We start from the raw sequence: 115343 nt of genomic DNA, 5'->3' as shown, positions 1-115343 counted from the left end.
CTCAGCCTTGCCGGAGCCATAGGCGGCGTTTCAATGATCAGCTCCTTACTCATGTACTTGCCCGGAGGAGTAGTGGCCGACCGTGTTGACCGAAAGAAACTACTTGTAGTTGGGCACGGGCTCGGCGTCTTCATTTGGGCAAGCGCCATAGTTGCCTACCTAACCGGCAACCTCAACACGGCCACTTTGTTCGCACTTGCGGCACTATCCGGTCTACGCAGTGGATTCTTTGGCGGAGTCTCCATTCCCGCGCTACGCCAACTCGTACCGGGCGAGCAGCTACCGCGCGCCCTCGCCGCTAATCAAGCGCGAGACGGAGCCATACAGATGGCTTCAGGCCCGGTGGGAGGATTTCTCGTTGCCCTCTCGGTCTGGGCCCCATTTGCAGCGCAAACCATCGGACATGCTATTGCCTGGTTTTTCTCGCGCACTATCAAAGCTGACCTGAGGCCGGGCAGAGCACAAGCCTCAAATGCAACGTCCTTATCAGAAGAAGCCGACGCAACCACCGAAGCACTTCGCGTGCGCGATCAGATTGCGGGAGGCTTCAGATGGTTGAAACACCACCCGACCATCACAACTCTGACCGTACTCGTCGCCATTACCGCGGCTGCACTCAATGGAACCATTCAAACCCTCATCTTGAGTCTTGCCGCAAGTGGCGCAAACGAGGCTCGGATTGGACTTGTATCCACAGCTATCGCTGTTGGAATGATCATCGGATCGCTAATAGCAGGGCGAATAACTAGCCGCATACCCACGGGAAAACTAGCCATCGCCTCCCTAATTTTTGAGGGCGTGGCACTCACTCCCCTGCTTGTGATCGACAACTTCTACGTGGTTCTCATTTTTGTAGCGATCGCAGCGCTGAGTGTGCCCCTATTTAATTCCGCCGCATCGGGGTGGTCCATCGCGCAAATTCCAGAAGATCAAATCGGATCCATCGGGGCAGCAGCCGGCCTCATCAACGCCGGGCTTCTACCTCTTGCACCGATTATGGCTGGAGTTGGACTTGACGCATTCGGATACACCGCCACATTGGCGATGTTCATTGCCTTGAACTTGCTAGCCGGTTGCGCAACCGCGCTCCTGCCCGAATTTCGTAGGGTTGGGATCCCTTCCGAGTGGGGGATTACAGGGCGATAACACTGGATTCCGCGGCCCGGCACACTAGGCCGGGTCGCGCGATATTGGGCAAGACATGCAGCGCGGGCCTCCTCGGCCACGGCCAAGCTCCCCGCCGGGAACCGTCAAAACCTCAACGCCCTGTGCCGAAAGGAACTCGTTGGCAGCCTCGTTCCTGTCATACGCAAGCACCACCCCGGGGCGAACCGCCAGCAGATTACACGAATCATTCCACTGGCCCCGCTCCGCATTTGGCCCCGTCTCCGGCGTCGAAATAAACCGCAAATCCGGCTCCCCCAATGCCTTCGCAAACACGCCATGCATATTCGCCGCATCCTCCACGCGCACATCCAAACCACCGCGCGCACCCCGGCGAATCACAACCGTATCCAACAGTCCCAAATGCTTGTACACCATGAACGTGTCCGGCGAAACCATCGTCATCACCGTATCCAAATGCATCTGAGCGCGCTCCCGCTGCATCATCACGCCCACAACCGTATGCACATCCGGATCCGCAAACACAGCCTGCGCCAAACCCTCCAAACCGGCCGGCGTTGTGCGCTCCGACAACCCCACAAGCAGAACGCCCCTGCCGGGCACCAACACGTCGCCGCCCTCTACCGTTGCGTCACGAACGCTCCACCGCGCCCAAAACTTGAAATTCTCGCCCACAAACCGCGGATTCCAGCCATACACCGCGTTGTAAATAATCGTTTCGCGCCGGCGCGCCCTCATCTGCATCGCATTAACTGACACGCCACCGTACATCCACATCGACGTATCGCGCGTGAAATACAAGTTCGGCAAACACGGCGCCACCAAATCATCGCCGTGGAAACGGTGAAAATACGTTGATTCCACGTGGCCAAGCTCGTCTTCAAGCTCCTGCTTAGTTAGCCCATCTATCAGCAAATCCGCCAGGTCATCACTGTCCAACCCCGCCGCGTATTCACGCAACGCGCTCGCTGCACTCACCCCGAAATAGTCATCCAAGAATGCCGCATCTACCGCGTACTTTCTAGCCTCCTCATTACGCAACGCCGCTTTCAACAAGTCATTCAAATACAGGGTCTTCACACCCTGACTAGCAAGCGTTTGCACAAACGCGTTGTGATCACGCCTCGCCTGCGACAACCACAACACGTCATCGAACAACAGTTGTTCAATATTCGAGGGCGTCAGCCGGTCCATCTCTTTACCTGGCCGATACACGATCACCTCGCGCAACTGCCCAACCTCAGAATAAACACCTAGCGACATCACTAACTCCTTCGGCTTCCTCTATCTTTGCGCAAAAACCGTGCCCCCGCACCGCATGTAAACAAAAGAGGGGACCGGGCAGACACCCGATCCCCTCAAAAAGCCGAAGCTACTTAGACTTGGGCCCCAGTAGCATCGCCGCCCAACCCGAATACACGGACTCGGCATCCGAGGGCTGGAACAAGCCCGCAACCACATCACGATAGAGGCGCGAAAGCTCCCTGGAGTTGTAGTAAGACGAACCACCACACGCGCGCACAGCCTGCTGCACCGAGAACAACGCGGCCTCAACAGCGCGGTGCTTAACTGCCGAAAGCTGCGGCAACCACAAGAAACCGCGATCCTCGAATGCCTCAAACGCGTTAGAAATGTGCTCAATATGCGGGTGGATGCCGTCCATCTCCACCGCCGCCGTAGCGATGATGCGGCGAATATCAGGATCATCCGAATAAGGCGCATCGTTCATAACCGAACGGCGCTTCTTCACTGTCTCTACCGCAACCTCAACTGCGCGATCGCCAATACCCGCGTACGTTGCAGCCAGCAAAATCTCAAAGTTCGCGTAAATGCCGAGGAACACCGGGTCGAGCGACGGCCCCTCGTCAATGCGCGCAAGCACCGCGTCCTCATCCGCGTGAGCCCCCTCGAGTATCGTGGAGTTCGACTGCGTGGCCCGCATACCCATCGTGTCCCAGTCATCCAGAATCTGGAAGCCACCGCCCTCGCGCGACAACAGTGCGAACACCGACTTCGGACCATCCTCTGAAACGGAATCGCGCCCAAACGTCATCAGCTTGGTCCACGCCGGCGACAGCGAGGTGAACACCTTCTTGCCATAAAACGAGTAGCCACCCTGATCGTCAGGGCGCGCCTCGGTTAGCGAACCGAGTAGCACGCGGTCATTAGCCGGCTCTGAAATACCGAAGCCATACAGCTCGCCTGCGACCGCTCCGCGAAGAATCTGCTCGCCCTTAATGTTGCCGCGCGAAACCATGTGGCGCCCCAAACCCACAATGATCTGATGCATATTAATGCCCAGCGCCGTGCCCGGAGCCGCCTTAGCTAGACGCGTCTGTTCCCTTGCAATTTCCGCGAGTGTAAGACCTGCCCCGCCATACTCTTTTGGCACGAATGCGCCGTAGTAGCCCGCCTCTTTTAGCTCTTCATAGTCTTCAAACGGAAACTCGTTCTCCCGATCATAACGGTCCGCACGCGAATGGATGCGCTCTAGCAAATCCTCATTGAGGAAACCCAATTTGAACTCCTTGCAATAGCTTGTTGGACGCGAATGCGCTCCCCTAAGACTTACACGCTCGCTCAAAGCTTCGCACTATTGGCGCGCCGCCCGTCCCAGGTTGGTGCACAATAACGCCCAATTAGACTAGAGTTAACAGGGTGAATCCCACCTCGCCCCAACCAGTAGAGCCGCGCAAAACCAGCCCTCGCCTACAGTTTCGAGAGGCACGCCAGCGGCGTCAAAATCTTGCGTTTTCCGTGATCGCCTCGATCATGGTTGCCCTTTCCCTGCTGTCCCTGCTCGTTTTCACAGGCATTTTGCCAACCCCGTTCTTCAACGAGTTTTCGCAGGGCAAAGATGAAGCAAAGGCGGGCGAGGTGCCGTGCTTCCCTGAAGATTCAAAACCTGCAAGCCTCGACGGCATTCATGCAACCGTCCTAAACGCTACCGGCAGGCCCGGACTGGCAAACTCGATTGCCCAGTCGCTAGAAGAACAGGGCGTAACCATTGACGCGACGGGCAACTACGAAGGCCAGTTTTACGGAACCGTGAAGCTCACAGCCGGGCGCTCCCAAGTGGTAGCCGCCTACACCCTGGCACGAGCATTCACCGATTCCACGGTCCGCTACGCGCCGTCCGACCCTGCAAGCGTCACCATTATTCTGGGCGAACGCTTCACCGACCTGCCAAGTAGCGAGGAAGTCGCGGCGTTGCTCTCTAACACGGACCCGCTGAAGCAGGTAGAAAACTGCAAGCTGATTCCCGCCGAGGACGAGACCGAGCAGCCCGGCGAAGAAGAAACCTCGCCCAGCGAAACCGGAACTGAGACGGCCACAGAACCTGAACCGAGCGAGTAACTCAAGCACAAAAAGTTAGCGGCTTCCCCACTACGGGAAGCCGCTAACTTTCTCTGCCGATTGTTACTGCTGGCCCGCACCCTTGTGGCGGGACGCGTAGCCCTCCCACTCAAGATCAGTACCAGCAGGCGCGGAGGCCGGCGAAGCCGCCTCTAGGTTTGTGCCCCGCACCTTCGAAATCCACCTCATCAAGTGGTAAACGCCAATCGCTGCCGCAGAGCCCAGCGCAATACCACCAAACTCCATGCCAGCTGGAACCCACGTGAAGTTTGCGATCGCAATAATCATTGCCACTGCCGCGGTGTTCAAGTTCACCGGATCAGCGAAATCAACCTGGTTCTGCACCCAAATCCGCACGCCCAGCATACCAATCATGCCGTACAGCACCGTGGCGGCGCCGCCCAGCACACCCGCGGGAATCGTTGAAATTATCGCACCAAACTTGGGTAGCAAAGACAGTGCCAGTGCGAACAGTGCGGCAACCACGTAAGCGGCCGTCGAGTACACGCGGGTAGCAGCCATAACGCCAATATTCTCCGCGTAAGTAGTGGTACCCGAACCGCCACCAGAACCCGCAATCATCGTGGACAGGCCATCAGCAAACAGGGCGCGGCCCGTAATATCATCAAGATTTTGTCCCGTCATAGCGGCAACCGACTTAACGTGACCCACGTTCTCCGCAACCAGCACGAACACCACCGGAACAAACAGGCCCAGCGTAGACCAGGCAAACTGCGGCGCGTGGAACTGCGGCAAACCAAACCATGCGGCCTCACCAATAGCGGAATAATCCACCTCGTGCTGAATCGCCGCGGCCGCATAACCAATCAGCACGCCCACCAGAATCGACAAGCGGCCAATAATGCCCTTAAACAAAACCGTGGTCAACAAGATCGCAACAATCGTAATAACCGACGTGACCGGAGCCTGCTGCACCCAGTTCCACGCAGCCGGCGCAAGGTTAAAACCAATCAGCGCAACGATTGTGCCCGTAACAATCGGCGGCATAACCACGTCAATCCAACGCGCGCCCGCAAAGTGTACAATCACGCCAACCGTCGCCAGCGTTGCACCCGTTGCGATAATGCCACCTAAAGCAAAAGCCGGGCCCAAAGACTGGGACACGGCCACGATCGGAACGATCAACGCAAACGAAGAACCAAGATAAGACGGAAGGCGCCCGGCAGTAATCGCAAGGAAGAGGAGGGTGCCAATCGCCGTAAAGAACAGCGTCGTGTTAGGTGGGAACCCCGTCAGCAACGGCACCAGGAACGTTGCACCAAACATTGCAACAACGTGCTGCGCGCCAATACCAATAGTGCGAGGCCAAGTCAGACGCTCATACGGCATCACTACCTCACCGGGAGAAATCGACTTCCCATCCCCGTGAAGTCGCCACGAAAAGAACTTTTGAAGCTGGGACCTGCGCCCCGAAGCAGATGTGCTCATGGAATTCCGATCTGTGTTTTGTCACCACGGCTAAACACACGCTTAGCCCGACCGGAATTCCACGGTATCGCCCTGCCCCCAATCCACCAAACTCGTGTCCAACCCGTGGCCGCCCAGGGCGCGGGCCGGAGTCCTCGGAAATTAATAGACCCTCACTTAGCCGCGACATTTTGCGGTTTTCCGCGCCTACAATGGGAAATAGGGTGATCTGAAGTGACTAATTACACGCAACTTAGCGAAACGAACCAGGCAAAAGTTGATGCACTTGCGGACATGATGCGCGGACACACCACCGCCATAGTCGCGGGAGCAGGCATGTCCACCGACGCGGGAATCCCCGACTACCGCGGCACAGGATCCTCCGGCGGCCGAACCGTGGACTTCGACCTATTCATGTCGGATCCAAAGTGGCAGCGCTGGGTGTGGCAACGCAACCAAGAAACTTGGAAAACCGTTGCCGGCCTATCCCCCACCCCCGCACACCTGGCCGTTGCCGCCCTGCAAAAAGCTGGATACGTAAATGGCATTGCCACGCAAAACGTGGACGGGCTCGACGTGCGAGCCGGCATTGACCGCCCCGCCCTGCTACACGGAACCTTCGATACCGCGGACTGCGTCATGTGCGGCGCCAACTATCCGCGCAGCGAGGTTGACCAGTGGCTGCGCAAACTAAACCCCGACGTGGTGGATGACCCTGATCCGGCGCACGTGGCAATCCTCGCCAACGTGGACGAGGCTGGCGCTAACGCTTCAACCTTCAAGGTTGCACCGTGCCCAAAGTGCGGCGGTCCGCTAAAACCCTCGGTGGTATTTTTCGGCGAGATGCTACCCGCAGACGCCATGGACCTGGCGTTCCAATACGCGCGCGAGGCAGGCGTGCTACTGGTAGTTGGCTCCTCGATGATCGTTGGAACAGGAGTTTGGGTAGCTCAAGAGGGGCTGCGCAATCCTGATACTAAACTCGTCGTGATTAACCGCGGCCCCACCCAGGTAGATGCCTACGCCGATCTACGGATAGAGGGAGGGGCCTCGCAAATCCTCACCGCCGTTGCCGAAAAGCTTGGCGTGGAGGTTTAGCACTCGCAGACCTATTGGACCCAGGGGAACTGGTCTTCGGGCAAGAATCCCTTATCGGTTGTAGCCCAGCCCTGTCGCGATACGGCAAATCCCTGGCCCGTCTTCACGTTCCAGCACGAAATCCCGTTGTACTGAGACCCGCACGCAACGTCCCCGGACTTGCCGAACTGGCCGTAATCCACCTTGGTTGCGCCCTGCGCATTCACGCGCAGCGAACAATCGCGCTTCACACCCTCCGCGGTTGCCACAACCGTTACAGATCCGTCATCACATGCCCCGCCACGCATACCTTGTTGGGTTTGCAAAACCGTGCATGCCACCGACCCGTCTGTCAGTTTGCAAAGAATATTTCCCGAGGGAGCCGCAACCAGCTCCAAATCCGCGGCCTCCCCAGGAGCCGGGAACTTGATTTCCGTAGCCGTAGTGGCCTCCTCCGACGCCCCCGTATCCGAGGGGGTAGCGGTGGCCTCCGACTCTGCGGAAACAGTAGTAGAAGGTTCCGGCCGGGGAGCCGTGGGAGTGCCAACAAGCAGTTTCGCAGCCACAAACACCAATGGGATCGCAATAACAAGCAGAATGATCAGGGCGATCAGGCCCGTTTTATTCGAATGCTGCTGCGAGTCGTCCTCGTCTGCGTCCGCAGTCTGTGCAGAGTTACGCACCGGCTCCTGCGACCCCGCCCCAGTTGCCGCGCCGGCCGCGAGCGGCGCATCCGCCGAATCAGAGGGGTAGACCGGGCCGGATTCCTCACGCTGCTTCAGGGCAGCTTTTAGGGCCTCGTCATCAAATTCGCTCAGCCACTCCAAAAGCCCCGGATAGGTGGACGGGTTCAGCGCAATCACCGGACGCAACTTTGGGTATTCAAAAGCGAGCGTGCGTAAAACTTCCAGGTTCGTTGCCGGGTTGGCGGCAATCTGCGCTAAATCCGGTCTTTGCGGTGAAGCAGTCGGATCCGTGTTCATGGAAGTCCCCTTATAGGCAAATATCTGACGTGGCTAGTATTCCATGAACCTAGCGCATTTCCAGAGTTTAAGCGGGGCGAACAATGAAGGATTCAAAGCCAAGAGAGCCAATATCGCGAGCGAGCGCGTCGAACTGATCCTGCCATCCGGGCAGATCCGCCTGGAAATTATCGGGCGCCCCTTCTGCCCTCGCCTGCTGGAGAGCGAACGATTTCACGCCGGCCTCGAAGCATCCGCGCGCCACGTCCAGCTCGTCACCAAACGAGGCGGGGAACGCCGTTAAGCGCACTTCGTAGTCAAAATCCTGCTCGCGGGCGCGGCGAAGCAGGATGCCCAGTGACTCCCACGCCTTCTCACCCGAGTTGGGCCGCCCCACAACGCGAGGATAGTTCTGCGCGGTAGCTTTCACATCCATACCCACCCAATCAACCAGGCCGGTGCCAAGCAGTTCATCAAGCAGCTTCGGGTACGGCCCGGCAGTATGCAGGCCCACCTCGAAACCCATCTGTTTCACCTCAGCCGCGGCTGCCAACAGGGCGCGCTGGCGCGTGGCTTCTCCCCCAGAAAACACCACGCCGTCGAGCAGGCCTTGGCGGCGGCGCATCAAAGCAACCACCTCATCCCACGCAACAACGCCGGGCACACGCGTGTCAATGATCGCGTGATTATGGCAGTACCCACACGCCCAAGGGCACCCCTGCGTGAACACCGTGGCAACGAGTTTTCCTGGCCAATCCACGGTAGACATGGGCGCGAGACCCGCAATCTGTAGGTCCCGCGCATCCGCCTCAAACACTATGCTTGCGCCTCCAGCTGCGCCTTTTGTGCAACGCGAGAGCGCAGCGGCCCGTGCTCACTTGCCGCCTGCTCAGTGAACATCTGGCGTTCCTTGTACTCCGACTGCTTGCCAGAGTTGAACGAAGTTACCGGGCGGAAGTAGCCCATAACCCTGGTCCACACCTCGCATGCCTGCTCGCGTCCGCGATCCGCACACTTGGGGCAATCGAAGTGCTCTCCCGCGAGATAACCGTGCGTTGGGCAGATCGAGAAGGTCGGAGTGATCGTAATGTAGGGAACCTTGAACGCGGCCAGCGAGCGGCGCACCAGTTCCTTGCAAGCCTTAGCCGAGGAGACTCGCTCGCCCATGTACAGGTGCAACACCGTTCCGCCCGTGTACTTGCCCTGCAACTCCTCCTGCATTTCGAGGGCCTCGAACGGATCATCCGTGTAACCGGCCGGTAGCTGCGAAGAGTTGGTGTAGTAGGGCGCGTCCGGTGTGCCCGCCTGAATGATGGTGGGGAAGCGCTTTTGGTCCTCGCGCGCCAGGCGGTAAGTGGTGCCCTCCGCGGGCGTGGCCTCCAGGTTGTACAGGTTGCCCGTGCTCTCCTGAAGATGAACCATGCGCTCATTCACGTGATCGAGGATGCGCGCCGCCATGTCGTGGCCATACTCGCTCGTAATGTCATGTTCATCCAGCGTGAAGTTGCGAACCATCTCGTTCATGCCGTTCACGCCGATAGTGGTGAAGTGGTTATCCAACGTGCCCAGGTAGCGCTTGGTGTAGGGGAACAATCCGTTATCCATGTAGTGCTGCACAACCTTGCGGCGCTTCTCCAGCGTGTCAGATGCAATATCGATCAGCTGGTCCAAACGCTTGTACAAGCCGTCCTCATCACCCGCAAACAGGTATCCGAGGCGGGCCATGTTGATCGTTACAACGCCAATCGAACCGGTCTGTTCTGCCGATCCAAACAGGCCGTTGCCGCGCTTGAGCAGTTCGCGCAGATCCAACTGGAGCCTGCAGCACATCGAACGGATCATGCCCGGATCAAGGTCCGAGTTCAAGAAGTTCTGGAAGTAGGGCAGGCCATACTTCGCGGTCATCTCAAACAGCAGATCTGTGTTCTCGCCCTCCCAATCAAAATCGGGCGTGATGTTGTAGGTAGGGATCGGGAACGTGAACACGCGACCGTCCGCGTCACCGCCCGTCATGACCTCCATGAACGCGCGGTTAATCATGTCCATTTCCGCCTGCAGGTCACCGTAGGTGAAGTCGCACAGCTCATCGCCAATGAGGGGCGTTTCGTTCTTCAGATCCTCCGGGCAGGTCCAATCAAACGTCAGGTTCGTAAACGGGCACTGCGAACCCCAGCGCGAGGGAACGTTCAGGTTGTAGATAAGCTCTTGCATATTTTGCAAGATGTCCTCGTACCTCATGTTGTCCAGGCGCACGAAAGGCGCCATGTAGGTGTCAAACGAGGAGAACGCTTGCGCTCCGGCCCACTCGTTCTGCAAGGTGCCCAGGAAGTTCACAATCTGGCCGCAGGCGGACGAGAAGTGCTTGGGCGGCGCGGATGCGATGGCGCCCGGAACCCCGTTGAAACCCTCTTGCAAGAGTTGTTTGAGGGACCATCCGGCGCAGTAGCCCGACAGCATGTCGAGGTCGTGAATGTGAATGTCACCCTCGCGGTGCGCAGCGCCGGCCTCGGCACTGAAAACACGCGTGAGCCAGTAGTTTGCAACCATTTTCCCAGCCGTATTGAGAATGAGGCCGCCCACGGAGTAATCCTGGTTCGCGTTCGCGTTTACACGCCAGTCAGACTGATCCAGGTACTCGTCGATGGTGGAGATTGCGTCCACGTTGTAAACCGGCACAGCGCCATTTTCTGAGTGCATACTCGCTCACTGCTTCCTTTTGGGTTGGGGTTTCGCATCGTTACGTAAGAGTTGGCGCATGAGATCGAAAACGCACCACAACCCCTACATGTTGTGTAGTTACACTATTGCAACTACTAGATAGGGTGTCAATTTGTATATCGTTTCGGCGTGGCGCGGACTCTAAACCGATTTTCGAGGCGAGGCAGGCGCTACTTTTCCTAACATTTCAGGCAATTCTCGACCCCGCCCAAAATCCATTCGATCCCTGGGTACGATTAATGAGGACACATTCGTTATTTTCTGCGTCGCGCGCATGTGCAATGCATCACAAAAACGCGCAGAGAGGGACACATGAGGAATTCCAGAATCCCAAACTACGGCATCGACGAGTACGCGCCAGCTTCGGACCGCTACAACAACGTGGAATACCGTCGCCTGGCCAAGACCGGTCTGCAACTTCCTCCCGTCTCACTTGGCTTTTGGCACAACTTCGGCGACGACAAGCCGTTACAAACCCAGCGCGACATCGTTCGCCGCGCATTCGACCTGGGGGTTAACCACTTCGACCTCGCCAACAACTACGGACCTCCATTTGGTAGCGCAGAGAAGAACTTTGGTCGCATCCTGCACGAAGACCTGCTTCCCTATCGCGACGAACTCATCATTTCTTCCAAAGCCGGCTGGGACATGTGGCCCGGCCCCTACGGCAACGGCGGTTCGCGTAAGTACCTGACGGCCTCGCTGGATCAGTCTTTACAGCGCATGGGCCTGGACTACGTGGATATTTTCTATTCTCACCGCCCCGACGCCGACACCGACCTTGAAGAAACCATGCTTGCACTCCATAGCGCGGTCAAAGCTGGCAAAGCACTATACGTGGGCATTTCTTCATACTCGCCAGAAGATACGATGCGGGCGCAGGCAATCATGCGTGACCTGGGCACGCCGCTGGCTATTCACCAGCCGTCCTACTCGATGTTGAACAGGTGGGTTGAGGAGGGCGAGCCGAACCTGATCGAGACGTGTGCGCGCGAAGGCATGGGCATGATCGTGTTCAGCCCCCTGGCGCAGGGCCTGCTTACCGGACGCTACCTGCACGGCATTCCTGCGGATTCGAGGGCGGCCGCAGGCAAGTCGCTCAGCCACGACATGCTTCGCGAAGAGAACCTGGATCATGTACGCAAACTGTCAAAGATCGCCGAGCAGCGCGGCCAGACGATGGCCCAGATGGCGATCTCCTGGGTGCTCCGCGACCAGAATGGTTACAGCGTGGATTCGGCCCTGATTGGTGCTTCTTCGGTGAAACAGCTGGAGGAGAACCTCAAGGCCACCGAAAACCTGGAGTTCAGCGACGAAGAAATCGAGCAGATCGACCAGTACGCGGTTGAAGCCGGCATCAACATTTGGCGCGGCGCTACAGATTCAACCAAGAAGTAGCAGTTGATCCAGATAACATGAGCGAGGCCGGGCGCGTCCCGGCCTCGTTTTATGCGCGTTTGCGCCCGGTTTGAAGGTAGACCACGAGGTTAATGGCTAATACAACCAGGGCGGCGAGTATTGCGCATGTGCCGGCGGTGTATATGTGAGCAAGCGCGCGAGATCCAGTAGCTAAAGCGTCTACCGGCACTCCCTGCGAGACGTGCGTAAGAGTTGCCGCCAACTGATCGCGCTTAATCATGAACGCGGTAATCAGCAGAACGAGGACTACCAAAGAACCGATGATTGCCCCGGTATTTAGGCGGTCCGAGGGCGGGCTGGGTTCCTCCTGCGGCGCAAGCGCCATCGCCCACATGAACGCCACCAGGATGCCTCCGATGACGTCGAGGGGCCTATGCCAGCCGAGGATAACTATTGAAATGACCAGGCCGGCCACAACAAACGACAGTACGAACCCCGTGATTGAGCGGATTTCGCGCGGCAGCACGACCGCGAGCGCCAACGCTAGTGACACCAGGAGTGTGGTGTGTCCCGATGGGAACGAGTTGGGCAGGTCAAAACCTATCCCCAGGTAGGGGCGGTGTAGCAGGTAGGTTTTCAGCACCTGTGTCATTAGGTTTGCGCCGAGTATCATCACGCCGGCACGCAGCGCGAGTGCGAAGCGTCCTCGCACGGCCGCAATCAGCATGATTACGCCCGCGGCAATCGCGACGGTGTACAGCGAGATCGAGTTGGTCAGTATGCCGTTAACCCAGTCGAAGCTGGAGGCGCGCTGCATCGCAACGTCCAAAGCCGCCTGATCCAGAAGTTGGCCCGTGCTCGTATATAAGCCCCCGATGGCCAGCAGAAGTAGCGCTAAGAGCGCACCAAAAGTGAGTACGACGCGTAGTGTGCGCCGACTATTCGCTGTGAATATCGGGGTTTGCCCCTGGTCGCTCACTCTTGTTCCCTCCACGTGTTACCAGTGAATAATAATCTCATCCCGCCCCATTTGATTCGATTCGACGCGCGCGAGCGATCCACCTCACCTAACCTGTTATCAGATCAAAGAGTTTGAGGCTTATACGAGGAGAGTGGCAGTGACGGCGGAAATCCCATCGCTAGTGACACCAGAACGCGTCCGACATTTCCTGTGCGAGCTTGATAACTCAGAAGATGGGTTCGACATTCACAAAAATGGTGAGCACGAGTTCGTGTTTGCGGCGCAGACGGGCCTCATTTTTGTAAACTTCTCGTCGCCGTCAATCCTGCAGATTCGCGGACTTTGGCGCGGCGTTTCAAAGTCCGAGGACGATTTTGGGCTACTAACTCAGCAGGTGCACGCGTGTAACGTGCAGCGTTCTGGCCCAAAAGCCTATCTGGTTCCTATAAAGGAGGCCGCCGAGTTCAGCGTGGGAGCAGAGGCCAGCCTCGTGATTTCAAAGGGTGCCACAAAGGCGCAACTGACAGATTTTTACGAGACGGCACTTACCATGGTGCTCGGCTACTTCCAGGATTTAGAAAAAGCACTGCCCCACCTCGTTGATGCATCGCGCGATGAAGAGGAGGTCGGCCGATGACTTTGCACGTGGTATCAGATGACCCGAAGGTTCCCGCGCCGGTAACGTTTGAGCGCATCGGGCAAGCGGTTGAGTCGATGGGGACCTCGTTTGAAGTGTTCGAGGAGGAGGACTTTGGCCTGGCGAACTTCTCGGGCTTCCCGTTCCAGTTCGCTTTCACCACCGCGGGTAAGTTCTTGTCGGTTCGGATTTTGTGGAAGACGGATCTGCCAATGTCGATGCAGGCGATGGCAACACTGTTCACGGCTGCGGACCAGTGGAACCGGGAACGCTACTTCCCCACGATTTACACGCTTGTAAGCGACGGCATGATTGAGGTTTGTGCGGATTATATTTGCTCGGTGGATGCGGGCATGAACGAGGAGCAGCTGGTGGATAACATTTCCGCTGGCGTGGCCTCTGGCATGGATGGCATCAACTTCATGCAGTCGATAGCTAAGGGCGTTGCAACGCAGTTAGCGAACTAGCGATGGGCGGGCAGGCGGAGTCAATGGCGCAACGCCTGCTGGGCGCACTGTCTTCGATTGCGGGCACCAGTGACCGCCTGGTTTCCACCCTTACCGTACCGGGGCGCGAGGAGCGTCTAACTGATTGGCCCGAGTGGGCGCATCCGCGCGTGGTGGCCAGTTATGAGCGGATGGGAATTAGGCGGCCGTGGTCGCACCAGGCACAGGCCGCCACAGCCGCCTACGAGGGCTGGCATACCGTGATTTCTACGGGCACGGGCTCGGGCAAGTCACTTGCCGCTTGGCTCCCCATCCTGTCTGCGATCCAGGAGGATTCTGGCACTCGTCTTTCGCAGATGCGACACCGATCCACCGCCTTGTACTTGGCACCAACGAAGGCGCTGGCAGCGGACCAGTTACAACATTTGCAGACCGTGATTGCAGGTGGCGAGCAGCCTCTTTCGGTGCGCATCGGCACGGCTGACGGGGACACGCCTCGCGAAGCGAAGGATTGGGCCCGCGGGTTTGCCGACGTAATCCTCACAAACCCGGACTATTTGCACCACGTCCTCCTGCCCGGTCACGAGCGGTGGACGCGCCTGCTTTCTGGCCTGCGGTTCATAGTGATCGACGAAATGCACTATTGGCGCGGCGTTACCGGAGCCCACATCGCCCTCGTTGTGCGCCGCCTGCTACGCATTGCCCGCCATCTTGGCGCGGATCCAACTGTCATCATGCTTTCTGCAACCGTATCCGAGGCCGAACGCACGGCCGCGAACCTGATTGGCGTTCACGAGGGCGAGGTCGTGTGGGTGACGGAAGACGGTTCACCGTCCGGCCCGAAAGACCTGGTGCTGTGGCAGCCGGCATTCATGGCCCCCAAAGACGTTCCGATTGAAGACTTCCTTGCTGCCATCGAGGCCGAGGGGGAGGAAACCCGCGTGCTCTTAGCGGGCATGCAGCGCCGGTCTGCTACCTCGGAGGCCGCTATCTTGATGGTCGAAATGGTGCAACGCGGCGCAAAACTGCTGACGTTTGTGCGCTCGCGGGCGGCCGCGGAATCTGTTGCGGCTAAGGCGCGGGATGTACTGTCAACGCGGGCGCCGCAGTTGATGTCTAAAGTGGCGTCTTATCGCGGCGGATATTTGCCCGAGGAGCGTCGCGCTTTAGAAACCTCGCTTCGCACGGGCGCGGTGGCCGGGCTGGCAACCACTAACGCGCTGGAGCTCGGCGTTGACGTTTCTGGCCTGGACGCGACGATCACGGCCGGTTGGCCGGGCACGCGCGCATCGCTGTGGCAACAGGTGGGGCGTGCGGGCAGGGCCGGCGCACACGGAGTATCGGTGCTGATTGCCTCGGATAATCCGCTTGATTCATTCATCATCCACAATCCCAACCTGATTTTAGAGGCAGCCGAGGCCACCACGTTTGACCCGGCAAACCCGTACGTGTTGACACCGCACCTGTGCGCGGCGGCGAGCGAACTTCCGCTAACTGAGGCGGATTTGGAACTGTTTGGGCTGGAGTCGACAACGGTTTTTGACGCGCTGGCGGAGCAGGGTTACCTGCGTAGGCGCCCAAGCGGATGGTATTGGAACGTGGCGCTACCGATGCGCGCTCACGACCTGACGGAGTTGCGCGGCAGCGCAATGGAGGTGCAGGTGGTGGAAGAAGCCACGGGCACCGTGATTGGCACCGTTGCATCAGACCAGGCTAGCGCGCAAGTGCATCCGGGGGCGATTTACGTGCATCAAGGCCGCACCTTCCAAGTCACCGAGCTGACTTCGCAGCCCGCAGTTGCGGGTGGTACTTTGAGCGGCACTGGTTCGGGCGCAACCAGCGCAGCTACGGGCGGCACCCGCGTGGCTTTGGTGCGCCCGGTGGTGACCGACTTGCGCACTCGCCCAACCGTGCAGTCGCGCGTGCAGATCCTGAACGCCGCGGATACCTGGAGCGATGGTGCGGTTACGTGGAGTTTTGGTGAAGTGGAAGTGTCTTCCCAAGTCACCGACTTTGACACGTTGCGTCTGCCCGGCCTGCAGTTCATTTCGAACACCAGGTTGGACATGCCGGTACAAAAGCTCCTGACCATGTCCGTGTGGTGGCAGATCGACGAGGCCGTGGCCGCGAAGCTCGGAGTGTCAGCCGCGGACCTGCCCGGCGCTCTGCATGCGGCAGAGCACGCCTCTATCGGCATTTTGCCGTTGCTAGCAACGTGTGACCGCTGGGATTTAGGCGGCCTATCGGCGGCCGACCACGAACAGACGGGCATGCCCACGGTTTTTGTACACGACGCCTACCCCGGGGGCGCTGGTTTTGCCGAGCACGCTTGGAAGAATGCCTACGAGTGGGTGCGGGCAACCCTTAACGTGATTGAGGCTTGCCCCTGCGAGGACGGCTGCCCCTCCTGCGTGCAATCACCCAAGTGTGGCAACCGCAACGAACCCCTGTCTAAATCAGGAGCCCGCACCCTCTTGCGCTATCTGATCGAGCACTGCCCCGCCTAGCCCGGGCCCGCGTTGCCTAAGCCGCATCATCAATGGTCAAACTGAACTTGGCTAATCACCTGCGGGTTCTTGGGGCCCGCCCGCGAGCGCACATGTACGTCATATGAGGACACCCGCACACTGGCTGCGGTAACAACGTCGAGCCCGTCAGCGACGCAACTGGTCAGCGCGATGCCATTGCTTGCACACACTTGGCTCACCACCGCGCACGGATCAGCCCCGTAGGTAGCGCCAACTGAATCGATCAATGCCGACGCGCCAGCTAACGTGGCTAGGTCTAGAGCCGCCTGCGCCCTAGTTTTTGCGGCCAAAACGTCAAGTGCAAGTGCCGCCACGGCCGCAATCATTACCAGAGCTGTCACAACCGCAATCGCCCTCACAGTGGCGTTGCCCGCCTCGCTGTGCGCACGCCTTTTAGAAGCCCAATGTTGCGCCGCAGCAGGTAATCCGCGGGCCACACGCTGGCTACCGCCCCGTGTGAGCGCAGCCGTGTTCGCCGCTTTCATAGCCGCCCCTCCCTGCTCATCACGGTGCAAAGCTGGCCTCTTTTTGCACGGAAACCTCACACCGAACCGGCACTGCTAGGGTGCCCGCAGACATCGCCGCGGTTACCGTGGCGCCGGCTCCCGCGTGCGCGATCGACACGCTTGCTTCGCGTGAAACCGACTGGACTGCCAAGCTGGACGCTTGCGCGTCACTCATGCCAACGGACACTGCCCGAGCAGCTGTTCGCGCCGCGTGGCATGCCTGACCCTGGCTAGTAGCGGCTGACACTCCTGCAATCATCAGAGCAAAAACTGCGAGAAGTGCGGGGATAGTAACCGCGGTTTCAGCCGTCACCATCCCCGCCTCGCCCTTCAACCTAGACACTGAGCGCCGACTGGATGATTGACGTGAGCATCGACTTGATTGCCCCGGACTTCAGTACCGCCAGCAAAACTCCAGCGAACGCGACCGCTGCCAAAATACCCACCGCGTATTCCGCGGTAACAAAACCACCCTCATCAAAATCACGCCGCGCGCCATCAATGTCTCCGCGCATAGAACGACCCTGCCAATAGGGCGCGAACATCCGCATGGAAATTCGTTTTTGTGGTGACATATTTTCCCTCCTTCTCGATATGTCACCGGAACTTTCTCGCACCCTTAATCCGGATTCGAGGCCACCTTGTAGGCGCTGTGGACACGCCCCGGTTTGCCGGACCTGTGGGTAGCTTTCAACCTAGGGACACGGCAAGGCCGCCCCGGCAGATGCTCGAGGCGGCCTCAACAATCAAAACTACGTTTAGCCGTGCACGTGCAGGTAGGCGTCAATGAAGTTTTCAACGCCCCCGTGGTTGTGGTGGCCAATGACGCCGCGAGCGATCGCCTTCACCTCATCGCGCGCGTTCTCCATCGCGATGGGCCAGCCGGTTTCAGGCATCCAATGCACGTCATTGCCGCCGTCACCAAATCCAGCAACACGCTCCAGGTCCCAACCCAGCTTGTCCGCCACAATGTGTAGCGCCTTCTTCTTGCCTTCGCCGGGCGAAACAATCTCAAAGTAGTTATTCAAAGACCGCTGCAAATCCGGGAAACGCTCAAGAAGCTCCGGAGTCAGCTGGTCAAGCACCTGCGGATCGGGATGGGCGTACATGATTTTCAAAATGAGGTCCGGATCAATCTGATCGATGTCCTCAATCCGCACGGCCAACCCCTCATTCGCATCCTTCAAGAACCGGGCAGAAAAGTCGTCGCGATCAGAAACCATGGAATCGAACAGGAACAGCGTGATCGACAGGTCGTGCTTACGGCCAAGATCTATGAGGCCGCGCGAAAACTCCGGCTCCATAGGGTGCTGGTACAAGATTTCATCTGTTTCGCAGTCGCCCACTACCGCCCCGTTTGAGGCTACGACAATGCCCGGGCAGTGCGCGTCATGAAGAATCTTCGAGGCGGCCGGGTACACGCGTCCGGTGATGATTACTGGCTGAACACCGGCATTTGCGAGGCGGGCCAGCGCGCTGATCGTGCTTTTTGGAACGTACGAGCTTGCGTCTGCAAGCGTGCCGTCCACGTCAAATGCCATCGCGTCCACGCGCCCCATGGCGCGGGCCAGACGAATCAGAGAGTCTAGGTCGGATCCAACAAATGGGGTATCAGGCTTCATAGCGCCGAGTATAGGTGAAATTTGGCAACGAATTGGAAAGTTCTAAAGCTTTTTCTCAAAAGTAGTATCGCATATATCATTTTCTTGATAACTTAGTGGCGTTGAATGCAACAAGCGATCAACGATGGCTGGCAAGGTCAAAGGAGATTAAAGCCATGGCAGATCTAGTTATAGGCATTGATATTGGCACCGGTTCCACTAAAGGCGTGCTTTCAGACACCAAGGGCAACGTGCTCTACTCGGAAGTAGTTAGGCACGAAACCTCATTCCCCAAGCCCGGATGGGCAGAACACGATGCGGACGCAGTGTGGTGGTCCGACGTTGTTAAAATTTGCCGCGAACTCGCAACCCGCGCGAAGGGCGACGTAGCAGGTCTTTGTATTTCGGGCATCGGCCCCGTGTTCCTCGCCGCTGATGAGCGCGGCACGCCGCTGCGCAACGCAATCCTCTACGGCGTTGACACCCGCTCCTCTAAGGAAATTGACGAGCTCACCGAACGCTACGGCGAAGAGGCCGTGCTGAAGAAGTGTGGCAACGGCATGACGTCCCAGTCCGTGGGTCCGAAGATCGAATGGGTTAAGCGCAACGAGCCCGAGGTTTGGGCCAAGACTCGCCGCTTCCTGATGGCACACACCTACTGCGTGTTCCACCTGACGGGCGAATACGTACTAGACCACCTGGCCGCATCCATGTGCGAGCCTCTCTACTCGCCGTTTACCAACGACTGGGTAGATGAGTGGGTCGAGGACATTTGCGGCGATCTTCCAATGCCGCGCCTGATGTGGTCTAACGAGATTGCCGGCCGCATCACCGATAACGCTGCTCGCATCACCGGCCTCCGCCCCGGAACACCCGTGGCCGTAGGCTCCGTTGACGCCTTCGTTGAAGCACTGTCGGTAGGCGTGCGCCAGCCGGGTCAAGTCATGCTGATGTACGGCTCCACCATGGTGGCAGTACAGATCTCGGACCGTGCTCTCGAGGGCCCGTCGCTGTGGTCTTGCGCAGGCCTGCTCGAAGGCACCTCGAACCTATCGGGCGGCATGTCAACCACCGGCTCTCTCACCACGTGGATCAGCGAACTCACCGGCCTCGGATATGACGAGCTTTCCGAGATGGCCGCGCAGTCCAAACCCGGATCGAACGGCCTGATCATGTTGCCTTACTTCTCGGGCGAACGCACACCTATTGCAGATCCGGACGCGCGCGGCCTTCTGGCCGGCCTGAACCTTACACACAAGCAGGGCGACATTTACCGCTCCGCGCTTGAAGCTACCGGATTTGGTTCTCGCCACCTGCTGGAAACGATCCGGGGCTGCGGCGGCCAAGCAACCGAATACTGGGCTGTTGGCGGCGGAACCACCGGCGGGCTCTGGCCTCAAATCATGTCCGACATTATCGGCATTAAGCAGTACATCCCCGAGGTAACGATCGGCGCCTCCTACGGTGACGCACTACTAGCCGCAATGGCAGCCGGATGCGTAGATGAAACCACCGTTTGGAACCGAGCCGAGCGCGAAATCGTGCCAAATGAGGACAACCTCGAGCTCTACTCAGAAATGTTCCAAACCTACCTCGACCTGTACCCGGCAACGGCTCCGATGAGCCACAAGCTTGCCGACATTCAGCGTCGATAAGGAGAAAACCCGTATGAAAATTCCAGCCGTTGCGTATGGCACATGGAAGCTAGATGACGCGCACGCAGCCACTTGCGTAGCACGTGCAATTGGCGACGGCTACCGTATGGTCGACACCGCGCAGCGCTACCACAACGAATATGGAGTAGGGCAAGGCGTCCTAAACTCCGGCGTGGAGCGAGAAGAGGTACTTGTTGCCTCGAAACTGCGCGGTGGCGACCAAGGGTTAGAGCAGGCTAGACGCGCATTTTTTGCCACGCTACGAAACCTTGGGCTGGACTACATCGACCTGTACCACATTCACTGGCCCCTACCGCGCCTAGGGCTCTACCTCGAGTCTTACGAGGCGCTCATGCAGCTACGTGAAGAAGGTTTCATCAAGAACATTGGCGTATGCAACTTCCCCATCGCGCACCTACAAAAAATCCGCGAGGAGTTCGGCGAATACCCGGCAGTGAACCAGTTCGAGGTACACCCTGGGTTTGCGCAAATCGACCTCGTGAATTTCTGCCTTGAAAACGACATTGCACCGCAAGGTTGGGGAGTTATTGGACGAGGCAAAGGCCTTCTTGAACACCCTGACGTCAAGAAGATTGCCGCTGAGCACTCTTGCTCGCCCGCGGCAGTGTGCATCGCGTGGGCTTCTGCCCGCGGAATCTCATCGGTAGCTAAGTCCGCAAACCCAGACAGATGGAAAGACAATCTTTCGGCCCCGCGCATCAAACTTAGCGAGAACAACATGCGCACGCTCGATCAGATCGCAGTTGGCCGACTCGGTAAAGACCCCGAAGTAGACGAAGAATATTAGGAGAAAACATGACCGGCAAGAACATTCGACTATCACGAATTTTTGACAGCGATACCAACAGGTCATTCATTGTGGCATTCGACCACGGCCAGTCTCTGCCAATCCCCGACGGGCTGGGCAATCCCGTAGATTTGCTAGAGAAAATCGTTGAGGGCAACCCCGAGGGTATCCTCCTAAACCGCGGAATGCTTGAGCAGGGAGCACACCTGTTTGGTCGGCGCGGCGGCCCCGAACCGATCCTGCGCGTAGACTGGACCACCCTGGACCCGAACATGAAGAAGGAGATGGGAGAGGCCTACCGGGTTCTCACCACTCCTCAAGAGGCCCTTGAACTTGGCGCCACCGCCGTATGCATGTACCTGATCGGACGCCCCGCTGCTGACGGCATGTTCTACGACAACGTGCAGGAAGTTGCTCACTTCATCGCGGAAGCTCACCAGATTGGCCTGCCCGTGATTGTTGAAGCAACCCTGTGGGGCCTGCAAAACGAAGACCAAAAGGACCCCAAGCTCCTGCGCCAGATGTGCCGCATTGCCGCTGAGATCGGTGCTGACGCTATCAAGACCGAATACGTGGGCGATGTTGAAGCTGAACGCACTTTGATTGAAGAGGTTGGTAACATTCCTGTTCTTACTCTCGGCGGCTCCGCAGCTGACCGCAGTGAAGTTAGCCGCCTAGCTGGCGAGGCCATCGAGTCGGGCGCTCGCGGCCTGATCTACGGCCGCAACGTCTGGCAGGTAGAAGATATGGCTGGCGTCATGAAGGAACTCTCTGCGATTGTTCACGGTGATGCCAAGTGAAAGCCGCGGTTTTTGCAGGACCTGGACAGCTCGAACTAAGAGAAATTGAGAAGCCTAGCGCAGGTACCGACGGCCTCGTTCTCCGCGTGGGAGCAAACACCGTGTGCGGCACGGATGGGCGCATTCTCCGCGGTGAGAAGACCGCGGGCATCGACCTTGGCATCGTCCTCGGACATGAAATCTCTGGGTACGTTGAAGAGGTTGGCTCCGAAGTTGAAGGCTTCGAAGTTGGAGACCTGGTAGGCGTCCTCCCAACCGTGCCGTGTGGGCAGTGCTACTACTGCCGCCGCGGAATGGAACACCTGTGCACCGACTCTGAAATCTTCGGATACGGGATTAACGGCGGCCTGGCTGAATACATTCGCATCCCCGCCGAGGCGCTGCAACGAGGTGGCGTGTTTAAAGCGCCCTCGCATCTAAGTGCCGTTGAGGTTGCTTTGGCCGAACCACTTGGCTGCGTGATTAATGGCGCGCACAACTACCAGCCCGGCATTGGAGACACCGTTCTCATTGCTGGTGCTGGGCCGATCGGTTTGCTACACACTCAGGTGTGCCGCCTGGCAGGAGCCAGCAACATCATTGTTTCTGACCCGTCAGAGTCGAGGCGCGAGTTCGCCAAGAAGATGGGTGCCACACACACTGTGGACCCCACGCAGACGGACCTCGCTGAGTTCTGTAAAAACCTGACCGACGGAGAAGGCGCAGACATTGGCGTGATCTGCATTGGCAGGCCTGAACTTGTTGAGGACGTGCTTTTGTGCATGCGCAAGGGCGGTCACGTAAACGCTTTCGCGGGCTTCTCTAAGGTCGCAAAAGCGCAGATCGATCCGAACCTCATTCACTATCGCGAACTCGTTATCACCGGCGCGTCCAACGCGGGCCGTGCAGCGCATGAAAAAGCGCTACGCCTTATCGGTGAGGGTAAAATAGATGTGAAGTCTTTGCACACTCACACGTTTGAGCTCGCAGACGTTCATGAAGCTATTACCGTGGCGGCTAATGGCACCGGAATCAAGGTGGCGGTAGTCCCGCACAAGAAGTAATGAGGACTGTTTGAAAAAGCTAAGTGCACAAGAGCGCCGGAAAGCTCGGCTGGTAGGCGCCGTGCTCGAAGCTGGCGGCCTAGACGTCGAGGAGCTTGCAGAGCTCCTCGACGTCTCCGTTGTCACCGTCTATCGCGACGTCTCCCAGCTGGTCAGCGAAGGGCTGGTTAGTCTGGGCCGCGGGTACGTGGAGCCGGCGGAATCAACAGTTGTAGACCTTTCCTCCATGCTCCGATCCGGTATTTTGACCGAGGTTAAGGAATCGTTTGCCCCGGTGATTAGCGAACTGATTCCGCGTGCTTCATCCCTAATGATTGACGACTCCTCCTCGTGTCTGCCTGCGCTTCACGAACTGACGGGGCGCTCTCCGCTTACGGTCATCACAAACTCTCTGGCCGTGGTGCAGGCGGTGGGGCGAGCCCCCATGGTGGAGCTACATTGCTTGGGTGGACGCTATTCGTCGTGGTCAAACTCGTTTTATGGGGCGCGCACAGTTGCCGAGGTGGAGCGGTTCCGTGCCGACTTCTGCCTAATGTCCGACACGGCCATCACCGACGGAGCGGTGTACAACCCGTACGATTACGTTGCGGAAACGAAACAGGCGATGCTGCAGGCCGCGCAGGTTCGGATTCTGGTGGCTGATCACACGAAGTTCACTCGCCGCGCACTGTGTAAAACGGCTGAACTTGGCGACTTCGACTACCTGATTACCGACGTTGAACCATCGCGTTCCGTACTGGAAATCTGCCGCGAATCCAACACCGAACTGATCGTCGTGCCCCAAACTGCCGAGCAAAACGACAAGGACGATCCGGCCGACGCGTAGGTGTTGCCTCCCTAAAACCCGGGCAGGGTTATTGATGCCACTATCGGCACCACGCTGATTGCCACGAACGCGGGAAGCAGGCACAACCCAAGCGGGAGGACGAGGCGCACAGCTAGCCTCTGCGCCTCACCGCGCGCCTTGGCCGCCCTCGTTGCCCGAATCCGCCCACCAAGTAGCCGCAACATTGGAATCGGCGACGCCCCAAAAGTCCACGCCGGCCGCAACGCCGCAACGATAGGTAGCGCATCCTCGCTAACCTGCTCCTGCAACGCATCAAAAGGCGCGCCAATTCGAAGCAAAGCTGCGCAACGCTCAAACTGAGACTCCCCACAAGCCACCCCCAGCGCATCCAGCGAATGCGGAATGGACGCTCCCGAACTCAAACTGGCAACCAGCAGATCCACCAGCACCACCGGGTCAATCCGCTCCCCCTCCTGGGACGCCGCCGCAATCAACCGCTTCGCCCACAACACGCCCGCCACCCAAAACATGGCCCCCACAATCAGGCCAACCGTTGCCACGCCGCCCGCAAACCAAAGCCCCACCACATCCACACCCACCGCAAACCCCGCCACCACGCCTAAAAGAGGCAGTGCGGTCAGCAACTTCGCCGTGGTTTCCGGCCCGGCCCGTGCCACCTCCCGATCCCGATTCGCCGCATCGACCTCATCAATCGTCTCCAAAATCGACTCCAAAATCTGGGCCAGCGGCGCCCCAATCTGATGCGTCAACCGGCACGCCGCCTCCACCGACGGAGCCGATCCGCGTAACTGCCTGGGCAACTGTGGAACGCCCCGACTATCCATCCCGCCCCACGGCAAACCCGCGTCTAGAATCGCGCCGCGCCAAGCCGCCTCCACGCCCGCTCCCGAACGCAAACGCGCCACCACGTCCGCAAGTAACATCGCAGCCGACACCTGCTCCGCAGGCTTTCGTTCCACCTCCCCCGTGCCCTTCCAAGCGGTGAACGCTCGCTGCTCCCTACGCCTGCGAACCACCAACGATGAAGCAAAAAGCACGAACAAAAGCGTCCACACCGCCGCGGCCAACGCGCTCATCTAAACGACCTCCGCCGGGCGGTTCGCCATATCCGTAGCAATAGAGGCTGGTCCAAGAGTAGATACTCCCCCGGCCTGAAGACGCGCCTGCAGAGCCGCGAACCCCGACCCCCTGCCCGCAAGGGTTAAAGCCGGCAGCACCCGCAGTGACGTGCCAGGCTCCACCACCGCTATCTGAGCGACCTCGCGCTTGCCATCAGCGCGGCGCTCCACGTGAATAATCGCATCCAACGCCGCAGCCGCCTGCGCGTGCACGGTTGAATCAGCCATCCCCGCGAGCGCTCCAAGCGCCACCAAGCGCGCTGGCACATCCTCCGCAGTGTTCGCGTGGATCGTTGCCCACCCGCCCTCGTGGCCCGTGTTGAAAGCAGTGAGGACGTCGCGCACCTCCGCCCCGCGACATTCACCTAGCACCAACCGATCCGGCCTCATTCGCATCGCGGCGCGCACCAAATCCGCTAAGCTCACCTCGCCCTCACCCTGCACATTCGCCCCGCGCTGACACATCGTTACCGCGTGCGGATGAGTGGGAGAAAGCTCGGGAACCTCCTCAATACAAATGATGCGCTGGCCCGCATCCACCTTCGACAAAATCGCAGACAGCAGCGTTGTTTTGCCCGTGCCCGTCGCGCCCGACAGCAATACGTTTGCGCGCGCCTCAACCAGCCCCACAATCGCGTCAAACATTGGCGCCGTGCACGTGCCGTTCTGGCGTAGCTCCTCCAAGGTGAAAGACTTGCGCCGTTTTGTGCGCAAAGAGATCAGTGGCCCGCCAACCGCGGGCGGAGACAAAACCGCGTGCAAGCGCGTGCCGTCGGGCAGGGTGCCATCCGCAATCGGCATGGCCTCATCCAAACGCGTGCCCGCAGTTGCCGCCATGCGCACCGCTAACTCCCGCACCTGCGCCGAAGAAGAGAAATCAACCTGCGCCCGCTCCATACGTCCGCGCCGATCCACCCACACCGAGGTTCCATTCACGAGGACGTCGCTAACCCCCTCTTGCGAGATCAACTCCATGAGAGCCGGGCCGGGCCCGGCGATAGTTGCGTCCAAGGTCCACGCGGAGCTAACCAATGCGCTCGCCCCCGCCAGCGGGGAGGCCGCCTGTCCAACCGCTTTGGCAGGCACTTCTCCGCGCGCAATCCGGTTTTGTAGATCCCTAGCGCGCACAAGCCACCTCCAAATCCTTTAGCTTCGGGTTTTTTGGAAGCCAAACCGCACGGTCTGCAAGGCCGAAATCAACCAGGCGCTGCCGCGCAGCCTCAACCTGAATGCGCGCGGCCCGGACCTTACCTAGTAGCACCGGGCGGGCGTCCTCACGCGCACAAAACTGGGCCGCCTGACGGGTCCATTTACCCGCATCAATCAGAACCGGACCCACGCGGCGCAAGGCGCGTACAAGCGGCGCCACCTCCGCTATCTGAGGAGGGGTGCAACCATTAGCCCCCACAACTGCGAGGATTCCACGGGGCAAGCGCGATAGCACCACGTCCTCGCAAATATTCACGTCATCCCACGTCAGCAGCGTCACGCGCGTATCAGCCAAAGCTACGCGTAGCGTTGGATCATCACCCAAATCCAGCACAAAAACCGACTCATGCTTCAGCCCTTTTGCAGTGCGGGCCAGCGCGCTTGTTGTTCCTACCCCTCCGCGCACCCCTGCAAAAACGACCGTCGCAAACCTGCCAGAGGCAAAACCAGCGTCAATGATCCTCATCAGCTGGGCTTCTCCCCCGGGCAGCACAACGTCCACGCCCAAGCGCACCACATTCACGCCGGGCCGCACCCCTGTGGGTCCCGATTCGTCCTCAACAATCAATAAATCGCCCGGTTTCGGCACGCTTTCGCCAAACCACTCGAACGTGTGCCCCATCAACTGCAGGACGCGAACAACCTCGTTGGCCTGGTCTTCCACTTTCAAAAACACGCGCATAGAGCCATGAAAATGCGGGGGCGTGAAAGCTTCCGGCTCACTTGCGCAGTGTTGTGGGTAAGACGCGCTGCGCCGAACCTGTGGAAACTACTGCGGCAGTTTTCCGGCCTGAACGCCCCTAATCATGTCTAGCGTGGGGTCAATCGCCGCGGCCATAGTCTCACAATAGGCGTACAGCCAGGGCTCTGGATCCTCATTATTGAGGGCGAGGCTCGCCTGCGCGTCCCCCGCCAACTGGCGTGAAATCAACAGCGTGCCACTGGGCTCGAACCCGCTCACCACCAGATGATGGCGGGCAAGGACGCGGCCGAGCTGCTCCGAATGAGTAGCAAACAGCGGCCTATTCGCAAACAACCAAATGAGCAGACCCGCACGCATGGGAGCCGGCAACTTGGCCTCCAACACGGCCCGCACGGCCGTGAGCGCCCGCGGATCTTTAAGGGTGGCAACGTCATCCTCAGCGATCACGCCCGCGCTACAAAGACGCGCGGTTAGAGCCTTGTGCGCTGCCGTAAGAACCTGCGGTAGCGGGTGGCCCACGGTTTTTACCGGCTGCCGCGAGTTCAACGGCGCCCAATCCTGCTGCGCCAGGCGGTGCGCCTTCCAAATATCGAGCGCCGCAAGTACTGCCGGATCCTCCGCCGGCACGCGTCCCATTGTGGCCAAACGCAACTGCGCTAAATCCGTGCGCGCCCCCACCAGGGCCGCCTCATAGTGGGCGAGCTGCACGCCGGCCTCCGCCCGCGCCGCCTCCCAGCCGCGGCGCAACCCCTCCGAAAAACGGATGCGCGCAACACCTTCATCAATTTCGCGCAACAAATCCCGCATTTGCGCGGACGCCGCCAGTGACGCGAACTTCGACATACCAGGTTCAACCACGGTCTTAGCTTAGCTGGGTACAGTGTAGGCATGAGTTTAACTGCCGAAAACGTTCGTGCTCACGCCCCGCTCGTAAAACGCGAAGCCCTGCTGGGCCGGGGCACCATCGCAGTATTCTCATTTGTTGTCTCGCCAATCATCCTGACCCTGCTCTACAACTCAACGGCACTACTGCAAGAGGGAAGCATCACGGGTATTCCCCTCGGCTCGCCCACAGGTCAGTTAGGCATCCTCGTTGTTGCTATCTTGATCATCATTCTTGCCTACCTCACACGCTGGTCTGCGATTGGCATCGTGATTGCAACCACGTGGGCCGGCGCGTTCGCAGCCCTTTTCATCGGAAACTCAATCATCTCGCCGGCACCAACCAGCTCAACCCAAGCGATGCTCATGTGGCAACAGCTTCCGCTACAAACCTTTGTCATCCTCTTCACGGCCCTCATGGTCACGCTCGCGAAAAGACGCCAGAGTAAGCGCAATAACTTTAAGCCAGAGAAAGAGCCTGGGCCGGCCGCTCTTTCGGGCTACTTCATCGTCACGCTACTTTTTGCACTCTCTCTAATCTTCCTAGTGCTCGCAAGCTCCCCAAATACGATCACGCCAACGATTTTGAACGTGCCTCAGCTCATGCCAAAACTTTCCGGAAGTGACTGGCTTCTGGTACTGTTAATCTCCCTTGCCCTCATGGCGTTCACAGCGATGGCATACAAATCGGTTGTTGCCGTTCAACTGGTAGCGTGGTTCTTACTCCTCATCCCCGCACTATTCTTAGGGCCACTGTTCTCACTTCTGACCAACAAACTGGTTACGCCCCAAGACCCATTCATGATCTCAATCGGATACACAATGCCTGTACTGGGCGTATTCGGCCTCATCATCGCAACGTGCACGTATTCGATTAGTATCTCGACGAACCCCGACGCTTGGATCCCTACCAGCATCAACTCAGTCACTATCTAAAATCGTCTTTTCAACACGCCGGCCCAGCCTCGGCCTTGCAAAAAACCGCGTGTAATCATGGTGTTATGGCTCATTGTGTGCCCCCGCGCGCGCAGTTGGCGACAGATTATTGGAGGATTTCATGGCTGATCGTAATTTTGACGACCCGAACGAGACCGATGAGGCACAGCGCCCCACGTGGGATCTAGGCGGCCAGGTAGAGGACGAAGCACAGCACCCCGACCTCATTGATCCGGCATCAGAACCTGCCCCCTCAGATCCGCTCGAAGCTGATAGCACTCTCGATGCTGGTAAGGAGGATTTGACGATCGACGAGGGCGCCGCCGTATTTGGCGACGATCAGCCGGAAGACATCGTTGGCTCGGCTGGCGACGAAGTCCTTGAAGACGTTGAAGCAAAAACCACGGTTGCCCCTGTGGCCCCCCACGACGCGGACACCGAGAGCGAGACGGCTGCACCGGCGGAACCGGTTGCAACGCACCAGTCAGATCCCGTCCCCGCCCCCGAACCCGTGGCGGCACCAGAGCCGACGCCCGCTCCTGAACCAGCACCCGCGTGGGAGGGACAGACCGAAACCTCACTTCCTAAAGCCACGGATACGGCAAACTCCATCCCGCATGTAGCGGCGAGTGGCAACGATATTCCTCGCGACGTACTTGAGCGTCGCCAGACCCCCGAGGACGAATACGAGCGTATGCGCGAAGTACCCGCCTTCCCAGATGTTGAGCCCGAAGCCGTTGCAGATCCCGCGGGCGAGCCAGCGGGTGCCCCTGTTGCAGAGCAGGCATCCGAGCCGGCCGCACCCATTGCGCAGCCCGATACTGAGCTAGCAGCAGGGCTAGGCGCCGCCGCTGGAGTGGCCGCAGTTACAGCCGGAGCAGACGCAGAAGACGACATTGAGGCCACGAAGGTGCGTCGCAAGTCGCTACTGCGCCCCGAGGTCACCGAGACGGAAGAACCCGAGGCAACATCCTCGTGGATTCCGCGCGAACCAGTGGAGCTAAACGACACGCAATCGATCTTCGAAGAAGCCACGGTGGTGCCCGAAGTTCCATCGCGCGTTGGAGCCCGCGTCTGGTCATTCTTCCTCACGCTAATCGGCGTTCCCGCCGCCTGGTACCTGCTGACCGACTCGGCCGCTCGCCTAACGCTGGCGCAGGACAACCCGGTTGCAACCGGCGTTATCAACCCAGCGGCACTCATTGAACTTGGCGCTGGCGTAATCGTTGCAATCCTCGTGGTAATGCTGACCATCAGGTCTTCGCTCGGCGCTCTCATCTTCGGCATCCTGGCGATGGCCGGCGGCATCTTCTTCCTCGCCGCACCTGCGGTGACCGCAGACTTCATGGAGCCCGCCTACAACTGGCTAACCGCTTTCAACGCGTTTGGCGGCAACGTGGCCCACCACATTCAGTGGACCGGATACACGGGCGTTATGGCGGTATCTGGCCTAATCCTCTTCATCATTGGTCTAACGTCCATCTTCGCGCGCCGCGACGGACGCCGCGAGCAAGAGATCCGTACCCAGATCGAGCAGCTCGCCCCCGGAACATTGAAGAAGAAGTAAACCGCGCAGGCTAACCGCCCTCGAAAATGAGGACGATTTTAGCTAACTTGGAGTCATGAGCTCTAACTTTTTAGACCGGCCATCCACGTCGAACACGGATGGCCGGTCACTATTGTTGCCCGAGGGCGAATGGCAGCACATCACCGTGAATGCGGGAGGCGCGAACTTCCACCTGGCGCAAATGGGACCCGCCGACGGTGAACCCGTGATGCTACTGCACAGTTTTCCGCGCACCTGGTACTCGATGCGCCATCTGCTGGTGCACCTGGCAGCCGAGGGCTACCGTGTTTGGGCTATGGATTTGCGCGGCTTCGGCTCCTCCGACCTGCAGCCGCACGGTCAAGATCCGGTGCGCATGGCGGCAGACGTAACCGCGGTGCTCGGCAGTTTGAACGTGGCAAAAGCACACATCATAGGCGAGGGCATGGGCGGTATTTTCGGGTGGATTCTGGCCGCTACGAATCCGCGCGTGGTTGCCTCCCTCATGTCTATCGCGCAGCCCCACCCTCTAAACCTGGAGCGCTCCAGCCCCTCCCCATTCAGCGCGGCCGGCCGCACGGCGATGAAGATCCGCGCCCCGTGGTTTAACGTGCGAAACCTGCGTTCAGGCAAGATTGTTGCAGACGCCGCCGCCTCTTGGGCAGCGCCAAAAAACAGGTCCAAGTTGCAGGCTGATGAGCGCGTGTACCGCTACGCGTTCTCCCGCCCATTCGCAACTGAAACCGCCCTCGAGGCCGTGATCCGCGCGAACTCGTTGACCCGGCGCACCCGCGCTCGCATCGACACGGTTGTAGACATGCCCGTCTCTCGCGTCATCTGTCTACAGGACGGGCTGCGGCCTCCAAAAACGTTCCTGCGCGACCAGCAGTGGGCAAAACAGCCGATCATTACATTCCAACTGGATTGCGGCCACTTCCCCACCGAGGAAGCACCCGAGCAGTTGAACGAGGCCGTCCTTAACCACCTCAAGGCCTGCACCGACTGAAACTCCCGCTGGCTGCACGAGCTGGGCCCCAGCCTCTTTAATCGATCTGCTTTAACCCGCTGGTTCTAATCGACTTGCGCAGAAGGACAAAGGGGCGCGAGGGCGCAGCTATCGCACTGCGGGGACCGCGCGTGACACACGCGCCGCCCATGCTCGATAAGCCGATGGCACAGCACAGTCCAGTCCTGCCCCGGTAGTGCTTTCGCAATGTCTCGCTCGATCGCAAGAGGCGTCTTGGCACTGGACCAGCCGAGCCGTTTCGCTAGCCTGCCCACATGCGTGTCCACGGTGATCGCAGGGACCCCAAACGCGTTACCCATGATGACGTGCGCGGTCTTGCGCCCTACTCCGGGTAAAGACTCAAGCTCGGACCGCGAGCTTGGAACCTCGCCGGCAAACTTTTCATCCAACGCCTGCGCCATCTGCCGCAACTGGGTTGAACGCCGATTTTGAAAACCCAAGGGCCGCACTATCTGAGCAATGTCAGCTTCGTTCGCATGCGCCATGTCGCGCGGCGTGGGATAGGCGGCAAACAGCGCGGGGGTCACAGTGTTCACCCGCTCGTCAGTGGTTTGCGCAGACAAGATAGTGGCTACGAGCAACTCAAACGCATTCTCATGCACCAGGGCACACTTCGCGTCCGGATACAGATCGGCCAGTACCTGCGCAGCTTCTTCCGGCTGACTTTTGATTTCTTGAACGCTCATACCTAGAGCATACAAACCGCGAAGTTTAGCGCCTGGCAAACGTGCGCCACATGCACCAAATCGTGAAGGCATGTGTTGTTTTCCTCATAAACGCAAGAAGAGCGGTTAAACTGGTGTGTAGGTGCGCACATCCACGTTACGGGGGCGTACATACGCTTATAACCACTTAGCCGCTTTAGCGGAGAATGAAGGTGACCGTGGAAGGAAACTACATCAGCCAAGTCCCTCTGTTTGAAGGGCTAGATGAAGCGCAGCAAAATTCGTTGCGCTCCAAAATGGGACAGACCACCCTGCGTCGCGGGGAGGTTCTATTTGAAGAGGGCGAGCCTGGCAACCGTCTTTACATCATCACGGAAGGCAAGGTTAAGCTCGGCCACACCTCTATGGATGGGCGCGAGAACCTGCTTGCAGTGCTTGGCCCCGGCGAGATCATTGGTGAGCTGACCCTGTTTGATCCGGGCCCGCGTTCCACCACCGCAACCGCGGTTTCGCCGGTAACGCTTCTGCACCTCGATCACGCTGATTTGAACGCGATCTTGGATACGAACCCAACGATGGGCAAGCACATGTTGCGCGCGTTGGCTCGCCGCCTGCGTCGCACCAACGAGAGCCTTGCAGACCTCGTCTTCTCCGACGTTCCGGGCCGTGTCGCTAAGGCCCTGCTAGACCTTGCGGATCGTTTTGGAACCCCGGCCGAAGATGGCGTTCACGTGCCGCACGACCTCACGCAAGAAGAGCTCGCCCAACTGGTTGGCGCTTCTCGCGAAACCGTTAACAAGTCGCTTGCCGACTTCGTCTCCCGCGGTTGGATCCACCTGGAAGGCCGCGCCGTTACGCTTCTTGACCTCGATCGTCTGGCACGCCGCGCGCGCTAGTTCGATATACGAGGCAGCAGCCTGAACAACAAAAATGAGGGAAGGTGAAAACCTTCCCTCATTTTTTAAACCCGTGTGGGCACTACGCGCGGCCTAAGCTTTTGGCCTCTTCATGTACGCCACGAGGTTGTCTGGATTATTGGGTGCCGGCACAACCTGAACGAGCTCCCAGCCGTCCTCGCCCCACTGGTCAAGGATTGCCTTCGTAGCGTGAATGATTAGGGGGACGGTTGCGTATTCCCATTTAGTCATAGGTCACTCCTGTAAAGAGATATGCGGGCTAGCGACGAACGCGAGCCAAGACGCGGGGGATCTGCGGCGAGCGAAGCTCTTCCGCGAGCGGGTCATCAGACTCCATGATCCACGTGCGCCAGTCAGTTACGTGAGTGTAGTAGCGTAGCATCGCGCGGCGCTCACGTTCTGTAAGACCGCCCCAAACACCGAAATTAGCTTCGGATTGCAACGCGTCCGCTAGGCACTCAAGACGAACCGGGCATGCAATGCAGCGGGAACGAACCTGGCGTTGCGCCGCACCCTGTACAAATAACGCGTCTGGAGTCTCAGTTGCGCAAAGCGCCTTTGCCGCCCAACTTTGATCTTTGTCGGAATGTGCGTAGCTCATCTTCACCCCATTGTTCGCATGTGCTTCAAGCACTGAATCTGATGTGACCATACACACAATTTGGGTTTGGGAGCAAGTTGAGATCCGTTAACGAGCCGCCCAGAACCGATCGTTTACACAAATCACGCCCACCTAGCAGAAAAATTTTCAAAATCTCTAGGCATAAGGTCCGATTACAAAGTTTTTCTAATTCGCGGCGTTTAGCGCCCGGTCGTTACAAAAAAGCGTTTTCAAAGTAGGCTTGAATCATGTCGAATTCAGGTTCTCGTCACGTCGGAAAACGGCAGTTCGCCACGTTGCTTACTACCTTCTTGGCGTCTTCCGCGCTTTTTGGCGTGCTCTTAGCGGGGCTAGCTGTTCCCGCCGCGGGCGGAGTTGGTCTTGTCGCTAAAGCCGGCCCGCAGGTGTTTGACGCGCTACCCGCCGAGTTTGAAATCCTCCCCCCATCCGAACAGTCCACGCTACTTTCCGCCGACGGCTCAGTGCTGGCAACGTTCTATGCCGAGAACCGAATCATCGTTCCCCTCGAAGAAATTTCGCCCTACCTGCAAGACGCGATTATCTCCATTGAAGATAGGCGTTTTTACGAGCATAAGGGTATCGACCCGAACGGCATGGCCCGCGCTGCCATCAACAACGTTTCAGATCAGAGCACGCAGGGTGCTTCCACCATCACGCAGCAGTACGTGAAGAACACCCTCCTCGAGGCCGGATTGCAAGAGGGCGATCAGGACAAGATTGACGCGGCAACCGAACAGACCATCAGCCGTAAGCTTCGCGAGGCGCGCTACGCCCTCGCACTTGAACAAAAAATGTCGAAAGATGACATTCTGACCGGCTACTTGAACATCGCTCCGTTTGGCACGAACGTTTATGGGGCGGAGGCATCCGCACGCAGATACTTCTCGAAGTCCGCAAAAGACCTCACGATTCCCGAGGCCGCAATGATGGCCGGCATGGTTAAATCACCCATCCAGTACGATCCGCTTAACGATCCGGAAGCCGCGCAGAACAGGCGTGACACGGTGCTTGCCGCGATGCTTGCCGAAGAAAAGATCACGCAGGAAGAGTACGACCAGGCAACCGCGATCCCTATCGGTGACATGCTGAAGCCAAACTTCCGCTCGCAGGGCTGCGCTGGCGCGGGTAACGCCGCATACTTCTGCGAGTACGCGCGCCAGTACCTGCTGGCATCCGACCAGTTTGGCTCCAACGAGGCCGAGCGTAAACAAAAGCTACTTCGCGGTGGCCTCACCATCAAGACGACCCTGAACTCAAACATGCAGCAGGCCGCGTTCGAGGAAATCACGGGACTGATTGGTGTGAATGACGCGTCTGGAGCCAACACGGCGCTGGTCACGCGCGAGGTATCCACCGGACGCATTCTTGCTATGGCGCAAAACACGAACTTTGGTGTGCCCACCGAAAGTGACCCCCAGGCCACGCAGTCCAACTTCAACGTAGAGAAGGAAAAGGGCGGTGGTGACGGCTTCTCTGCAGGGTCAACGCTAAAGCCCTTCACTATGCTGCAGTGGTTCCGCGAAGGGCACGGCGCGTGGGAGCGAGTGGGCGGACACTCCTCGCACTTCGCGGCCTCTGAGTTCAACATCCCATGCGGCCCCGGATACGCATCCGACTGGACGGTTGGCGACCTTGCGGGCAAGGGCGGCACATTCAACGTGATAGACGCGACTTCGCTGTCAATCAACCGCGTATTCGCGGAAATGTCAACCAAACTGAACATGTGCGAAATTTTTGACGGCATGGCTGCGCTTGGTATCGCAGAGGCAGACGGTTCGCCGCACAAGCCGTACCCGCCGCAGATAATCGGCGCTCCCGCAACCCCACTGGCCCTCGCTGGCGCATACGCCGCGCTTGCGAACGAGGGAGTGCTCTGCCAGCCGCTACCGGTTGACGAAGTACTTGACCGTGACGGTGAACAGATCGTGGCATACAAGCCATCCTGCGAGCAGGCGGTTCCCGCTAAGGAAGCGAACATGGTTTCAACCGTGCTACAAAGGGTGGGCCGCTCCGGCTCTTACGCGAATATCGCTATCGGTCACCCCTTCATCGCTAAGACCGGTACTTCTGACGACAACGCTAACCTGTGGGCAGCTGGCGCGACCAAACAGATCTCCACGGTTGTGTGGGCGGGACACGCCCGGGCGTCGTCGCAACCAATGAACGGCATCTACGCCAACGGCGTGCAGTGGGGCTACGTATACGGCGGCACGTTCACCGGGCCCGTGTGGCGCGCATACATGAACCGCGCTACCGAGGGAATGGACTACGTGGACCTCCCGCAAGCCGAGCTTGGCGCCGCACCACCGCCGCCAGCGCCCGCCACGCAGCCGGCACAAAACCAGGACGATAACAAAGACTAGAAGATGGCTAAAGCCCGTGAATCCGCGCTAAATGCGCGGATTCACGCGTACGGAGGAAAATGAGAGCAAGAAAGTTGCTTAGTTCAGCTGCGGTTGTTGCTACCGCGGCTGGCGTGGGCGTGGCCGCGTGGACGCAGATTGAGCGGCGGATGCCGACGTTGCGCCGCTACACGGTAGAGCTACCCGAAGGCCTCGAAGCCCCAACACTGCGCATACTGCAAATCGCGGACCCTCACCTGTACCCTGGCCGAGACTTCCTCGTGGACTTCATTCGGGGACTCGCAGATGAAGATTTCGACTTCGTAGTTGCAACGGGCGACAACTTTGGATCGATTGCAGGCGCGGACATGGTTAGGCGCGCTTTCGAGCCTCTAATGGACCGGCCGGGAGCATTCGTTTTTGGGTCAAACGACTACTACTCTCCGCGTAAGAAACGCTGGTCCACGTACCTGACCGGTCCGTCAAAACACAGCAAGAAGAGAAACGTTCCGGACTTGCCGTGGGAAGAACTCGCCAATTTCTTTGAATCCGCAGGTTGGGTGAATCTAACTAATCAGGCGGAAATCATTGACGTGCCCGTAAAGGGATCTATTTTTGAGGGCGACGCTAGCCAGACTGACCTGGTGCGAGTTGGCTTGATTGGGGTTGATGACCCGCACATCAAACGCGACCGCATCCCGCAGCTGCCGGACGGCTGGTACGCGGCTGACACGATTCGACTGGGCATAACGCACGCCCCCTACCAGAGGGTTTTGAACGAATACACCTCGGACGATGCGCACTTGATTCTTGCTGGACACACGCACGGAGGGCAACTGTGTGTGCCCGGGTACGGCGCCTTGGTTACAAACTGTGACCTGCCGCGCGAGCTTGCCTCCGGCATGGCCGCTTGGAGCTTTGCCGGCAAAGAGTCGCCACTGCATGTGAGCGCGGGTCTGGGGACCTCACCCTACGCGCCGGTTCGCTTCGCGTGCAGACCAGAAGCCTCCATTATCGAAATGAGGCCGGCGGCCCGCGCCTAACCGCTGGAATGTGAGGTAAACGCATTCCTTTCAATTTTGGGGTTTGGCCCCCGCTGGTTATACTTGTTGAGTCCAAGAGACACGGGGTGTGGCGCAGCTTGGTAGCGCGCTTCGTTCGGGACGAAGAGGTCGTGGGTTCAAATCCCGCCACCCCGACACACTAGCTAGGAGTTTGAGCCTCCTAGCTTTTTTGTTTCCCACAAAAACTCCGACGATATGAGGTAACTATGTCTGCGCGGCTCACCTATGACCTCGAAACAAAAATTTCTAGAGCACTAGGCTCGGAAAATCTGCCGGAGCTATCTGAACTTATTGCCGACCTCTCCGCCGGCACAGTTCTTGAACTGATGGGGCGCTTTGGTGAGAAGGAGCGCGCGGTCATCTACCGCATGCTACACAAAGACACTGCTATCCGAGTGTTCGATCTCTTGCCGCCATCAATGCAGGCAGACCTCATCGGAAGCCTGCGCGACACTGAAGTTGCAGCGCTTTTTGAACAGATGGACCCAGATGACCGTGCCGAACTACTAGACGAAGTTCCAGCGGTTGTGGCCAGCAACCTAATGGCCGGCCTTTCACCTGAAGAGCTTAAACTCACCGGCATCGTCCTCGGATACCCAGAGGACTCCATCGGGCGCCGCATGAGCCCCGAGTTTGTGCGGCTCCACCCAAACTTCACCGTTAGTGAAGCCATCGCAACCGCGCGCCGCGAACTCGACAACGCAGAAACCATTTACACCCTGCCCGTTGTCAGCGACCAGCGAAAGCTCGTGGGCATTGTTTCGCTCCGCGATCTCATGCGCGCAACCGACGACACCCTAGTGGGTGCCATCATGTCTCGCCCCGAATACGTGAACGCCACCGACTCCGCGGAACTCGCAGCCCGCAGATGCGCAGATCAACGCCACCTCGCCCTCGCAGTTGTTGACGCCGAATCCAGGCTGGTCGGTATTTTCACCGTTGACGATGCGCTCGCAATTCTTGAAGAAGAAGACTCCGAAGACCACGCGCGCATCGCAGGCACCGAACCCCTACGCCACCCCTACCTTGCAGCCCCAATCCTATCGATCGTGCGTTCGCGAATAGTTTGGCTACTCGTCCTCGCAATCGGTGCAACGCTAACCGTTCAGGTGCTCGAAGTTTTCGAAGATACCATCGCGCAAATGGTTGTACTCTCCGTTTTCGTTCCCCTTCTAATCGGAACGGGCGGCAACACGGGTAACCAGGCGGCAACAACCGTGACACGCGCACTGGCACTCGGTGATGTGCGCCCGCGCGACGTACTAAAAGTCATGGGCCGTGAGATCCGCATCGGCCTACTCCTCGGCTTCATGCTCGGAGCGATCGGATTCCTAGCCGCGTCGGTCTTCTACAGCACCCAGATCGGCATGGTGATTGGCCTAACTCTCCTGGCAATCTGCACTCTAGCTGCAACCGTGGGCGGCACCATGCCCCTCATCGCCCGCAAGATCGGCGTGGACCCGGCCGTGTTTGCAAACCCATTCATTACAACGCTGGTGGATGCCACCGGTCTGGTCATCTACTTCCTCGTAGCCAAGGCAGTACTCGGCATCTAACAACCTCTTTATTGAGGCGAGGGGCAGACCGCGACCTCGTAACAAAAAGTTGGAGGGCGCCGCCGCGCCCTCCAACCAATATCAGCTCTTTTCAACCACTACCGGCTAAAACCAGCCTCTTGAACCGTCTTGCCAATGCGGTTTGCGATCCGCTGCTTGACCTCATCGGTAGCCGTTTCACTAATGAGCTTCGGGTTGCCAAATGCATCCGGGTAAAGCTCAACCTTTAGCGGGTTACGCTTCGTCTTGGCAATCCACCAGATGTGGTAGACAAACAGACCCGCGTTGAACGCTAGCGCCAAGAAGGCGATGGTGAACATTGCCGTCGGGTTTTGGCTGTGCTCGTGCGCGAACTGCGTCTCATAGGTAAACCGTGGGAACGTGAGCACAAACGCAGACCAGAACGTGAGGGTGTAGGCCCGGTACTGGATCCAAGCACCTCGACCCATCTTCATGAACGCAGGAATGGTACATGCCGCAAGCAGAGCAACACCCGAATACCACGCGCGATCAGACAGACAGTTGTACACGTATGCAAAGTTCCACAAGTCGTAGCCGATGATCCACCAAATCGTCAGGTCAGCCCAAATAATGTGCTTGTCCTTCTTCGAAACGTAGATCCCAACCCAGCCCGCAATCATGATCATGTTCAAAATGCCTGCAATAGCATTCATGATGTTCCACGGGCCACCCATAGTCCAGATACCGCTAACCGGGTCTGCACCATGAATGCCGTAACACTGGAAGTCACGAATCACGGCCTCCAGGATGTTAACCGCAAGGATGATCGGCGGAATCAGCAAATAGTAGTTGTTACGCCGCAACTTAGGGAAGTACTGCAGCGCCACCAGAGACAGTGAACCGAGGAGGGCGGAATATTGCTTAACAATCGCGAACCAGCCCGCACTCTGAGTGCCCTGCGTTGAGTAAGGCCACCAGAAAATGGTTAGCAATACGGGGATGACAATAAACAAAGCTATTGCCGCCCACTTGCTACGCACCGCTATCCAAGCCAGGAACGCCAAAGCGGCGATCACAACGGCCAGCATCGCGTAATCCCACCACTGCCCTACTTCAAAAAAGAAGAGATTGGCTTGCAAAGGTAACACGGTTAATTATCCTTTCCCCATCCGGGAAGGTACGTCTTCTCCATCTTCTGGCGAATCTGCTCATCCCAGCTAAATTCCGGCTCGGACCAGCCGTCAAAGTATTCCTTATCAACGCGGTCCGCCCAAGGCGAATCTGGGCCCGTTGGCGGCCAATCCGGGTTGTCAGTAACCGGCGGCCTGATCTCCGCAACCGCGGGGGCCTGCCTGCCGTAACGGAACCACTGGGTTTGCGTATCCTCAAACAGCGGGGTGCCAGACCAGCGGCTTGCGGGGGTTCCCGACTTGAAGAACTCTCCGCCCAAAACGCCGCGCATGAACTTCGAATGCCACTGTTCCTTCTTACGGAACTCAGCAACACGCTTCACGTAAATGTTCTGCATGTGTGCCATCACGCCGCCGATCAGCTCAATGTTGATCCAGTTGATCGCGTTGTTCCACAGGTTGTCGTCCTCAAAACCAATGCGCCAGTGGTTGATGAGGCGGGTGCGCTCACCCTCCAGTGGAACCACGTAGAAGCACCAAGCCGCCGCATAGTGCTTCATGCCCGGGTAGCGGAACGCGTACGAGCCGGGAGCAGCCGGCGGATTCTTAGTGTCAACCCACTGCACCAAGTACTTGCCCGGAACCACGTCTGCCCACTCCATTGACATGCCGTGGTAATCAAATGCCGCAATATCGCCTGGAGCAATAGCGTCAGCGTTTTGGAACTCCTCCTGAATTTCGTACTGGTTAAAGAACGGTAGCCGCGCGAACGCTCTTTCTAGGAACTCTGAAGAGTAGGAGCCTGCCTTCTGCGCACCGATCTGCTTGAAAATGCGGTACACGGCGTAGGCCGGCGCATCGATGTCGATCGCGTAGGTCGACGAGCGTCCGTTGGTGTAGTTCGCATCGATAATGTCATCCGCGGGATACACCCACTCTTGTTCCGCTTTTGTTGCCTTACCGCTGAACTGGGAGAAGTAAACCATTCCTCCCAATGTTGCGGCGCCGGCAACGCCAGCAGCTTTTAATATTTTCTTCGTCATTGAAGAGGCCAAATTAATCACCTGCTATGTACTGTGTAAACTTCGACAAAATTTGTGCCAAAGATTTGATGGGTCATATTACAAATTAACATTGAGCTACATCACAAAACCTGAACATAACCTGCAATTTCGTTCAGCTTTGTGCGGATCTGTTGAACAAAATTTGAGTTCAAAATTTAGAACCTCCTCAGCGATAAGCTTTGAGTGGATTTTACTTATGTGATCCACATCATCCCAACACAGTTATTAAGAAAGTCGGAAAGATGGATTCCCTATTCCTATGGGAGGTCGGACCTCTTCGCGTCTGGATCATCTGGATAGTAGTTTTTGTAGCGCAAATTGCCATCGCTGAGATCAACAGACGATGGAACTGGACAATTTTTGCGCTGTGGACAGTAGGTGGCGTCCTCATGATGCCCTACGCCGCAATAGTTGGTGAACCCGTTTTTGGTTGGTTCCCGTTTGGCAAATACGTCCTCATGGTCCTCACCGCAACTATGACAGGAACACTGCTGGTCATAGGTAAACGAAACCCCGAACTAGCACGCAGGTACGCCATTTGGTTTGGTGTGGCCCTGTGGATCGGTCTTGTTTTCAACATTATGGAAGCAAACATCCGTGACGTCGTGATCTACTTCCAAGCAGACACGTACTACCAATGCGCAGCGGACTGGCAGTGCTTGAAGGGCATTAACGACACCCACGCGGCAGACATGCTAGCTGGACTACCCGAGGCGCGCGGAGTTACCGAACCCCTCCACTCGGACGCCTGGTACCAGGCTCTTGCCGCTAACTTCGCAGCCGGCCACGTAGGCATCGACCCCGCAACCGGCTTCCGCACCATCGGTGGATACTGGAACCTGATGAGCGCGGCTGCCGGCCTGCTCAACTGCATCACCGTAACCGGCCTGGGCAAGATCATCGTCTCGTCCAGGGGTAAGCAGAAGGTTCAAGGCCTGCTCTGGGTTGACCAAGTGTGGCCCTGGATCATCGCCTACGACCTGTGGAACCACGCCTTCTTGTACAACGCTCTGGCAGACTACACGTGGTACTGCACGCTAGCCCTGCTACTGGCCTGTACGATCCCGGCATTCACATGGGCTAAGGGACAATGGATCTGGTTCCGATGCTTCACTCTGGTGTTCTGGATCAGCTTCTACAACTGGTTCCCCTACTTATCAACGCCACCAGGAGCGATGCACAACTTCGCAACCATGGATCCGAATGCGAACATTTTCAGCTCCGGCCTAGCGCTCGCGTTCAACATTGGCGTATTCATCTACTGGCTCTACAAGGTGGTCAAGCACCGTCGCAACCCAATTACCAACGCACTGTTCTTTGAGATGGGTGCTTTCCGGAACCTCGTTAAGGATCACTGCGATGATAAGGACAAGTACTTCCTTACCGACATGATCCCTGAAACCCCGCGCGAGCTTGGATTTGAACCCGAATCCGACACGCCTCCGGTTGACGGCTACGTAAGCTACATGCCGTGGTGGAAGAAGGTAGACAAGCGTTGGCCAAAGCTACGCACACCGCTTTCTGCCGATCCGAAGCTGGTTGAAAAGGGCGTTCAGTCCGACCCCCAGTGGGACGTGAAGCCAAGCGATAAACAAGTTGAACCGTAACCGATTCAGCTAGATAGTTTCACCACCTAAGCGGGACGCACAAGACGTGCGTCCCGCTTTTATGACGCCCTGTCTGAATCTCATAACGCCACTCGCAATAGCCCATATCTCGCGCATTAGTAGTTGCCGTAGGGCACGCGCCTCGTTTGCTTGCCGCTCTGCTCGCGTTTAATTGGGGCATGGGTAGCGTTAGCTCAGCAAGAAGAAAGAGGTCTCCCCTCCTCCAAAATGGATGGATTCCTGACCAGCACGGGTCCTGGCCCATGGCGCTTATGCCACTTGCCGCCGGCCTCATAATTGCTACACCCAAAACGCCCTCGCACATTTTTCTTGCGCTCGCTTGGATCAGCGGGTTCCTGCTGTTTAGCGTCAGCGAGAAGTACATTAAGTCCCGCTTCCGCCCTCGCTATCGCGCGGCAGTAATCACTTACGGGGTGGTAACCGCAGCATTCACTGCCGCTCTGCTTGCAACCTCGCCTCACTTACTTTGGTGGAGCATCCTATTTGCCCCTCTGGTTGGTTACTGGTTTTTCAGTGTGCGCAACCGAAAGGAACGCGAGCTTGCTTCCCGTTTCTCTACGATCGCAGCCGCGGCTCTGGCGCTCCCCGTGGCCGTCAATGTGCCACTGCTGCGGCCGTGGTTCACTCACTTGGACACGCAGGCGTGGCTGATGGCGGGCCTGCTTGGCACCTATTTTGGTTTGACGGTGCCGTATGTGAAGACCCTAATTCGAGAGCGAGGACGTGCCGGCTGGCTGTGGGGATCGATAATCGGACACGTAGTGGCAACCGCGATGGCACTCGCGCTTGCACTATCGGGCTGGATTTCGCTTTGGCACGGCCTGGCATGGGTGGTGGTGTGCGTGCGCGCGGCGCTAATGCCTTGGCTTGCCAACACTCGCAATAAACCGTGGAGGCCGGTCGTGGTGGGTGTCTTGGAGACAGCTCTTTCGCTGCTGGTGTTCGCCACTTTACCGTGGACCTAAACCCAAGCATCTACTGTCAAGGCGCGGCTGTGGCGCTACGTGCCTAGACTGGAAGCATGAGCTTTTTACTTTTACTGATTGCAAACATGGTTGGCATTTGGTTTGCCAGCCTCATAATTCCTGGCATTACGCTACCTTCTTCTGAGGGAGCCTTGCAGGCCATTTTGATTCTGGCCGTCATTGCGCTGGTCTTCACCGCGCTTAACCTGGTTGTGCGCCCCTTGCTAAAGGTGCTCACATTCCCGATCTACATCCTCACCTTCGGCCTGTTCTCCCTGGTGGTTAACGCCCTCATCTTCATGCTGACCGGCTGGGTAACCACTCAGATTGGCTACGGCATGGAGGTCACCGGATTCTGGGCGGCCCTCTTTGGCGCGGTAGTTACAGCAATTTTCTCGTCCATCGCCGGCGCTATTTTGGGCGCCACAGTGGGTTCAAAGAAATAATCTTGCTCTAATCCGGCCAGCGTTACCGCCTTGTAAACGTGTAACGCTGGCCGGTAGTTTCACTATTTGCGGTGAGCCCAAGGGCACGCTCACGCCTCTCATTCCACGCCTGCAAGTCCGCGTTCCCCTGCCCCTCCGCGCTTCTCGCATCTAGCGCATACTGGGTTAGCGAATGTGCATCTTTCGCCCTCCCGGGCGAATAGACCGCGATTTTCGAAGGTGAGGTTTGTTGCCTCGCCCCATCTAAAGACGCCACAAAATCATCGGCATTCTCATATGAAAGCACCAGTGTTGAGTTTGGAATCGGCATCGTTGAAATAGGAGATCCAGCCGCCACCACACTGGCTACCTGGAAGCGAGTATTGAACACCGGGTTTGCCGCCATCGCCCCTGCCACCATGCCACCCTGCGAGTGACCGGCAAGCTCCACCACATCGCCGGGCTGCGCGCCCTCCAGTTCCAACGCCGCCATGATAGCCGACTGTTCATCGGCCGGAACCGCAGCCATCAACTGCAGATTCGCCTGCAGATCCTTCGGGTTAGGCGTGCCCGGCCCCCACTGTTGCGTGCCCCGCACGATCACCGACCAAGATGGCCTGTCCTCCCCGTTGTTGTGACGCAAAATCTCAAACTCGCCGTGCGTAGAGTCATCACCCTTTGCACCGTCAGCAGTTGGATTCATGCGCATTTCTCGCACCCGTTCCACCAAGTCGCTAGCCTTGCGCGGTGTGGCCACCCTAGAGGGCGGGCCTGAAGCGGGGCCACCAAGCGCACTCACCGGTAGGATCGTTGCAGTTAGCGGCGGGTATAGCACCTGCTGGGCGTTGGAAGAAAGCTTTGCGTCACGGCGCAAGCTAAACCCCTCGAGGCCGTATTTGTACGATTCGCGGCTCCACACGAGGGCCGGAGTAGCTGATTCAGATCGATGCATGACCAGGTTTCCTTTGTATGTTCCCGTTAGCTTCTCAAGCGTGGGGTAAACCTGCGTGAGTATTGCCGCTGAACGCTCCAGTGGAGTGTCCGCACCCCGCTGCAACCGCCAGCGCTGCGCTGCGAGCGCAGCGAACGACGTGGCCGCACTTACCCGATAGTTCGTGACGTCAGAAAAGCCCCACGCGACTGCGGTCAGGGCACGCGCATACCAATCCGCCTTCGAAATAAGGGGACTTAGGTGCTCGTCTAAAAGACCCATACCTGCCTGTGCGCGATCAGCGATCCCCAGGTTGGTTGGCTGCAGGCCGAGCATCTGTGCAAATGTTAGGGTTGTGGCTGCCTCGGCCCCCTCATACACGTCGGCTCCAAGACTTAAACTCGCCGCTAAACAGCTCATGTTTTCCCGTGCTACCTCCAGCAGTCCGACCACGTCCGACAGCTGCGTGCTTGCGTGCAGGTAGCCGGCTCCTCCCGCATTAAACAAGCCACTAAACCCGGTGGAAAACAACGGTTCAAACTGGAGGGCTCCTGCGCTTGCCGCCACCCGAGCCCGAGCTGAATCCAGTGCCCCGGCCGCAAGCCCCACCAAGCGCGCCCCATCCCGCACACTTCCCGCGTTCACGCGCACCGGCCCCGAGTCGATAAACACTGCACTGCTCACAGCGCCCCCAAACACGCGGCGCTCATCTGCGCGCAATAGTTCACCCGAGCTGCAACGGCGGCCTCTCGCGCGTCAAACAGGCGGTGGCGCAAATCCACCAGTTGTCCTATTTGAGCGTTCAGCGCTGCGTTTGCCGCTCTCGCGGCCTCACCGTCCCAGTCCATGCGCAAGCCCGCCGCGTACGAGATCGCCAAATCTAAAGCCTGCAGGCCAGCCTCGGCCTCCAAAATCGCATCCATGGTGCAAAACCTAAGAGCCTTCTCGAGCCCGTAGCACAATCAATATTTGAGGTCGTGGACAAGCTCGCACACGCAAGTGTTGTGGACGATTAGCCAAAAGCCGGACCAGCGTCCAAAATCCGCCCGTTTTATGCCACGATGAAGACATGGCGTACGCAAACGAAACAATGCAAGACATGGCTCAAATGCAGCCCCCAATCGCACTTGGTGCACTAGATGGACGCTACCGCGGCGCGGTGGCACCACTTACCAACTACTTCTCCGAAGCCGGCCTAAACCGCGCGCGCGTATACGTAGAAGTGGAATGGCTCATCTACCTGCTGGACAACAACGTCCTACCCGGGGCTCCGAGCCTCACCGACCCCGAGCGCGAATATCTGCGCGCACTCACCCGCGATTTCAACTCGAGCACCATCGCGGAACTTGCTAAAACTGAGGCCGTCACGCGCCACGACGTCAAAGCCGTCGAGTACTACATCAAGAACCGGCTCGAGGCTGCGCCTGCCGTACTTGGCGAAACCAGCCTGCCGAGCCTGCACGAGGTAGTGCACATCTTCTGCACCTCCGAAGACATCAACAACCTGGCCTACGCCCTCGTCATTCAAGCCGGCATCCAAAACGTTTGGCTACCCGCCGCCCGCGCCCTCAAGAATGATCTACTCACCCGTGCCCGCGAGAACGCGGACGTACCGATGCTTTCACGCACGCATGGACAGCCGGCCACCCCCTCAACAATCGGGAAAGAACTCGCCGTATTTGCCTACCGCCTAGGCAGGCAGATCAAACGCGTAGAAAACACCGAATACCTGGGCAAAATCAACGGCGCTACCGGCACCTTTGGCGCCCACATCGTGGCCGTTCCGGGCGCCAACTGGTTTGAGATCTCGCGCGGATTCGTGCAGCACCTGGGGCTCACCTGGAACCCCGTTACCACGCAGATTGAGAGCCACGACTGGCAGGGGGAACTATACGCCGACATTGCGCGCTACAACCGTATTGCACACAACTTCGCGACCGACGCGTGGACCTACATTTCGCTGGACTACTTCCACCAAAACCTCGCGGCACAAGGATCCACCGGGTCCTCCACAATGCCGCACAAGGTGAACCCCATTCGCTTTGAAAACGCCGAAGCGAACCTAGAGATTTCCAGCGCCCTCCTTGACACCCTCGGTGCCACCCTGGTGACCTCGCGGATGCAACGCGACCTCACCGACTCCACCACGCAGCGCAACATTGGCGTTGCCATCGGGCACTCTCTGCTTGCCCTCGACAACCTCCAACGAGGTCTGGCCGGCATTGATATTAACGCTGAGAAGATGGCCGCCGACCTTGACGGTAACTGGGAGGTGCTGGGCGAAGCCGTCCAGCAGGCCATGCGCGCGGCGTCCATCGCGGGAGCCAGCGGCATGGAAGATCCGTACGAGCGCCTTAAGGAGCTCACTCGTGGCAACCGGGTAACCGGCGATCAAATGCGTGAGTTCATCAAGGGCCTGAACATGCCCAGCGACGTCGAGGAACGCCTGCTTGCGCTCACCCCCGCAACCTACGTTGGGCTCGCCGCAGACGTAATCAACTACGTGGACTAGCGCACTTAAACGAGGAGGCGCGGACACCGCAAGGGTCCGCGCCTCTTAACAATTCTGACTACGCCCGGTTGGCCGTGTTTGCGGCTTCTTAGAAAAACTCACGGCTTCCACGTAGGATCCGCGGCCGGCGCTCCAAACCTCTCGTACAGCTCGTAGGGGCGCGCAACCTCATCTGGGAAATCCAAGTCCTTCAAAGTCCACTGCTCACCCGGACTCGACAGCGTCACCTGCAGTGCAACCGGACTCTTGGGCGCACCATCCCACACGTAGCGAGCCACGCGCTCCAACAAATCCGCTGGCGAAACCGGCATCTGCAAGAGCTCAACCGACGTGCGTACAAGCAGGGGTTTACCAAACGACTGCTTTGTCTCCACACCAATATCTGCCAACCCCGGCACTCGCTCCAACTTGGCGTGCAACAGCTTCAACAGCTGCTGATCCTGCCTCGACGCGGCCATCGGCTTCAAATACTTCACCGCAGCCCCCGCACCTACAGCCGCCACCCCCAGGCCGCCAATAAGCACCGGATTACTAATAGTTGGCATTCTGCGCGAGCGGCGCGCACCAGCCTCAAACTTGTTCACCGGCAAGTTCTCACCCATGCTGCGCACAACCCTGCGCCACCTATCAATGCCAGACAGCGGCCGTGGATCAGTCATCGCGCCTCCCTTTACCCATTCTGCGCTCTTTCCATTGTGCCAGCGCTGGCCGCACCAAAGTGGTAACCCGGCGATCACTAACCTCACTACCAACCAGCGAGGGAGGATAAACACCCTCCGGCATTTCCGCAAACACCTCAATAGCCTCCTCTAAATCAGGACCCGAACCGCTCAGCAGCTCTTGAACCACCTCGTACACATACACACGGGAGGGCTCGCCCTCACGCGGCAAAAATGGTTCCATGCGCTCCACCATTCGCCCAATCCGCGATTGCGGTGACACCTTTGCGTGGCGCTCCATCAAATGAACCGTTTCCGTATAGGTCGACGACGCATGCGCATAAAAGAGAGCGCCGGTGCGGGGGCGAATCAAATGCCGGCCCACAACCACGCGATCATCCACCCGGCGACGCGGGCGGCCATCAAGCGAGGGAACTACGTCCTGGTCATGCTCCAACGTCAATGCCGCAACATCGCGCGACACGCGAAGCCTACGGCCCGGCGTTCCCAAAGTGACCACTGCACGCACGTTCACCTTTCGCGGATGCTTATCCGCCAAAGAAAGCGCCACCATGCCGCCTTGCGAGTGGCCCATTATCACCACCGGCTCGCGCACCATGTCGCGCTCACTCACTCCCTCCAACGCCATCGCGTGGCGAAGCGCCGCTACCACACCCGACTGCATTGCTGATGTAAGGCCCAAAACCTCGCGCACATTCGTCTCCGGATCCGCGGGATTCAGCGTAGACGCGGGGTCCATGTGGTCCGTTCCGGGAAGCGAAATCAACCACCTGCGAAGCTGCCCCTCGCCCACACTCGTGATCTTCACCGGCTGACCCATGCCCTCAATCCAGTACATGTCGTCAATATCGGCCGCCATGTCCGTGAGCGTTCGCGGCGCCTCCAACCTGCGCGGACGCACGTTAGGGGTGCCCGTGGGCAGATCCAAAAACTCGCCGTTTCGGTACCACAAATTCGCTGTTACCGTTCCCCCACGGAACCAGCCCACAGCTGTACCAATGGTCAGATAGCTAACCATCAGCGCCTCAAAATCTCGCTTTGGCACCAGCGGAAGCATTCTTGCCGCCCGGCCGTCCCCATCCAAGCCAAGTGAGATCTTCGCGCGCAGGTAACCTCTGCCAGCCTTTACCGGCACACGCCACGCCCGCGCAAAGGCCTGCACCACCAGCGTGTCCAAACCCGGATTATCAAAGAACCGGCGCTGTGCGTCCTCCAACAACTCCTCACCCTGGCGAGCAGAGAACTCTCTTACGATGGCCTTCGCCGCGGGAGGTAGCGGGGCGGCCTCGGCAATCATTGAGAGTGCAAAATGCGCCCCCACCTGTGCAACCAGTGGCCCCAACACATCTAGGGCGTCACCCAGCCACATCGTCTCGGGCACCCTGCGCGCCCCGTAATACCTAGGCGTCTGCCGGTGCCTACGCGGCGTCACATCCGCGTCTTCCGCTATCGGCGAACGCTGCCAAAAACGCCCAGAAAGCAGTGCTTCACGGCGCGCGAGAAGTCGAGAAAGCCGCGACCTGCTGGCCATAACACCATCCTTCCGAGACGAAAATACCTGGTTATGAACACCACTTTAGCGCCCCACTCTACCTGTCGACACTGCAGGCTTTGGGGGCTACTCTTGAACGTGGAACACGCGTTTTAGGCGAATATTCGCGCAAAATTACATCTAGGAGAAGCAAATGACGAACATTGATCTTGACGTCAAAGGCATGACCTGTGGACACTGCGTCATGTCCGTAACCGAGGAGCTATCTGAAATCGGAGCCGTCGAATCTGTAAACGTAGACCTTTCCGGTAGCGCCGACGTAGCGTCCAAGGTGCACGTAAGCACCACCGGCACTGTCAGCGACGATGAGCTGCGTGAGGCTATTGCCGAGGCCGGATTCGAACTCGCAGGTATCAACCGATGACCTCAAGCCCGCTGCCAGCCCGATCTCCACAAGTTGGTGAAGCAACCCGTGAGCGCGCCAAAGACCTAAAGAAGAGGTTAATCGTAGCCGCAGTATTTGCGACTCCTGTGATGACCCTTTCTATGGTTCCCGCACTCCAATTCCCCGGCTGGCAGTGGGCGGTAGCCGCAATGTCCGCACCCGTCGTGGTGTGGGCAGCGTGGCCCTTCCACGTTGCGGCCGCCAGAGCGGCAAGACACGGCTCTTCGACCATGGACACGCTGGTATCCATGGGTGTGATTGCCTCCACGCTCTGGTCTCTTTGGGCCCTATTCTTTGGCGGAGCAGGCCACATTGGCATGACCATGAACATGAGTTTCATGCCTCGACACGCCTCCACTAACCACGCTGAAATCTATTTTGAGGCCGCCACGATGGTGGTCACCTTCCTACTTGCCGGTCGCTACGCGGAAGCCCGCTCGCGCTACCGCGCAGGAGATGCTTTGCGGTCCCTCTTGGAACTTGGCGCTAAATCCGCCAACCGCGTAAAACCAGAGGGCGGCATAGAAGTTGTACCCGTTGACGCCCTCCAAGTTGGCGACAAGATCGTGGTTAAACCCGGCGAGAAGATTCCTGTTGACGGCACTATCGACACCGGCCACGCCGCCCTCGACACCTCTTTACTTACCGGCGAATCCATTCCCGTTCACGTTGGCCCAGGCGATGCGGTAACCGGGGCGACGATCAATACCGACGGGCAGCTAACCATTACCGCTACGCGCGTTGGTAATGAAACTACACTGGCTCGCATCGGCCAGATGGTGGCCGCCGCACAAGCTGGTAAAGCCCCCGTACAACGCCTAGCCGATCGCGTCAGTGCAGTATTTGTACCCGTCGTCATTGCTATAGCCATCCTGACCCTAATCGGGTGGCTGGTCTTTGGACCCGGCGTCCAACCCGCGTTCACCGCGGCCGTAGCCGTACTAGTAATCGCATGCCCATGTGCCCTTGGCCTAGCAACCCCAACCGCGCTACTGGTTGGATCCGGCCGTGCCGCCCAGCTAGGCATCGTCATTAAAGGCCCCGAGATCCTTGAGTCCACGCGCGAAATCGACATGATGGTTCTGGACAAAACGGGAACTGTAACGAAAGCGCAAATGCACGTAGCATCCCACTTTGGGCCAGACGAAGCCCTGCGCATGGCCGCGAGCGTGGAAGCGGGTTCATCCCACCCCGTTGCCACTGCAATTACAAACACCTTCGAGGCCGACGCCGAAGCCGAAGGATTCGTAAACCATGCCGGCTCTGGCGTTTCCGCAACGGTTGAGGGCCAGCGCGTATTTGTGGGCAGCCCCGCGTGGATCCAAGAGGTTGGCTTCTCTTTGGAGAAAGTCCAGGAAGCTGTCTCAGACGCTCAGCGCGGCGGCGCCACGGTCTCAGTGGTTGCAGCCACTGACCTCGCCAATGTGATTTTGGGAGAAGAACACCAAGTAGTAGCGGTGGACTCTAACGATTCTGCGGCCAGCAAATGGGCCGTGGACCTTAGCGTTGGAGGAATGACCTGCGCGTCATGCGTGAACCGAGTGGAACGCAAACTTGGCAAAATTCCAGGAGTTAGCGCGCAAGTAAACCTGGCCACCGAAGCAGCTCACGTCGTTCTTGACGACGCAGCGATTACCAATGAGCAACTGATTCAAACCATTGAAAAAGCTGGATACACGGCCTCTTTAACGGGCCGCACGCTAATGCGCGAAGGCGGGGCGACACACACCTCGGTAACCACTACGGGCTGGCAAGAAGCCCGCGTTAGTGAAGGATTTGCAACCGCTGTAATCGCCGTTGCGGACGAGGTCAAAGAAACGTCTGCCGAGGCTATCTCGCAACTGCGAGAGCTGAACATCGAACCTGCATTACTGACCGGCGACAACGAAAATGCCGCCAACCAGGTTGCGAAAGAGGTAGGTATCGACCAGGTTTACGCGAACGTTCTGCCAGATGAAAAACGCGACATCGTAGCCCGTCTTCAAGCTCAAGGACGCAACGTCGCAATGGTTGGCGACGGTGTGAACGATGCTGCTGCTCTTGCCCAAGCTGGTGTTCAAGGCCTTGGCATGGCCATGGGTTCGGGTACCGAAGTAGCAATCGAGGCAGCTGACATCACGCTTACCGGATCCGACCTGCGCTCGGCGGCAACCGCTATCAAGATCTCCCGCAAGACTCTGCGAATCATCAAACAGAACCTGTTTTGGGCATTTGCCTACAATGTTGCGGCCATTCCCCTAGCCATCGCCGGACTCCTCAACCCCATGATCGCAGGAGCCGCCATGGCTGCCTCTTCCGTCATCGTCGTAAGCAACTCACTAAGACTGCGCAGCGCGGAAAAATAGGCTTGCAAGAGGGCTAGCCGGAGGTTTGCAGGCGGTCTAGCCGGATATTTGCAGACATTCTAACCGGAGGTTTGCAGAATTTAACTACCTGCAGGCCGTCAGCTCGTACAGTGTTCCCCCGTCAACGCTCTTCACAACTTCAAAACCGTGAGACGTATCCACCCCGTAAAAACCCGGGCGAACCTCGGAGCGCAGCGTGCGATAGTACGGCCTGTCCGCACCCTCGTAAAAGTGGGTTACGCCAATCCGGTTAAGAGTTTCACACACCGCTGGATCTGTGTGTAGCTGATTGAAATTCCACTGCAAAGCACGCACGTCCGCATCTACATCCGCGTTAGACAAGCCCGGAAACACCACGCGCACGCCTCCCAGCGACTGGAAATATACTGTTCCCACCGACGGATCACCCAGCACCAACGCGTCACCGGGCAGCACAGATCCGGCCGTGCGGAACAAATCGATCTGCTCACTAGACGCCATACCTGCCGGGCCCAGATTCTGCGGGTCATAAACCGAACGCACTGCCAATGACCTCGAATCAATAGCGCCAACGCCACTCAATACGACTATCAGCAGCACCGGAAGAGCCCTATGCATTGACTTCTTTTGCCGCAACCACGCCGAAAAGCGCATAGCGCCCAGCGTGAACAAAAGCACCATCACAACCTGCATTGCACCCATCAAGCGGCGCGGATCTGAATACCACGGACCGGTTAATATCTGCAGGCCGAAGTTTGGCGCGTACGCCAAGAAAACAAGAACCGCGAACATCGCCCACGTGCCAATCAGCCAGCGGGACTTTGAAAGCTTTCGCGCACGCATCAAACCAAGCACTAACAATCCGGCAAACACTGCCATCGCAAGTACAAAACCCGGTGCCAACGGGAACGGCGGAACCGGCATAAACGGGCGTACCAGTGCATCTATCAATGAGCGCTCACGTTCAAAAGTAGCCGTGGCAAGAGTCCGCGGATTAAACACCGCGAGCGCCGTCAGTAAGAGGGCCCCGCCCATGGATACACCCAGAAATGCGACCAGGCCGCGGCGACCAGCCTTACGCGCACCCCACATCAGGCGAACCATCGCAGCCGCGAAGGGAACAAGCACGAACACTAGCGCGTTGAAGAAAGAAATCGGATGGATCGCAACCGCACCCAGCGCAGCGAGCAGGAACAGCGCGGTCCAAAGCGTGGTGGCGCGCCACTGATTGGAAGAAAACAGGGCTCGCACCCATGCGTTTCCCACCACCCACGCCAGCGTCAACAGGCCGGGCAGAAGCGCCATTGAAACCGCGTTAGGCCACTGCGCGTACATCGACACGAAGTCAGCTGGGAAACTCAAAGTAAGCGACGCGAGCACCGGCACAGTAAGAGTTGCCACGCGATTGTCCCACAGGTAGTGAGCGAAGGCCGCCATCCCCACAATCCACCAAACCAAAAGCGCCAGGGAAGACGTATTCACCGTCTGCACAACAGTTGAAGGCGTTGCAAACAAAGCTACGAACGCGTGCCACATAGACGGATAGTAGGTGCGCGCCTCGCCCATCAGGGAGAACATCGGAGACAAACCAAACAGCGAACCGTCGCCCGAATGCACCATCTGCCACACGCCGTTGTAGTGGAACGACGGATCCCACTGTTGCAGTGGATTACGCGGATCAGCAAACACCAGCAGCGGTAGAGCCGCAATCGTGACAGCACCCGCAATAGCGCCAATCAGGGGCCAATCCCACCTCGCAGGCGAAGTCCCGGCAGCCACCGCGCGGCGTCCTCGACGAACAATCAAATCAACCACAAATCCAGCAGCCGCAACCACCATGAGCGTAGTCACCGCGAAGCCCGCCGACCAGCGGATACCCAAGCGGGGCGCCAGATTAGCTAAAACCGCAAGCAAGCCAAATGCGAGGAGCGGAGCGGTGGCAAGTTGTACCAGTGTGCCCACTCGCCTATCCGCAAAACGGAAGCTAAAAACGCGCAACCACATCCAACCTGGAAGCGCCACAACCAGCAGCATTGCCACCAAAATTGGCAGCTGTAAAACCCAGTCCATCCACTAACCTAACGCCGGTTTTACTCCGAATCAGAAAAAGAGCTAGAAGCAGATGAGGACGGTGCCTCCTCGTCATCGCCAACAACAGCCTCGGCAATCTGCTCCGCCACATCAAACTCATTCTTGCTACGAATACGGTGCAGCACGTACTCGAACACCATCGGCAAGAGCGACACGAAAATGATCACGAAAATGATCACCGTCAAATTGTCATGAATAAACGCCACACCGCCCAGCGCCGCTCCCACCAGTGTGAGGCCCGTACCCCACAGCAGTGCGCCCAGCAGGTTCCACAGCGTGAACCGCATGTGATTATACCGCGCTATACCTGCCGCAATCGGCACGAACGTACGTACAAACGGCACAAAACGGCCGATCACCAACGAGCGTCCCCCGTAGCGCACAAAAAAGTTCTCCGCCTGCACCAAATACTCGGTTTTCAAAACCCGCGCATCATCCTTAAACAGGCGCCTGCCCCAGTGATGTCCAATGTAATAACCCACCTGCGAGCCCGCTACCGCGCACACCGTAATCGTCGCCACCAACACAAACAGGGACAACCCCAGCTGAGAATGCAACAAACCCGCGGAAAACACCAAAGAATCGCCCGGCAAAACTGGAAACAACACGCCCGACTCAATAAACACAATCAGCGCAACGCCAGCCAAAACCCACGGCCCCATCGCCACCAGCAGCGTCTCCGGATCTTTAAACCACTCAATCACCGTCTCCAACCAAGACGGCGCACCCGGCACCACCTGCAAAACCAAATCCGAAATCGCATCAGCAAAAGCAAAAGTAAGCGACAAGGAATCCCCCTAACAACAGTTCGACAACAGCCTAACCGCGCCCGCAAACAAAGCCTCAACGCAAAACACAAGTGTTGTTAGGTTCACCAAAAACCACTATCTGGCCAACTCAACGTAAGCTATAACCATGAGCGCAACCCCAGTAAGCTACGAGCCCACGCCCGTATCGCGCCTACGCGGCCCCGTGCTCGTTGCCGACCGGCGCAGCACTCGCGTACGTCGCACCCGCGACCTCATTGACACTACCCTGGCACTCCTTGCCATCGCGCTCATCATCTTCATCGGCGCCTTCGCTCAATCCACTACCATCGCCGTCACCGAAGACGTCCGTAGCGCTCTATCCGGTGTACTCCGCCAAATCCTGCTCCTGCCCCTCACCCTCGTCGAATCCGTCGTGGTCCTGGCCGCCCCCATATTCATCATCGTTCAACTAGCCATCCGCGGACGGCTGCGTCAAATCGTTGAAACCATCATCACCACAACCGTCACCGCGCTACTCATGATCGCGCTGATCTCCGCCGGCCCCCACCTCCCCTCCGAAATCACCGGCCCCCTAACCATCACCAGCATCACCAGCACATACCTGGCCCTCGATACGCTCATCGCCGTCCTCGCCGCATTCCTCACCAGCGCATCCGAAGCCTCCGAATCCAAAGCCGTACGCTACACGTGGATATTCCTCTACGCCATGGCATTCATCTACGTGCTCCGCGGCACCCTCACCCTTCCCTCCGCCCTTGTCACCCTCCTTATCGGGCGAGCCATCGGACTACTTTCACGCTACGTCCTCGGCTACCGCGAAGAACGCGGCGGCCCCACCGACCTCGTTGACGGACTCCTCCAAATCGGCATCACGCCCACGCGCATTGTTCGCGCCGACCTTGACACCGAGCAGCACCCCCTTGAAACCACCATTGTCACCGAAAAAACCGGCGACCAAAACAGCTGGAGCACCGCCTACCTTCCCCTCATCGAAAGCCCCGAAGCTGCCGCCGAACACGACCCCGGCACCCTCGAATTCAGCACTCTGAAAAGCCTCGCCGCCGAATCCGACCGCCACTACGTCTGCTGGGACACAACCGGCACCCAATACGACCTCATCGTGCTCGACCCCGACACCGAATACACCTCCCTCATCCACGACCTGTGGAGCAACATCCGGCTGAAGAACCTCAGTCGATGGATCGCGCCATCCCTACAAGCCACGGCCGAACGCGGCCTCCTCGTCAAAATCTCCGCACACAACGCCGGCGTTATGACGCCCAAGCCCATCGCCGTCACCTCCGCCGGAAGCTCCGTATTCACCGTCCAAGAACCCGTCTTCGACGCCACCCCCCTAACCGAACTTCCCCCCGAACGCATCACCGACGAAATCCTCGACCGCTTCTACACCGAACTAAAACGAGCCCACCACCGCGGCATCGCCCACCGCTCCATCACCGCCACCTCACTAGCCGTAGATGAAGGCGACCGCACGTGGATCCTCGGCTGGGACGAAGGCCAAGTTGCCACCTCCAACGTCAACCGCCACATTGACATTGCACAAATGCTCACCGTCCTCGCCCTCATCACCACACCTGAACGCGCCCTCGCCTCCGCGAACCGCGTGTTCGGCCAACTCACCCTGCAACTCACCGCGCCCGTACTTCAAAAAGTTGCGCTCCCCGCCCCCACGCGCGCGAAGCTACGCCGCTCCGGCCTTCTGAACGAACTGCGGCAAAACATGATTGGCGAGATTCCTCCCCAACAGGTGCCCGAAACACCGCTCACTCGTTTCTCGCTCAAAACCGTCATCCTTGCCATCATTGGCGTCATCGCCCTGTGGGTCATCCTCGGATCCCTCAACTTCGAAGCCGTATACGAGGCCGTGCAAACCGCCAACCCCTGGTGGATTCTTGGCGCCTTCGCCCTCGGCCTACTCACCTACGTGGGTGCCGCCATGCCGCTGTCCTGGTTCGTACCTGAAAAACTCCACCTGCGTGAAACCACACTCGTCCAAATTGGTGCTTCCGTCGTATCCCTCGTTGCCCCAGCCGGTATTGGACCCGCTGCCCTCAACCTGCGCTACCTAAATAAGCGCGGCGTCTCGACACCCGTTGGTCTAGCCACGGTTGCCCTCATCCAATTCACCCAGTTCGCCACAACCGTCATCACGCTACTACTCGTAATCCTTGTAACCGGACGTTCCACAACCCTTGAAATTCCATCCGGCACCCTTGTCTACGTGATAGGCACAGTAGTCACAATCGTGGCGATCATCCTCGTCATCCCCAAACTGCGCAACATGATCTGGGAAAAAATCCAGCCCAGCTGGAACCAAATCTGGGAACGCCTCGTATGGGTAGCCAGCCAGCCAAAACGACTAGCTATCGGTGTCCTAGGCAACCTCATCATGACCGTCTCCTACGTTGCCGCATTCGGCGCATCCCTCGCCGCATTCGGCTACAGTCTTGACGTCACCACACTGGCCATCACATTCCTTGCCTCCACCTCCCTCGGCTCCGTCATCCCCGCACCGGGCGGCATCGGCCCCGTCGAAGCCGCACTCACGGCCGGCCTCACCGTCGCGGGTATCCCCTCCGGTATCGCCATCTCCACTGCCCTCGTCTACCGCCTCGTAACCTTCTACGCCAGGGCGCCACTAGGCTGGATCGCCCTGCGCATCCTGCAGCGCCGCAACCTCATCTAGCCCCCAAATCCGTGACGCGGGCACACCAATCCGCGAAACAACTAATAATCCCCGCCGAAGATGACAAGCCACGCAAGTTATGTGAGTGTTTAGACATGGAAAAGACTTCAACCACCACTCTCAAGAACATCCTGATCGTCAACGCGATAATCCTCGCCATGGTGATCTCGTTCTTCCTTGGTCGCGCAAGCGTTAGCCCGCCAGAAGCACAGCCAGTACCTAACGAGCAGACAACGGCCGCGACGGAACCCGAAGCAGCGCAATCGCAGGATGAGCGCCCCCAATACTCCAACTCGCAAGAAAAGCCTGAAATTCTGGAACTCCTTCGCGCCCAACCGCGGCGCGAAGACGGCGATCCGCGCGCATTGGGCAAAGTGGATGCTCCCGTCGTTATGGTGGCCTACGAAGACTTCTCCTGCCCCATGTGCACCGTCTTCTTCACCAACGTCTACCCGCAGCTCAAACCCCTCGTTGACGAAGGCAAACTGCGCATCGAGTTCCACGACCTCACCATCTTCCCGAACTACGGGTCCGACAAAGCCGCACACGGCGCACGAGCCGCCGCGAACCAAGGCAAGTTCTGGGAATACACCGAAACCGCCTACGACATGGCCGGAGCCGGCAATCACCCCACCTACGACGACGCAAAAATCCTCGAAATTGCCCAGACCATTGGTATTACCGACCTAGACAAATTCGAAGCCGACTACAAAGCACCCGAAACTGCGGCCTCCGTCAAAGAAGAAACCGACCATGCCATGATGAAAATCGGCATCACCGGCACGCCATTCTTCATCATCAATGACGCGGTAATCTCAGGTGCCCAACCCGTCGACTACTTCATCAACACCATCCAGCGCCAGCTAGAACTAGCAGGATAACCCATGGAAATCAGCTACCTAGCTGCCTTCCTTGGCGGCGCCCTCATGATCTTCGCGCCCTGCGCTGCCATGCTCCTCCCCGCGTTCTTCGCGTACGCCTTCACCTCGCGAAAAACACTGCTTGCCCGAACCCTCGTATTCGCCCTCGGCGTCATCATCGTGCTGGTCCCTCTCGGAGCGTTCGCAGGTAGCCTCGGAGCCCTGATCCGCAGCTATTCTCAAACAGTGACCCTGGTAGCCGGTCTACTCATCATGGCGCTCGGCATCATCCAAATGTTCGCCATCTCTATACCCACGCCGCGCTGGGCATCCTCGCTCATGGCCCCTAAATCAGCGGGCAATCAAGAGGGCGGTGCAGGGGCGCCTACCAACCTTGCGGTATTCCTGCTGGGCATCGGCTATGCCATCGCCGGCGTGGGGTGCTCCGGGCCGATCCTCGGTGCGGTTCTCTCCTTCGCCACCCTTGGCGGGTCCACTCTGACCGGCGCCCTGCTCATGGCCACCTTCGCGATAGGCATGGTCCTGCCCGTTGCCCTCCTCGCCCTCCTATGGGAACTGTTCAACCTCAGTGAAAAGAGCTGGCTCAAACCCAAACCCGCCAAACTACTTGGCCGGTGGACCACTCGCATGAACATCATTTCCGGCACCATCTTCGTCATTCTTGGAGCCGTACTCGTATTCTTTGGCGGACAAGCCGGGCTGCCCTCCATCCTCACCGCAACGCAACAAGTCGAACTAGAATCAAAGATCATAAACAGCGTTGCCGGCGTGCCCGGATGGCTCTTCTTCGCATTCGCGGCCGTCCTCATCGCCCTCATCATCGTAACCGTGAAAGAAAGGCGAAACCGTGGCAAGTGAAACGCGAAGACTCTGGATCAGACTGCTGCTCCAGTACTTCGCCGTATACGCCCTTGTTTTCGCAACTACCCTTGCCGGCCACTTCTGGGTAGTTTCCAACGGCTACGAGCCCCTTCCCGCCTTGCTGCGTCTGCGCGAGCCAATGTTCGCCATTTACGAGGTTGCAATCCCCATGATTCTCGGGGCAATGCTCGTCAAGTACTTCGCGGTGCGCGCCCACCTCACGCACATCATCTGGCGCGAACCCGAATACGTGCTCCCCAAGAACGGGGGCAAGGCTCCTACGTATGCTCCGCCCCTCGACACCTCGGATGATCTTCTACTGGGCACCGCACTATCGTCAGAACCCGAACCACTCTACGAAATCAACGTCCAACCACGCATTTCACGCCTGTGGTGGCTGGCTGGAACTCTCGCAACACTCGGCGCCCTCATAGTCATCACATTCGGCCTTGCCGACAGCGAAGTCACCCCCACGGGTGCCATAACCGGCCTCTTCGCCGCTTTCTGCTGGGCATTCACGCAAGAATACCTGCTACGCGGCCTCGTGATTGCTCAGGCTCGCAAACTCTCCCGTACCGACGCAAAACCGTTACTTGCCTCTCTACTGCTTTCAATCCTGTGGATGATTCCCATCGCCACCACCGCACCCTCCCTCACTAACGGCGTGATTCTCGTAATCCTCGGGCCCGTTCTCGGCGCCGGCACTTTCGCGCTGCGTCGCATGTTCACTACGCTATGGGCAGCAATCGCAGCTCAATTCCTGTTCATCAGCGCGTTCTACGTGCTGATCTAACTAGCGGCGCTCAATCACCCTTGCAGGAACGGCCGGATTCGCGGGCGCCTGCGTGATCTCCTTCGCGTCCCCCATCACCTCTTTCAAATACCCGTAGTACGCGGCATTTGTCTGATTCGACAGAAGTGATTCCGGGTGATCCGCCTGATTGTAATTCGCAGCAACGTACACGTGGTTCGTGTCCGTATCCAACACGAGGCCGGTATAGCCCACCTCATCCACAGTGGCAGCTCCTTTAGCGGGAACCGTGATGGTTGCTTGGGCAATGTAACCGTTCTGCGTTCCCCAACCCATGTGCGGCCCCATGTTTGACACGAGGTTGCCCGTACCGAAGAACGCCCACATTCCCTGGCCTTCAACTCCGCCTTCAAACTGTTGGATAGGTTGCGGTACGTGCACATGGTGGCCCAGGTAAAGATCAACCACGCCAGAATCTGCAAGCGTTTGCGCCCATTCCACCTGCTGTTGCGATGGTTCCGCCTGATACTCAATGCCGCCGTGCGCGGAAACGATCACTACATCGGCTCCCTCGCTTCGCGCCTGCTTTGCCAACTGAATCATGCGGTCCGGGTTATCGATGTTCACCAGCCAGGGGTTTTGCTCGACCTCGGGAACATACTCATAGTTCAACCCGTACGTATACGCGAGGTGGGCAACTAAAATCTTGCGGCCCGCGCGTTCAAGCTCGTAATACTGGATGGGAGACTGCTCGGCAGACACCGACGTGCCCACAGCTCCCAGACCGTTCTCCTGCAGAATCTCCACCGTCTCAACAAGGCCATCCCAACCTCGATCCCACGAATGATTCGAGGCCGTTGAGCAACCGTCATACCCCAAACCAACCGTTGACTTAGCCCACCCAGCCGGCGCGGCAAAAACCGGGTACCCGTGCGCAGAAGCCTCATCTCGCGTCAGTGGAACCTCCTGGTGACAAAGCGCCAAATCCGCACCCTCTATAAACGGCCTTATATCCGCTACCAACGGCGCGTAATCATAAGAACCATCAGCCTGAATCGAATGCTCCACCACCGGCATGTGCGACAGCACATCACCCGTACCCACAACCGTGAAAGTCACCGGCTGGACCTCAGGCTCAGTGGGCTGCGTAGCCGCAAGTGTAGGCTGCGTTTCGACAACCGGCTCGGCCTCGTGCGAAGGCGAACAAGCGGCCAGCCCCAATGCTGCGGCTAACCCTAAACCAATCAGTGGCCTGAAAGACCTCACCATAACCACCCGCCCCTCACTATCTGCTAGTCGTACAAATCACTACTAATTGCTGCAGAAATGGCACTCTCTACACTCGAGTCAAACCACGAAATATCCGCTCCACGATACGGATTTACTCCCGTATAGCGTTGCGACTCCCCATTATTCACGAGGCCAAGCACCTCGGCCCACGCAGGAATGAACTCGCGGTGATAAACGTGGCCATGCCCGTCCGCCGCCAAACCGGCAACGGGAAGATCCGCACTCACCTGAATGAACGTGGCTAGTCGCGTCCACTGCATGTCCGGATTCAAATCCGAAGGCGGGCGCTCCTTAAGCCAATCTGGCTCGCGACGGATAATGTTCGTGTTCCACCACACCACCGGGTCCGTAGCATGCTGCAACACTGCGACACGCGGATACTGCCACTGAGGCAGGTCACGGCCATAAATATCGGCCCGCAAATCCTCCGGCTTCGTAGCGAAACGAATATTATGCCCGCTACTCACCACCGGCGCGATCATCGGGCTACCCCCATTGCGCTCATGCGTCAGCTTCTGCCACAGCCGCGTCACATTAGGCGTTCCCGCCCACACCGCGCCATCCACATTTTCGAGCAGGCTAGCTTCATCCTCGAAAATCGACTCCGACCCAAACGCGCCCAAAGACACGCCCTGAAGATAAACCGCGGGACGCTCATCCTCGGGAAGCTTATTCACTTCATCAATCACAGCCTTAAACAAGATTTTCGAGGCGGTAACCGGCTGGTCGAACTCACGCAAGAACGCGATGGCAGAAGGCACGTACGAATACTGGGTTGCGACAATCGCGCAATCTCCGCCGGTCAAATACTCGAACGGTTGAACAGACCATTCCTCTACCCAACCGGTGCCCGTAGTGGTCACAATCATGAGCGCCGAACGCGACAGGGCGCCCGTACGCTGCATCTCGGTAGCCACCACGCGGGCACTCTCTTCCAAACTGCGATGCTCGGCCAAACCCGCGTAAATACGGATCGGCTCCATCGCCTCGCGGCCCGTCACCTCCTCGATCTGTTGCGCTCGCGGCCCTTTAGACAGGAATCTTTTGCCCTGCTTGCCAATGTTGTCCCAATTCTCATACGAGTAGATCGACCCCGACCGCTGTGGTACAACCGGACGAGTCACGCCTTCCTCTTCCGCCTGATCCACTGCCGCAAACGTACGATAGGCGTACTCCATGCCGCGCGTGAACAACACGTCTGAGATCAAGAAAGTGGACAGCACAGCTAGAATTACCGTAGCTACAATGGCCGCACCCCACCTGGGAAGCAGGCGTGACGCCCATTTCGCAACCCAGCGCCACAGTCCGACAATCAAAATCGCGAGCCCTGCGATTACTGCGGCCGTTAATATGGCCATCGCGGTTGCAGCCAGATAGTCAATAACACTCAGAGGCGTAAAACCCATGAGCCTGGCAGCGCGATTATTTGAGATGAACGACCTGACCAGCATCCACGCAGCCCACGAACCGATGACTATCGAAAGTATCCATTTGCCAGCCCTCACCCACTTCGGGTTCGCGCTGATTCGCACGTCAGCACCGCGCCAAATACGACTCAGTAACCAGCCAGCCAGCGCACCAACCGCATAACTAACCTCGATCACAATGCCCGAAACCACGCCCTGCCACCACCACATGCGTGGTAGCAGAGACGGCGACATCGAGATTACGAACATTATCGCCGCGAGCACCATCCCAGCCCTCGACGATGGCGAAAAATCTGAGAGCGTGGATACGAATCGCTTGAGACGCGACGTACTGTCGCGTGCAAGCGCCACGTTTGTTTGACGAACTGTATCCACGCTCTCGATCTTATGGGACAAGTGCGAGTTAGGCTTCCACAGACTGTTGGTTTGGACGCTTGGTCCAGATGTGGTCTCCCTTAACAGTGTCGATAATCAGGCCGATAGCAAAGCCCAGCAACGCGGGAGTAACCCACGACATGTTGACCGGCCCCAGCGGGAACGAATCCAGGAACGGCAGTAGCCAGTTGAACGAATCACCGATCGAACGCAGTGCTTCCAACACGCCAAAGCACGCGCCAAACCAAGCCGCTAGTCGGTACGTCCAGTAGAGTTCGCCGGGTACGAAAATATCGAACAGGGCGATGAAGACGATGCAGATAACAATCGGGTAGATCAGCTGGTTGATTGGAGCCACCACGTTAAGGATTGTTTGCAAACCGAGATTTGCGAGGGCGAATGAAACCAGCACGTGGATAGAAACCATCTGGATGCGCGAGATACGCGGGAACAGCGTCATAAAGTATTGCGATGACGCTCCAACCAGGCCAACCGCGGTAGTGAGGCAAGCGAGCACAACGATCAGGCCGAACAGTGCCTGACGTCCTGACCCGAACAGTTCCACTGAAGCGATGGCCAAGGCCTCGGCACCGTTATCCGGGTTAAACGGGCTCATGCGAATACCGATCTGGCCAAGACCAAGATAAAACACGGCCAAGAGCGCACCCGCGATTACGCCTGCCGTGGCGGTGCCAGCAAAAACCTGGTTCTTCGTCTTGAACAAGCCAGAGTGCTGAAGCGAGGAGATGATGACAATGCCAAACACCAGGGAGGCGATCGCATCCATCGTGAAGTAGCCCTTCAGTAGGCCCTCAGCAAACGGAGTTTGGGCATACTCTGCGGTGGGCTCTCCCATCGCTACAGGAAGTTTGACCATCGCGGCCACGATTAATACCACCAGCAAAACGAGGAGCAGCGGCGTCAGCCACGCACCAATGCGATCCAAGAATCCCTTCGGATTAAGCGCCAAGAAGAATGTGACCGTGAAGAACACTGCCGTGTAAATCATTAGCGCTCCCGAGCCCGCACGCTCAGCGCCAATCAGCGGTACCGCCGCCATCTCGTAGCTAACCGTACCAACGCGCGGAATCGCATACAGCATGCCCGTGGACAGGAAGATCACAATCGTGAACACCAAGCCCGGATACTTACCAATGCGAGACGAAATGCCCGTCACGCCCTCCTGCGACGTAGCGGCCGCAACAATGCCTAGAACAGGTAGTAGCACACCGGTTCCTAGGAATCCTAGAATCGCGGGCGTGAACGAAACGCCAGCGTCCACGCCAATCATGACGGGGAAAATAAGGTTGCCCGCACCAAAAAACATTGCGAACAAAGCCATACCGGTTACTACAAGCACGTAAGTGCGACTGTTACGCATTTTGCGCACCATCTTTCAAACGAAAATCGGACGGTCACATTATTATCAAGATTGCTGAAATCTCCGCTAATCCGTCCATTCTCTGGAGAAATTAGCCATTTTGTGAGCTGTTAGATATCAGATGCTCCAGATTTCAGCGTCGTTTTCCACACAAGTGTGTAATACGGGATCTCGATAACGTCCGTTTTGCCATAGCCAAGATGCTCCGCCAGGTACCATTGCAAGTTCGCCTGCATCTTCTGCCTGTTCGCCGACGTGGACTTCAAGTAAGACGAGCGTGTGCGCGCCAGCGCCTTCACCCCTTCAATATCGAGGCCGGATACAAAATCAGTTTTATGCAACGAGGGCGCTGTCCATCCTCCGCCAAGTATCGGGGGCCGGGAGGGAGTGTGAACATCTCCCGAGCGCATGATTCGAGTCAGGCGATGCACCCACGGAATCGACACATCCATCTGGTTAAACACGATCGCAACATGCCCATTTCGGCGCAGAAGCCTTGCCGCCTCTACCAGTGCCGCGCCGGGATCAACCCAATGCCAGCTCTGCGCAAACACCACCACATCAGCAAACCCCTGTGGCAGACCCGTAGCCTCAGCGACTCCCTCAATTACCTGCAGATCATCCGGGTAATTCTTTTGCGCAGCAGCCAGCTGGCGCCTCATCGCCAACGCGGGCTCCACCGCCCACACGCGCGCCCCGGCCTCCAACGCTCGGCGCGAAAACTTACCCGTGCCTGCGCCCACATCCACAACCCGCAAGCCACGTGCATCCTCAACGCCTAAGGCTGCCCTCACTGACTGGGGCGGATATGAAGGACGATAATCCTGATACTCACTGCCGGCACGCTCAAATGCGTTAGCCGGCGCGCTCTCATCCCACGGATCACAAGCGCCCACATATCCTCCTTCAACTCCTTCGCACAACGTACCACGCGGCAAAACTGGGCGAAAAGTCGCGCAAATCACTACGTTTACGACATGTCATTTTGGATTATGGGAAATCCCAACGCGGCGTTTGCATCGTCTTGCCTTCCCGCTATTCTCGTAAGTAGTTGCGGCTTCTTGGACTAAAGAACCGGTAAAGCCGCCTTAACCTCGAACACAAAGGAGCAGTTTTGCGCATAGGGGTTCCAAAAGAAGGGAACGGGCAACCACTTGTGGCGGCCACTCCCGATACAGTCAAAAAACTTATAGCACTGGGCTACGAAGTTGCCCTCGAAGAACGCGCCGGAGAGTTAGCCAGCTACCCCGATGCGCAGTATCAAGAAGCCGGCGCGCGCATCGCCACGTCAGAGACCGTTTGGGATTCCGACATCGTGCTAGCGCTCGATGCGCCCACCACGAGTCAGCTAGACATGATGCACGAGGGAGCAACCCTCATCGCTCGCCTAGCTCCCGCACGTAACCCGGAGCTCATCGAAGCGCTTGCGACCCGAGGCATCACCGCCCTCGCCATGGACACCGTTCCGCGCATTTCTCGCGCGCAATCCATGGACGTGCTCTCGTCAATGGCAAACGTGGCCGGCTACCGCGCCATCATTGAGGCCGCCGCCGAATATGGCCGCCTGTTCACCGGCCAGGTCACGGCCGCTGGCAAGATGCCACCCGCACGCGTTTACGTGATTGGCGCAGGCGTTGCCGGACTGGCCGCAATCGGCACCGCAAACTCTATGGGTGCACAGGTTTCCGCCACCGACGTTCGCCCCGAAGTTGGCGAGCAAGTCGAATCCATGGGCGCCAACTTTGTTGCCATTCCAGCAGCCAGCGAGGTTTCCTCCGACGGCTATGCCAAGGAGATGACCGACGCCCAGCGTGACGCCGCACTTACGCTATACACCGAGCAAGCCGCGACCTCCGATATCGTCATCACCACGGCAAACGTGCCGGGCCGGAAGTCGCCGCTTTTGCTCACCGCCCAGGCCGTTGCCGGTATGAAGCCCGGTTCGGTCATCGTCGACATGGCCGCCGCAAATGGCGGCAACTGCGAACTCACGGTTCCCGGCGAGCGCGTAGTCACCGATAATGGCGTGATCATTCTGGGCATTACCGACCTTGCGGGCAGGCTACCCGCTCAGTCATCGCAGCTTTACGGCCAAAACATTGTGAACCTGCTAAAGCTCATGACGCCGGAAAAGGACGGACAGATCGTTTTCGACCTCGAGGACGAGATTGTGCGCGGCATTACCATCACGCATCTGCGTGATGTGATGTGGCCACCCCCTCCGGTAAAGGTGTCGGCGGCCCCCGCCGCTGCTACCCCCAAGCCAGACCCGGCACTCGAAGCCGCTCAAGCGGCAGAAGAGGCACGGAAGGAGGCCGCTAAGAAGCGCAACCGGTTTATCTGGACTCTGGTAGCGGCAGTTCTTGGCCTGGCTCTGGTATGGGTTTCACCCGCGCCCGTGCTCGGTCACTATATGGTTCTAGCCCTGGCTATTATCCTCGGGTTCTACGTGATCACCTCAGTCACCCACTCGCTGCACACGCCCCTCATGTCTGTAACCAACGCGATTTCCGGCATCATCCTGGTGGGCGCAATCTTGCAGGTTGGCTCCGGCAACCTCCTCGTCTCAACCCTGTCGTTCATTGCGATTGTCGTGGCTTCCATCAACATTTTTGGTGGCTTCACGGTCACGCACCGCATGCTCGCCATGTTCAAGAAGGACTGATATAGATGTTTACTTCTCTCATTAAAGCGAGCACTCTGCTTCCTGCCGCTCCCGTTGAAGCCACCTCCGCATCGAGCGTCCAAACGTTCGTGTCGTTGGCATACATCATCGCGGCACTGCTATTTATTCGCGCCCTCGCAGGCCTGTCTAAGCACGAAACCGCCCAAAAGGGTAACAATGCGGGCATCATTGGCATGACCATTGCGCTCATCGCCACGATTGCGCTGGCGATATCTTCCAACCCCGATCGCGGTGTAGCCGTCACTGCCATGTTGATCGCAGTGGCAATGCTAATTGGAGCGATGATCGGCATTTGGAAGGCACGCAACGTCGAGATGACCGGCATGCCCGAGCTCATCGCACTACTCCACTCGTTTGTTGGCCTTGCCGCCGTGCTGGTGGGTTACAACTCTTACCTGGCGCCAGATGCGCAGGCCGAGCTACTCGGCGGTTTCCACCTGGGTGAGGTTTACCTGGGCGTCTTCATTGGCGCGGTCACGTTCACGGGTTCGATCATTGCCTACCTGAAGCTGTCGGCCAAGATTAAGGGCGCCCCGCTGATGCTACCCGGCCGCAACTGGATCAACCTGGCGGCCCTAGTGGTGACGCTGATCATCATGGTGGTATTTATTCGCGAGGGCGGTGTTACGCCGCTAGCAACAGCGATGCTGATCCTGATGACGTTTATCGCTTTGGCATTCGGCCTCCACCTCGTGGCGGCTATTGGTGGCGGAGACATGCCTGTGGTTGTGTCGATGTTGAACTCCTACTCCGGTTGGGCTGCGGCCGCCGCCGGCTTCATGTTGAACAACGACCTGCTGATTATTACGGGCGCCCTCGTTGGTTCTTCCGGTGCCTTCCTCTCTTACATCATGAGTAAGGCCATGAATCGCTCGTTCATTTCGGTAATCCTGGGCGGATTCGGCTCGGATGGCGCGGTAACTTCCGGCGACGAAGAGCAGGGCACTCATCAAGAGATCCAAGCATCAGAGGTTGCCGAGCTGCTGAAGGACGCGAAGCGCGTCATGATCACCCCGGGATACGGCATGGCTGTTGCGCAAGCGCAGTACCCGGTTGCGGACCTGACTCGCAAGCTCCGCGACGCGGGCGTCGAGGTCGAGTTCGGCATCCACCCGGTTGCCGGTCGCCTACCCGGCCACATGAACGTGTTACTGGCTGAAGCGAAGGTCCCTTACGACATCGTTAAGGAACTGGACGAGGTGAATGACGATTTCGATGATGTGGACGTCGTCCTCGTCATCGGCGCTAATGACACGGTGAATCCAGCAGCTGAGCAGCCGGGTTCGCCGATTGCCGGCATGCCGGTCTTGAAGGTGTGGAACGCCCACGATGTGATCGTGTTTAAGCGCTCCATGGCCACCGGCTACGCGGGCGTACAGAATCCGCTGTTCTTCAAGGAGAACACAAAGATGCTGTTCGGAGACGCAAAGGCTTCGGTAGAGAACATCATCGCAGCGCTATAAACCAGCGCTGAGCTGGAAGGGCGCGGGCATCGGCTCGCGCCCTTCGTCTCTTCTTGGATTGGATCAAGGCGTTTTCAGAGGGGATTCACTGCTCACTTTATCCACACAGACGTGAGATGCTAATCACATTTTCTCGAGGTGTCGTATACGAAGTCACATATTTTGAGCTGTTTTTCGACTCGGTGACGTGGCTAACACGCGGGCGTCCTGTTAGCATTGAGGATGTAGCTCGACCCGCACAGCGCAGTGAGTTAAGAGCACAAAGTTGTGTCAGCTGAGCTTAATTTATTGTTGTCATATTTCAATTCCGACGATTGGAAACACCGTGGCTCAAATTGTCGTTCTTGGTGCAGGCATCGCTGGTCACACGGCCTCGATGATCCTCGCAAGAGAGCTAAAGAACACAGAACATCAAGTCGTGGTCGTCTCGCCAAAACCAACCTGGAACTGGGTTCCTTCCAACATTTGGGTTGGCACGGGCTCAATGCCTCGTGAAAAGGTGGTCTTCGAACTTCGCCCGCTTTACGAAAAGTACGGCATCGATTTCCGCCAGGCGGCCGCTCACAACATCTACCCGGAGGGCACGGAAGATAACCCGCGTCCGCAGGTAGAGTTCGAATACACCGATCCAGCTCATAAAGGCCAGACGGATCGCGTTGAGTTTGACTACTTGATTAACGCAACCGGCCCGAAGCTGAACTTCGCGGCAACGCCGGGTCTTGGCCCGGACGGCGGCTACACGCAGTCCGTGTGCACCGACGCTCACGCTGAGGTCTGCGGTGAGGAGTTCCTTCGCGCGGTTAACCGCATGAAGAATGGCGAACGCCTCCGCTTTGTTATCGGCACTGGCGCCGGTAACTGCACCTGCCAGGGCGCTGCTTTCGAATACACCTTCAACACCGACTTCGAGCTTCGTCAGCACGGCGTGCGCGACAAGGCTGAGATCGTTTACATCACGAACGAGCCGAAGCTGGGCGACCTTGGCGTTGGCGGCATGACGTTCAAGCAGGACGGCTACTACACCACCTCACAGCTGTGGACCGAGTCCATTTTCCGCGAGCGTGGCGTTAAGGCTATTGCTCAGGTTGCGGTCAAGAATATCGAGGCCGACAAGCTGACGTACGAGAACGCTGACGGTGAAGAGCACGATCTCGACTACGATTTCGCTATGCTTCTACCTCCGTTCACGGGTATTCCGATGAAGGCATTCGACCGCGAGGGCAATGACATTTCTGACGTTGTCTTCAACCCGGCGGGCTTCATGAAGGTTGACGCGGACTACACGCCGAAGCCTTACGAGGAGTGGCGTGCAAAGGACTGGCCGCGCACCTACCAGAACCCGACCTACGGCAACATGTTTGCTGTTGGTATTGCGTTCGCTCCGCCGCACGCAATTTCTGAGCCGACCAAGACGCCGAACGGCACGATGATTGCTCCGGCGCCTCCGCGCACCGGCCAGCCTTCGGGCACGATGGCAGCTAAGGTTGCTGAGTCCATCCTCGATCGCCTAAACGATCCCAATGCTCCGCTTCGCGAGGCATCCCTGGGTGATCTCGGCGCGATTTGTGATGCTTCTACCGGTCGCAACATGCTTTCCGGCTCCGCTGCCGCGATGGTCATGTACCCGGTTGTTCCGGATAACACCGTGTACCCCGAAACGGGTCGTCACCCCACCCTCACGCAGGGTGAGCTCGGCCTGTTCGGCCACTGGGTCAAGATCCTGTACCACTACCTGTTCATCTACAAGGCGAAGGCTCTTCCGGGCTGGAACCTACTGCCGGAGTGATCAACATGTCAGAAAAAACTGCGGAAGCAATGAAGACTGTCGAACAGCTTGACCCGCGAACGGCTGCACGTCTTGCACGCGCACCGCTTCCAACCAAGTACACGACGTTCAAGCGGAACTTCATTCCCTACCAGCTTGTACGCTTTGCAATGTTTAACATTCGCACGCTCGACATCGTGCGTCGAAGCATGTAACCGCGCTACTTAGCTGAATACTGATTTTGGTGGGCCACGAAAGTGGTCCACCAAAATTTTTCCCAAGAAACTTCCAGGTTAGTTTTAAGCCCTACCCAGAATAGGGGCTTACATTTTAATTGATCGCTGAGGAGATCAGCGAGGCGCTGTTTTCGGATTTGTTTCCTCGAGACTGAAAACCTTGCATTGTGTTGATGGGATGACATGGGGGCGGCCCGAGTAAAAGCTCGGGCCGCCCCCATGTTTTACGTTCGGGTCCGAAACTTTATTTCTCGGACCCGAACGGTTTTACAGTAGGTCTTCCTGCAGTTTTACAGCAAGCCTTCCTGCTTGAGAACCTGGGCGATTGCTACCCGGTTCTCGCCCTCCAGAGGCAGTACTGGTTCTGGCATTTGCGCGGAGTCAAAGACGCCCATCAGGTTAAGAGCGGTTTTGAACGCTCCTACGCCGGCAGCGAAGCCGAACTCGCCGCGGGTCACCGAAGTGATACGCATGAGGCGTGCGGCCTGGGTTTGGAGTTCGCGAACTCGATCCCAGTCACCGGCCTGGTATGCCTTCCACTGGTCTACGTACAGATCCGGGTTAACGTTGGCGAGGCCGGGAACGGAGCCGTCCGCGCCGGACAGGTATGCGCCGTCAACTACAACTTCATGTCCGGTGAATACCTGTAGCGGGTGGCCTGCAAGGTCGTTAGCCATCGTCAGGTAGCGGAAGCTTACGTCGTCTCCCGAGGAGTCCTTGACACCGGCTAGTACGCCGTCAACGCCGAGTCGCACGAGCATGTCGCCCTGCAGTTTGATGTGGACACACTGCGGCAGATCGTAGGCGAAGATTGGCAGGTCGGTGGCCTCGTGGATGAGGCGGAAGTGGCGCTCAACCTCTTTTTGTCCAACGATTGCGTAGAACGGGGCGGTGGCAACGATCGCGTCGGCACCCATTTCTTCCGCAACGCGCACGTGTTCGAGGACGCGAGGAGTGGACGTGTCAATAACGCCAACCATGACGGGCACGCGGCCATCGGCAACGCGCAGTGCCGTTTCGACAATTTGGCGCCTCCGCTCGTCCGTGCAGAACACAACTTCGGAGGACGATCCCAGTACGAATAACCCGTCTACACCGGCCTCGATCATACGATTCAAAGACCGCTCGTAAGAAACGACATCAAGTTCGTGATCGTCGGTAAGTGGGGTTACAACAGGGGGAATGATTCCGTGGAATTTCATTATTTTCCTCAAGCCTTAGGGGTTCCTAGATCCGGGTGTAGCAGTGATGGTGCCGCACCGAGAAGAGTCTTTGTGTATGGATGCTGTGGGTTTTCGAGCAGCTGCTTCGCAGGGCCTTGTTCCACAACTTTGCCGGAGTTCATCACAGCAATAGTGTCGGAAATGTAGCGGACGGTCTGAATGTCGTGAGAAATAAAGACCATTGCGAGGCCGAGTTGGTTCTTCAAATCCATCAGCAAGTTCAAGATCTGAGCGCGCACTGACACGTCTAGTGCAGACGTGGGCTCGTCTGCGATGATCGCGTCTGGGCTGAGCGAGAGGGCACGCGCAATAGCGACGCGTTGACGCTGGCCACCAGAAAGTTGTCCGGGAAGCGCATCTAGAGCCGAATGAGGTAGTCCCACCATCTGGATGAGTTCTTCCACTCTGGCTTCCCGATCAGCTTCACTACCGATTCTGTGGACGCGAAGAGGGTCCATCAGCTGCTCGCGTACAGCCATGCGGGCGTTCAATGCGGTTGCGGGATCTTGGAATACTACGGATACTACGCGCCCGATTTTGCGCCTGTCAGCGGCTGACCGTTTGGTGACTTCTTCGCCGCGAAAGAACACTTTGCCCGACGTTGCGGACTGCAGGCCGCACATAACGTTGGCGGTAGTGGACTTTCCGGAGCCGGATTCACCCACGAGGCCGAGGACCTTGCCGGGCATAAGTTTCATGCTGACGTCTTGCACAGCGTGAACCTTGTGTGGGCTAAAAACCGAGCCGGTACGGGTTTTGAACGTTACATTGACGTCCTGTAGCTCAATGATGGGCCCATCGTAAGGGGCGAGTTCTGGCATTGAAGCTTTGCTAGCCATTATTTTGCCTCCTCATTCAACTCGGTTTCAACTGGCTTGCCTGGCTGTTTGGGCGGCTCGTAGCCGGCCTCAATCCAAGCGCTGTCTGGCTCAGCTGCGTACCTGTGGCTGACGCCCGGAATGCTCATGGTGATCGGCTTGGTGTGCAGGCCGACGTCCGGGTGTGATGAGCGGGGCGCGAAGCGGTCTCCGTCGGGGAAGTCTCGCGGTGACGGCACGGTGCCGGGAACCTGGTGGAGGCGTCCCGATCCGGCTTCGATTGAAAGCACGGAGCCGAGGAGGCCGCGCGTGTACTCGTGTACCGGGTTGGTGAGCAGTTCCGAGGTGGTTGCCTGCTCTACAACTTGACCGGCATACATGACGGTGATCTTGTGGGCGACTTCGGCCACGAGGGCGAGGTCGTGTGATACGAACACCATGGCGAAGCCGAGCTTTTCTCTAAGCTCGTTGAGCAGATCGATCACTTGGCGTTGAACGGTGACGTCGAGTGCCGTGGTGGGTTCGTCTGCGATGATGAGTTTCGGGTCGCGGGTTAGGGCCATGGCGATGAGGACGCGCTGGCGTTGACCGCCGGAGAGTTCGTGCGGGTAGGACTCGAGCGTGCGCTTGGGGTCCAGACCGACGAGTTCGAGAAGTTCTTCTGCGCTGCGGGTGCCGCCGCGGCTGGTTAGCTGCTTCATTTGGGAGCGAATCAGCATTGCGGGGTTGAGCGAAGATAGGGCGTCTTGGTAGATCATTGCCAGTTCGTGACCGAGCAGCTTCTGGCGCTCCTTGGGCGTCATCTTCAGCAGGTCGCGGCCCTGGTAGAGGATTTCACCGGTGATCTGTGCCTTCGGGTCGATTAGGCCCATGATGGTGAGCGCGGTGATGGACTTACCGCAGCCGGATTCTCCTACGAGGCCCATGGTTTCGTTTTCGCGGACCGAGAATGAGACGCCGTCTACAACGTTCACGTCGCCGTGGCGAGGGAACTTGATTGACAGGTTCTTGACTTCGAGTAGCACCTTGCCGCTTTCTACGGGGGCAAACCGGTCGGTGCGTTCGCGTTCAACGACAGCTAGTTGATTGATGCGCTCCTGTAGGGATTCGGCCTGCTCGGCATAGGCGAGGCGCGGGTCAAGGAGTAGACGGTCTTCCTTCCGTTCGCCGGACACGGCTTGCACCTTCTGGCTGGATGCGGGAGCTGCCACCATTGCGTCCGTGATGCCTTCGGACAGGATGTTGAGGCAAAGGACGGTCAGCATGATCATGATGCCGGGGAATGTTGCGGTCCACCACATGCCCGCCAGGATTGAGCCGGACGATGAGGCTTCGGAAAGCACGTTACCCCAGGTGGGGACCATGGTTGGCTGCAAGCCCGAACCGATGAAGGTTAGGGAAGCTTCGAGGATGATCGCGTCGGCGACTAGGACGGTTGCGAACACGAGGACGGGTGCCGCCGTGTTGCGCACAACATGCTTGGTCACGATCCATGGGGCCCTCGCACCGGAAACGATAACTGCGCGCACATAGTCTTCTCCGTAGGCGCTCATGACGTTTGCGCGGACGATGCGTGCAATTTGGGGCGTGTAGACGAAACCAATTGCGATGACGATGACGGCGACGATGCCACCTACGTTGTCTACGTCCAGTCGTTTACTGAACACGAGGACCATGACGGCAGCCATTGCAATGCCAGGAACCGCCATGATGACGTCCATGATGCGCATGATGACTTCGTTGACCCATTTGCGTGAGACCGCCGCGATTGCGCCGATGATTGATCCGACGAGGAGGGCACCGAGGGCTGCGAACAGGCCGATGGCAATCGAGTAGCGGCCACCGTATAGGAGGCGCGAAAGAATGTCCCGGCCCACGTGGTCGGTTCCGAACAGGTGCTCACCGCTGGGGGATACCCAGTTGGCGAAGGTTTGGGATGGGCTGTAGGGCGCGATTAGGGGCGCAAGTAGTGAGAGGATGACGACGAACGCGATCACGAAAACAGAGATGCGCGAACCGATCGACATATTCTTGAAGCGCGTGAATTTAACGCCCGGCTGAGTGACTTTTTCTAGCTTTTTCTTTTTTGAAGTCATCACTGTTTACACCGACCTTATGCGCGGGTTGATTAGCAGGTAGAGCAAGTCGACGATGATGTTGACGATGATGAATGCGATTGCCACAACGAGCACGCCGCCTTGCACCAGGGTCACGTAGTTCGCTTGGATGCCGGTGACGAGCACACGTCCCATGCCCTGCAGGTTGAAGATGATTTCGATAACTACTGCGCCACCGATCAGGTAGCCGACGCGCAGACCGAGTACGGTTACGGGCGTGATGAGTGCGTTGCGCAGCACGTTGCGTGAGATGACGACGGCGCGGGGGATGCCGGCGCCGAGTGCGGTGCGAACGTAATCGGAGTCTAGTTCTTCAACCATTGATGTCCTAACCACGCGGGTCATTTGCCCAACGACGGGGGTGGCGAGGGCGATGGCGGGGAGGAGCATTCGGAGGAACCAGCCGGAGAAGTCGCCGGTGATTGAGGGCAGGGCGCCCGACACGGGTAGGGATGATCCTACGAAGCCGAGCACGAGGAGGCTGGCCAACCAGAATGACGGGGTTCCAAGGAAGATGACTGACAGTACGCGGATTACCTGGTCTGGCCACTGGCCGCGGTAGATGGCGGCGATGATGCCGAGGGGGAATGCGAAAATGACCGCGATGATGAGGCCAAAGAAGGTTAGTTGTAGTGTGATTGGCAGTGCTGTGCCAACGAGGTCGGAGACGCGGTTTGCGCTACCAACACCGTAGGATCCGAGGTCGCCTTGGATCATGCCTGCCAGGTAGTTGAGGTATTGAACTAGGAACGGATCGTTTAGGCCGTTGTCGATCCGGTATTTTTCCAACGCCTCTGGCGTGGCAAATTCGCCTAGGGCCGAGTAGGCCGGATCAATAGGCGACAGGTACATGATGAAGAAGACCAGTAAGGTCACTCCAATCACCATGATCGGGAGGGCGACGAGGCGCCGTCCGAGAAGTCTAAGAAGATTGTTCACAACCCATTTCCTGTTCTATCTTCGCTAAGAGCTCACGCAGATTTTTGATGGGATTTATTGTAAAGCTGAAGGGAGGGGCGGGACGTAATCCCGCCCCTCCCTTGGTTAGCTACGTGTTACTTGACAGTTACACCAAGTGCTTCAAGGCCGGTGGTGCCGATGCCTTGGAAGCCAGAGACCCTGTTCTCGTTCACACCGGTAATCATGGTGCGGTGGAACAGCGGGAAGAGGGGTGCGTTCTCCGCGATTAGATCCTGAGCTTCGCCCCACTTGGCCTTGGCTGCATCGCCTTCAAGCTGGGAGGCTTCGGCTACGAGGTCGCGGAGCTTCTTGTAGTTCTCCGGATCCGAGGTCTGCCAGAAGGTACGCTTCTGAGTCCATACGTTGTCGCCGTACCACCAGTCGATGATGATGCCTGGATCCTGTCCGAATACTGACGGGTCGCCGGGTGCCATTGCAACGTCGTAGGTTGCGGCGTCAACGTCCGCGTAGTTTGCGTACAGGTCCGAGGATGCCATGGACTGTACGTTTACCTTCAGGCCGGCTGCCTCGAGGTCCTGCTTAACTTGCGGGATGAGGTTTGCGATCCACGCGTGGTCGGTGGTGATCAGCGTGATTTCGGTGAGGCCTGCATCTGCGAATGCTGCCTTGGCGGCTTCGGTGTCGAAGTCGAACTGGGTAGCGGCCTTCTTGTATGCCGGATTAACTTCGGGCAGGAACGAGGTGGATGCTACTGCGTCTCCTGATAGACCCTGCTCAACCAGCTTCTGACGGTCGATGGCTTGGTGGAATGCCCGACGCACCTCCGGCTTGTCGAAGGGAGCCTTCGAGGTGTTGAACATGAGGAACGCGTTGTTGTAGCCCGGGGTTTCCTGGATGGTCCAGCCGGCGCCCTCAACCTGCGACTTCAGCGCCGAGGGAACGGTTTCCATGATGTCGATGGTGCCGCCCAGTGCTGCGGAGAGGCGGGCCGAGTCATCCTTCAGGATGTCCCAGTGCATCTTCTCTACCGTTGCGGGCTTGGAGCCGTTGTAGAACTCGTTCGGAACGGCTTCAATGGCGGTGTCGGTGATGGATTCGTACTTGTACGGGCCGGTACCAACGGGGAATGCCGTCATCTCTTCCTGCGTGGAGGAGGCGGGAATTACCTTAACATTCACGAGGCGCTGTGCCAGGTTGGCGAACGGGTACTTCAGCTTGAACACGAGGGTGGAGTCGTCCTTGGCGTCTACCGAGTCAACCATTGCGAAGAACTGCTGGTAGATGGAGGTCGCGTCCGTGGTGCGTGCCCAGGACTCGAGGTAGTCCTTTGTGGTGACGGGAGTGCCATCGGAGAACTTGGCATCCGCACGGAGCGTGGCTTCGTATTCGGTCTCGGAAACCTGCTTGAGTTCCCCGTCAGCAAGTGCGGGGTAGACCTCGTAGGTTGCCATGTCGAACTCGTACAGGCCTTCCATTACGTGCCAGTTCGAGCCCATTGCGAGGGCTGAGGACGTGGTGGAAGGATCGTAGTTGGTGGTTTCGTAGGCTACACCCAGGTTCAGGGTGCCGGTGGGTGCACCATCACCGGCCGCACCTGTAGTTTCTGTGGTGCCTTTGTCTGCCCCTCCGCCACAAGCCGAGAGCGCGAGTGCCGCGGCTGCCGCAACTGCGGCTACTTTGGCCCAGCGTTTCGAAGAACTCATAACTTTTCCTCTCCATTGAGATGGGAATGAAACGGATTCGCTTCACTTCTGAAACAATAAGCATCGTTGCTACGTATCAGTTAGGATAATCGTATGATGACAGACAACCTGATGCAAGTGTTTTTAGGGACTACTTCAAAAAACTTGCCGAAAAAGGCTGAGTCCGGCCGAATTGCGTCTGTTCACAGATCCAAAGCCACGATGGATGCGGTGAAGGCGTACATACTCGACCATCAGCTAAAACCTGGCGATCCTCTTCCTACGGAAATCCAGCTGTGCGAAGATCTTGGCGTTTCCCGTTCCTCTGTGCGCGAGGCGATTCGTAAGCTCGAAGCTTTAGATATTGTGCGCGTCCAGCAAGGACGCGGCTCGTTCGTTGGCGAAATGTCGCTTCAGCCGATGGTTGAAACGCTGGTTTTGCGCTACGCCCTGGACCATTTTGAAGGATCGGAATCGCTGCGACACGTTGTAGCTATTCGCAGGTACATTGATCTGGGGATGAGTGACAGCTTGGCGCGGGAGATGAAGGGAACTTCTAATCCGCAGCTGGAAGAGCTAGTTCAGGTGATGATTAAGAAGGCCGAGGCCGGGCAGACCTACCTGGAGGAGGACATTGCTTTCCACAATGGGCTCTCCTCCTACCTAGACAACAGCCTGCTAAATCAGCTGGTTGCGGCAATGTGGATGGTGCACCAGTCTTTCATTCCAGACATGGAGGAAACGATCCGGCCGGACTTGGTATCGACCGCGAAGGCGCACGCCCTCATGTTGGAAACTGCGCAGGCTGGTGACGCGGATGCGTATCGCGCTGCCGTTTACGCTCATTACGAGCCTCTTGCAAACATTCTTGATCTCAGCTGATTTTAGAGCAATGAACATTTCATCGCGGCGCGCCTCGCATGGGGTAGCGCCACGTTTATTTTGGGGACGACGATGATTATGCCCGGTAACGTTTGGTTTTCGAAGTGGACTGGCGGTGCGGCCACGGTTATGAGCGGCCCTGGCTGGACTCTCGAGGTGGATGGTGACTGCCTAGTATTCTCGGGAGACAAACCGGGACCCTTTCACTACGCGATAGAGGACACGCGCCTAAGAGGCGAACACACGGTTGCGGTTTATACGGGCGGGCCTACCCGCATTTTCCTGGACGGATACGAGGTGTGGTCTGCGCCGGTAACCGTTGGCGACCCGGTGGATGCGGATTCTTCAATTACGCTAACTGAAGCCGCGTATGAGGACGTTGCTCGCGCGGTAAGGCAAGGTGGCTCCCTACCGGCCGCGTTGGTTGAGTTCGCGGCAATGGAGCTCAATGAACGCGATGCCGCACGCATTGGTGACTTGCGCGAATGGGCGGTACACGCGCGCTTCCGGCTGCGCGGGAAAGGCCAGTACGGCACCGTGTTTGCTGCCCAAAGCCAAGGCAAACCCACGCTCACTGCTTTCGTGAATAAGGAAGGCATCCGAGTGGAGCTACCCGCGGCAGCTACCCGGATGGAGTGCGCTGGTGCTTGGTCTGATGGGCGCTGGCACGACCTCGTAATCGCATTTGGAGGCGGAGCAATCGAGGTGTTTGTGGACGGCTGGTTGACGGGCCATGTTCCTGGTTCTGCACCGCACTTTGATCGCTTCATGGTTGGGCAATCGCTGCACGGCGAGCGTCTGATGGGCGAGGTTAGTCGCGGCGGCATCTACCCAGCGTTAAACGATCAGCAGATTGCGGCTCTGAGTGGGCGCGCCTGCGTATTTCAAAACCCCGTGTTCGACCTCTTCCCAAACGGGATTTTTCACCGGATTCCTAGCCTTTTACGCCACAGTAGCGGGCGCCTGGTTGCGTTTGCGGATGCTCGCCACGGTCTACCAAATGATTCTCCGAACGTAACCGAGATTGTCGCGTCATTTTCTGACGACGAGGGCGACACGTGGTCTGATCCGCAAACTATTGCTGGCTATCCGTCAAACCCGGAGGAGCCAATTTCGGTTACGGATCCGGCGTGCGTGGAGGATGCCAAGGGCCGCATCCACTTGCTGTTTGACCTGTATCCATCTGGCATCGGTCTGCTGAATTCGCAGCCGGGTCACGGCCATGACGGAGAAGATCTGCTACTACAAGCGAAAGACGGGCAGGAGTTTTTGGTGCCCGGAGGTTGGCCCGAGCGGCCAACACCGGTGATGACGCGAGACGGTGAGCCCACCGAGTTTGTTGCTGAGGCCGGACCGCAAATTCTTGGAAGAGGCCCGCTAACGGTAGTCCCAACGGGGCACATCGCTATCGTGACGTCTTCGGATAGAGGAGAAACCTGGTCAAGTCCTCGTCTATTAACTGCCGATGTTAAAGACGAGTGGATGACGTTTCTGGGAATCGGACCGGGCGCGGGGATCCGCTTGCGCCATGGGGATAACGCGGGCCGGCTGCTGGTGCCCGTATATTTTTCAAACGAGGACGCTTCGCAATTCTCGGCCGCGGTAATCTACTCCGATGACGACGGCAAAACGTGGCAACGTTCCGCTTCCACTAATGACGCACGCACGGTTGAGGGGAAGCAGGTGGATCCGCGCCGCTTCACTAATCCCGCGGCAACGATGTCAGAGTCCGCGGTAGTTGAACTACCCGATGGAGACGTTGTGATGTTTTCGAGGTCGCAACGCCCGTTCGTCCAGCGCGCGGTTTCACGAGATGGGGGTCTAACTTGGGGCGAGGTCACGGAGGAGACACAGATTTCGGAGATTTTTTGCCAACCGGCAGCCACAGCCCACGAAGGCTTCATATATTTTGCTAACGCCTCCCGAATGTTGCCGTACCGTGGGTGCGGAACGTTGTATCGAACCGACGCGCAAAGCCTGACGCGTCCGGATGCGAAACCAAACTGGATTAGCCTAGCGATCAATCCGCGCCACCACGGCTACCAGAGCATCGTTGCCCTCGAAAATGGGATCGGAATGCTGTGGGAGCGAGAAACCGCGGGCGTATGGTTCAGTTTCATTCCCTTTTCCCTTTTTCCGGCCGCTGAATGAGGATGCACAGCGACACGCGCAGATTTAACTAGTGCGGAATTGAAAATTTCGGCCACCCACAAAGTAATATGCTCATAAATACCTAACTAAAGCGAAGCCAAAGAGGGCGCCCAATGAACGCACACCCCACTAGAACTTTCATAATGCAGATCCTGCGATTACTAGTCTGGGTGGTCATCGCCGTTGCGCTAGTTAAGTTCGCGTTCTTTCCAAACCAACAAAAGGCGCCGGATTTGGTAGGAGATGGGGACTTCACGTTCCCCACCACGCAAGTGACGCGCTCCGATATTTCGCACGAGGTCACGCTGGATGCGTCGGTTGTGCGAAACAAGTCTGAAACGGTGAAGGCAACGGCGCAGGGTACCGTCGTGTGGCTGTTCGTTGAGGACGGCGCAAAGGTGAACGCGGGCGATCGCATTATGCAGATCATGCAAAAGGAAGTTCCTGAGGCTCCCGATCCGGGCCCCGATGGTGAAGCGGGACCGCCCCCTGCCGCGGTTGTGACTTATCACGACGTGATTGCGGCCTCGCCCGGCACGATTTCTTTGGATGCCCTCATCGACCAGCAGGTTGAGGTTGGCACGCCCGTTGCAACTATCGTGCCCGACACGTTCCACGCAGAAGTTCCCGTGACGCCCGATCAGTTGTATTCGCTTCAGGGCGTTCCCGAGGAGGCCGAGCTGGCCGTCACCGGCGGGCCCGCACCGTTCAAATGCACCGGTCTTAAAACCGTTACCGGCTCTCCGGCACAAAAAGAGGGCGAAGAGCAAAGCAACTCCGGTCCTCAGCTACGCTGCGATATTCCCGAATCAGAGCTCGTGTTTGACGGCGTGAAGGCCAAGCTAATCATTCACGGCGGCGAGGCCAAGAACGCCCTCGTCGTACCGGTTACAGCTGTGGAAGGCCGCTACCAGAAGGGCACGGTCTACCTCCCCACGGACGACATTACGCAAAAGCCCGAAAAAGTTGAGGTTAAGCTTGGCATTTCGGATGGCTACCTCATTGAAATCAAAGAGGGCCTAACGGAAGGCCAGGAGATTTTGGAGTTCGTCCCCCGCCAGGACAACCAGAATAATGATCCGGCAGGTGACGACATGGGCGCGGGTGGAGTCGGTTAAACCGTGTTAGAACTTACCGGTGTAACCAGAACGGTCACTCTTCAAAACGGCAATCCCCTCCCGATTTTGCGCGGGGTTGACCTAACCGTGTCCGCGCGCGATCACATTTCGATTGTGGGCCAGTCCGGAACGGGTAAGTCGACGCTACTAAACATCATTGGCATGTTGGATTTACCTGATTCGGGTTCATACATTTTTGCCGGCGAGGACGTAGCTAAGCTCTCCGAAAGCAAGCGTGCGGCTCTGCGCGGCAGCTCGTTTGGTTTCGTATTCCAACAGTTCAACCTGTTTAATGCACGCACTGCCCTGGAGAACGTAGAGGTGCCGCTACTGTATTCGTCCTCAACAAAAACGCTGTTTCGCCGCTCGAGTTTGGCTGCAGAAATGCTTGAGCTTGTGGGCTTAGGGGACCGTTTAGAGGCAATGCCCAGCCAGCTATCGGGTGGTGAGCAGCAACGCGTTGCGATTGCTCGCGCCCTCGTGCGCAGGCCAAAAGTGATCCTCGCGGATGAGCCCACGGGCGCCCTCGACCTGCAAACCGGCAGTATGGTTATGGACCTGCTGGAGCAAGTGGCAGCAGAAATGAACTCCGCCCTCATCATCATTTCGCACGACATGCAGGTAGCAGCTCGCGCGAGGCAGATTTATCAAATTTCCGAGGGCGTGCTGGTTAAACGTAGCCATGAGCAGGTACGCGATGCTTTAGCTACCCGGTCCCTAGAGGTGGAGGCGCAGTGAACAAGATTCTGAGCGCCCTAATCGAGGCCTGGGGCGAGATCAAGATTAACAAGGGTCGGTTTGTACTATCGCTGACGGGTGTGGCCGTAGCCGTATGGGCAATGGCAACCGTTCTGGCGTTAGGCTCGATGGCACTTGCAACCGACGAGTATTTCCAAACAATCTCGGGAAACCGACCGGGTATCCTCACTTTCCAAGCCACTCCTTCAAGCGGTGACAACGCCAATCCAGAAAGCAAGTTTGGTCCCTACGGTCCGTACGGCCCCGCCGGTTACGGCGCTGGGTCGGATCAACCGCAGTTTGGCAAGAGCGCCGACCTCGTAGAGGATTCCACCGGCACGCGTACAAGCAAGTTCGGGGCGGCCGCGCGCGCAACCATGACGGACCTAAAGGTCACCAACTGGTCGCGTTCGGTGAGAGTATCTCCGAACATACGCACCTCCTCGTGGTCCTCCAAATGCGATTACAAACAGGAAGACTGCTTTGATAAGCAGGTGGAACTAAGCGGCGTTGACCCGATTTACTTCAAGTTTTTTGCGCGCCAGCTTTTGGTGGGGCGTTTCATTAATGACGCCGACGCGATGCTGCAGATGAATCCTGTTGTGATCAACGAGAAGCTGTGGGACAACATGGGCAGGCCCAATCCGCTTAACTATCCGCGGATCATTGTTGAGGGCGACCCCGGCTTAACCCTTACCGTGGTGGGCGTTGTAAAAGGGCAAACGCGGTGGGATCAAAACGAGATTTTCATGCATTACGACGGCCTGATTTGTTCACAGCCTCGTCTTGCCACGGGAGAAAACGCCGCTCCGGATCTGGAATCTGGCGAGCTACGCGCACTGGTTCCCGTTGGCGAAGAAGAAAATGCGAACGATGTTGTACTAGCAACGCTAAAGTCTCAACTTGGGCCTAACTGGCAAGTTGAAAGCTACTGGTCCGGTGAACAATCCGATGTGGGCGAGGGGCAGCGAGCCATCATCACAACCATCGTCTCCATCATTGGTGGCATTGTGATTATGCTAGGCGCGTTTGGTTTGTTAACCGTTTCGATTGTGACGGTTCGCCAACGCATTCGCGAGATCGGCATTAGACGCGCAATGGGCGCATCCGCTCGGCGCGTGTTCTTCTCTGTGTTCCTCGAATCCGTGGTGGCCACTACGGCCGCCGGCTTTACCGGCGTGCTGCTATCTATCCTCACTATCCGGCTTGCCCCGAATGACTGGTTAGACTTCCCGATCCCAATTTCATCCATCCCCTACCCGATGACCGCCGCCCTTCTGGGCGTCCTCATCGCGGCCGGTGTGGGAGCTCTTGCAGGTATCATTCCCGCGGCCATCGCGGTAAAGGTAAAACCAATCGACGCAATCAGGTACTAACACCTACTAGTATTTGGCCCGCTTACCCCGATACTTATCGGAATGTAAGCGGGCCTTTTCACGGCTGTGGTTGCGATTTGCTAGACAAACTGGCTTATCCACGAAGCCTGTTTTAGGAAGTGGTGCAGGCCGCCGCCATCATGCCCGGCGTAGGGGTAAACCTCCATTTCGGCGGGCGCGTTATAAACGTTGTAAGCCGCATATGTGGTTGAAGGCGGCACCGTCACGTCCATCATGCCGAGGCTGAACAGTGCCGGGGCTTGAGCGATGCGTGCAAAGTTCACGCCGTCAAAATAGTTCAGTACTTGCTCATAATGGTCTACGGAGCCCGGGTGGGTGTTGAAGAAGCGCGCTAGTTCGCGATACGGATTGTCATCCGTGAGGTCAACTCCCCGCATCAGGTAACAAAAGCCCGCAACATCGGGCATGGAGGCACGCACGCGATCATGAAGAGCCCCCGCCGCGATGGACAGGTAGCCGCCCTGGGACGCACCCGTAACGAACACCCGCGACTTATCCACAAACGGAAGCTCCAACGCAGTATCCACAGCCATTACTGCGTCGGTTACCAGCCTGCGGAAGTAGTAGTCTTCCTTGCTTTCAATCCCGTTCGACATGAAGCCGCGAGCGTGAGGAGAAGCTGGATGAGGATCCGGCGTAGCAGCGTATCCTCCAAAATCACCGCCCTGCCCGCGCGAGTCCATCGACAGGTGCACGTAGCCTGCCATCGGCCAGTGCGGGTAGGCGCCGGGGATTCCTCGCCCTCCCCCATAGCCGTGATACTGCACCATGATTGGCAGATCGTTTTGTTGCATAAAACCGGCCGGCCCGGACAGCCACCCCCGGATTGGGTCCCCCATAAAACCGGGGAATTCGAGGTCGTAATAGTCGATCTGCTTATACGGGGTGTCAAGTGGGGTTAGCGAATAAACCAGGCCACCCCGAGCGATCTTCTGGCGGGTTTGTGCCAGCGTATTCTCCCAAAACGAGGTGAAGTCAGAGGGCATGTGCACGTCGGGTTGGAACGTGCGCATCTCGGTCAAAGTCAGATCTGTAAGTGCCACCCCACCAGATTAACGCTCGCCCGCGAGCGCGATTCCATTTTCAAGACCAACACCCCTTTCGTCTGATGTCTTATTTGTTAGGATTTGAGAGAAACATTTGTGCACGCAAAGGAGCCAGCGGTGGCACCAACCTCCTCAGCCACAACCAGTCCCCGGCGTTTTATCGCCATCGACATTGGCGGCACCAAAATAGCCTCAGCCATCGTGGAGCTTGCCAGCCCCCTCCCCCTCGTTAGCAACAAGTCCGAGGTTCCCACCCCCGCCAGGTCCGGGTCCAAGGCCGTAGTTGAGGCCGTGTTTGAATCAGTTCGACGTTGCCTCGCCCTCGAAAATGAAGCCCCTGCGGCTATCGGCATTGCATCTGCAGGCGTTGTGAATACTGAAACCGGAGCGATCATTTCCGCAACGGATTTGATCAAAGGCTGGGCCGGAACGCCGCTGGCAAAGCTGGTGGAGGAAGAATTTGGCTTGCCCGTGGCCACCTTGAACGACGTGCACGCTCACGCCCTTGGCGAATGTACTTACGGGGCGGGGAAGGAATACGGCTCTGTGCTCGCGGTAGCGGTTGGCACAGGCATCGGCGGGGCTATTGTTGCAGACGGCAAGCTCCACATGGGTGCGCACTTCGCCGCCGGACACGTTGGCCACGTTCCCCACCCGCTCGCGGCCGGTTTCCCCTGCTCGTGCGGCGCTAGTGGACACATCGAGTCCGTTGCGTCCGGCACCGGCCAGGTTGATCTTTACAATGCGCGCACAAGTGCGAATGAGGACCAGGCCAAGAGCGGGAGAGAAATCACTCAGCGCGCGCAGGCTGGCGAGGCCCTTGCCACTCAGGTTCTGGCAGATTCGGGCGCCGGGCTGGGCGATGCGATTGCGGGGATCGCGAACTGTGTTGACCCTCAGGCGGTGGTTCTATCGGGTTCGGTCACAAGGTCGGGCGAGATCTGGTGGTCCGCGCTCAAGAATGCCTTCCAAGCCGGAGCCCTGCCCATTCTTAAAGAAATCGAAATACTTGAAGGCACGCTCGGATCTGACGCTCCCCTACTTGGCGCCACCACCTGGGCCGCTTCCAAACTTGAAGGAGTAGAAAATGAACGATAGGGCAAACACCCTTCTGCAACAGATCAAAGGCGGCCTTGTGGTCTCGGTCCAGGCCTATCCGGGCGAGCCAATGCGCCACCCCGAAACGATGGCGCAGATTGCGCTCGCCGCGCAGCAGGGCGGAGCGGTGGCTATTCGCTGCCAGGGCCTAGCCGATATTTCTGCGATTCGCGGTCAGGTGGACGTGCCCGTTATCGGCCTGTGGAAAGACGGCCACGACGGCGTATTCATTACCCCCACGTTGCGCCACGCGCGTGCGTGCATGATGGCCGGAGCCGACATTGTTGCTCTTGATGCCACGCGCCGTCCCCGCCCAGATGCCCTAACCTACGCACAAACCGTGGCGGCCCTGCACGATGAAGGAGCCGTTGTGATGGCTGATTGCGGGTCTTTTGAGGATGCGGTTATGGCCGCCGAGGCCGGCAGTGACATTCTCTCCACCACGCTTTCGGGCTACACCGGTGAACGACCCAAAACCGATGGCCCCGACTTTGAAGTGCTCCACCGCATCGTCGAGGAATTCCCCGACCATCCCGTGCTGTGCGAAGGCCGCATCCACACGGTTGATCAAGCCCGTCAAGTAATGGAAGCGGGCGCCTGGGCAGCCGTGGTTGGCACCGCAATCACGCACCCCACGTCAATCACCAGGTGGTTCGCAGCCGCCGTCAAAGAGGGCGTAGCCAAGTAGCTAACAAAGAGCCGGTAGCAAAATCCCGCTACCGGCTCTTTGCCTAATCTTGCAGTTCGAACTCGACTTCAACCTCAACGGAAGCATCGAGCGGGAGTGCGTTCACTCCAAGCGCGGAGCGCACGTGCTGGCTGCCAAAAATCTCCTGGTACAGCTCCGACGCCCCGTTAATCACGGCCGGTTGGGCGTGGAATGCGCGCGAGGAAGCCACAAAACCCGTCACCTTCAACACTCGCTTTATACGATCTACTCCCCCGGCAGCCTCAGCCGCGGCAGCCAGCGCGTTCAAAGCACATAGGCGCGCAGCCTCGTACGCCTCCACTGGACTGGTCCGGTTCGGTCCAACGCGGCCCTGGCACGTCACCCGCCCGTCCGCCATCGGCAACTGACCGGACGTGCGCACCGTATTTTCAAAAACGAGGGCCGGCGTGTACGCCGCTACAGGAGCCACCACCTTCGGCAACTCGATACCAAGTTCTTCCAAACGCTCACTAACACTCATAGCAGCTCCTTCCACCCCAAATTTATCAAGCAGGGCCCGAGCAAAAACTCAAACCACGCGCACACACGCCTGGATTTGCGGCACTCGGCACAAAGAATTGAACGCGCCCTTACTTGCGGGTATCGTCCACAATTCGGGCAGAAAACAAGCGCCCTTCGGAGCGCGAAGCGTTTTGCTGTAAGTTTCCCAATAGAAAATAGCATTCGAGATTGGAACCGTGATGAGCGCTCCTCAAAATACCCCATCGGGACCACAGGCTGGTGAGTCTGGGTCAAACCCGGAGAAGTTGCAGCGAAAGCTTGGGGCTCGCCACCTGAACATGATCGCTATGGGCGGCGCTATCGGCACCGGCCTCCTCGTTGCGTCTGGCGGTTCCATCTCTCAAGCGGGACCGGGTGGCGCCCTAGCCGCCTACGCAGCCATCGGTTTCATGGTCTACCTGCTGATGCAATCGCTGGGGGAAATGTCCACGTGGCTACCCACCGCTGGTTCGTTCGAGAACTGGGCAACCCGCTGGATCTCACCCTCATTTGGCTTTGCAACCGGATGGAACTACTGGTTCAACTGGGCTATCACCCTGGCCGCAGAGATCGTGGCCGTTGCGCTAGTCATGCGGTACTGGTTCCCAGACGTGCCCTCCTGGGTGTGGTCAGCCGTGTTCCTCACCGTCCTATTCCTTATCAACGCATTCACCGTTAAGGGATTTGGGGAAACCGAGTTTTACCTCGCCCTCATCAAAGTCGTTACGGTGATCGTGTTCTTGATCGTTGGCGTTGCCATGATTTTTGGCATTTTGGGCGGCCCGTCCCCCGGCACCCAAAACTGGACTTCTGGTGACGCCCCGTTTGTTAACGGATGGTTGGGATGGTTCTCAATTATGATGATCGCGGGCTTCTCGTTCCAAGGCACCGAGCTTATTGCGGTTGCCGCGGGCGAGGCCGAGAACCCTGAGCGCACCATCCCTAAGGCTGTGCGCACCGTATTCTTCCGCATCACCTTGTTCTACATTGGTGCGATTGCTGTCATCGGATTCCTGTTGCACTACTCTGACCCGCACCTACTAGCGGCAGATATTGGCGATATTTCCATCTCGCCCTTCACCCTCATTTTTGAGCGCGCGGGCATTCTGGCTACGGCAACCATAATGAACGCAGTGGTGCTAACCGCGATCTTGTCAGCAGGAAACTCCGGCATGTACGCCTCATCCCGGATGCTGTATTCGCTAGCCCTGTCGGGCAAGGCCCCCAAGATTTTCACCAAGGTAAACAAACGCGGCGTCCCCATGCCCGCCCTCCTGGCCACCACCGCGGTAGGCGCATTCGCCTTCATCACGTCACTGATTGGCGATGGAGCGGCTTACCTGTGGCTCATCACCGTCTCCGGCCTGTCCGGCTTCATCGTGTGGGCGGGCATCGCGTGGAGCCACTACCGCTTCCGCAAGGCCATGAAGGTCCAGGGTCACGATCCGGCCGAGCTTCCCTTCCGCTCCAAGCTGTTCCCACTCGGCCCCATCGTTGCCCTCATCATGGTTCTGGTCATTATCTTCGGGCAGAACATGGAGATATTCTCAGGCCAGTTCAATGTTGGCGCAATCTTCTCAACCTACGTTGGTCTGATCGCGTTCCTGTTGCTGTGGATCGGCCACAAGATAGTTACCCGCTCAAAAATGGTAGACCCCGCAACCGCCGATCTTTCACGCGTAGACCACTAAAGCATTCGTCTTCATATTTTAGAGGGCGCCTACCGGTAAAAATCGGCAGGCGCCCTCTGCGTAAACCATCAGCTGCAGATGTCCCCGCGGCAAACCGTGCTGCACTCCAAGCAAAACTCGTGAGAGCAGAGGCTCTTGTTAAGCGATGCGCAAAACGTTGCTGAAGCGGCGTAGCTCCTCGATAGTGGAAGTTGATTTTGCCAGACCTTCCAGGGAATTAACCTCAATCAACACACCAAGAACACTCGGATTGTGGCGCAAGCCAGAGATGGTCTGGGCGGGCGTATCAGCATTTACCGAAACGATCACGGTGGTTCCCGCTCGGCGCGCCGCCGCGAGGATTCCTGCGGTGGCCTCGGCCCCAAAGTCCGATGCGTTAAACGAGACGTAGCTAAGACCCACTATCGACATTGCGCGCATTGCCTGACGGACCGTGCGCACACGCACACCCCAATTGCGAACCAGGCCCTCATCCTTCAAGGAGCGAAGCGTCTGCACCTGCTTGCGCGAGAGCAAATGGTCCGCGCACTGTCCGGTTAGCTGCACGATGTCCAGGTTTTCTCTGCCCGTGCGTTGGAGTGCCGCCAAGATGCTAACTTCAAGGAGCTGCGGGTCCATACCAAGATCGGGCAGCGCCGCGGATTCGCTTGGGTTACCAAGGTGGATACTCAAAGCGGACTGAGCGGGAGCATCTGCAAGAAGGGATTGCGAAGAGGAGTCCGTGGCCTCAACAAAACGCAGGCCGGAAAGATCAACCTGTTCCACGCCGGCGCTCTGTGCGCAGCGAGCGAACGCATTGGTCAAGCTAACACCAACTGGAGCGTCCAGACTCACCGATTGTGAATCGAATGCCGCACTCATCTCAAACATCGCAACCCCCTATCCTCTTTTACGATTAGGTAAAGCTACTTTACCATCTATTGACTTTGTTCTTTGCCTCATTTTGCAAATTGTCTAATTGATCGCAAAAGGCTCGCTCCTTCGAGCGAGCCTTTCCTTAAATCATTAGCTACTTCAACGCCGTCTCAAGGTCTAACCTCAGCCCGGCTTTGCAAACTCCAACCCTCGCCGGCTAGACACACAGACCAGTTCACCCGTTTGCGGATCAGTGAACTCGAGATTCTTCGCCAGCAACTGTAGCTGCGCGAATCCCGGCGGGGTTTCGTCTAGCCCGTACTTTGCCGCAAACTGTCCTCCATACAGCGGGTCACCCACAATCGGAATACCCACCCCAAAAAAGTGTGCGCGAATCTGATGCGTGCGCCCAGTCACCGGCTCAACGTCCCACACCTGCAAACCCGCTCCACGCACCGGCCCGGAAGCCTCGGGAACAAAACCGGTAGCGGGGCGCATAATCGTCTGCGAGTTAGGCTCACCAGCCTCGTTAAAAACCCTCATTCCGCGCTTTTCAATACGCGAAGTAACGCACAGGTAGGGGCCGCGCTCATCCACGCCGCCTGATACTGCAACATTCTCGTGCGCCCGAGCCGCAAACCAGCTCACGTCCAATGCGCCCGCACTATCCACGCCAGAGGGCTCTCGGCCCGGCAACCCCGCAGCGTCCTCCGCTGGGAGACCCGTAACCGCAAGGTATCTCTTCTTCACCTCGCCGCGCGAAAACATCTGCTGATACATGCCGCGCTTAGCCGGATCCGAGGTCGCTAAAATCACCCCGGCCGTGGCTCGGTCCAAGCGGTGCGCAAACACGATGTCATCATTGCCCTCCTGCCGGCGAAGCGCCACCGTTAGCGTGCGCGCCACAAACCTACCTCGCGGCATTGTGGCTAAATCATGCGGCTTATCCGCAATCAGCCACCCCTCACCGCGAGCCAGCACCTCCACCTCAATCGCGCTCGAAGGTTCGTCCGGGATTGGCCTATAAATCCACACGCCCTGCGAAAGACTTACCGTAGAAGCGTCCGCATCCAAGCTCCTCCCTCGCGAATCAACCACATCCCCGGACGCAAAAATTGCTTCAATCACGGCCTCATCCAGGGTTGGAAACCGATTCACCAGGGCGTCGCGAAGCGTCAAAAAATCCGAAACGCCCACGCGAATCGGGCGCACTCCCCCACGAGCGGGAGGCACGTGCCTAACGGATCGCATCCATCACGCGCACAGCATCCAACGCCCGCATATGCGGCAGCGGGTCAACGCCCATCGAGATCACGTAGTCCGTCAACTGTTCGCGCACCTCGTCTACAAGTTCCTGCACGTTCCACGGCTTTGTGAAATAGTGATCCAAGCTCGCCTCATTCAGCGCCCGAATCGTGTCTTCCTGATCCGCCTGGCCCGTCACCAGCACCTTGCGCGTATCTGCCGTCTGCTCATCGGAGGCCAGCGCAATCAAGAAGTCAACGCCAGACTCTCCCGGCAACCTGTGATCGGCCAGAACCAGCGCAAGCACGTCGCCGTCCTCTTCAATCTCATCAATCGCAAGGCGCGCGTCCTCCGCCGAATCAGCCACCTCAATGCGGCATACGCCCTGAAACGACTCGAGGTCACGCTCTAGCGCGTCGCGAACCTCCGGCTCGTCCTCCACAATCAAGATCGCAAGCTTCATCATTCCTCGTTTCCACTATCTTCTAACAACAACTTTTCCACATCTGACCCCGCAACGGGTAGAACCACAGAAATCGTCGTGCGCCCTGGCACGGACGCGATCGAAAGCGAGCCGTCGTGATCATCCACAATCGACTTCGAAATCGACATTCCCATACCCAGCCCAAACCGCACCTGGCCGCCCTTCGTAGTGAAATGAGGCTCCAAAATGCGATGCACAAGCTCTTGGGGGATGCCCGGGCCGTTATCGGTAATGGCAACCCGCACGTGCGCTTCATCCGGAGCCGACGTTTCCACCACAATCTTCGCCGCTTCCTCACCGCGCGCCGGAAGCGAGGGGGTGGGCGCCTGCGCCACCTCTCCAGCTTCGTCCTGGATAGCCTCTGCTGCATTAATGAGTAGATTGGTCCACACCTGCTCCAACCGCGCCGGATATGCGCGGATCGGTGGCAAATCCGCGAAGTGGCTCTCCACTTCCACCCCGCGCATGCGATGCGCGGTTAGGCGTAGCACGTCCTCGATATTCTCATCCAGATCCACGCCCTCCACAGGGGACGTATCCGGACGCGCATACGCCTTCAAAGAAGACACCAAATCCGTAATCCGTCCCGCGGCAACCGTGGAGTTTCGCACCGAACGTCCGATTCCAGCCGCGGCCTCAACGACCTCCAACGACGGGCCATCCGAGCCGCGTCCAAACCGGCCCTTCTTCTGCCCGCGCAACACATGTCGCACCTGATCTGGATCCGTAATGCCAGCGCCCACCAGCCTCTTCGCCAGCTCCCGGTTGTCATCAGTTAAAGCCATGACCTCGCGCACCAAAGCCCGCTCCTGCGCCGTTGAACGCGGACGCGCATCGCGGGCGCGCACCATCGCTTCCGCCGCATCCTCCATGCCACCGCGAGCGCCCAACACTGTAGCCACATCGCTGGCAATATGCTCGGTGGCCCGCTGCAGCGCCGCCACGGGATTGTTCAACTCGTGCGCGATGCCAGCCGAAAGCTCACCGAGCATCGCGAACTTCGTTTGCTCCACCAGCTGTTCACGCGCTGAACGAAGCTGCTGAAGCGTTTCAGACAGGTTCTTCCGCTCCATCTCAAGCTGTTCGGCTAACTCATGGTTTTCGATATGGAGGTACTCGGCGCGCACCAACCGGGCGGTGAGAGCCTGGATTGCCACCACCGCCAAGTTGGCTGAAGTATCGGGAGAATGTTGGAGCACGAACTCCAACTGCTCAATAGACAGGCGAACCAACTCCACCTGCGTTGTGGTGGTGGACGTGAACATGGCTCGCTGTTGGCGGGCCAGCGACAGCAATCCGATGAGCGGCCCAGAAGTAGCATGATGCAAAAGCACGTCCCCAAACTGGGAAGAGCGATGCAAAGCCACCGAACCGCTGAGCACCAGGTACACCGCGTCCACAGACTCGCCCTGACGTGTCAGGTCCACACCCTCGGGCAACACCATGCGTGGGCGCGGTCCCAAAATCCGCTCAATGCCCTCCAGAAGCACGCGCTGCACCTGCTCACCCGGAGTGTCCAATCCGTACAGCAAATCACCCGCTCGCGGTTCATCCCACGCATCAAACCCGGCAGTCACCCGCGTTATTTCCGCGTCCGGCAAATACTTGAACAACCACCTGTTGATCACCGCCGAAACCTGCTCAACCAGTGCGGGCGGAGTCCACGGCACCGCCACCACCGACACCAAAGAGCCATCATTCACAGACCGGGCCACGTCCTCGTGCCGCTTCTTATCCGTGATCAACACAAAGCCAGATCGCGCCAGCACACCAAACTTACGTAGGCGCTCCACCACCTCGTCCACATTTCCAAGATGCGGGGAAATGAGGACGCCCGGCACTAAACACTGGCCGGTCTCGCACTGTGACGCGAGCGCGCGCTCCACCTGCTCAAACCCGAACGCAACACGCACGTCGCAGTTTTTCAGTTGCCCTTCAATATCAGAGGCCGCCTGGCAAACCGGATCGCTCTCATCTGCGGCAACGGCCAGAATATGCAGCATGTATTCTGCCGAATCGCCGCCCACGCGCGTCACGCTCACATCTACCTGCTTTCCGCTAAACGCCTCGCGTTACAACAGGCCTGCCCCGCCCCAGTACAGTGGCATCACAAAAGCGAGTAGCAACGTGCCGGACACGCCAACCACAAGACCCGTCTTGATCATGCGCGGCGTGCTGATCTCGCCCGTCGAGTAGGCAATAGCGTTCGGAGGCGTCGAGATCGGTAGACACATGCCCAGCGAACAACCCAGCGCCAACACCACCGCGATCTCGGCCGGCGTTGCCGCAACCGATGCGCCCAGACCCATACCGAGCGGAATCAACAGGTTTGCCGCGGCCGAGTGCGAAATAACGTTTGACATCAAGAAGCCCACTCCCGCTAGAGTCAGCATAAGCAGAGCAACCGGCACGGCCTCCCAATTAATGAGGCCAATTATCCAAGCGTCGAGGCCCGTCTTACCCACACCAATACCCAGGGCAATACCACCCGCCACAAGCCACAGCACAGGCCAGTCAAGGTTGCGCAGATCATCACCCGACATCGCCTGCGTCACCATCAGTAACACCACGGGTACGAAACCAACCGTGTTAGACGAAATGCCGTGTAGCGGTTCCGTCATCCACAGCAACACGGTTATTCCTGCCACTACATAGAAGATAGTTGCGTTTCGACCGCGATCGAACTTGGCACTTAGATCAAGCTCGATGTTTAGGTCCTTCGGCATGTAAGCAAATGCTAGCCATGCCCACGAGATTGCCAGCACCACAAGCATTAGTGGAATCGCCAGAGCCATCCAGCCGATGAACGAAATATGAATGCCTGCGCTTTGGAGCGCACCTAGCGCAATAGCATTGGGCGGCGTACCCACGGGCGTACCAATACCGCCCACGTTCGCGGCCACCGGAATCGCCAGGGCCAGGCCAACTCGAGACTTCCCCTCGGGCAACTGCGCCAAAACCGGCATGAACACCGCAAACATTGTGGCTGTTGTGGCCGTATTCGACATGAACATCGAGAGGGTGGCCGTGATCAGCATGACGCCCATCAACATCATCTTCGGAGAGGACAAGAACGGCTTCAGCATAACCGCTGCAATCGCCTTATCCACACCAAACTTTGCTGCTCCATCCGCAAGCATAAAGCCGCCCAAGAACAAGATGATCACTGGGTTAGCGAGCGATGCAAAGAACGTGGCAGAAGTCGGCACACTGTCAGGAACCGGCAAAAGAGCTTGATCGGAAACTAGCAAAACCTCTGCCATTATCACCAGCACAGCGGTAGCAGACAGTGGGATAGCTTCGGTCACCCACAGCATGATCGCGGCCAAGAAGATCGCCAACATGCGCGAGCCCACCGGATCAAGACCCGGAATGTCCACAACAAACGGAACAATAAAGCCTATTACTGCGGCGATCTGACCAAATCGCTGAAGCTTGGTGGCCTGCTGAGCGATCACTGCTTTTGGCCCCGACTTACGGGGCGCGGACTTCCTAACCGTCGGCGTAGCTGAACGACGCCGAACCTGCTTAGATCCGGGGGTCATACTTTGCGTCCTCATCCATATTTGCAAATGCCGGCTCCTCGTTGAGCACGGCTTAGCGCCCCTATAGTCTAGCTCACACTTACGGGGCAAATTAGGCCAAATGGCACGCCTTTCGACTCTCCGCTACCCCACTGCGGGCACACGAGTACAAAACATGCGTGCATGGGCCTTGCGCACATGAACCGAGTGCGGCTACCTCGCTACTGGAACGACACAAACCACGGGCGCGGTTCGATGCCCATAGTCTGCTTCGCGTTCAGCATCGGCTTGTCCTCATCGATGAAGTTCTTCCACGCCATCCAAACCCACGGCTGCAGGTCTTCACGAATCACGTCCCACGTATGCATCTTCGCTTCCGGACTTCCGTGGCCATCCACGTGAACAACCGTTGCCAGTTCAAGATGCTGCACCATCTGGTCGCGGTCGCGAATCATCTGCAACTGAAACTGGTGCAACATAAACACCTTCTGCGGAAGATTGTTATCGCGCACAAGCTCGGCGAGCCACTGCGAAACCTCATTCACTTCCGCAATCTCAACGTGGCCAACCTGCTGCAAATGCACCTGGTCGCCATACAACTTCCACTCCGGATCGAGCGCCAATCCAACGTTCGGGCGCTTCAACAGTTCCGCGTAAAGCTTTGCCTGATCAAGCAGTTTCGCATGCCCCGGCTGCAGATCAATAATCGCGTAGCCACCCACCTCTGTAATCGCATCAACAGACGGAACCAAATCAGCTGCCGGCGTCACATCCGAATAAAGGCCGTCATCTCCCGCACCTGCCGATGCAACCGTCGCAATGATTTCAAACGCCGGAATAACCGACACATCACTGAACTGCTGGTACTGTTGCGCGTACTGCAATGCCAGTTGTGCTGCTTCAGCAGGTGATTGCTCACCTAGCACTCCCAAAGCCGCCAGCTTCGGGTGGCCGTACAGGGCCACCATTCGCCTGCCGGGGAACACCAGGCCACCCCCGCCCGGCAACTCATCCGCAGAAGTCGCCAGGTGGGCGGTTTGGGCCAGCATCCGCGTTCCCCCAAAATCCGGGCCTAAACCAACCGCAACCCTACCCTCGCGCATCATCTTCATTGACTCACTCGTCGCACGCGGATCAGCCTGCGCCAGCACGCTCACGTCAAGTCCCGCAGTCAGTGCGTTAGCTACCACGCCCAAAGGAGAATCCTGCGTGGCAAAGCCAACCGCATTCGGATTCGCTTTTCCCGTTTCACCGTGCGGAAGGGAAGCTAGCTCCACCATTCGCGAGGTGGGGGCTGCCTCAGTATGTCCCGTCTCGATTTCCTCCCCGCCGGTTTGCTCTGTCTGAGCGGGGAGTTCCGTAACGTCCTCGGCTACCGGCTGCGGCTCAAACTCTGGCACCGCCATATTGGCTGGATCAAGACTTAGCAGATCATCCACGCCAAACTCATCGGCAACGCGGACTTCGGAACCCAAAACGGTGCTCAGCGCCTGCACGTCGCCCGCATCCGTCATCACATCCACATCAGCTACAACGTCCACTGCGCCCACGGCCAATACCGTCTTCACGCCCAAACGAGTTAGCTCCGCACCCACCTCACTGGCGTCCGTCTCGGTCAACATCGGGATTGAGAGAGCTCGCGCCACCGCGGCCGCCCGCGCCTGCGCAACCGGTTCTGTAGATGCAACCACCGCGGCCTCAGCCTGATCAAACAGCGCCTTTGAAACCTCCACATCCGTATCAAAAGCAACCGTTTCAGTAGGCGCGGCGGGCTGCGTAGCCTCTGTAAGTTCAGACGCAGATTCAGAGGAGCCATTAGGCGCGCTTGAGCAGGCCGCTAGACCACTCATCATCAATGCGGCAACCAAACCGGACAGAAACCGTGCCCTAATCGAAAACGCGCGCATACCAAACCCCTCAGATCGCTAGCGCCCAAAGTCTAACAAGTATGCGAACATCCGCCCGAACACAGGCCCACTGAAGCCAGCCAAAGGTCTACAAAACAAAGTCGACTGCACGGCCTCGCTAAATGTAACGGGACACCCAGCTGGCGATAATCTCTCCCGCCCAGGCAGCTACACCCGGCCTTGTCAACAAATGATCCGCTCCGTCTAGTGCCACGAAACTCTTCGGCATCTGCGCAGACCGGTAAATATCCATTGCGTTATGCACGTCCACAACCCCATCTTGAGGCGAATGCATCACCAACAGAGCAGCAGAGAGCGAACTGATCTTCTTATGAAAATCGTCCTGATTCTTAAGGTCGTGAAAAATTGGTGCTCCCACTAGCATTTCGTGACCCGCAATCTGAATGACAGCCGTGCCCTGTTGAAATACCGGCGTCAAGCGATCCTTCAAAATCTCAGCCACATGCCCCGGATCCGAGGGCGCCGCAATAGTTGTAACCGCGACAACCGAATCTAAATCCCCAGCTGCTGCAAGTACCGCTGCGCCGCCAAGTGAATGACCCACCAGTAGCTTCACTGTGCGTCCCTGCGAGTTCATCCACCGGCAGGCGGCTTTCAAATCTTCAACATCGGCAGAAAACGTAGACTCTGTGAAGTTTCCAGCCGACGCTCCCAGCCCCGCAAAATCGAAACGCAACACGCCAATCCCGCGATTCTTCAAAGCTTTCGCAATCCGTGACACCGCGGGAACAGAAATGTTGCACGTGAAACAATGCGCAACGATGGCCCAAGTTCGCGGCTCGCCATCGGGGGTATCCAACACCCCGCTGAGCTTCAGTCCCGTCGCGCCTTCAAACGTAACCTGCTGCGCCATGCCCCGCTCCTTCGCGCGCACCGGCCTCTTAGAATCCGACCTCTTTATCGACTACAAAATGAGGGCGATGCTTGACCTCACGATAAATTCTACCCACGTATTCGCCAATCACACCCAACGCAAGTAGCTGAATTCCTGAAAACGCAATGATCGCCGCAATAGTCGTAACGTAACCGGGAGTCTGCACGCCGTAAATCGACCAGTTGACGATTAGCCAAACCAGGTAAACAAGGGCCAGGGCAAACATGAAACCGCCGAGACCCGCAACCATGCGTAGCGGCTTCGCGTTAAATGAGACAATCCCGTCCCAACCGTAATTGAACAGGGACTTCAGCGACCACGAAGAAGCCCCCGCAATGCGCTGCTCATTCTCATACTTCACGTAGGAAGTGGGGTAGCCGATCCAAGAGAACAAACCCTTTGAAAACCGCGAGCGCTCATCGAGAGCGAGGAGTGTTTCCACAGCTCGGCGCGAAAGCAGACGAAAATCGCCGGCTCCGTCCACGAGCTCCACTTCCTCCATCATCTTGTTGGACAGCCTGTAATACATGCGCGAAAAAGCGGTTCTTAGCTTCGAGTCACCATCGCGATTGCGAAGCGCAACCACCTGGTCAACGCCCTCTTCCTCCATCGTCTGAATCAGCTTAGGAATCAGCCGGGGCGGATGTTGCAAATCCGCATCCATGATCAAAGTGGCGTCACCATCGGCATACGCCAGCCCAGCGAGCATAGCCGGTTCTTTCCCGAAATTGCGCGAAAACAACACGCCGCGAACCCGGTCATGTTTGCCCGCAAGCTCCTCAATCACCGCGGCAGTATTGTCCGAAGACCCATCATCAACCAAAATGAGGTTCCAATCTTGCGGACCGTCCACAAAAACGGCCTCCACCTGGCGAACCAACTCAGGTAGCGTCTGCTCCTCATTGAAACAGGGCACAACAATGGAAATCTTCTGCAATTGCACGCCTAAAGTATAACAGCGACAAAAGGCGCCCAGTTATGCCGCCGCCAAGCCCAAAAACAAGGGGAGCGCGGCAAACCACCGCGCTCCCCTTAACCGCAAAGCGGCCAAGGCCTCACAGAATCAAACCTGCTCGGGAACCATCGAGATCGAGCCGCACGGGCACTCCTCGGCACAAATTCCGCAACCCTTGCAGTAGTCGTACTTGAACTCGTACTCGCCCGGCTTGATCTTCGTGATCGCATTATCTGGGCACACGCCAAAGCAGTTGTCACAACCAAAACAGTTGCCACACGACATGCAGCGGCGAGCCTCAAACAGCGCCGAATCCTCGTCCAGACCCTTCACGACCTCATCAAACGTAGACGCGCGGCGCGGCCCCTCCAAACGAGCGCGCATACGTCTTGGTGCATCCGCGTAATACCAGGTGGTCAGGCGCTCAAACGCAGCGTCATCATGCTTGACCGCCGGCTCGTACTCGCCTCCGCGCAGATATGCGTCGATGTAGCGAGCAGCCTTCTTGCCGTGACCAATCGCAACCGTAACCGTGCGCTCAGATGGCACCATGTCACCACCCGCGAACACGCCCTTCAGGCCCGTCATCATCTGGCGATTAACCTGTACCACGCCATCTTCAATCTGAATGTCCTTAGCGTTTTCAATCAGCGACAGGTCGGCCTCCTGGCCGAGCGCCATGATCAGCGAATCCGCGCCAAGCTCTTCAAACTCGCCGGTGGGCTGAGGGAATCCCTTCTCATCCAGCTCCATCTTCTCAATCGTGATCGAACCGCCATCCACGTGCTTAACCGTGGAGAGCCAGCGCATCATAATGCCTTCCTCCTCGGCCTCCTTGACCTCAGAGTCGTGTGCCGGCATACGGTCACGCGTGCGGCGATACAAAATCACAGCCTCTTCCGCGCCGAGCCTCTTAGCTGTACGAGCAGCATCAACAGCAGTGTTGCCACCACCGTAAACCACCACGCGGCGGCCCAGCAGCGGCTTGTCACCCGTCTCCACCTCGGACAGCATCGAAACTGCGTCCATGATCTTCGCCGACTCACCCGCAGGCACGTAAGCGCGCTTACCGATATGAGCACCAACCGCGAGGAACACCGCGTCAAAGTCGTCCGTCACGTCCTCAACGTTCTCAACCTTTCGGTTAAGCTCGATCTTCACGCCCATATCCACAATGCGCTGAATCTCGCCCTCAAGGATGCCGCGCGGCAGACGGTAAGACGGAATACCGAACCTCATCATGCCGCCAGCCATCGGACCAGCCTCGTAAATCGTCACGTTATGACCCAAACGTCGCAGATGATACGCCGCGGACAAGCCGGACGGGCCCGCACCAACAATCAGCACGTTCTTACCCGTATCCGCATTCACCGGCTCAACCGTCCAGCCTTCCTCAAGCGCCTTATCGCCCAAGAAACGCTCAACCGCATTGATCCCCACGGTCTCATCAACCTTGCCGCGGTTACACATCGTCTGACACGGGTGGTAGCAAACGCGCCCCATCACGGCAGGCATCGGATTGTTCACCATAATTTCGCGCCAAGCGGACTCGTAGTCACCCTCTTCGGCGTGGTAAAGCCACTGCTGAACGTTCTCACCAGCCGGACACGCCTTATTACAAGGAGGTAGCAAATCCACGTAGATCGGACGCTCCGTGCGCCACGAACCCGTCTCGTTTGCCAGCGACGAACCCACGTCCAAAGTGATAGCAAACGGCTTCGTATCACCACTAATGCCAGAAGTTGCGTCACTGCGTGCCGCCGCCGAAACGTCTACGGCCTCACTTGTCACATCACTCTTACTCATCGTCAGTTCTGTCCTTGCTTGTCCGCCTTGCCAGCGCCCTCGCCAGCCTTCACATTTGCAGCCCCGTCAGCGCGCGTTTGCGTGCCCGCAGAGTATTCACCTTGCGTTGAGGTCGCGTCCGTCTGCTCCGTGGCGCCCTCGTCAAACTCATCAAATGGCTTCCTGAACCCGTAGCGAGCCTCTTCAAACTCCACAAAACGCTCAGTTGCGAGGTCATAATCCTCATCATCCACCAGGTTGTAGCGGCGAATATTCCTATCCGCACCCGCCTGGATGCGCCTGATCGCCTCCTGGTCGCCACCCTTCTTAAACAGGTGTGCGAACCGGCGTTGCGGCTTCAAATACTCCTCAACCGGGGTGGGCCTACGTAGCTTCATCACCGAAGTGACCTCACCATACTCGGCCTCGTAAACCGGGAAAATACCCGTCTGTACGGCAAGGCGTGCCAAATGGACCGTCTGCGCCGAGGCCGAGCCCCAACCCAGCGGACACGGCACCAAAACGTGAATGTAACGCGCTCCGTGGAACTGCATCGCGCGGTTCACCTTGTACTCCAAGTCGCGCAAGTCCGCCACGGTTGCCGTTGCCACGTACGGGATTTCGTGAGCCATCGCGATGCGCGGCATGTCCTTACCCTGGCCCCACTCGTTGCCCGGATTCGGACCCACCGGTTGGGTGGTAGCCGTGCGCGCCGTCGCCGGCGTAGCACCCGAACGCTGAACGCCCGTATTCATGTACGCCTGGTTGTCGTAACAGATGTAAAGCACATCATCATTGCGCTCAAACATGCCAGACAGCGGGCCAAAGCCAATATCTACCGTGCCGCCGTCACCGCCCTGAGCCACCACGCGCGTTGTACGGCCCTTTGCCTTAAACGCTGCGGCCGCGCCCGTTGCCACCGCCGCCGCGTTGCCAAACAGGGAATGCAGCCAGGGAATAGTCCAAGACGTTTCCGGATAGGGCGTTGAAAATACCTCCAAGCATCCGGTTGCATTAATAGCCACCATGTCCTTATCGGTTGCACGCATCGCCGTATCGAGGGCATAGCGGGCGCCCAACGCCTCACCGCATCCCTGACAAGCGCGGTGACCGGAAGTCAGCGAGTTATAGCGGTCCGGATCCGACTGAACCGAACGCAACTGCTTGTCAGCCAGACGGTTACCCACCGCATAAGAGCCAACCTGGTAAAACTTAACCTTCTCTCGCGCCGGAATAGCAGTTTGGCGCACCTGCGGAAAGTCCTCACGTACTCCACTATCAGTACTCATCAGTTATCCGCCTTCGTAGAAACTTCCAAATCCAACTTCGCGTTCACCCGATCCTGCATGTCGCGAATCATGTTCTCAGCAGGAGCACCCGAACGACGCGTGCGTGCCTCGCGCTCCAACTCACGCTCAACGAGTTCCTTATCCAAATCTAAGAAAGTGAGGTGATCGACGTCGTCAACAACCGCCTTATCGAGGTATTCATGCAACGAGCCCGCGGTAATGTTGCGGCCACCCAGGCCTGCGATCAGCTCGTGACAGGTGAAGTTCAATCCGCGCATTGCCGCCCGGCAGTGCGATGACACGATGCCACCAATGCCCACCGAGAACGCCTTTTCCAAAACCACAAAACGCTTCGCGCCCTGCAAGACCTCACGAACCGCGTCGGAGGGGAAAGGACGGAAAGAGGTAATGCCGAGAACGCCAATCTTCTCGCCGCGAGCGCGGCGAGCATCAACGACGTCCTTGATCGTGCCGAGTACAGATCCAAGTGCCACGATGATCGTTTCCGCGTCCTCGCACTTATACGGGCGCACCAAACCGCCAGAATCGCGGCCAAACACCCGCTTAAACTCTTCTTGAACCTGCGGAATAAGCTCCAACGCCTGCAACTGCTTCGCGTGAGCCAGGTAGCGGACCTCAGTGAACGCCTCCGGACCCACCATCGCGCCAATCGAAACCGGATCGGACGGATCCAGCACCTGCCGCGGCTCATAGGACGGCAAGAACTTCTCAACCTGCCCAGCCTCGGGCACATCCACCTGCTCCACCGCGTGAGTCAAAATGAAGCCATCCATGCACACCATGACGGGCAACGAAAGCTCCTCCGCGATGCGGAAAGCCTGCACGTGCAAGTCCGCGGCCTCCTGGTTGTTCTCCGCGTAAAGCTGCAACCAACCCGAATCGCGCTGGCTCATCGCATCCGTGTGGTCATTCCAAATGTTGATCGGAGCGCCAATCGCACGGTTCGCAACCGTCATCACAATCGGCAAGCCTAGACCCGAAGCGTTATAAACAGCCTCAACCATGTACAACAAGCCCTGCGACGCCGTAGCCGTGTACGCCCTCGCGCCCACCGCCGACGCACCAATGCATGCCGACATTGCAGAGAACTCCGACTCCACATTCACATACTCGCAATGCTCCAACTTGCCGGACTTAACCAGAGCTGAAATGGCCTCCACAATATGGGTTTGCGGACTAATCGGGTAGGCCGCAACGACCTCAGGATGGCACGCAGCAACAGCCTTCGCGATGGCTTGCGAGCCCTCAATCTGCTCAAGCATTATCTACCTTCATTTCCTCAACCAAACGGAATGCGGCCTTCGCGGCCTCCTGGTTCGCCTCGCCAACCTTGCCTGCAAATCGGCCCGAGATCGCGCCGAGCACCGACTCCAAACGCACAATTCCGGTTAGCGCCGAAACACCACCCAAAAGCACCGCGTTAGGCAGCGGACGCCCCAGGTGTTCCAACGCAATCTCAGTGGCTGGAATCGTAACAATATGTCCCGGTAAAGAACGTTCCTCCAACTCGGCTAGTCCGAGCTCTTCCAGCGACTTTGCTGAATTCACAAGGCCGTAGCCGTCCGGCTGCAAACCTGAAAACACGTCCATAATCGGCAAAAGAGTTGGATCTTGAACAATAACCACATTTGGCGAGAGCACAGGCTCGCGACTGCGAATCACTTCATCGCGGATCCTGCAGTAAGACACAACCGGGGCGCCCATACGCTCAGACCCAAAAGAAGGAAAAGCCTGCGCGTGGTGGCCGTCTTCGAATGCCGCCATTGCCAACAGGTCCGCGGCAGTTACAACACCCTGTCCGCCTCGACCATGAATTCTTATTTCGACCATATGTTCATGCTAGGCACGTGCCAGTTGCGCAATGGTGCAGGCCAGCAGATCGTTGAATTAGTGCGGCTTAACCCTGTTAACCAATTATGAAAATGGCGCGGTTTTCATAATTTGCGTGTTACATATATGTACCTGCCGCTAGGCTTCAGCAGGCTCTTCCAAGCGCTTGGCAAGCCTGGTGAACACGCGCTCAATCACCTCGGCCTCCCCCGTCGATAACTCGTTCAACATCAGTTGCTCGACCTGACGCGCATGCAACTTCCCAGCCTCCAAGAACGTATGCCAACCCGCTTCCGTGAGCTGCACGTACAATCCGCGAGCGTCACCTTCTACATCACCTCGACATATCAAGCCGCGCTTTTCCAGCACCTTCACCTGGTACGACAAGCGGGATTTCGAGAACGACATCTTGGCGGCGAGGTCTTTAAACCTCAATCTGCGCCCCTCGGCCTCCTGCAACAACACGAGCACGTTATATTCCGCGAGCGTCACGCCAGCGCCCTCGCGAAGCACCGCTTCCATAGCGTCCTGCGCGCGTGCCGTAGTTTCAAAATAGAGACGCCAAGCACGCCACGTAGCTACCTTGCGTTTCGCTTCCTCCGGCGAGGAAGCTGCGATGTTAACGCGCGGCCTCGCGTCCTTTTCACTCAACTCACCCAAGGGAACCCAGCATTTCTTCCAGTGGCGTCACGTTTTTGAACTTATCGTCAGCCTCCGCCCGACCAATCGCGGGACGAGCAACTAGCGCCATCGCGAACTGAGCACCCGCGCTCTGAATCCTCTCGTGCAACGGCGCGTCGCGCGTGCCGTCATTCTTATCAATCACGTCGCCAAAATCATCGGACGCCGCGAACACGGCCGAAGGCATTACGTCCATCCGCAGGTACGAAAACAGTGGGCGCATCGCATAATCAATCATCAGCGAGTGTCGAGCCGTGCCACCCGTAGCGCCAAGCAGCACCGGTTTTTCGCGGAGCGGATCCTCAAACAAATCCCAAAACGCCTTGAACAAACCTGAATAGGACGCTTGAAATGTAGGCGAAACAGCTATTACACCATCGGCCTCGCGCACCGCCTGCAACGAGTCAGCCAAATCCCCGACCGGGTTCATCGTCAGCATCGCGTCCATGATCGCACCAGCCAAAGGCCGCAACTCAACGACCTGCACATCCGCGCCCACACCCTCCTGGGACAAGTGGTTCGAGGTTGCCTCAGCAAGCGCCTTAGCCAGCCTCGTCGACGACGCCGACTCGGACAGGCCACCACTTACCACCACCACGCGACGCGAAGCCGGAGTGAACGGATCACGCGTAGAGTCAATCGCTCCGCCCTCAAAAATCTCACTCATCTTTCCTCCAAATGCTCTACTTCGAGCCGCTTTCGCCACGCTCGGACCGATCCGCAAACGCCTGTGACCCAGGGCCACCACCCGCTATCGGCGCCCTACCTGCACGGTCGCGTTCCACCAGGAACTCGTGAGTGGGACCATCCGGCACATGCGCGGGCCTCATCGAATCGAACTCCGCCTGCAAAACCGGAAGAACCTCACCCCACATATCAAGCTGTTCCAATACCGTCTTTTGCGGCAAACCAGCATGGTCAATCAGGAACATCTGGCGCTGATAGTCGCCCACCCATTCGCGGAACTCGAGCGTGCGATCAATAACTTCCTGTGGCGACCCCACAGTCAGCGGCGTCATACTCTGATACTGCTCCAACGATGGGCCATGACCATAAACCGGCGCATTATCGAAGTACGGGCGGAACTCATTCACGGCGTCTTGCGAATTCTTCCGCATAAACACCTGTCCACCCAGCGCCACAAACGCCTCATCCGCCTTCCCGTGACCGTAATACTCGTAGCGTTCACGGTACAGGTTCACCATGCGGATCACGTGGTCCTTCGTCCAGAAAATGTTGTTATGGAAGAAGCCGTCACCGTAGTACGCGGCCTGCTCCGCAATTTCGGGACTGCGGATCGACCCGTGCCACACAAACGGGGCCACCCCATCCAACGGACGTGGCGTGGCAGTGAATCCCTGCAACGGCGTGCGGTATTTACCCTGCCAGTTGATCACGTCCTCGCGCCACAAACGGTAGAGCAGATTGTAATTTTCAACCGCCAACGAGATGCCCTCGCGAATATCCCTTCCAAACCACGGATATACCGGGCCGGTATTTCCCCGCCCCAGAGCGAGGTCCACTCGACCATCAGCCAAATGTTGCAAATAAGCGTAATCCTCAGCCAGACGCACCGGATCCATCGTGGTAATCAAGGTGACCGCGGTTGAAAGGATGATGCGCTCGGTTTGCGCTGCCAAATATGCCAGAAGAGTCGGCGGGTTGCCGGGCGCCACAAACGGAGGATTATGGTGCTGACCAGTTGCAAACACGTCAAAGCCGACTTCCTCGGCATGTTTTGCTATCTCAACGGTGTTCTTGATGCGCTCGTTTTCTGAGGGTGCGGTGTGGTTTACCGGGTCACGAGTAATGTCACCGATGGTGAAAATCCCAAACTGCATGGCTCTCCTAGGTAGAAAATCAGACTCAAAACATGATTGTTCAAGTTTGAACGACTAGGTTCAGTTTAACAACTACATTCCCGCACGCAACGGATAAGCCCATTTATGAGCCGCCCAACCACAACCTCCACGCACGATGCACACAAAAGTGGCCGCGAGACTAAACTCGCGGCCACCTTCAAGTAGCTAACAACAGCGCCTCATGCGCCAGTAACCATTAACTAGGCTTGCTGCCACACAGCATCAAACGGGGTGTGCGCGGGAAGACTTCCCGCAATACCGCGCGTCACAATCTCCTTAGCGACGCGCACAGCCTCGTAAATATCCGAGCCCTTAGCAAGCTCGGCCGTAATCGCGGCAGCAAGCGTGCAACCCGCGCCCGTTGGACGCTCATCGCCAATCTTCGGCGAGGCATAGCGCGTGATCTTCTCGCCGTCCCACAGCAAATCAACGGCCTCGTCGCCTCCAAGCTGCATGCCACCCTTAGCAAGCACATACTTCGGACCAAGTTCGCCGATCTTTTGCGCCGCGCGAGCCAAATCGGCCTCCGTGCGCACCTCAATGCCAGAAAGCTGCTCCGTCTCAAACAAGTTCGGCGTCACAACCGTTGCCAGCGGCAACACCTTTGTCTTCAGCGCCTCGTCCGTATCGTGCGCGTCACCAGCCTCCTGGCCCTTACAAATCAAAACCGGGTCAAGAACAATGTTCTTCCACTCGTTTGTCGCCAGTGCCTCGCGCACCGCCTCAATAGTGGCCACAGTGCCAAGCATGCCGATCTTCGCCGTATCCACATCCCACGTGGAAACCCCAGCCTCAACCTGATCCTTAATCACCTGCGGATCAACCGGAACAAACCTGTGAGCCCAGTTATTCTTCGGGTCGAATGACACGATGCAAGTAACCGCACCCATACCAAACACGCCAAGCTGGTGGAACGTCTTCAAATCCACCTGTAGCCCGGCACCGCCAGTTGCCTCGTTGCCTGCGATCGTCATGACCTTAACTGGATTGCTCGACGACATTTCCACCTCGATATAAATAGTTCGAAAAGCATAAGCAAGCGCCTTGAGAGCGCACCTACAACGCAAAGATTACACTCAAACTACTGCCTTGCCATATCCACAAAACGCGCGTAATGACCCTGGAAAGCAACCGGAATCGTTCCCGTCTCACCATTGCGGTGCTTGGCAACAATAATGTCGGCCTCACCCGGGCGCTCATCCTGATCGTAATAATCCGGACGATGTAGAAGCATGATCACATCCGCGTCCTGCTCCAGCGAGCCCGACTCTCGCAGGTCGGCGATCATCGGCTTCTTATCCGTACGTTGCTCCGGACCGCGGTTCAGCTGCGCAACCGCAACCACCGGGATCTCCAACTCTTTGGCCAAAAGCTTGAGAGAGCGGGAGAACTCGGAGACTTCCTGCTGACGCGACTCCACCTGTTTGCCTGACGACATCAGCTGGAGGTAGTCAATAACGACGAGTCCAAGATTGTGCTGCTGCTTCAAACGGCGACACTTCGCGCGAATCTCATTCATCGCCATGTTCGGCGAATCGTCGATAAAAAACGGCGCCTTTGAGATGTTAGAAATCGTCTTCGACAGCCGCGTCCAGTCGCGATCTTCCATCTCCCCTCGGCGCATCTTGCCGAAATGCACTCCGGCCTCGGCAGCAATCAAGCGCATACCGATCTCTTCTCGTGACATTTCCAACGAGAAGATCACTGAGGTGATGTTGTGGTGCACCGACGCTGCCCTCATGAAATTCATCGCGAGAGTTGACTTACCCATTGCCGGGCGAGCGGCAACAATAACCATCTGGCCCGGCTGTAAGCCCGTAGTGAGGTGATCCAGGTCTGCAATACCCGTAGGCACGCCCTTCGAAACGTCCTTGTTCTGCGCAAGCTCATCAAGATGGGCAAGTAATGGATCTGCGATCTCAGACAGCTGCACATAATCCGTAGTGCTCCGCCGCTCAGAGACCGCATAAATCTCAGATTGCGCGGCATCCACAATGTCATCAACATCCCCGCCCGTCTCGGCGTAACCGAGCTGAACAATACGAGTGCCTGCCTCCACAAGACGCCGCAGTTGCGCCCGCTCACGCACAATGCGCGCGTAATAACCCACGTTTGCAGCCGTCGGGACCGAAGCGATCAGAGTGTGCAAGTACGTTGGCTCTGGCAGACGGCTTAGATTTCCCTGGCGCTTGAGCTCACCGGCAACTGTGAGGGTATCCACAGGCTCGCCGCGGGAGTACAGCTCCATGATCGTGTTGTGGATCATCTCGTGATCCGGGCGGTAGTAGTCCGAGCTATCCATCGCCTCGATGACATCGTTCACGGCGTCCTTGGAAAGCATCATGGAGCCGAGAACGGATTGCTCCGCTTCAATATCTTGCGGGGGGATTCGATCAAAACCCGACTGGTCTGCCACAAAAACCGCCTTTTAGTTACATGCACCCTGCGCCCACGATTTTAGTGAGGCCGCGCTAGAGACACGCTCTATTTTGCACACAGGCGCGGTTATCAACAGTTACTGAGGGAAACAGTTAATACCGGTAAGGTTATCCCCGAAAGGGCAACTCCAAAAACCCTAAATGTTAATAACTTGTGCATTTTCGGTGGATAACTCCCATAAATTGTTTAAAACCTGTGGATAACGTGTGGATTGTGTGGAAGTCGTGTCAACGATGTCCATTCTCAAACCCTTGGAACAGCGCCAAATTATCCACAGTTTTGTTCACACCCTGTGGAACAAAAGTCGAAGGTAAATAGGTGGATAACTTTGGCACAACACTCAAGTAAGACTGAACCGCAACTTGAAGGTTTAGAGCTCAATCGAGAGATTCTCCGTCTCGCCCTCCCCGCACTCGGGGCACTTTTGGCTCAGCCACTGTTCACTACCATCGACTCGGCTATGGTGGGGCACCTAGGAACGGAGCAGCTAGCGGGCCTCGCCCTCTCTTCAACGATCCTTATGACGGCGGTAGGCCTATTCATTTTCCTGGCTTACTCCACAACATCGATCACCGCGCGAGCACTAGGTGCAGGGAATATTGCTTCTGGCTTGCGTGCAGGCATTGAGGCAATCTGGTTAGCCGCACTTCTTGGCGTCATAACCGCGAGCGCTCTCATTCTGGCAGCCCCCATCATCATCAGCTGGTTTCGAGCCGACACTACTGTTATCCCACACGCCATCGCCTACCTGCAGTACTCATCACCCGGACTCGTAGGCATGCTCGTAGTTCTTGCAGCGACGGGAACATTACGCGGTCTCCTCGACACAAAAACCCCGCTGTACGTTGCCACGGCAGGTGCAGCCGGCAACGCAGCTCTAAACGCGATCTTCATTTACGGGCTAGACATGGGGATTGCCGGTTCTGGTTTGGGCACCGCAATAGCACAAACCTTGATGGGGATCATCCTCGTGGCCGTAGTGGTTAAAGGCGCTCGGCGTGAGGGCGTCAGCCTGAAGCCATCATTCGGAGGATTGCTAGGCGCCACAAACGCTGGCCTGCCACTACTTGTGCGCACTCTGACACTGCGCATCGCGATCCTCGCAACCGTTGCTGTAGTTACGCGTGCGGGCGCGATTGCCCTCGCCGCCCACCAGGTTGTAAACACAGTGTGGAACTTCGCGGCCTTCGCTCTCGATGCTCTTGGAATTTCCGCCCAGTCATTAACCGGCTACTCCATCGGTACCGGCGACCGTGCACGAACCCGCGCGCTCGTTCGCCGCATCACTATTTGGGGTGTTGCAACTGGCGCTGTGCTCGGACTTGTGATTATCGCTGCATCCGGCCTACTTCCATGGATCTTCGGAACCGACCCAACCATGCACAGCGCAGCTATGCGCGGCCTGTGGATTGCGGGCGGTTTCCAAGTTCTGGCCGGTTTTGTTTTCATGATGGATGGCGTGTTGATAGGCGCGGGAGACAACCGTTTCCTCGCTGTGGCCGGCATACTCACGCTGGTGCTATACCTGCCCGTTTTGTGGATTATCCTGGAGGTTTTCGCGGATGAGAAGACCCTTACTGCCACTACGCAAACCACAGTACTTATGTGGGTGTGGGTAGCATTTGCCGGCATATTCATGGGAGCGCGTGCGCTCACTACCGGACTACGCGCTCGCGGATCGAAATGGATTGCTCAAGCCGAAGAGACTCAGTAACACGCGTTTTCGTGGGAGTTGCTCACATTTGTTCGCGCGGTCTGGTACATAAGGGGCCATCACGGTAGCATGAGAGTTCGGTGCACATTTGTGTACCGATTCGCATATCCCTCCTGTCACGGAACTACCGTGACCGTTGAGACCAGAGGAGGTGGGGAAACATGCGTAAGTACGAACTGATGGTGATCTTCGATCCCACCGTTGATGAGCGCACCGTCGGCCCCTCGATGGAGAAGCTTCTGACCAAGGTAACCGAGGCTGGCGGCTCCGTTGAGAACGTCGACATTTGGGGCAAGCGTCGTCTTGCTTACGAAATCAACAAGCAGTCTGAAGGCATTTACGTGGTTGTAGACATGACCACCACGCCGGAAGTTTCCAAGGAAATCAACCGACTGCTGTCACTAAACGAATCCGTGATGCGCACCAAGCTGATGCGCCCGGAAGCGTAACACTGGATGAGAATCTGAGGAGCCAAAGATGGCTGGAGATACCGTAATCACGATCATCGGCAACCTGACTTCCGACCCGGAGCTTCGTTACACCGCGTCGGGCGCACCGGTTGCTAACTTCACCGTTGCGTCTACTCCGCGTAGTTTTGACCGCAACTCTGGGCAGTGGAAGGACGGGGAAACCCTGTTCATGCGCTGCTCTGTGTGGCGCGATGTTGCAGAGAACGTAGCGGACTCCCTAACTAAGGGAACACGCGTGATTGTTCAAGGGCGTCTCCAGCAGCGTTCCTACGAGACCCGTGATGGCCAGCAGCGCACTACCATGGAGCTCGCGGTCGACGAAATCGGCCCGTCGCTTCGTTACGCGCGCACGCAGATTACCCGCAACCCGTCCAACTATGGGGGCGGCGGCGGATACAACCAGGGCGGAATGCAAGATTCCTCTGGTTCAAGCGGACCGTCTTACGGCGGTGACGCTGGCTACGACGCGCCTCAGGGCGGGGCTTCTAATGACCCGTGGGCAACGGGTGGTTCCACGAACTTCGATTCGGAGCCTCCGTTCTAACGGTTCTTATCTAACTTTGCTCAACAACAAGGGCGCACGCTAGTGCGAGAGATTTTTAGGAGACACCATGGCGAAGCCTCAACTTCGCAATAAGCCGATTAAGAAGAAGGCGAACCCGCTAAAGTCCGCCAAGATTGAAAAGATTGACTACAAGGACACCGCGCTTTTGCGCAAGTTCATTTCGGACCGCGGCAAGATCCGCGCCCGTCGTGTAACTGGCGTGTCTGTTCAGGAGCAGCGCAAGATCGCGAAGGCCGTGAAGAACGCCCGCGAGATGGCTCTTCTGCCGTACTCGAGCTCCGGACGTTAAAGAGGGAGGAGACTGAATAATGGCAAAGCTAATTTTGACCCACGATGTCCCTAACCTCGGTGCTGCTGGTGACGTCGTTACCGTTAAGGACGGCTACGCTCGCAACTACCTCGTTCCGCGTCGTCTAGCTGAGCGTTGGACGCCGAGCGCACAGAAGGCACTGGACAAGATCGCTGAGCGCGCGCGTGCGAAGGAAATCGCAAACGTGGATGACGCTCGCGAGGTTCGTGACCAGCTTCAGGAAATCAAGTTTGTTGAGATCTTCAAGCTTGCTTCCACCACCGACGCCCTTTACGGCGCTGTCAAAACCGGTGATATTGCTTCCGCTATCAAGGAAGCATCCGGCATCGACATCGATCGTCGCAAGATCGTCGTGGAGAAGGCTATCAAGTACGTTGGCGACCACAACGTGACCGTCAACCTCCACCCGGAGGTTTCCGCACGAGTCAAGGTTCGTGTAAGCGCCAAGTAGTTTACGCATAAAAGGTGCCGCCCTCATGATTTTGAGGGCGGCACCTTTTATGTCCTACGAAATTGAAGGGCGCCTCTGACGAGGCGCCGTCCAACCTATGGGTTAATGATCCTCACCGGGTTCAGTTGCTGGCTCGGTGGGAGGATTAGTTGCGCCTGTTTCGTTCGGAGCTTGCGTCTGCGCTGGTTCCTGGTTCCTCTCTGTACTCCTAGTTTCTGTAGCTGTAGTCTCCGTTGGAGGCGTGTAAGTTTTGAACGTGGACTTACGGAAGTCAGGCTTGTACCAGTCAAAGTCTGCGACCTCGTACTTGTCGATCGCTTTCAACATGTACGATTGCCACACGGTACCCGGCCATGTGGATCCGGTAACTTCGTATTCTCCACCGAATGGGGTGATGGAGACTTCGTTGCCGTTTTCGCCGATCTGGTACATCGACACGACGGTTGCAAGTTGCGGGATTGCGCCTGCGAACTGTGCAGAACGATTTTCTTCAGATGAACCGGTCTTGGCCAAAACGGGTCGACCGATTATTCCAGCTTTTTCACCGGATCCCCACTGGGCACTGGCCTGCATGCCCGGAAGCGCAGCGGAAATGATTTCGGAGTCGAATACGCGCTCGGTGCTTGTAGGGCCTTGATAAATTTGTTCGCCGTCGTAGCGGGTAACTTCCTTAATTATGTGAGGCGTGCTACGAAGGCCTCCCGACGCGATTGTGGCGTATGCGCGGGTTAGGTCCAGATTGTGCGGTGATGCTGATCCGAGGATATTACGGATCGTGTCGTCAAGGCCCAGCGTGTCTTCTGGAAGGCCAAGCTTAACTGCAGCCTCGCGCGTCTTGCCCGGCCCCATTTCGTTATTCATTTCAACAAATGGGGTGTTTATGGATAGCGCGGTCGCACGAATCATATTGACGTAGCCGAATGAGTAGTCTCCATAGTTACTGAGCGGGGGCGTGACTTCTCCGGTGCGCTTGTCGGTGATTTGTAGCGGCGAGTTGCCGTTGTACATGTCCTCGATTGTTCCACCGGCTTGCATGTATGCGATGAGGCCAAATGGCTTCATCGTTGATCCTGCCATTGCCCTGTCCTGTGTAACGGAGTTGGATTGGCGTTCCTGGTAGTCGGCCCCAGCAAATTCGGCCAGTATTTCTCCGTTGGCTGGGTTAATGGACGAAAGAGCCACCTGAAGTCCTGCATTGTGATCGTCCGGAAGTTCATTAACTGCCTCAACGGCAAAGTTCTGCAGGTCCTTATCCAAAGTTGTAACAATCACGTAACCGCCCGAATCCAGCTGTTCAGGCGTGATGCCTGCACGGCTTTCAAATTCGCTGCGGATCTGTTGCATTAGGTGACCCTTCCAGCCAGTCATGCTGGTTTCAGATTGCGGGTCAATAGTTTCGGGGAAGGCGGTGTTATCTGCTTCTTCCTGAGTGATCCAACCATCTTCAACCATGTGTTTAAGGACGCGGTCAAAGCGGGCTTGTGCCATGTCGGGGTCTACTGCAGGATCCCACGCGGAGGGCGCGGGAATGATGCCGGCAAGCATGGCTGATTCGCTCAATGTCAAGTCTGTTGCGGGATGCCCAAAGTATTTGAGCGAAGCTTCTTCTACTCCGTACGCGCCGCGCCCAAAGTAGATGGTGTTCAGGTAGTTCTCCAGGATTTCCTCCTTGGATTGCTGCCTGTTGATTTTGAGGGCTAGCAGGGCTTCTTTAATCTTGCCCGGGATACTCGTGGTGGTGTCCAGGTAGTATCGCTCGACGTATTGCTGACTGAGTGTGGAGGCACCCTGCAGAGAACCACCGCGTACGTTGTTGATGAAGGCGCGGGCTACGCCCTTCAGATCGATACCAGAGTTGGTGTAGAAAGTTCGATCCTCAGAAGCTATGACTGCTTTCCCAACGTAGTCGGGAATGGTTGAGGTGTCGATTATGGTGCGGTCAATTTCGGCAAAGGTGCCCAGTTCGGTTTCACCATCGGAGTAGAAGACGGTCGTTTTTTGTGCCATCGCAAACTCTCCAGGTTTTGGCACAGTAACGGAGGCGTAAGCGAGCATAAACCCGACGGAGCCAAGAATGACCATCATGAGGATGGTAATGAGAATGCCGATTCCAATACGCGCGCCGGTAGATTTCTTCTTTTTCCCGCCGCTTGTCTTTTTGACGTTTTTGCTAGCGGGTTTGTTCGCGGTTTTCTTGCCGGTTTTGCCGCTCGGTTTACTCGCACTGTTTGTATTTTTTCGAGGCGAAGGCGGCGCTGTATCGGCGGCTTTACTTTGGGGGCGCTTAGGAATAGAAGAGGACGCCTTAGATCCGGTATTGGCGGTCGATCCCTTGTGGTGGATGGAGCGGCGCGAAGGCAGCCCGGAAGGTTTCCGGTTGCTGTTTTTATTAGGTTCGCGACTGTCAGCCATGTGAACCACCTTTCTAGAGCATTGCCCGGCGGCTATCGGATGCCGGGTTCCTCGTTTCGTCTATGTAGTAATTGTGCACGGATTTATTGCGATTCCCACCATTTTAGTAGTTCGTGTTCGGCTTCCGCCTTGCTAAGGGGGCCTCGTTCCATGCGTAGTTCGAGTAAGTATTTGTATGCTTTTCCAACTTGCGGACCCGGCTTTAGGCGCAGCAGTCGCATGATTTCACCGCCGTCCAGGTCGGGCCGTACCGCGTCTAGTTCCTCTTGTTTTTGGAGTTCGTGGATGCGATTTTCGAGGTCGTCGTAGGCGGCTTGGAGGTATGCGGATTTGCGTTTGTTGCGCGTAGTGCAGTCGGCGCGGGTGAGACGGTGGAGGTATTCGAGGTAGGGACCGGCGTCGGTAACGTACCTGCGTACGGCAGAGTCGGTCCACTGTTGTTCACCGTAACCATGGAATCGTTGATGCAGGCGCACTAGTTCGACAACGGCTTTGGTGGTGGCTTTGTCAAAGCGGAGGGCGACCATGCGTTTTTTGGTCATTTTCGCGCCGACGATTTCGTGGTGGTGGAATGTGACGGTTCCGTCGGGTTCGAATCTGCGCGTGGCAGGTTTGCCAATGTCGTGCATTATGGCTGCGAACCGGAGGATGAAATCGGGGCCGGGAACAGGCCCGTCGGGACCGGATTCGAGGGCGATTGCATGTTCGAGGACGGTGAGGGTGTGTTCGTAGACGTCTTTGTGTCTGTTGTGCTCGTCTTTGAGGTCTTGGAGGTTGGATAGTTCAGGCAGGACGATGTCGGCAACCGTGGTGTGGACCATGAGTTCGAGGCCGCGCCGTGGCTTAGGGGATGTCAGTAGCCGTTCGAACTCGGAGCGGATGCGTTCTGCGGAGACGATTTCGAGGCGGG

Annotated in this window: 103 protein-coding genes and 1 tRNA gene (1 of these 104 cut by a window edge); 48 read left to right on the top strand and 56 right to left on the bottom strand. The window is 57.8% G+C overall.

What is annotated here, in order from left to right:
* Positions 1-1146: the 3' portion of an MFS transporter gene (locus HMPREF2891_RS08850; protein WP_230205988.1), read on the top strand. 171 nt of this gene lie to the left of the window's left edge; the window shows 1146 of its 1317 coding nt (coding positions 172-1317); its start codon lies beyond the left edge, outside the window; the stop codon is at positions 1144-1146.
* 24 nt (positions 1147-1170) lie between these two features.
* Here the strand turns inward: HMPREF2891_RS08850 and HMPREF2891_RS08845 are convergent, their stop codons facing one another.
* Positions 1171-2388, bottom strand: a complete 1218-nt coding sequence (locus tag HMPREF2891_RS08845; protein ID WP_070665079.1) for an arginine deiminase — start codon at positions 2386-2388, stop codon at positions 1171-1173.
* A gap of 109 nt (positions 2389-2497) precedes the next feature.
* The gene (locus HMPREF2891_RS08840; protein ID WP_070665077.1) at positions 2498-3643 is read right to left on the bottom strand and encodes an acyl-CoA dehydrogenase family protein; all 1146 of its coding nucleotides are present in this window, start codon (positions 3641-3643) and stop codon (positions 2498-2500) included.
* 140 nt (positions 3644-3783) lie between these two features.
* Here HMPREF2891_RS08840 and HMPREF2891_RS08835 point away from each other — a divergent pair, with 140 nt between their 5' ends.
* Positions 3784-4482 carry a LytR C-terminal domain-containing protein gene (locus HMPREF2891_RS08835; RefSeq protein WP_070665075.1) on the top strand — a complete coding sequence of 233 codons (699 nt, stop codon included), beginning with the start codon at positions 3784-3786 and terminating at the stop codon, positions 4480-4482.
* Between the two features lie 63 nt (positions 4483-4545).
* Here the strand turns inward: HMPREF2891_RS08835 and HMPREF2891_RS08830 are convergent, their stop codons facing one another.
* Entirely contained in the window at positions 4546-5931 is a 1386-nt protein-coding gene (locus HMPREF2891_RS08830; RefSeq protein WP_070665074.1) for a uracil-xanthine permease family protein, read from the bottom strand.
* A 213-nt stretch (positions 5932-6144) separates the two neighbouring features.
* Here HMPREF2891_RS08830 and HMPREF2891_RS08825 point away from each other — a divergent pair, with 213 nt between their 5' ends.
* The gene (locus HMPREF2891_RS08825) at positions 6145-7008 is read left to right on the top strand and encodes an SIR2 family NAD-dependent protein deacylase (protein ID WP_261666863.1); all 864 of its coding nucleotides are present in this window, start codon (positions 6145-6147) and stop codon (positions 7006-7008) included.
* A gap of 11 nt (positions 7009-7019) precedes the next feature.
* Here HMPREF2891_RS08825 and HMPREF2891_RS08820 read toward each other — a convergent pair whose 3' ends face one another.
* From HMPREF2891_RS08820 to HMPREF2891_RS08810, 3 genes are all read right to left on the bottom strand, one after another.
* Positions 7020-7970 (bottom strand): variant leucine-rich repeat-containing protein, encoded by a 951-nt coding sequence (locus tag HMPREF2891_RS08820; RefSeq protein WP_070665073.1) that lies wholly within the window; start codon positions 7968-7970, stop codon positions 7020-7022.
* A 67-nt stretch (positions 7971-8037) separates the two neighbouring features.
* Entirely contained in the window at positions 8038-8766 is a 729-nt protein-coding gene (locus HMPREF2891_RS08815; protein ID WP_083311328.1) for an anaerobic ribonucleoside-triphosphate reductase activating protein, read from the bottom strand.
* Positions 8766-10646 (bottom strand): ribonucleoside triphosphate reductase, encoded by a 1881-nt coding sequence (locus HMPREF2891_RS08810; protein WP_070665071.1) that lies wholly within the window; start codon positions 10644-10646, stop codon positions 8766-8768. Before HMPREF2891_RS08810 ends, HMPREF2891_RS08815 begins: the two co-directional genes overlap by 1 nt.
* Positions 10647-10979: 333 nt before the next feature.
* Here HMPREF2891_RS08810 and mgrA point away from each other — a divergent pair, with 333 nt between their 5' ends.
* Positions 10980-12065 carry an L-glyceraldehyde 3-phosphate reductase gene (gene mgrA, locus HMPREF2891_RS08805; protein ID WP_070665069.1) on the top strand — a complete coding sequence of 362 codons (1086 nt, stop codon included), beginning with the start codon at positions 10980-10982 and terminating at the stop codon, positions 12063-12065.
* Positions 12066-12114: 49 nt separating this feature from the next.
* On the opposite strand, the gene HMPREF2891_RS08800 is transcribed toward mgrA, so the two are convergent.
* Positions 12115-13005, bottom strand: a complete 891-nt coding sequence (locus HMPREF2891_RS08800) for a phosphatase PAP2 family protein (RefSeq protein WP_070665068.1) — start codon at positions 13003-13005, stop codon at positions 12115-12117.
* A gap of 139 nt (positions 13006-13144) precedes the next feature.
* Here HMPREF2891_RS08800 and HMPREF2891_RS08795 point away from each other — a divergent pair, with 139 nt between their 5' ends.
* Genes HMPREF2891_RS08795 through HMPREF2891_RS08785 form a run of 3 tightly spaced genes read left to right on the top strand, consistent with a single transcriptional unit; the run spans position 13145 to position 16577 of the window.
* Positions 13145-13624 (top strand): YbjN domain-containing protein, encoded by a 480-nt coding sequence (locus HMPREF2891_RS08795; RefSeq protein ID WP_186822325.1) that lies wholly within the window; start codon positions 13145-13147, stop codon positions 13622-13624.
* Positions 13621-14091 (top strand): YbjN domain-containing protein, encoded by a 471-nt coding sequence (locus HMPREF2891_RS08790; protein ID WP_070665066.1) that lies wholly within the window; start codon positions 13621-13623, stop codon positions 14089-14091. Before HMPREF2891_RS08795 ends, HMPREF2891_RS08790 begins: the two co-directional genes overlap by 4 nt.
* 2 nt (positions 14092-14093) lie before the next feature.
* Complete coding sequence (locus HMPREF2891_RS08785) at positions 14094-16577, top strand: DEAD/DEAH box helicase (protein WP_070665065.1); 2484 nt, start codon at positions 14094-14096, stop codon at positions 16575-16577.
* Between the two features lie 29 nt (positions 16578-16606).
* Here the strand turns inward: HMPREF2891_RS08785 and HMPREF2891_RS08780 are convergent, their stop codons facing one another.
* The 4 genes from HMPREF2891_RS08780 to HMPREF2891_RS08765 form a co-directional block, all read right to left on the bottom strand.
* Positions 16607-17083 carry an Rv3654c family TadE-like protein gene (locus tag HMPREF2891_RS08780; protein WP_070665063.1) on the bottom strand — a complete coding sequence of 159 codons (477 nt, stop codon included), beginning with the start codon at positions 17081-17083 and terminating at the stop codon, positions 16607-16609.
* A gap of 19 nt (positions 17084-17102) precedes the next feature.
* Positions 17103-17447, bottom strand: coding sequence for a TadE family type IV pilus minor pilin (locus tag HMPREF2891_RS08775; protein ID WP_146002528.1), 345 nt, complete (start codon positions 17445-17447; stop codon positions 17103-17105).
* On the bottom strand, positions 17440-17679 hold the full coding sequence (locus HMPREF2891_RS08770) for a DUF4244 domain-containing protein (protein ID WP_102218256.1): 240 nt from the start codon (positions 17677-17679) through the stop codon (positions 17440-17442). The genes HMPREF2891_RS08775 and HMPREF2891_RS08770 overlap by 8 nt, the downstream gene beginning before the upstream one ends.
* Before the next feature lie 183 nt (positions 17680-17862).
* Positions 17863-18726 (bottom strand): Cof-type HAD-IIB family hydrolase, encoded by an 864-nt coding sequence (locus HMPREF2891_RS08765; protein ID WP_070665061.1) that lies wholly within the window; start codon positions 18724-18726, stop codon positions 17863-17865.
* 155 nt (positions 18727-18881) lie between these two features.
* Between HMPREF2891_RS08765 and HMPREF2891_RS08760 the strand changes: the two genes are divergently transcribed.
* From HMPREF2891_RS08760 to HMPREF2891_RS08740, 5 genes are read left to right on the top strand one after another with little or no spacing between them, the layout of a single operon-like run.
* Entirely contained in the window at positions 18882-20360 is a 1479-nt protein-coding gene (locus tag HMPREF2891_RS08760; RefSeq protein ID WP_070618663.1) for an FGGY-family carbohydrate kinase, read from the top strand.
* Between the two features lie 13 nt (positions 20361-20373).
* The gene (locus HMPREF2891_RS08755; RefSeq protein WP_052038999.1) at positions 20374-21168 is read left to right on the top strand and encodes an aldo/keto reductase; all 795 of its coding nucleotides are present in this window, start codon (positions 20374-20376) and stop codon (positions 21166-21168) included.
* A gap of 8 nt (positions 21169-21176) precedes the next feature.
* Positions 21177-21968, top strand: a complete 792-nt coding sequence (locus tag HMPREF2891_RS08750; protein WP_070618666.1) for a class I fructose-bisphosphate aldolase — start codon at positions 21177-21179, stop codon at positions 21966-21968.
* Positions 21965-23011 (top strand): zinc-dependent dehydrogenase, encoded by a 1047-nt coding sequence (locus HMPREF2891_RS08745; protein ID WP_070618669.1) that lies wholly within the window; start codon positions 21965-21967, stop codon positions 23009-23011. The genes HMPREF2891_RS08750 and HMPREF2891_RS08745 overlap by 4 nt, the downstream gene beginning before the upstream one ends.
* A 10-nt stretch (positions 23012-23021) precedes the next feature.
* Complete coding sequence (locus HMPREF2891_RS08740; protein WP_070665059.1) at positions 23022-23837, top strand: DeoR/GlpR family DNA-binding transcription regulator; 816 nt, start codon at positions 23022-23024, stop codon at positions 23835-23837.
* An 11-nt stretch (positions 23838-23848) separates the two neighbouring features.
* On the opposite strand, the gene HMPREF2891_RS08735 is transcribed toward HMPREF2891_RS08740, so the two are convergent.
* The 4 genes from HMPREF2891_RS08735 to HMPREF2891_RS08720 all read right to left on the bottom strand — a co-directional run bounded on the left by HMPREF2891_RS08735 (position 23849) and on the right by HMPREF2891_RS08720 (position 27707).
* Entirely contained in the window at positions 23849-24895 is a 1047-nt protein-coding gene (locus tag HMPREF2891_RS08735; RefSeq protein ID WP_070665056.1) for a type II secretion system F family protein, read from the bottom strand.
* Positions 24896-26065 carry a TadA family conjugal transfer-associated ATPase gene (locus HMPREF2891_RS08730; RefSeq protein WP_070665055.1) on the bottom strand — a complete coding sequence of 390 codons (1170 nt, stop codon included), beginning with the start codon at positions 26063-26065 and terminating at the stop codon, positions 24896-24898.
* Positions 26055-26822, bottom strand: a complete 768-nt coding sequence (locus HMPREF2891_RS08725; protein WP_222566289.1) for a cellulose synthase operon protein YhjQ/BcsQ — start codon at positions 26820-26822, stop codon at positions 26055-26057. The genes HMPREF2891_RS08730 and HMPREF2891_RS08725 overlap by 11 nt, the downstream gene beginning before the upstream one ends.
* Positions 26823-26915: 93 nt before the next feature.
* Positions 26916-27707: a hypothetical protein gene (locus HMPREF2891_RS08720; protein ID WP_148131761.1), complete on the bottom strand. Its 792-nt coding sequence runs from the start codon at positions 27705-27707 to the stop codon at positions 26916-26918.
* A gap of 30 nt (positions 27708-27737) precedes the next feature.
* Between HMPREF2891_RS08720 and HMPREF2891_RS08715 the strand changes: the two genes are divergently transcribed.
* The 3 genes from HMPREF2891_RS08715 (at position 27738) to HMPREF2891_RS08705 (ending at position 31219) form a co-directional block, all read left to right on the top strand.
* Positions 27738-28667, top strand: coding sequence for a hypothetical protein (locus HMPREF2891_RS08715; RefSeq protein WP_070665050.1), 930 nt, complete (start codon positions 27738-27740; stop codon positions 28665-28667).
* A 121-nt stretch (positions 28668-28788) separates the two neighbouring features.
* Complete coding sequence (locus tag HMPREF2891_RS08710) at positions 28789-30234, top strand: hypothetical protein (protein ID WP_070665048.1); 1446 nt, start codon at positions 28789-28791, stop codon at positions 30232-30234.
* Between the two features lie 55 nt (positions 30235-30289).
* Positions 30290-31219 (top strand): alpha/beta fold hydrolase, encoded by a 930-nt coding sequence (locus tag HMPREF2891_RS08705; RefSeq protein ID WP_070665046.1) that lies wholly within the window; start codon positions 30290-30292, stop codon positions 31217-31219.
* Positions 31220-31284: 65 nt separating this feature from the next.
* Here the strand turns inward: HMPREF2891_RS08705 and nth are convergent, their stop codons facing one another.
* On the bottom strand, positions 31285-31926 hold the full coding sequence (nth, locus tag HMPREF2891_RS08700) for an endonuclease III (protein WP_070665261.1): 642 nt from the start codon (positions 31924-31926) through the stop codon (positions 31285-31287).
* 185 nt (positions 31927-32111) lie between these two features.
* Between nth and HMPREF2891_RS08695 the strand changes: the two genes are divergently transcribed.
* Entirely contained in the window at positions 32112-32801 is a 690-nt protein-coding gene (locus HMPREF2891_RS08695; RefSeq protein WP_034510521.1) for a Crp/Fnr family transcriptional regulator, read from the top strand.
* Positions 32802-32894: 93 nt separating this feature from the next.
* On the opposite strand, the gene HMPREF2891_RS09460 is transcribed toward HMPREF2891_RS08695, so the two are convergent.
* Both HMPREF2891_RS09460 and HMPREF2891_RS08690 read right to left on the bottom strand, forming a co-directional pair.
* Positions 32895-33053: a Sp36 family protein gene (locus HMPREF2891_RS09460; RefSeq protein ID WP_016444366.1), complete on the bottom strand. Its 159-nt coding sequence runs from the start codon at positions 33051-33053 to the stop codon at positions 32895-32897.
* A 28-nt stretch (positions 33054-33081) separates the two neighbouring features.
* Positions 33082-33423: a WhiB family transcriptional regulator gene (locus HMPREF2891_RS08690; RefSeq protein ID WP_034510614.1), complete on the bottom strand. Its 342-nt coding sequence runs from the start codon at positions 33421-33423 to the stop codon at positions 33082-33084.
* A 248-nt stretch (positions 33424-33671) separates the two neighbouring features.
* On the opposite strand from HMPREF2891_RS08690, the gene HMPREF2891_RS08685 reads away from it, so the two are divergent.
* From HMPREF2891_RS08685 to mgtE, 4 genes are all read left to right on the top strand, one after another.
* On the top strand, positions 33672-35807 hold the full coding sequence (locus HMPREF2891_RS08685) for a transglycosylase domain-containing protein (protein WP_070665043.1): 2136 nt from the start codon (positions 33672-33674) through the stop codon (positions 35805-35807).
* Between the two features lie 59 nt (positions 35808-35866).
* Positions 35867-36829: a metallophosphoesterase gene (locus tag HMPREF2891_RS08680; protein WP_070665041.1), complete on the top strand. Its 963-nt coding sequence runs from the start codon at positions 35867-35869 to the stop codon at positions 36827-36829.
* 82 nt (positions 36830-36911) lie between these two features.
* Positions 36912-36985, top strand: a tRNA-Pro gene (locus HMPREF2891_RS08675).
* A gap of 71 nt (positions 36986-37056) precedes the next feature.
* Complete coding sequence (mgtE, locus tag HMPREF2891_RS08670) at positions 37057-38406, top strand: magnesium transporter (protein ID WP_070665039.1); 1350 nt, start codon at positions 37057-37059, stop codon at positions 38404-38406.
* 98 nt (positions 38407-38504) lie between these two features.
* Here mgtE and HMPREF2891_RS08665 read toward each other — a convergent pair whose 3' ends face one another.
* Together HMPREF2891_RS08665 and HMPREF2891_RS08660 are read right to left on the bottom strand one after the other, a co-directional pair.
* Complete coding sequence (locus HMPREF2891_RS08665; RefSeq protein ID WP_070618708.1) at positions 38505-39515, bottom strand: DUF5692 family protein; 1011 nt, start codon at positions 39513-39515, stop codon at positions 38505-38507.
* 2 nt (positions 39516-39517) lie between these two features.
* A complete protein-coding gene (locus tag HMPREF2891_RS08660) occupies positions 39518-40540 on the bottom strand; it encodes a hypothetical protein (RefSeq protein WP_186822324.1) in 1023 nt (340 codons plus the stop codon).
* 263 nt (positions 40541-40803) lie between these two features.
* Here HMPREF2891_RS08660 and HMPREF2891_RS08655 point away from each other — a divergent pair, with 263 nt between their 5' ends.
* The 3 genes from HMPREF2891_RS08655 (at position 40804) to HMPREF2891_RS08645 (ending at position 43600) form a co-directional block, all read left to right on the top strand.
* Positions 40804-42168, top strand: coding sequence for a DUF5692 family protein (locus HMPREF2891_RS08655; RefSeq protein WP_070665037.1), 1365 nt, complete (start codon positions 40804-40806; stop codon positions 42166-42168).
* A gap of 179 nt (positions 42169-42347) precedes the next feature.
* Positions 42348-43154 carry a YwiC-like family protein gene (locus HMPREF2891_RS08650; RefSeq protein WP_070665035.1) on the top strand — a complete coding sequence of 269 codons (807 nt, stop codon included), beginning with the start codon at positions 42348-42350 and terminating at the stop codon, positions 43152-43154.
* A 56-nt stretch (positions 43155-43210) separates the two neighbouring features.
* Positions 43211-43600, top strand: a complete 390-nt coding sequence (locus HMPREF2891_RS08645; protein ID WP_070618718.1) for a phage holin family protein — start codon at positions 43211-43213, stop codon at positions 43598-43600.
* 22 nt (positions 43601-43622) lie between these two features.
* Here the strand turns inward: HMPREF2891_RS08645 and HMPREF2891_RS08640 are convergent, their stop codons facing one another.
* Both HMPREF2891_RS08640 and HMPREF2891_RS08635 read right to left on the bottom strand, forming a co-directional pair.
* The gene (locus tag HMPREF2891_RS08640) at positions 43623-45194 is read right to left on the bottom strand and encodes a hypothetical protein (protein ID WP_148131760.1); all 1572 of its coding nucleotides are present in this window, start codon (positions 45192-45194) and stop codon (positions 43623-43625) included.
* Entirely contained in the window at positions 45191-45433 is a 243-nt protein-coding gene (locus HMPREF2891_RS08635) for a hypothetical protein (RefSeq protein ID WP_070665029.1), read from the bottom strand. The genes HMPREF2891_RS08640 and HMPREF2891_RS08635 overlap by 4 nt, the downstream gene beginning before the upstream one ends.
* A gap of 167 nt (positions 45434-45600) precedes the next feature.
* On the opposite strand from HMPREF2891_RS08635, the gene purB reads away from it, so the two are divergent.
* Positions 45601-47022 carry an adenylosuccinate lyase gene (gene purB, locus HMPREF2891_RS08630; protein WP_070665259.1) on the top strand — a complete coding sequence of 474 codons (1422 nt, stop codon included), beginning with the start codon at positions 45601-45603 and terminating at the stop codon, positions 47020-47022.
* 98 nt (positions 47023-47120) lie between these two features.
* Here the strand turns inward: purB and HMPREF2891_RS08625 are convergent, their stop codons facing one another.
* On the bottom strand, positions 47121-47681 hold the full coding sequence (locus HMPREF2891_RS08625; RefSeq protein ID WP_070618727.1) for a hypothetical protein: 561 nt from the start codon (positions 47679-47681) through the stop codon (positions 47121-47123).
* A complete protein-coding gene (locus tag HMPREF2891_RS08620) occupies positions 47674-49233 on the bottom strand; it encodes an alpha/beta fold hydrolase (RefSeq protein ID WP_148131759.1) in 1560 nt (519 codons plus the stop codon). The genes HMPREF2891_RS08625 and HMPREF2891_RS08620 overlap by 8 nt, the downstream gene beginning before the upstream one ends.
* A gap of 154 nt (positions 49234-49387) precedes the next feature.
* Here HMPREF2891_RS08620 and HMPREF2891_RS08615 point away from each other — a divergent pair, with 154 nt between their 5' ends.
* A complete protein-coding gene (locus HMPREF2891_RS08615; protein WP_070665025.1) occupies positions 49388-49618 on the top strand; it encodes a heavy-metal-associated domain-containing protein in 231 nt (76 codons plus the stop codon).
* Positions 49615-51984, top strand: coding sequence for a heavy metal translocating P-type ATPase (locus HMPREF2891_RS08610; protein ID WP_070665023.1), 2370 nt, complete (start codon positions 49615-49617; stop codon positions 51982-51984). Before HMPREF2891_RS08615 ends, HMPREF2891_RS08610 begins: the two co-directional genes overlap by 4 nt.
* Before the next feature lie 84 nt (positions 51985-52068).
* Here HMPREF2891_RS08610 and HMPREF2891_RS08605 read toward each other — a convergent pair whose 3' ends face one another.
* Together HMPREF2891_RS08605 and HMPREF2891_RS08600 are read right to left on the bottom strand one after the other, a co-directional pair.
* Positions 52069-54033, bottom strand: coding sequence for a DUF6541 family protein (locus HMPREF2891_RS08605; RefSeq protein ID WP_070665021.1), 1965 nt, complete (start codon positions 54031-54033; stop codon positions 52069-52071).
* 20 nt (positions 54034-54053) lie between these two features.
* Positions 54054-54842, bottom strand: a complete 789-nt coding sequence (locus HMPREF2891_RS08600; RefSeq protein WP_070665019.1) for a DedA family protein — start codon at positions 54840-54842, stop codon at positions 54054-54056.
* 127 nt (positions 54843-54969) lie between these two features.
* Between HMPREF2891_RS08600 and HMPREF2891_RS08595 the strand changes: the two genes are divergently transcribed.
* From HMPREF2891_RS08595 to HMPREF2891_RS08580, 4 genes are all read left to right on the top strand, one after another.
* A complete protein-coding gene (locus HMPREF2891_RS08595; protein WP_070665017.1) occupies positions 54970-57531 on the top strand; it encodes a lysylphosphatidylglycerol synthase transmembrane domain-containing protein in 2562 nt (853 codons plus the stop codon).
* Positions 57532-57626: 95 nt separating this feature from the next.
* Positions 57627-58412, top strand: coding sequence for a DsbA family protein (locus tag HMPREF2891_RS08590; protein ID WP_070665015.1), 786 nt, complete (start codon positions 57627-57629; stop codon positions 58410-58412).
* Between the two features lie 3 nt (positions 58413-58415).
* Entirely contained in the window at positions 58416-59270 is an 855-nt protein-coding gene (locus tag HMPREF2891_RS08585) for a cytochrome c biogenesis CcdA family protein (RefSeq protein ID WP_070665013.1), read from the top strand.
* On the top strand, positions 59260-60066 hold the full coding sequence (locus HMPREF2891_RS08580) for a hypothetical protein (protein WP_070665011.1): 807 nt from the start codon (positions 59260-59262) through the stop codon (positions 60064-60066). The genes HMPREF2891_RS08585 and HMPREF2891_RS08580 overlap by 11 nt, the downstream gene beginning before the upstream one ends.
* On the opposite strand, the gene HMPREF2891_RS08575 is transcribed toward HMPREF2891_RS08580, so the two are convergent.
* The 4 genes from HMPREF2891_RS08575 to HMPREF2891_RS08560 all read right to left on the bottom strand — a co-directional run bounded on the left by HMPREF2891_RS08575 (position 60067) and on the right by HMPREF2891_RS08560 (position 65393).
* Positions 60067-61290 (bottom strand): CapA family protein, encoded by a 1224-nt coding sequence (locus HMPREF2891_RS08575; protein WP_186822323.1) that lies wholly within the window; start codon positions 61288-61290, stop codon positions 60067-60069. It lies immediately after the preceding gene.
* Between the two features lie 26 nt (positions 61291-61316).
* A complete protein-coding gene (locus HMPREF2891_RS08570; RefSeq protein ID WP_070665007.1) occupies positions 61317-63116 on the bottom strand; it encodes an alpha/beta hydrolase in 1800 nt (599 codons plus the stop codon).
* 28 nt (positions 63117-63144) lie between these two features.
* Positions 63145-64497, bottom strand: a complete 1353-nt coding sequence (gene brnQ / locus HMPREF2891_RS08565) for a branched-chain amino acid transport system II carrier protein (protein ID WP_070665257.1) — start codon at positions 64495-64497, stop codon at positions 63145-63147.
* Between the two features lie 110 nt (positions 64498-64607).
* A complete protein-coding gene (locus tag HMPREF2891_RS08560) occupies positions 64608-65393 on the bottom strand; it encodes a class I SAM-dependent methyltransferase (protein WP_070665005.1) in 786 nt (261 codons plus the stop codon).
* 218 nt (positions 65394-65611) lie between these two features.
* Between HMPREF2891_RS08560 and HMPREF2891_RS08555 the strand changes: the two genes are divergently transcribed.
* The 4 genes from HMPREF2891_RS08555 to HMPREF2891_RS08540 all read left to right on the top strand — a co-directional run bounded on the left by HMPREF2891_RS08555 (position 65612) and on the right by HMPREF2891_RS08540 (position 70626).
* Positions 65612-67162, top strand: a complete 1551-nt coding sequence (locus HMPREF2891_RS08555) for a Re/Si-specific NAD(P)(+) transhydrogenase subunit alpha (protein ID WP_070618767.1) — start codon at positions 65612-65614, stop codon at positions 67160-67162.
* A gap of 5 nt (positions 67163-67167) precedes the next feature.
* The gene (gene pntB / locus HMPREF2891_RS08550; protein ID WP_070665003.1) at positions 67168-68646 is read left to right on the top strand and encodes a Re/Si-specific NAD(P)(+) transhydrogenase subunit beta; all 1479 of its coding nucleotides are present in this window, start codon (positions 67168-67170) and stop codon (positions 68644-68646) included.
* Between the two features lie 325 nt (positions 68647-68971).
* Positions 68972-70432, top strand: coding sequence for an NAD(P)/FAD-dependent oxidoreductase (locus tag HMPREF2891_RS08545; protein ID WP_070618772.1), 1461 nt, complete (start codon positions 68972-68974; stop codon positions 70430-70432).
* Positions 70433-70437: 5 nt separating this feature from the next.
* Complete coding sequence (locus HMPREF2891_RS08540; protein WP_146002526.1) at positions 70438-70626, top strand: hypothetical protein; 189 nt, start codon at positions 70438-70440, stop codon at positions 70624-70626.
* A 311-nt stretch (positions 70627-70937) separates the two neighbouring features.
* Here HMPREF2891_RS08540 and HMPREF2891_RS08535 read toward each other — a convergent pair whose 3' ends face one another.
* The 5 genes from HMPREF2891_RS08535 to HMPREF2891_RS08515 all read right to left on the bottom strand — a co-directional run bounded on the left by HMPREF2891_RS08535 (position 70938) and on the right by HMPREF2891_RS08515 (position 77429).
* Complete coding sequence (locus tag HMPREF2891_RS08535) at positions 70938-71849, bottom strand: dihydrodipicolinate synthase family protein (RefSeq protein WP_034509809.1); 912 nt, start codon at positions 71847-71849, stop codon at positions 70938-70940.
* 8 nt (positions 71850-71857) lie between these two features.
* Positions 71858-72709, bottom strand: coding sequence for an ABC transporter ATP-binding protein (locus tag HMPREF2891_RS08530; protein ID WP_083311326.1), 852 nt, complete (start codon positions 72707-72709; stop codon positions 71858-71860).
* Positions 72709-74784 carry a dipeptide/oligopeptide/nickel ABC transporter permease/ATP-binding protein gene (locus HMPREF2891_RS08525; protein WP_070664999.1) on the bottom strand — a complete coding sequence of 692 codons (2076 nt, stop codon included), beginning with the start codon at positions 74782-74784 and terminating at the stop codon, positions 72709-72711. Before HMPREF2891_RS08525 ends, HMPREF2891_RS08530 begins: the two co-directional genes overlap by 1 nt.
* Before the next feature lie 6 nt (positions 74785-74790).
* The gene (locus HMPREF2891_RS08520) at positions 74791-75744 is read right to left on the bottom strand and encodes an ABC transporter permease (protein WP_070664997.1); all 954 of its coding nucleotides are present in this window, start codon (positions 75742-75744) and stop codon (positions 74791-74793) included.
* A 116-nt stretch (positions 75745-75860) separates the two neighbouring features.
* Positions 75861-77429 carry an ABC transporter substrate-binding protein gene (locus tag HMPREF2891_RS08515; RefSeq protein WP_070664995.1) on the bottom strand — a complete coding sequence of 523 codons (1569 nt, stop codon included), beginning with the start codon at positions 77427-77429 and terminating at the stop codon, positions 75861-75863.
* A 93-nt stretch (positions 77430-77522) separates the two neighbouring features.
* Here HMPREF2891_RS08515 and HMPREF2891_RS08510 point away from each other — a divergent pair, with 93 nt between their 5' ends.
* The 5 genes from HMPREF2891_RS08510 (at position 77523) to HMPREF2891_RS08490 (ending at position 83673) form a co-directional block, all read left to right on the top strand.
* Complete coding sequence (locus HMPREF2891_RS08510) at positions 77523-78290, top strand: FadR/GntR family transcriptional regulator (protein ID WP_034509819.1); 768 nt, start codon at positions 77523-77525, stop codon at positions 78288-78290.
* A gap of 72 nt (positions 78291-78362) precedes the next feature.
* Complete coding sequence (locus tag HMPREF2891_RS08505; protein WP_070664993.1) at positions 78363-80441, top strand: sialidase family protein; 2079 nt, start codon at positions 78363-78365, stop codon at positions 80439-80441.
* A 143-nt stretch (positions 80442-80584) separates the two neighbouring features.
* Entirely contained in the window at positions 80585-81559 is a 975-nt protein-coding gene (locus tag HMPREF2891_RS08500; protein ID WP_083311325.1) for an efflux RND transporter periplasmic adaptor subunit, read from the top strand.
* A 3-nt stretch (positions 81560-81562) separates the two neighbouring features.
* Positions 81563-82297 carry an ABC transporter ATP-binding protein gene (locus HMPREF2891_RS08495; RefSeq protein WP_070664990.1) on the top strand — a complete coding sequence of 245 codons (735 nt, stop codon included), beginning with the start codon at positions 81563-81565 and terminating at the stop codon, positions 82295-82297.
* On the top strand, positions 82294-83673 hold the full coding sequence (locus HMPREF2891_RS08490) for an ABC transporter permease (RefSeq protein ID WP_070664987.1): 1380 nt from the start codon (positions 82294-82296) through the stop codon (positions 83671-83673). Before HMPREF2891_RS08495 ends, HMPREF2891_RS08490 begins: the two co-directional genes overlap by 4 nt.
* Positions 83674-83753: 80 nt before the next feature.
* Here HMPREF2891_RS08490 and HMPREF2891_RS08485 read toward each other — a convergent pair whose 3' ends face one another.
* Positions 83754-84737 carry an acetylxylan esterase gene (locus tag HMPREF2891_RS08485; RefSeq protein WP_083311324.1) on the bottom strand — a complete coding sequence of 328 codons (984 nt, stop codon included), beginning with the start codon at positions 84735-84737 and terminating at the stop codon, positions 83754-83756.
* A 120-nt stretch (positions 84738-84857) separates the two neighbouring features.
* On the opposite strand from HMPREF2891_RS08485, the gene HMPREF2891_RS08480 reads away from it, so the two are divergent.
* A complete protein-coding gene (locus tag HMPREF2891_RS08480; RefSeq protein ID WP_186822322.1) occupies positions 84858-85838 on the top strand; it encodes an ROK family protein in 981 nt (326 codons plus the stop codon).
* On the top strand, positions 85828-86526 hold the full coding sequence (locus HMPREF2891_RS08475) for an N-acetylmannosamine-6-phosphate 2-epimerase (protein WP_070664985.1): 699 nt from the start codon (positions 85828-85830) through the stop codon (positions 86524-86526). Before HMPREF2891_RS08480 ends, HMPREF2891_RS08475 begins: the two co-directional genes overlap by 11 nt.
* Before the next feature lie 43 nt (positions 86527-86569).
* Here the strand turns inward: HMPREF2891_RS08475 and HMPREF2891_RS08470 are convergent, their stop codons facing one another.
* Entirely contained in the window at positions 86570-87028 is a 459-nt protein-coding gene (locus HMPREF2891_RS08470) for a RidA family protein (RefSeq protein ID WP_034509829.1), read from the bottom strand.
* Positions 87029-87248: 220 nt separating this feature from the next.
* Between HMPREF2891_RS08470 and HMPREF2891_RS08465 the strand changes: the two genes are divergently transcribed.
* Entirely contained in the window at positions 87249-88739 is a 1491-nt protein-coding gene (locus HMPREF2891_RS08465; protein WP_070664983.1) for an amino acid permease, read from the top strand.
* A gap of 138 nt (positions 88740-88877) precedes the next feature.
* Here the strand turns inward: HMPREF2891_RS08465 and HMPREF2891_RS08460 are convergent, their stop codons facing one another.
* From HMPREF2891_RS08460 to dnaB, 17 genes are all read right to left on the bottom strand, one after another.
* A complete protein-coding gene (locus tag HMPREF2891_RS08460; protein ID WP_070664981.1) occupies positions 88878-89609 on the bottom strand; it encodes an aldo/keto reductase in 732 nt (243 codons plus the stop codon).
* A gap of 168 nt (positions 89610-89777) precedes the next feature.
* Complete coding sequence (locus HMPREF2891_RS08455) at positions 89778-90827, bottom strand: pseudouridine synthase (protein ID WP_158237814.1); 1050 nt, start codon at positions 90825-90827, stop codon at positions 89778-89780.
* A 4-nt stretch (positions 90828-90831) separates the two neighbouring features.
* Entirely contained in the window at positions 90832-91302 is a 471-nt protein-coding gene (locus tag HMPREF2891_RS08450; protein ID WP_070619552.1) for a response regulator, read from the bottom strand.
* The gene (locus HMPREF2891_RS08445; RefSeq protein WP_148131757.1) at positions 91302-93365 is read right to left on the bottom strand and encodes a sensor histidine kinase; all 2064 of its coding nucleotides are present in this window, start codon (positions 93363-93365) and stop codon (positions 91302-91304) included. The genes HMPREF2891_RS08450 and HMPREF2891_RS08445 overlap by 1 nt, the downstream gene beginning before the upstream one ends.
* A gap of 30 nt (positions 93366-93395) precedes the next feature.
* Positions 93396-94883 (bottom strand): SLC13 family permease, encoded by a 1488-nt coding sequence (locus tag HMPREF2891_RS08440; RefSeq protein WP_261666862.1) that lies wholly within the window; start codon positions 94881-94883, stop codon positions 93396-93398.
* A 185-nt stretch (positions 94884-95068) separates the two neighbouring features.
* The gene (locus HMPREF2891_RS08435; protein WP_070664979.1) at positions 95069-96754 is read right to left on the bottom strand and encodes a hypothetical protein; all 1686 of its coding nucleotides are present in this window, start codon (positions 96752-96754) and stop codon (positions 95069-95071) included.
* A gap of 118 nt (positions 96755-96872) precedes the next feature.
* A complete protein-coding gene (locus tag HMPREF2891_RS08430) occupies positions 96873-97628 on the bottom strand; it encodes an alpha/beta hydrolase family protein (RefSeq protein WP_070664977.1) in 756 nt (251 codons plus the stop codon).
* A gap of 28 nt (positions 97629-97656) precedes the next feature.
* The gene (locus HMPREF2891_RS08425) at positions 97657-98592 is read right to left on the bottom strand and encodes a glycosyltransferase family 2 protein (RefSeq protein WP_102218220.1); all 936 of its coding nucleotides are present in this window, start codon (positions 98590-98592) and stop codon (positions 97657-97659) included.
* 120 nt (positions 98593-98712) lie between these two features.
* Positions 98713-100410: an NAD(P)-binding protein gene (locus HMPREF2891_RS08420; RefSeq protein WP_233187641.1), complete on the bottom strand. Its 1698-nt coding sequence runs from the start codon at positions 100408-100410 to the stop codon at positions 98713-98715.
* A 2-nt stretch (positions 100411-100412) separates the two neighbouring features.
* Positions 100413-101678, bottom strand: coding sequence for a thiamine pyrophosphate-dependent enzyme (locus HMPREF2891_RS08415; protein ID WP_070618817.1), 1266 nt, complete (start codon positions 101676-101678; stop codon positions 100413-100415).
* A complete protein-coding gene (locus HMPREF2891_RS08410) occupies positions 101678-102961 on the bottom strand; it encodes a transketolase C-terminal domain-containing protein (RefSeq protein ID WP_070664975.1) in 1284 nt (427 codons plus the stop codon). The genes HMPREF2891_RS08415 and HMPREF2891_RS08410 overlap by 1 nt, the downstream gene beginning before the upstream one ends.
* A complete protein-coding gene (locus tag HMPREF2891_RS08405; protein WP_070664973.1) occupies positions 102954-103529 on the bottom strand; it encodes a 2-oxoacid:acceptor oxidoreductase family protein in 576 nt (191 codons plus the stop codon). The genes HMPREF2891_RS08410 and HMPREF2891_RS08405 overlap by 8 nt, the downstream gene beginning before the upstream one ends.
* 138 nt (positions 103530-103667) lie before the next feature.
* Entirely contained in the window at positions 103668-104180 is a 513-nt protein-coding gene (locus tag HMPREF2891_RS08400) for a MarR family winged helix-turn-helix transcriptional regulator (protein ID WP_222566288.1), read from the bottom strand.
* A gap of 1 nt (position 104181) precedes the next feature.
* The gene (locus HMPREF2891_RS08395; RefSeq protein WP_070664971.1) at positions 104182-104877 is read right to left on the bottom strand and encodes a CE1759 family FMN reductase; all 696 of its coding nucleotides are present in this window, start codon (positions 104875-104877) and stop codon (positions 104182-104184) included.
* Positions 104878-104893: 16 nt separating this feature from the next.
* Entirely contained in the window at positions 104894-106051 is a 1158-nt protein-coding gene (locus tag HMPREF2891_RS08390) for an LLM class flavin-dependent oxidoreductase (protein WP_070664969.1), read from the bottom strand.
* A 221-nt stretch (positions 106052-106272) separates the two neighbouring features.
* Complete coding sequence (gene thiD, locus HMPREF2891_RS08385; RefSeq protein ID WP_070618834.1) at positions 106273-107073, bottom strand: bifunctional hydroxymethylpyrimidine kinase/phosphomethylpyrimidine kinase; 801 nt, start codon at positions 107071-107073, stop codon at positions 106273-106275.
* A gap of 80 nt (positions 107074-107153) precedes the next feature.
* The gene (gene dnaB, locus HMPREF2891_RS08380; protein WP_070618837.1) at positions 107154-108488 is read right to left on the bottom strand and encodes a replicative DNA helicase; all 1335 of its coding nucleotides are present in this window, start codon (positions 108486-108488) and stop codon (positions 107154-107156) included.
* 351 nt (positions 108489-108839) lie between these two features.
* On the opposite strand from dnaB, the gene HMPREF2891_RS08375 reads away from it, so the two are divergent.
* The 5 genes from HMPREF2891_RS08375 to rplI all read left to right on the top strand — a co-directional run bounded on the left by HMPREF2891_RS08375 (position 108840) and on the right by rplI (position 112021).
* Positions 108840-110225, top strand: a complete 1386-nt coding sequence (locus HMPREF2891_RS08375) for an MATE family efflux transporter (RefSeq protein WP_083311345.1) — start codon at positions 108840-108842, stop codon at positions 110223-110225.
* Positions 110226-110386: 161 nt separating this feature from the next.
* A complete protein-coding gene (rpsF, locus tag HMPREF2891_RS08370) occupies positions 110387-110674 on the top strand; it encodes a 30S ribosomal protein S6 (protein ID WP_016444431.1) in 288 nt (95 codons plus the stop codon).
* 28 nt (positions 110675-110702) lie between these two features.
* Positions 110703-111239: a single-stranded DNA-binding protein gene (locus tag HMPREF2891_RS08365; protein ID WP_070618840.1), complete on the top strand. Its 537-nt coding sequence runs from the start codon at positions 110703-110705 to the stop codon at positions 111237-111239.
* Positions 111240-111306: 67 nt separating this feature from the next.
* Positions 111307-111549: a 30S ribosomal protein S18 gene (gene rpsR, locus HMPREF2891_RS08360; protein WP_016444433.1), complete on the top strand. Its 243-nt coding sequence runs from the start codon at positions 111307-111309 to the stop codon at positions 111547-111549.
* 19 nt (positions 111550-111568) lie between these two features.
* Positions 111569-112021: a 50S ribosomal protein L9 gene (gene rplI, locus HMPREF2891_RS08355; RefSeq protein ID WP_070664967.1), complete on the top strand. Its 453-nt coding sequence runs from the start codon at positions 111569-111571 to the stop codon at positions 112019-112021.
* Between the two features lie 102 nt (positions 112022-112123).
* On the opposite strand, the gene HMPREF2891_RS08350 is transcribed toward rplI, so the two are convergent.
* On the bottom strand, positions 112124-114028 hold the full coding sequence (locus HMPREF2891_RS08350; RefSeq protein ID WP_233187639.1) for a transglycosylase domain-containing protein: 1905 nt from the start codon (positions 114026-114028) through the stop codon (positions 112124-112126).
* Positions 114029-114116: 88 nt separating this feature from the next.
* Between HMPREF2891_RS08350 and HMPREF2891_RS09880 the strand changes: the two genes are divergently transcribed.
* The gene (locus HMPREF2891_RS09880; protein WP_261666861.1) at positions 114117-114437 is read left to right on the top strand and encodes a hypothetical protein; all 321 of its coding nucleotides are present in this window, start codon (positions 114117-114119) and stop codon (positions 114435-114437) included.
* A gap of 79 nt (positions 114438-114516) precedes the next feature.
* On the opposite strand, the gene HMPREF2891_RS08345 is transcribed toward HMPREF2891_RS09880, so the two are convergent.
* The coding region (locus tag HMPREF2891_RS08345) for an HD domain-containing protein (protein ID WP_148131769.1) at positions 114517-115343 on the bottom strand (827 nt) is incomplete at its 5' end.

Origin of the sequence: Actinomyces sp. HMSC065F11 (genome assembly GCF_001813085.1) — a bacterium.
Taxonomy (GTDB): Bacteria; Actinomycetota; Actinomycetes; order Actinomycetales; family Actinomycetaceae; genus Gleimia; species Gleimia europaea.
The sequence above is the reverse complement of the archived record's forward strand: the minus strand, read 5'-3'. Positions and strand labels throughout refer to the sequence as shown.

Coding starts and splice junctions, on each gene's coding strand:
- HMPREF2891_RS08845 (WP_070665079.1), bottom strand. CDS start 2,388: ATGTCGCTAGGTGTTTATTCTGAGGTTGGGCAGTTGCGCGAGGTGATC.
- HMPREF2891_RS08830 (WP_070665074.1), bottom strand. CDS start 5,931: ATGAGCACATCTGCTTCGGGGCGCAGGTCCCAGCTTCAAAAGTTCTTT.
- HMPREF2891_RS08820 (WP_070665073.1), bottom strand. CDS start 7,970: ATGAACACGGATCCGACTGCTTCACCGCAAAGACCGGATTTAGCGCAG.
- HMPREF2891_RS08810 (WP_070665071.1), bottom strand. CDS start 10,646: ATGCACTCAGAAAATGGCGCTGTGCCGGTTTACAACGTGGACGCAATC.
- mgrA (WP_070665069.1), top strand. CDS start 10,980: ATGAGGAATTCCAGAATCCCAAACTACGGCATCGACGAGTACGCGCCA.
- HMPREF2891_RS08790 (WP_070665066.1), top strand. CDS start 13,621: ATGACTTTGCACGTGGTATCAGATGACCCGAAGGTTCCCGCGCCGGTA.
- HMPREF2891_RS08785 (WP_070665065.1), top strand. CDS start 14,094: ATGGGCGGGCAGGCGGAGTCAATGGCGCAACGCCTGCTGGGCGCACTG.
- HMPREF2891_RS08780 (WP_070665063.1), bottom strand. CDS start 17,083: ATGAAAGCGGCGAACACGGCTGCGCTCACACGGGGCGGTAGCCAGCGT.
- HMPREF2891_RS08770 (WP_102218256.1), bottom strand. CDS start 17,679: ATGTCACCACAAAAACGAATTTCCATGCGGATGTTCGCGCCCTATTGG.
- HMPREF2891_RS08765 (WP_070665061.1), bottom strand. CDS start 18,726: ATGAAGCCTGATACCCCATTTGTTGGATCCGACCTAGACTCTCTGATT.
- HMPREF2891_RS08760 (WP_070618663.1), top strand. CDS start 18,882: ATGGCAGATCTAGTTATAGGCATTGATATTGGCACCGGTTCCACTAAA.
- HMPREF2891_RS08755 (WP_052038999.1), top strand. CDS start 20,374: ATGAAAATTCCAGCCGTTGCGTATGGCACATGGAAGCTAGATGACGCG.
- HMPREF2891_RS08750 (WP_070618666.1), top strand. CDS start 21,177: ATGACCGGCAAGAACATTCGACTATCACGAATTTTTGACAGCGATACC.
- HMPREF2891_RS08735 (WP_070665056.1), bottom strand. CDS start 24,895: ATGAGCGCGTTGGCCGCGGCGGTGTGGACGCTTTTGTTCGTGCTTTTT.
- HMPREF2891_RS08715 (WP_070665050.1), top strand. CDS start 27,738: ATGAGTTTAACTGCCGAAAACGTTCGTGCTCACGCCCCGCTCGTAAAA.
- HMPREF2891_RS08710 (WP_070665048.1), top strand. CDS start 28,789: ATGGCTGATCGTAATTTTGACGACCCGAACGAGACCGATGAGGCACAG.
- HMPREF2891_RS08705 (WP_070665046.1), top strand. CDS start 30,290: ATGAGCTCTAACTTTTTAGACCGGCCATCCACGTCGAACACGGATGGC.
- nth (WP_070665261.1), bottom strand. CDS start 31,926: ATGAGCGTTCAAGAAATCAAAAGTCAGCCGGAAGAAGCTGCGCAGGTA.
- HMPREF2891_RS08695 (WP_034510521.1), top strand. CDS start 32,112: ATGAAGGTGACCGTGGAAGGAAACTACATCAGCCAAGTCCCTCTGTTT.
- HMPREF2891_RS09460 (WP_016444366.1), bottom strand. CDS start 33,053: ATGACTAAATGGGAATACGCAACCGTCCCCCTAATCATTCACGCTACG.
- HMPREF2891_RS08690 (WP_034510614.1), bottom strand. CDS start 33,423: ATGAGCTACGCACATTCCGACAAAGATCAAAGTTGGGCGGCAAAGGCG.
- HMPREF2891_RS08685 (WP_070665043.1), top strand. CDS start 33,672: ATGTCGAATTCAGGTTCTCGTCACGTCGGAAAACGGCAGTTCGCCACG.
- HMPREF2891_RS08680 (WP_070665041.1), top strand. CDS start 35,867: ATGAGAGCAAGAAAGTTGCTTAGTTCAGCTGCGGTTGTTGCTACCGCG.
- mgtE (WP_070665039.1), top strand. CDS start 37,057: ATGTCTGCGCGGCTCACCTATGACCTCGAAACAAAAATTTCTAGAGCA.
- HMPREF2891_RS08660 (WP_186822324.1), bottom strand. CDS start 40,540: ATGACGAAGAAAATATTAAAAGCTGCTGGCGTTGCCGGCGCCGCAACA.
- HMPREF2891_RS08655 (WP_070665037.1), top strand. CDS start 40,804: ATGGATTCCCTATTCCTATGGGAGGTCGGACCTCTTCGCGTCTGGATC.
- HMPREF2891_RS08650 (WP_070665035.1), top strand. CDS start 42,348: ATGGGTAGCGTTAGCTCAGCAAGAAGAAAGAGGTCTCCCCTCCTCCAA.
- HMPREF2891_RS08645 (WP_070618718.1), top strand. CDS start 43,211: ATGAGCTTTTTACTTTTACTGATTGCAAACATGGTTGGCATTTGGTTT.
- HMPREF2891_RS08635 (WP_070665029.1), bottom strand. CDS start 45,433: ATGGATGCGATTTTGGAGGCCGAGGCTGGCCTGCAGGCTTTAGATTTG.
- purB (WP_070665259.1), top strand. CDS start 45,601: ATGCAAGACATGGCTCAAATGCAGCCCCCAATCGCACTTGGTGCACTA.
- HMPREF2891_RS08625 (WP_070618727.1), bottom strand. CDS start 47,681: ATGACTGATCCACGGCCGCTGTCTGGCATTGATAGGTGGCGCAGGGTT.
- HMPREF2891_RS08620 (WP_148131759.1), bottom strand. CDS start 49,233: ATGGCCAGCAGGTCGCGGCTTTCTCGACTTCTCGCGCGCCGTGAAGCA.
- HMPREF2891_RS08615 (WP_070665025.1), top strand. CDS start 49,388: ATGACGAACATTGATCTTGACGTCAAAGGCATGACCTGTGGACACTGC.
- HMPREF2891_RS08610 (WP_070665023.1), top strand. CDS start 49,615: ATGACCTCAAGCCCGCTGCCAGCCCGATCTCCACAAGTTGGTGAAGCA.
- HMPREF2891_RS08605 (WP_070665021.1), bottom strand. CDS start 54,033: ATGGACTGGGTTTTACAGCTGCCAATTTTGGTGGCAATGCTGCTGGTT.
- HMPREF2891_RS08595 (WP_070665017.1), top strand. CDS start 54,970: ATGAGCGCAACCCCAGTAAGCTACGAGCCCACGCCCGTATCGCGCCTA.
- HMPREF2891_RS08590 (WP_070665015.1), top strand. CDS start 57,627: ATGGAAAAGACTTCAACCACCACTCTCAAGAACATCCTGATCGTCAAC.
- HMPREF2891_RS08585 (WP_070665013.1), top strand. CDS start 58,416: ATGGAAATCAGCTACCTAGCTGCCTTCCTTGGCGGCGCCCTCATGATC.
- brnQ (WP_070665257.1), bottom strand. CDS start 64,497: ATGCGTAACAGTCGCACTTACGTGCTTGTAGTAACCGGTATGGCTTTG.
- pntB (WP_070665003.1), top strand. CDS start 67,168: ATGTTTACTTCTCTCATTAAAGCGAGCACTCTGCTTCCTGCCGCTCCC.
- HMPREF2891_RS08540 (WP_146002526.1), top strand. CDS start 70,438: ATGTCAGAAAAAACTGCGGAAGCAATGAAGACTGTCGAACAGCTTGAC.
- HMPREF2891_RS08535 (WP_034509809.1), bottom strand. CDS start 71,849: ATGAAATTCCACGGAATCATTCCCCCTGTTGTAACCCCACTTACCGAC.
- HMPREF2891_RS08530 (WP_083311326.1), bottom strand. CDS start 72,709: ATGGCTAGCAAAGCTTCAATGCCAGAACTCGCCCCTTACGATGGGCCC.
- HMPREF2891_RS08525 (WP_070664999.1), bottom strand. CDS start 74,784: ATGACTTCAAAAAAGAAAAAGCTAGAAAAAGTCACTCAGCCGGGCGTT.
- HMPREF2891_RS08515 (WP_070664995.1), bottom strand. CDS start 77,429: ATGAGTTCTTCGAAACGCTGGGCCAAAGTAGCCGCAGTTGCGGCAGCC.
- HMPREF2891_RS08510 (WP_034509819.1), top strand. CDS start 77,523: ATGATGACAGACAACCTGATGCAAGTGTTTTTAGGGACTACTTCAAAA.
- HMPREF2891_RS08505 (WP_070664993.1), top strand. CDS start 78,363: ATGATTATGCCCGGTAACGTTTGGTTTTCGAAGTGGACTGGCGGTGCG.
- HMPREF2891_RS08500 (WP_083311325.1), top strand. CDS start 80,585: ATGCAGATCCTGCGATTACTAGTCTGGGTGGTCATCGCCGTTGCGCTA.
- HMPREF2891_RS08475 (WP_070664985.1), top strand. CDS start 85,828: ATGAACGATAGGGCAAACACCCTTCTGCAACAGATCAAAGGCGGCCTT.
- HMPREF2891_RS08470 (WP_034509829.1), bottom strand. CDS start 87,028: ATGAGTGTTAGTGAGCGTTTGGAAGAACTTGGTATCGAGTTGCCGAAG.
- HMPREF2891_RS08465 (WP_070664983.1), top strand. CDS start 87,249: ATGAGCGCTCCTCAAAATACCCCATCGGGACCACAGGCTGGTGAGTCT.
- HMPREF2891_RS08460 (WP_070664981.1), bottom strand. CDS start 89,609: ATGTTTGAGATGAGTGCGGCATTCGATTCACAATCGGTGAGTCTGGAC.
- HMPREF2891_RS08450 (WP_070619552.1), bottom strand. CDS start 91,302: ATGAAGCTTGCGATCTTGATTGTGGAGGACGAGCCGGAGGTTCGCGAC.
- HMPREF2891_RS08440 (WP_261666862.1), bottom strand. CDS start 94,883: ATGAGGACGCAAAGTATGACCCCCGGATCTAAGCAGGTTCGGCGTCGT.
- HMPREF2891_RS08435 (WP_070664979.1), bottom strand. CDS start 96,754: ATGCGCGCGTTTTCGATTAGGGCACGGTTTCTGTCCGGTTTGGTTGCC.
- HMPREF2891_RS08430 (WP_070664977.1), bottom strand. CDS start 97,628: ATGGCGCAGCAGGTTACGTTTGAAGGCGCGACGGGACTGAAGCTCAGC.
- HMPREF2891_RS08420 (WP_233187641.1), bottom strand. CDS start 100,410: ATGAGTAAGAGTGATGTGACAAGTGAGGCCGTAGACGTTTCGGCGGCG.
- HMPREF2891_RS08415 (WP_070618817.1), bottom strand. CDS start 101,678: ATGAGTACTGATAGTGGAGTACGTGAGGACTTTCCGCAGGTGCGCCAA.
- HMPREF2891_RS08410 (WP_070664975.1), bottom strand. CDS start 102,961: ATGCTTGAGCAGATTGAGGGCTCGCAAGCCATCGCGAAGGCTGTTGCT.
- HMPREF2891_RS08405 (WP_070664973.1), bottom strand. CDS start 103,529: ATGGTCGAAATAAGAATTCATGGTCGAGGCGGACAGGGTGTTGTAACT.
- HMPREF2891_RS08395 (WP_070664971.1), bottom strand. CDS start 104,877: ATGAGTGAGATTTTTGAGGGCGGAGCGATTGACTCTACGCGTGATCCG.
- HMPREF2891_RS08390 (WP_070664969.1), bottom strand. CDS start 106,051: ATGCAGTTTGGGATTTTCACCATCGGTGACATTACTCGTGACCCGGTA.
- thiD (WP_070618834.1), bottom strand. CDS start 107,073: ATGTCGTCGAGCAATCCAGTTAAGGTCATGACGATCGCAGGCAACGAG.
- rpsF (WP_016444431.1), top strand. CDS start 110,387: ATGCGTAAGTACGAACTGATGGTGATCTTCGATCCCACCGTTGATGAG.
- HMPREF2891_RS08365 (WP_070618840.1), top strand. CDS start 110,703: ATGGCTGGAGATACCGTAATCACGATCATCGGCAACCTGACTTCCGAC.
- rpsR (WP_016444433.1), top strand. CDS start 111,307: ATGGCGAAGCCTCAACTTCGCAATAAGCCGATTAAGAAGAAGGCGAAC.
- rplI (WP_070664967.1), top strand. CDS start 111,569: ATGGCAAAGCTAATTTTGACCCACGATGTCCCTAACCTCGGTGCTGCT.
- HMPREF2891_RS08350 (WP_233187639.1), bottom strand. CDS start 114,028: ATGGCACAAAAAACGACCGTCTTCTACTCCGATGGTGAAACCGAACTG.
- HMPREF2891_RS09880 (WP_261666861.1), top strand. CDS start 114,117: ATGAGAATGCCGATTCCAATACGCGCGCCGGTAGATTTCTTCTTTTTC.